We start from the raw sequence: 113,416 nt of genomic DNA, 5'->3' as shown, positions 1-113,416 counted from the left end.
ACTGCTCCCTGCAGCGGCGTCACCAGAAGCTGGTCGAGGAGGCTCCGGCGCCGTTCCTGTCCCAGGCGCAGAACGACGAGCTGTATGCGGCGTCGAAGGCGATCCTGAAGGAGGCCGGGTACGTCGGTGCGGGGACCGTGGAGTTCCTGGTCGGTGTGGACGGCACGATCTCGTTCCTCGAGGTGAACACCCGTCTCCAGGTGGAGCACCCGGTGACCGAGGAGGTCAGCGGCATCGACCTGGTCCGGGAGATGTTCCGGATCGCGGACGGGGAGAAGCTCGGTTACGACGACCCGCCGGTGCGGGGGCACTCGTTCGAGTTCCGGATCAACGGCGAGGACCCGGGGCGCGGGTTCCTGCCGGCTCCGGGCACGGTGACGGTGTTCGCGCCGCCGACCGGTCCCGGCGTGCGGCTGGACGCGGGTGTCGAGTCCGGTTCCGTGATCGGCCCGGCGTGGGACTCGCTGCTGGCGAAGCTGATCGTGACGGGTGCGACCCGTGAGCAGGCGTTGCAGCGGGCGGCGCGTGCGCTGGCCGAGTTCAACGTCGAGGGCATGGCCACCGCGATCCCGTTCCACCGCGCGGTCGTCGCCGACCCGGCGTTCACCAGCAACCCGTTCCGTATCCACACCCGCTGGATCGAGACCGAGTTCGTCAACGAGATCAAGCCCTTCGCCGCCCCCGCCGACGTGGAGGCCGAGGAGGAGACCGGCCGTGAGACGGTCGTCGTCGAGGTCGGCGGCAAGCGCCTCGAGGTCTCCCTGCCGTCGTCGCTCGGCATGAGCCTGGCCCGTACCGGGCTCGCGGCGGGCGCCAAGCCCAAGCGGCGCGCGGCGAAGAAGACCGGCTCCGCGGTCTCCGGCGACACCCTCGCGTCCCCGATGCAGGGCACGATCGTCAAGATCGCCGTCGGGGAGGGCCAGGAGGTCAAGGAGGGCGACCTCATCGTCGTCCTGGAGGCCATGAAGATGGAGCAGCCGCTCAACGCCCACCGCGCCGGCACGGTGAAGGGACTCGCCGCCGAGGTCGGCAGCTCGATCTCGTCGGGCGCCGTCATCTGCGAGATCAAGGACTGATCGGGCGCGAAGCGTTCTGCCGAGGCCCCCGCTGAGTCGTACGACCGACTCCGCGGGGGCCTCGGCTGTTCGGCGGCGCCACGGAGGGAGACGTCCTGCGGTTGCGCGATGGCATCCTGGACCCAGGGGCGGAAAGAGGGAGGACTGCGCGATGGCGATGAGCACGGCACAGACGCCGGGCCGGCCCATGCGCGCCGACGCGCGCCGCAACTACGACCGGCTGCTCGGCGAAGCCCGTACGGCCTTCGCCGAACACGGCACGGACGCGTCGCTGGAGGACATCGCACGCCGGGCGGGGGTGGGGATCGGCACGCTGTACCGGCACTTCCCGAACCGGCACGCGCTGATGAGCGCGGTCTTCCAGGAAGCCCTGGCCGAACTGCTCACGCGCTCCCACGAGCTGGCGGAGGCGGACAATCCGTGCGGCGGCCTGGTGGAGTGGCTGGGCGCGATCATCACTCATGCGGGTGAGTACCGGGGGCTTGCGCAGGCGCTCATGTCGACGTCGCAGGACGAGACTTCGGCACTGTCCGACTGCAATGTGCCGCTGCGCGATGCGGGGGCGCGGCTGCTGGCCAGGGCGCAGGCGAGTGGCACGGTACGAGCGGATGTGTCGATCGGTGACTTGATGCAGCTGACGAAGGCCATTGCGTTGGCGGCGGAGCAGGCGCCGGAGGATCCGGCGCTGGCGGGCCGGCTGCTGACGTTGACGTTGCAGGGGTTGAAGGGGCCGCGGGCGGCCGGTGGTTGAGGGCGCCGAAACCGGGGGCGCCGCACCCGGGGCCCCCGCGCTCCTCACAACTCCCCCATGACCTCACGGCATGGGGGCCCTGGAGCGGCTCGACATTCCGCCTGCGCCCGCCGGGGATTGCGGGACCGCCCCTCAGCGGCGGCGCAGGTCCGCCACCCTGGCCCGGTCCCCCGGGGACGGGTCCGCCAAGGACGCCGACGCGCTGCGCAGCTGCGGTCCGGGACCCCCGTGCGTACGCCGCTGACCGGGCAACGGCATGTCGCGGCGTGCCTGACGTCCCGACGGCAGGGAGTCGGTCCCGACCGGCCCCGTCCCCGCACCGGCCACCGCGATCTGTACACCCTGATCGGCCAGCGCTTGCAGCTCGGTGGCGGACCGGTCGTCGTGGGCCGGGGGTTCGTCCGTCACCAGACGGGTGATCAGATCCGTGGGCACCGTCTGGAACATGGTGTCGGAGCCGAGCTTGGTGTGGTCGGCGAGGACCACCACCTCCGCGGCGGCCTGCACCAGTGCCCGGTCGACGCTCGCCGAGAGCATGTTGGACGTGGACAGCCCGCGCTCCGCGGTGAGCCCGCTTCCGGACAGGAAGGCACGCGACACCCGCAGGCCCTGCAGCGACTGTTCCGCTCCACTGCCCACCAGGGCGTAGTTGGAGCCGCGCAGGGTGCCACCCGTCATCACCACTTCCACCCGGTTGGCATGGGCCAACGCCTGGGCGACCAGCAGTGAGTTGGTGACGACGGTCAGGCCGGGGATCCGCGCGAGCCGGCGGGCCAGCTCCTGCGTGGTCGTACCGGCACCGACGACGATGGCCTCGCCCTCTTCGACGAGGCCCGCGGCCAGGTCGGCGATGGCGGTCTTCTCCGCGGTGGCGAGATGGGATTTCTGCGGAAAGCCGGACTCCCGCGTAAAACCGCCCGGCAGTACCGCACCGCCGTGACGGCGGTCGAGGAGTCCTTCTGCCTCCAGTGCCCGCACGTCCCGCCGTACGGTCACTTCGGAGGTCTGGACGACGCGGGCGAGCTCACGGAGCGATACCGCCCCGTTGGCGCGCACCATTTCGAGGATCAACTGACGACGTTCTGCAGCGAACACGAAACTGACAGTAACGTGACCACCCGGGGGTTTTCAGCAGTTTGCGCCGAATAACAGAAGTTGTACATACACGGGGCCACCAAGTGGTATAGGCGGCCCCGTTGTTGTTCCCTACTGACCGGCCTCCGACGCTCCGCCCGCCTGAGTTGCCGGGGGTTGCCGGGGAATGCCGGGTTCCTACGCCTCGCCTGCGCGCTTCCGGGTGTGCAACTGACGTGCCACTTCTGCGATCGATCCCGACAGGCTCGGGTACACAGTGAAGGCGTTTGCGATCTGCTCCACCGTCAGATTGTTGTCGACCGCGATCGAGATCGGGTGGATCAGCTCGCTGGCCCGCGGCGCGACGACGCAGCCGCCGACCACGATGCCGGTGCCGGGCCGGCACAGGATCTTGACGAAGCCGTCCCGGATGCCCTGCATCTTGGCGCGCGGGTTGCGCAGCAGCGGCAGCTTCACCACACGGGCGTCTATCACGCCGGAGTCGACGTCCGCCTGGGTGTAGCCGACCGTGGCGATCTCCGGGTCGGTGAAGACGTTCGAGGAGACGGTCTTCAGGTTCAGCGGGGCGACCGCGTCACCGAGGAAGTGGTACATCGCGATCCGGCCCTGCATCGCGGCGACCGAGGCGAGCGCGAAGATGCCGGTGACGTCACCGGCCGCGTAGACGCCGGGAGCGCTGGTGCGGGAGACCTTGTCGGTCCAGATGTGGCCGGAGTCCTTGAGCCGGACCCCCGCCTCCTCCAGGCCCATGCCCGCGCTGTTCGGGATCGCGCCGACCGCCATCAGGCAGTGCGAGCCGCTGATCACGCGGCCGTCGGCGAGCGTCACCTCGACCCGGTCGCCGACGCGCTTCGCCGCCTGGGCGCGCGAGCGGGCCATGACGTTCATGCCGCGGCGCCGGAAGACGTCCTCCAGCACGGCGGCCGCGTCCGGGTCCTCGCCGGGCAGCACCCGGTCGCGGGACGAGACGAGGGTGACGCGCGAGCCGAGCGCCTGGTAGGCACCGGCGAACTCGGCACCGGTGACACCGGAGCCGACCACGATGAGCTCCTCGGGGAGCTCGTCGAGGTCGTAGACCTGGGTCCAGTTGAGAATGCGCTCGCCGTCCGGGAGCGCGTCCGGGATCTCCCGGGGGTGGCCGCCGGTCGCGATCAGCACGGCGTCGGCGGTGAGCGCCTCCTCCGTACCGTCGGCGGCGGTGACGACGACCTTGCGGGAGCCGTCGGCGGCCTGGAGGCCCACGAGCCTGCCCCGGCCGCGCACGACCCGTGCACCCGCACGGGTGACGGAGGCGGTGATGTCGTGGGACTGGGCGAGCGCGAGGCGCTTCACCCGTCGGTTGACCTTGCCGAGGTCGACGCCGACCACCCGCGCCGCCTGCTCGATGTGCGGCGTGTCGTCGGCGACGATGATGCCCAGCTCCTCGTACGAAGAGTCGAAGGTGGTCATCACCTCTGCCGTCGCGATCAGGGTCTTCGAGGGCACACAGTCGGTGAGCACCGACGCGCCGCCGAGGCCGTCGCAGTCGACGACGGTCACCTCCGCGCCGAGCTGGGCGCCCACCAGTGCCGCCTCGTACCCGCCGGGTCCGCCGCCGATGATCACGATCCGGGTCACGAAAAGTCCGCCTCGCGTATGTCATCCCGCGGCCGTCTGCCGCCCCGGCCGGGGGTCCGGGGGATCACCCCGGGGGAATGCAGTACGTACTCCATTGTCCCGCACGCGCCAAGATGCTTCGCCCCGGGGCCCTCCATACGTGAGACGAGCCCCCGGGCGGGCCGCGGCGAGGACGCCGACACGCTCCCCTGCCTCGGCGTTCGGCAGGGACTTCGTCACAGGATTCTCCGCTCCCGGGGCCACCTCCCGTACCCTCGGAACCATGTCGCTCTACGCCGCGTACGCCGGCAACCTCGACGCGCGGCTGATGACCCGCCGCGCACCGCATTCCCCGCTGCGCGGCACCGGCTGGCTCAACGGCTGGCGGTTGACCTTCGGCGGGGAGCAGATGGGCTGGGAAGGCGCGCTGGCCACCGTGGTGGAGGCGCCGCGTTCGCAGGTCTTCGTGGCTCTGTACGACCTCGCGCCGATGGACGAGGACTCCATGGACCGCTGGGAGGGTGTCGGGCTCGACATCTACCGGCGGATGCGGGTGCGGGTGCACACCCTGGACGGCGAGGAGCCGGCCTGGATGTACGTGCTGAACGCGTACGAGGGCGGACTGCCCTCCGCCCGCTATCTGGGCGAGCTGGCGGACGCCGCGGAGTCGGCGGGCGCGCCGCACGACTATGTGATGGAGCTGCGCAAACGCCCCTGCTGAGCCGCGGGCTCCCGTCGGCTTCTGTGTGAAAGTACGAAGGGCCGTGCGGAGACTCTGCGCAGGGGCATCTACGCGCGTAGGGAATCACCGGTTACGCTCATCCGCGTGAACGCATCTGTTATTCCGGACCACATCCAGGGCGACCCGCACGCCGCCGCTGCCGACGCCGCTGCCCGCCTGCGCGAGCTGACCGGTGCCGAGACCCACGACGTCGCCCTCGTGATGGGTTCCGGCTGGGCACCTGCGGGCGACGCGCTCGGCACGCCGGAAGCCGAGTTCCCGGTCACCGAACTCCCCGGCTTCCCGCCGCCGGCCGTCCAGGGCCACGGCGGCACGATCCGCTCGTACCGGATCGGGGAGAAGCGCGCCCTGGTCTTCCTCGGCCGCACGCACTTCTACGAGGGCCGTGGCGTCGCCGCCGTCGCGCACGGCGTCCGTACCGCCGTCGCCGCGGGCTGCAAGACCGTCGTCCTGACGAACGGCTGCGGCGGTCTGCGCGAGGGCATGCGCCCCGGGCAGCCGGTCCTGATCAGCGACCACATCAACCTGACCGCGGCCTCGCCGATCGTCGGCGCCAACTTCGTCGACCTGACCGACCTGTACTCGCCGCGTCTGCGCGCGCTGTGCAAGGAGATCGACGAGACGCTCGAAGAGGGCGTGTACGTGCAGTTCCCCGGCCCGCACTACGAGACTCCGGCGGAGATCAACATGGTGCGCGTGATGGGCGGCGACCTGGTGGGCATGTCGACCGTGCTCGAAGCGATCGCCGCGCGGGAGGCAGGGGCGGAGGTGCTGGGCATTTCGCTCGTCACCAATCTGGCCGCCGGGTTGAGCGGGGAGCCGCTGAACCATGAAGAGGTGCTGCAGGCGGGACGGGATTCCGCGGCGCGCATGGGGTCGTTGCTGGCGCGGGTGCTGGACCGCATCTGATCAGGCCGGGCGGGCCGCCTTCGGCGGCCCGTTCCGGGGCCGCCGCCCCGGACCTCCGGACCGGGGGCCGGGGCGGAGCCGGTTTCGGGAAGGGGCGGGCAGGGGAACGGGCCCCGCGCAGCGGCCCACCCCGCGCCACGTCATCCACCCCGCCCCACCACACACACCACTCACCCCGAAAGGCGGACACCGTGCAGCAGCAGGACCTCATCGCCCGGGCCAGGACCTGGCTCGCCGAGGACCCCGACCCCGAGACCCGCGACGAGCTCGCCAAGCTCATCGACACCGAGGACCTCGACGCGCTCGCCGCACGGTTCGCCGGCACGTTGCAGTTCGGTACCGCCGGGCTCCGCGGTGAGCTGGGGGCCGGTCCGATGCGGATGAACCGGTCCGTCGTCATCCGTGCCGCCGCCGGGCTCGCGGCGTATCTGAAGGCGCAGGGACAGGCCGGCGGCCTGGTCGTCGTCGGGTACGACGCCCGCTACAAGTCCGCCGACTTCGCCCGTGACACCGCGGCCGTGATGACGGGCGCGGGCCTGCGGGCGGCGGTCCTGCCCCGCCCGCTGCCCACCCCCGTCCTGGCGTACGCCATAAGGCACCTGGGTGCCGTCGCCGGTGTCGAGGTGACCGCCAGCCACAACCCGCCGCGCGACAACGGCTACAAGGTCTACCTCGGTGACGGCTCGCAGATCGTGCCCCCGGCCGACGGCGAGATCGCCGACGCGATCGCAGCGGTCGGCCCGCTGGCGGGCGTCGACCGGCCGGAGAGCGGTTGGGAGATCCTGGGCGACGAGGTCCTGGACGCCTATCTGGCCCGTACGGACGCGGTGCTCACCGCCGGGTCCCCGCGCACCGCCCAGGCGGTGTACACCGCGATGCACGGCGTCGGCACGTCCGTCCTGACCGCCGCCTTCGCCCGCGCCGGTTTCCCCGCCCCCGTGCTCGTCGCCGAGCAGGCCGAGCCCGATCCGGCGTTCCCCACCGTCGCGTTCCCCAACCCGGAGGAGCCCGGCGCGATGGATCTCGCCTTCGCCACCGCCCGGCGCGCGAACCCGGACCTCGTCATCGCCAACGACCCGGACGCCGACCGCTGCGCCGTGGCCGTGCCGGACACCGCGGTGGACGGCGGCTGGCGGATGCTGCGCGGCGACGAGGTCGGCGCGCTGCTCGCCGCGCATCTGGTCGCCCGCGGTGCCACCGGTGTCTTCGCCGAATCGATCGTCTCCTCGTCGCTGCTCGGCAGGATCGCCGAAAAGGCGGGCAACGGGTACGAGGAGACGCTGACCGGCTTCAAGTGGATCGCCCGCGTCGACGGCCTGCGGTACGGGTACGAGGAGGCGCTCGGCTACTGCGTCGATCCCGACGGTGTACGCGACAAGGACGGCATCACGGCCGCACTGCTCGTCGCCGAGCTGGCCTCCGTGCTCAAGGAGCAGGGGCGCACGCTCCTCGATCTCCTCGACGACATCGCGGTCGAGTACGGGCTGCACGCCACCGACCAGCTGTCGGTCCGGGTGGAGGACCTCTCGGTCATCGCGGACGCCATGCGGCGGCTGCGCGACACCCCGCCGACCGCACTGGCGGGCCTCGCCGTCACCTCGGCCGAGGACCTGTCGGAGGGTACGGAGCACCTGCCGCCCACCGACGGGCTCCGCTACCACCTGCAGGGCGCCCGGGTGGTCGTCCGCCCGAGCGGCACCGAGCCGAAGCTCAAGTGCTACCTGGAGGTCGTGGTGCCGGTCGGTTCGGCGGGCGAGCTCTCCGCCGCCCGCGCGAAAGGCGCCGAGCTGCTCGCCGGGATCAAGCGGGATCTGTCGGCGGCCGCGGGGATCTGAGCGGCTCCGCCCCTTCGGCCGGGTTCGGGCCCGGCATGCGCCCGGCCCGGCCCGCTGCTGGTGCGGACCGCGCCGCCGTGGTCGAGGCGGTCGTCCGCACCACTGCACCGGTGAGTCCCTGCCGGCGCCGGGGCCGCCCAGAGCCACAGCGTCGGACCACCGCATGCCCGGCGCGTGAGGACAGCTCCCGGCCGGATCGGGCAGGCCTCTCGATGCCATGAGGACGAGGGACGACGCACAGCCGAAGGCCGTGCGTCGTCCGCCTGAGGGCTGTCCCGTAATCCCTGGTGGATCAGCGCGCGGCGTCGGATGTGGTGCATCGCAAGGCGGAGGGGCGTCCTCGTACGGGGCGTATTCGGGCGTTCCGACAACGCGGCGAGGGGCCGCAGCCGGCGTCGTGCGCCCGCCAGGGATTGCGGGACGGCCCTTAGCCGATCGCCAGCAGCACGGCCAACACCACGGCGCCCACCACCGCCGGCACCATGACCTCGTACGCCCACCGCACCTCGACCACCCCGGAGCCGTCGGCGCCGCCGGCCGCCGCCCGCTCGGCGAGCTCCTGCAGATCCGCCACCGCCTGATCCGTCGCCGCGGTCCGCGCCGTCGTGTCCCGGACGTCCGCATGCACCGACGTCCGCCGGTGCGGATCATCCTGCGACTTGCGCGACTGCTGCCGCGCCGCCTTCTTCCGCTGCCGCAGCGACACCGGCACCGCCCACAGCTGGTACTTCTTGCCGTCCTCGGTGAACAGTTCGGTGGAGAACCTGGCCCGGATGCCCGCGACCGACGTCCACGGCATCGTGATCGTCCGGAACGGGTTGCGGATCCGGATGCGCTGGTCGTTCGCGAACACGGCCGGGCGCAGCGTGAACGCGACGATCAGCGGCACGATCGTCAGCAGCCCGGACAGTGCCAGCCACGGCACCCGTCCGTGGCCCCGGAACGCCGCGTCGATGCCCATCCAGCCGAGGAGCAGGATCAGCAGCACACCGCCCACCAGCCCGGCGGGCGACCGGAAGGCCCGGTCGGCGTACGTGGGCTCGGCGGGGGGCGTGGGGCTCGTCATGGGCCCAATTCTGCATGATGCTCAAGACGTACGACGGAGCGGGCGGCCGCCCGCAGGACCGGTGCCCGCACAAACCCGGAAAGCGGGCCCCCCTGTACAGGCCGCTACGCGCGTAGATATGCTGCCCTGGTGACCATGCCCACCACTGCACCCTCCACCACGGCCGAACGCGTGGGAGGTATCCCCTTCTCCGACGCGACCGCGTCCGACAGTGCGCTGCGCCGCTTCCTGCACGGGTTGCCCGGCGTCGACACCGTCGGCCTCGAAGCGCGCGCCGCGTCCCTCGGCACCCGTTCGATCAAGACGACGGCCAAGGCGTACGCCATCGACCTCGCCATCTCGATGATCGACCTGACGACACTGGAAGGCGCGGACACCCCGGGCAAGGTCCGGGCTCTCGCCGCCAAGGCCGTCAACCCCGACCCGACCGACCGCACGACCCCGCGCACCGCCGCGGTCTGCGTGTACCCCGACATGGCGGCGACGGCCGCCGCCGCGCTGGCCGGTTCCGGCGTGAAGGTGGCGTCCGTCGCGACGGCCTTCCCGGCCGGACGCGCCGCGCTCGACGTCAAGCTCGCGGACGTCCGCGACGCCGTGGCGGCCGGGGCCGACGAGATCGACATGGTGATCGACCGGGGTGCGTTCCTCTCCGGCCGTTACCTCAAGGTGTACGAGGAGATCCTCGCCGTGAAGGCCGAGTGCGCCCGTGCCGACGGCACCGACGCCCGCCTCAAGGTCATCTTCGAGACCGGCGAGCTCTCCACGTACGACAACATCCGCCGCGCCTCCTGGCTCGGGATGCTGGCGGGCGCGGACTTCATCAAGACGTCGACCGGCAAGGTCGGGACGAACGCCACGCCCGCGAACACCCTGCTGATGCTGGAGGCGGTGCGCGACTTCCGGCAGCAGACCGGGGTGCAGATCGGTGTGAAGCCAGCCGGCGGCATCCGAACCTCGAAGGACGCGATCAAGTTCCTCGTCCTGGTCAACGAGACCGTCGGCGAGGACTGGCTGGACAACCACTGGTTCCGCTTCGGCGCCTCCAGCCTGCTCAACGACCTGCTGATGCAGCGCCAGAAGCTCAGCACCGGCCGTTACTCCGGCCCCGATTACGTGACGGTGGACTGATCCCCATGGCATCTGCATTCGAGTACGCACCCGCCCCCGAGTCACGGTCGGTCGTCGACATCGCACCCTCGTACGGGCTGTTCATCGACGGCGAGTTCACCGACGCGGCCGACGGCAAGGTCTTCAAGACGGTCTCCCCGTCGTCCGAGGAGGTCCTCTCCGAGGTCGCGCAGGCCGGCGCCGCGGACGTCGACCGGGCCGTGCAGGCGGCCCGCAAGGCGTTCGAGAAGTGGTCGGCGCTGCCCGGCTCCGAGCGCGCCAAGTACCTCTTCCGGATCGCCCGGATCATCCAGGAGCGCAGCCGCGAGCTCGCCGTTCTCGAAACCCTCGACAACGGCAAGCCGATCAAGGAGACCCGCGACGCGGACCTCCCGCTGGTCGCGGCGCACTTCTTCTACTACGCGGGCTGGGCCGACAAGCTCGACCACGCCGGCTACGGCCCGAACCCCCGCCCCCTCGGCGTCGCGGGTCAGGTCATCCCGTGGAACTTCCCGCTGCTGATGCTGGCCTGGAAGATCGCCCCGGCGCTCGCCACCGGCAACACGGTGGTCCTCAAGCCGGCCGAGACGACCCCGCTCTCCGCCCTGTTCTTCGCGGACATCTGCCGGCAGGCGGGCCTGCCCAAGGGCGTCGTGAACATCCTCACCGGGTACGGGGACGCGGGCGCGGCCCTCGTCGCGCACCCGGACGTCGACAAGGTCGCCTTCACCGGCTCGACCGCGGTCGGCAAGGCCATCGCCCGCCAGGTCGCCGGCACGGACAAGAAGGTCACCCTGGAGCTGGGCGGCAAGGGCGCGAACATCGTCTTCGACGACGCCCCGATCGACCAGGCCGTCGAGGGCATCGTCAACGGCATCTTCTTCAACCAGGGCCAGGTCTGCTGCGCAGGCTCGCGGCTGCTGGTCCAGGAGTCCGTCCAGGACGAACTCCTGGAGTCCCTGAAGCGCCGGCTGTCCACGCTGCGCCTCGGCGACCCGCTGGACAAGAACACGGACATCGGTGCGATCAACTCGGCGGAGCAGCTCTCCCGGATCACGGCGCTGGTCGAGACGGGCGAGGCGGAGGGCGCCGAGCGCTGGTCCGCCCCGTGCGAACTCCCGTCTGCCGGCTACTGGTTCGCCCCGACGCTGTTCATGAACGTCACCCAGGCGCACACCGTCGCCCGTGACGAGATCTTCGGCCCGGTGCTGTCCGTCCTGTCGTTCCGTACACCGGACGAGGCGGTCGCCAAGGCCAACAACAGCCAGTACGGCCTGTCGGCCGGCATCTGGACGGAGAAGGGCTCGCGCATCCTCGCTGTGGCGAACAAGCTCCGGGCGGGCGTCGTCTGGGCCAACACGTTCAACAAGTTCGACCCGACCTCGCCGTTCGGCGGCTACAAGGAATCGGGCTTCGGCCGCGAAGGCGGCCGTCACGGCCTGGAGGCGTACCTCGCCCCGTCGAACCCGGAGGGGGAGCGCTGATGAGCACGGTTGAGCACCGACTCACTGTCTTCAAGACCTACAAGCTGTACGTCGGGGGCAAGTTCCCCCGCTCCGAGAGCGGCCGGGTGTACGAGGTGACGGACTCCAAGGGCACATGGCTGGCGAACGCCCCGCAGTCGTCCCGCAAGGACGCGCGTGACGCGGTCGTGGCCGCCCGCAAGGCGTTCGGCGGCTGGTCGGGCGCGACGGCGTACAACCGCGGCCAGATCCTCTACCGCATCGCGGAGATGCTGGAGGGCCGCAGGGGCCAGTTCGTACGTGAAGTGGCGGACGCGGAAGGGCTGTCGAAGTCCAAGGCGGCGGCCGTCGTGGACGCGGCGATCGACCGCTGGGTCTGGTACGCGGGCTGGACCGACAAGATCGGCCAGATCGTGGGCGGGGCGAACCCGGTCGCGGGGCCGTTCTTCAACCTGTCCACGCCCGAGCCGACCGGTGTGGTCGCGGTCCTCGCACCGCAGGAGTCGTCGTTCCTGGGCCTGGTGTCGGTCGTCGCCCCGGTGATCGCGACCGGCAACACGGCGGTCGTCATCGCGTCCACCGACGCCCCGCTCCCCGCCCTGTCCCTGGGCGAGGTGCTGGCCACCTCCGACCTGCCGGGCGGTGTGGTGAACATCCTGTCCGGACGGACGGCGGAGCTCGCGGCCCCGCTCGCGGCCCACCAGGACGTCAACGCGATCGACCTCACGGGCGCCGGCGCCGAGCTGGCGAAGGAGCTGGAGATCGCGGCGGCGGACAACCTGAAGCGGGTCCGCCGCCCATCCGCCTCCCGCCACCACCCCGGGAAGGAAGTGCAGGGCGCCGCTCGTCCACAGGCTGTGGACGGAGAAGACTGGTCGGCCGACCCGGGTACGGACCGCCTGACGGCCTTCCTGGAGACGAAGACGGTCTGGCACCCGACAGGCGCGCTCGGCACCTCTGGTTCCTCCTACTGACCGGCACACCTGACCGGCACACCTGCGGCCCGCCCCTCCGCAACACCGCGGAGGGGCGGGCCGCAGCTCCGCGCGCCGGGATCAGCCGTGGAGCAGCCCCGTCGCCCGACCCACCGGCGCCAGGTCCTGCAGAGCACCACCGCTGGTCAGCGGATCGGTGACGATGGCTGTGGAGAGCGGCTCGAAGTCGGCCACCTGCGTGCCCACCCCGTTGGCCAACGGGTCCACGCCGGTCTTGGCCGGCGGGTCGGGCTGCAGCGTCGTGACCGGCGAGACCGTGCTCCCGAGCGCCCCGGCGACCGCGCCGCCGGGCCCCTCACTCGGCGCGCCGAGGCCGCTGCCGGCGCCCGAGGGCAGCGCGTTGGGCAGCGGCGCAGCCTGGGCGGCCGCACCCCCCGCGCCGAACGCGGCGCCCACCGCGGTGACGGTCAGACCTGCGCGCAGCAGCACGCGGCGCCGGGACCCGGAAAGTGCATGACGCGCCATGGAGTTCCCACCCGATCGAGACCGATCGAGTAATCATCTGGATGCGCAGCGTAGTTGAGGTGTGATGCTGGATACCAACACGGGCACCGGGGGATCCCCTGCGCGGCTCAATGCCCCAGACTGGTGTCCCGTGAGTTCCCAATCGATTCCGACCCGCGTCGTGCTGCTCGCGGGCCCCTCCGGCTCAGGCAAGTCCTCCCTCGCCGCCCGCACCGACCTTCCGGTGCTGCGCCTGGACGACTTCTACAAGGAGGGCGACGACCCCACGCTGCCGATCGTTCCGGGCAGTTCGGACATCGACTGGGACTCCGCACAGTCCTGGGACGCGGATGCGGCGGTCGCCGCAATCGCTGAGCTGTGCCGCACGGGGCGTACGGACGTCCCGGTGTACGACATCGGCACCAGTTCCCGTGTCGGCCGCGAGGCGTTCCACATCGAGCGCACTCCGCTGTTCGTGGCCGAGGGCATCTTCGCGGCGGACATAGTGGAGCGCTGCCAGGAGCTGGGTGTCCTGGCGGACGCGCTGTGCCTGCGCGGCCGCCCCTCGACGACGTTCCGCCGCAGGCTGCTGCGGGATCTGCGCGAGGGCCGGAAGTCGGTGCCGTTCCTGCTGCGGCGCGGCTGGCGGCTGATGCGGGCGGAACGCCGGATCGTGGCGCGGCAGACGGCACTCGGTGCGTATCCCTGCGGAAAGCAGGAGGCGCTGGGCCGCCTGGCGGCAGCCGCAGCCGGCCGCTGCCGCCGGGCCCCGGTGGCACGCGAGGTGGCGTAGCCGGGAGGACGCCGGGAGTTCACGCGTCCCGCAGCCTGAGGGCCAGCACGCCTCCGAGCAGCGCGGCCACCGCCCACCCCGCGAGCACCCCCAGCCCGGCCCACGGGCCGACGGGGAGGGCGTCGAGATCGACGGTGGCCTGGACGGCGAGCCCCGCCGTCATCGGGGCGATCTGCTGCAGGTGCCGGTGCCGGTCCGGGTCGGCGACCAGCTGCGTGAGGATCGGCAGGACGAAGAGCAGGCCGAGCACGACCGCGACCGCCGCCGCCGAGTCCCGGACCGCGGTGGCCGCACCGAGGCCGAGCAGGGCGATCAGCACCAGGTACAGCACCGAACCGGCTGCCGCGCGCAGCGTCGGACCGTCGGCCGGGGACAGCAGCGCATGGCCCTGCGTCGTCGTGAAACCGTTGCCCGGCAGAATCAGCCCCGCCACCAGCAGGCAGCCGAGCACCGCGACCGCCCCGGCGACCAGCACCACCCCCGTGAGGACGACCGCCTTCGCGGCCAGGACCGTGGACCGGCGCGGTGTCGCCATCAGGGTGGTGCGCATCATGCCGGTGCTGTACTCGCCGCTGATCATCAGGACGGCCAGGACGACGACGACGGTCTGTCCGAGCTGGATCCCGGTCAGGCTGAGCCTGACGACGTCCTGGTGACAGCCCGTCGGCGCGCACTGTGCGGCGGCCGCCGTCGCGGCGCTCACCGCCACCGTGGACACGACGGTGGCGAGGAGCAGCCACCACGGGGCCGTCACGGTGCGCAGCTTCGTCCACTCCGCGTGGAGGGTCTGCTTCATGCGTCCCTCCGCCCCATCACGAACACCGCCGCGCCCAGCGCGACAGCCGTCCAACCGCAGAGCACCGCGAAGCCGCCCCACGGCGGCAGCGGGAAGTAGCCGAAGGCCGGTGTGTAGTCGCCGTCCACCTGCGCGTACTGCGGCATGTTCTGCTGGACGGCGAAGCCCGCCGCCGGAGTGAGGCGCAGCAGCCACTGCGAGGGCCCGGCCGGCAGGATCGAGGCGGTCGCGAGGATGTACGGCAGGACGATCGCCGCGAACACCACGGTGACCGCCCCGGCACTGCGCCGCAGTACGGTGCCGACGGCCATGGCGAGCACCGCGGCGACGGCGAGCAGGGCCGCCGTGCCGGCCACCACGCGCAGCTCCGCGAGCGTGCCGACCGGGAAGTCGAAACCGCCGGGGCGCCCCAGCCGCTCGCCGAGCAGCACGGCCGCCGCCGCGGCCGGCAGCCCGGCCGCAAAGGTGACGGCACCGAGGACGACGGCCTTCGCCGCCGGCACCCTGCCCCGCCGCGGACTCGCCAGGAGGGTGGTACGGATCAGCCCCCGCCGGTACTCGGCGGTGACGAACGTCGCCCCGACGGCGATCACCAGCATCAGCCCGACGAACGTGCCGGCCAGGCTGCGCTCGATGGTCCGCCCGCCCGCGGTCATGGGTCCGCCCACCTCCGGTGCGATGTCGCCGGACCCGGTGACGGTGAACGTTCCACCGGTCCGGCGGAACGTGCCGTCCGACGCGAAGTCGTCGGCGGGGCCGCCCATCTGTTCACCGCGCCACGCCGCATCCCCGGACTCCGCCCCGCCGAGAGCGACATGGTCGAAGACACCGGTGGCCCGGGTGGGCGCCCCGCTGTTGCTCCGCCCGCCGAACTTCTGGGCCGTCGACTCCGTGGCGGGCGGCGAGGCTGCGAACAGCCCGGCCTGCACCTGCGACGGCAGTCCGGCCAGCCGCACGGTGGCGATCGCGGTCCAGCGCGCCCCGTCGGCCGACCGATAGCCGGTCACCGTGTCCCCGGCCCGGGTCAGCCGCAGCCAGTGCGGGGACGCGGCGGATACGGCGCCGGGGGCGCCCGCCGTGTCCTGCGTGTAGTCGTACTGCATCCGCACGCCGTGCCCTGCGGTGGTCATGACGGCCGCGTACGCCGACCCCGCCCGGTCGCCCGCCTTCAGGACGATCCCCGCCTTCGCCCACGGCGGCAGGCCGCCCTTCGCGCCGTCCGGGACCAGCGACGTCATCCGTACGGTGATGCTGCCGTCCCCGGTCAGCGGCCGGTGCACGAAGTAGAAGCGGTCCGTCACCGCCTCGCCGCCGGGCCCCCTGGCACCGGTGCAGGGCTGGTTCGGGTCCTCGCAGGTGGGCCGCCCGGCAGGGGCGCCGATCAGCCCGATCAGTACGGTCACCAGCGCCGCGGCCGCGAGTCCGGCGACCCAGCCCCGCACCGTACGGAACTTGGTCCACTCGGCCCGCAGTTGCTGCGCGAACCCGGTGCGCCCGACCCGAGTTCCGGAGCGGTACGGAGCCGGGGCAGCGGTCGCCGTGCCGCTCATCGGGCCGGCTCCTCGACCGCCGCGGCCCGGAACTCGACCGCGTCCCTGGTGAGTTCCATGTACGCCTCCTCCAGCGTCGCGCGGTGCGCGGACACTTCCGAGAACGGCACTCCGCTCTCGCCGAGCAGCGTGACGACGTGCTCCGCCGCCAGCCCGGAGACGGTGAGCGTGTCGCGGTCGGTGGCCGCCACGGTGGCTCCCGCGTACGCCAGCGCCGTCATCGCCTCCGACCGTGCCGAGGTCCGCAGTGTGACCCGGTCGCCGGACGCGGTCCCGATCAGCTCGCGCACGCTGGTGTCGGCGATGACCCTGCCGCGCCCGACCACCACCAGATGGTCGGCGGTGTCCTGCAGTTCGCTCATCAGATGGCTGGACAGCAGCACCGCCCGGCCCTGTGCGGCCAGTGCGCGCTGGAAGTCGCGCATCCACACGATGCCTTCCGGGTCCAGACCGTTGAACGGCTCGTCCAGCATGATCACGGGCGGGTCGCCGAGCAGTGCGGCAGCGATTCCGAGGCGCTGCCGCATGCCGAGCGAGAAGCCCGAAGTCCGGCGCCCGGCGACCGGCCCCAGACCGGCCTGCTCCATGACGTCGTCGACCCGCCGCGCGCCGAGGCCCTGCGAGTGGGCCAGCCACAGCAGATGGTTGCGGGCGGTCCGGCCCGGCTGCAGTGCGGCGGCGTCCAGCAGCGCCCCGATGTGGTTCAGCGGGTTCCGCAGGTTCCGGTACGGCTGACCGCCGATCAGCGCGGTGCCCTCGTCGGCCGTGTCCAGGCCGAGGACGACCCGCATCGTGGTGGACTTGCCGGCGCCGTTGGGGCCGACGAAACCGGTGACCTGTCCGGGCCTGACGGTGAACGTCATCCCGTCCAGCGCGGTGGTCGGCCCGTAGCGCTTGCGCAGGCCGGTGACTTCCACGGTTGCTTCCATGCCCGGCAGGTTAGGCAGCGGGGTGCCGCGCGGTCGTCACGCCGGACAGCGACTTCGGGCCTCCCTGGCACGAGGGATGTCCGGCGCCACGGGTCCCTCATGAGAGGGATGCCCGGGCGCGTACCTGCGGCAAGAATGACGGACGTGGACGAGCATCGGCAGGGCGGTTGGGCCGAGCGGGGGCGGCGTATCGGTGCCGACCCCCGTACGCCTGCGGTGGCCGGGACGGCCCTGGCGCTCCTCGCGGTGACCGAGTCGCTCGCGCGGACGGCGGGCAGTGGCGTCACGGTCCGGTTCGCCCTGTTCCTCGTCCTGCTCGCCCTGGCCACCACACTGCCCCCGGTGTTCCTGCGCCCGGCAGCGGCCGCCGCGTCGGTCACCGGGGCGACCGTGCTGTCCCTGGCCCCGTTCCACTCCCTGACCGTCGCAGGGTTCTGCGCCCAGCTGCTCGTCCTGCACCGGCTGGGCCGTGCGGGCTCGCCCCGGTCGGCGGCGCTCCTCGCCATGCCTTTTCTGCCGCTCGCCCTCGTCCGACCGGCCATGGCGCACTCCGGAACCGGCGTTCTCACCGTGCTGCTGGCCTCGCTCGCCCCGGTCGCGGCGTGGGCGGGCATCGCCCGCCGGGCCCATGGCCAGGCACTCACCCAGAGCGCCGCGCACCGGGCGATGACCAGCACCCTGCTCGAGCACACGGCACGCGGCGAACGCGCCCGGATCGCACGTGAGTTGCACGATGTCGTCGCCCATCACATCTCGATGGTCGCCGTACAGGCGGAGACGGCACGGCTGACCACCCCCGGAATGCCCGCCGCCGGTGCGCAACGGCTGTCGTCGATCGGCGACACCGCACGGGCCGCGCTGACCGAGATGCGGCGGCTGCTCGGCGTCCTGCGCGAGGACACCGGGGCCGATACGGCCGACCGGCAGCCTCAGCCGGGCCTGCGCCAGCTGGTCGACCTGCTCGACGAGTCCCGGGACGCGTCGGGGACGGGCACCCGCCTCATCGTCCGCGGCCGGCAGTCGGCGCTCGATCCGGGCGTCGAACTCGCCGCGTACCGCATCGTCCAGGAAGCCCTCACCAACGCACGGCGGCACGCACCGGGCGCCGCCGTCGACGTGGAACTGCACTACACCGCCGACACCTTGGCCCTGCGCATCCGCGACAACGGTCCGGGTCCGCCGGCCACGCCCGCGACGGGCGGTCACGGCCTGTCCGGCATGCGCGAGCGTGCCGCCGCGGTCGGCGGCGAACTGCGCACCGGCCCCGCGCACGGCGGCGGCTTCGTCGTCGAGACCGTACTGCCGACCCGAGCGGAGACCACCGGATGAGCACCGAGCCACAGCCCGCCGTGCGGATCGTCGTCGCCGACGACCACCAGGTCGTGCGGACGGGCTTCGCCGCCCTGCTGGACAGCCAGCCGGACTTCACCGTCGTCGGCACGGCGTGCGACGGGGCGGATGCGGTACGGACCTGCGTCGGCCTCCGGCCCGACGTGGTCCTCATGGACGTGCGGATGCCGGGCACGGACGGCATCGAAGCGACAAGACGGCTGGCCACCACCCAACCGGACGGCCCCCGCATCCTCATCCTGACCACATTCGACCTGGACGAGTACGTGTACGACGCCCTGCGCGCCGGAGCCAGCGGCTTCCTGCTCAAGGACGTCACCGCCGAGCGGCTCTTCGACGCGGTGCGCGTCATCGCGGCCGGCCAGGCCCTGCTGGCACCGACGGTCACCCGCCGTCTGATCAGCGAATTCGCCGGCCGGCACCGCAGGCCGGACCCCGCGCCCCCGGCCGCCCTCGCCGCACTCACCCCCCGGGAGACCGAGGTCCTGCGCCTGGTGGCGGAGGGCCTGTCCAATCCGGAGGTCGCGACGCGCCTGCTGATCACGGAGGAGACGGTGAAAACGCACGTCAGCCGCATCCTGACCAAACTGGCCCTGCGCGACCGGACCCAGGCGGTGGTGACGGCCTACGAATCAGGCCTGGTGATCCCGGGCTCCCGCGACTGACCGCAGCATGCCGCGCCCGTGCCGTGCGAAGCCCTCGCGCCCGCCGGGCATATGAGAACCGAGGTCCGGAGCGGAGCCCCGTAAGAACGCCACCCTCGCACCCGCCGCCCACACGCACTGCGGGGCCGGACGGGACCCCCCGGCCCATCCGACCCCACTGCGCCCCCCGTACCCCCGTGGACCCACCGCCTCCCCCGAAGCGACGGCCCCCGTCCTCCCCCTGTCGCCTCAGGCCACCAGCTCGCCGAAGGACTCCTCCTCGTCACGGCCGAAGCTGAGCACCTCGTCCTCGCGCAGCCGCCGCAGCGACCGCCAGATGCTCGACTTCACCGTGCCGACACTGATGTCGAGGATCGACGCGATCTCCGGATCCGTGCGCCCCTCGTAGTACCGCAGGACCAGCATCGTGCGCTGGAGTTCCGGCAGCCGTGCCAGCGCCTGCCAGAGCACGGCGCGCAGCTCCGTGCCGCGCATCGCGTCCGTGTCGCCCGCCGTCTCCGGCAGCTCCTCGGTCGGGTATTCGTTCAGCTTGCGCCGGCGCCAGGCGCTGATGTGCAGGTTGGTCATGGTGCGGCGCAGATACCCGCCGACGGCCGCCTTGTCGCTGATCCGGTCCCATGCCCGGTACGTGGAGAAGAGGGCGCTCTGCAGCAGATCCTCGGCCTCGAACCGGTCACCGGTCAGGTGGTAGGCGGTCGCGTACAGGGAGGCGCGGCGCTCCTCGACGTAGGCCGTGAACGCCGCTTCGGCGTCCGAGACCTCCGCCCGGGGCTTCCGCTCCCCCGAGCCCTCCCCGTACCCGGCTCCCCCGCCGGCCCCCACGGGTGCGTCGACGACCGTCATGCAGGGATTGCGCCCTTGCTCCGCAGCCGACGGGTACGGACGCCCGGCGGCCCGGACGCATCCCCGCCCCGCCCCGAACTCCCGGTTCCGCTCGAACAGGGTGGTGCCCCCCGCGGGGCCGGACTTCTCGGTGCCCCTGCCGACGTCGTGGAGACGCGTGACAACTGCGCTTGAGGTGGTGCTGTGCAGTGCGTTCATCTCGCGCCCCCCGTCGGTGAAATCCGTCCGTTCCTTGTGCCAATGAGCTTGCCCGGGCAGTTTCATGGCGCTGTCCGCCGACTGTCACAGACCTGTCACAGGCCATTTCCTCGGCGTGCCGAATGCATGAGAGCGCTTCAAGTGTCGAACTGAGGCTCCACCATGGGCCAGAATGACCCCCGTGCCTTTCCTGTTGCTGATCGAGGACGACGACGCCATCCGCACGGCCCTCGAACTCTCGCTGTCACGCCAGGGCCACCGTGTGGCCACCGCGGCGACGGGCGAGGACGGCCTGAAGCTGCTGCGCGAGCAGCGGCCGGACCTGGTCGTGCTGGATGTGATGCTGCCCGGCATCGACGGCTTCGAGGTGTGCCGGCGCATCCGGCGCACCGACCAGTTGCCGATCATTCTGCTGACCGCGCGCAGCGACGACATCGACGTCGTGGTCGGACTGGAGTCCGGCGCCGACGACTACGTGGTCAAACCCGTGCAGGGCAGGGTGCTCGACGCCCGGATCCGCGCGGTGCTGCGCCGCGGTGAGCGCGAGTCCACCGACTCGGCGACGTTCGGCAATGTGGTCATCGACCGCTCGGCGATGACGGTGACCAAGAACGGCGAGGATCTCCAGCTCACGCCGACCGAGTTGCGGCTCCTGCTGGAGCTGAGCCGCAGGCCGGGACAGGCCCTGTCCCGGCAGCAGTTGCTGCGGCTGGTCTGGGAGCACGACTATCTCGGTGACTCCCGGCTCGTCGACGCCTGCGTGCAGCGGCTGCGCGCCAAGGTGGAGGACGTACCGTCCTCGCCGACCCTGATCCGTACGGTGCGGGGCGTGGGCTACCGGCTGGACTCTCCTCAGTGAGCGATGCTGCCAGGCGCGGCCTGCTCAGCGGTCTTCGCTGGACCAGTCTGCGGCTGCGGCTCGTCGTCGTGTTCGCGCTGGTGGCGCTGACCGCCGCGGTGTCCGCCTCGGGGATCGCGTACTGGCTCAATCGCGAGGCCGTGCTGACGCGTACGCAGGACGCGGCGCTCGGGGACTTCCGGCAGGAGATGCAGAACCGGGCGGCGTCGCTGCCGTTGCGCCCCACCAAGGACGATCTGCAGAACACCGCCGTGCAGATGGCGAGCAGCAGTCCCGGCTACAGCGTGCTGCTCGTCGACAAGCGCGACGGCGGCAAGCCGATCGTGGGCAACTCGAACCTGGACACGTTCACGCTCGACAACGTTCCGCTGTCGCTGCAGCAGCAGGTCAACAAGCGGCAGCCGGAGGAGTCGGGCAGCACCTACCCGTACCACCTGTTCTGGCAGCGCACCTCGATCCGCGGTACGCCGTACCTGGTGGCCGGAACGAAGATCATCGGCGGCGGTCCGACCGGCTACATGCTGAAATCGCTCGACCAGGAGCGGCAGGACCTCAACTCCCTTGCCTGGTCGCTGGGTATCGCCACCGGACTCGCCCTCGTCGGCTCCGCGCTGCTGGCGCAGGCCGCCGCGACGACGGTGCTGCGGCCGGTGCAGCGGCTCGGCGACGCGGCGCGCAAGCTCGGCGAGGGCAAGCTCGACACCCGGCTCGTGGTGTCCGGCACCGATGAACTCGCCGATCTTTCCCGGACGTTCAACAGGGCCGCGAGTTCGCTGGAGAAGAAGGTCGCGGACATGAGCGCGCGGGAGGAGGCCAGCCGCCGGTTCGTCGCCGACATGTCACACGAACTGCGCACCCCGCTCACCGCGATCACCGCGGTCGCCGAGGTGCTGGAGGACGAGGCCGACAGCCTCGACCCGATGATCGCGCCGGCCGTGCACCTGGTGGTCAGCGAGACCCGGCGGCTGAACGACTTGGTGGAGAACCTGATGGAGGTCACCCGCTTCGACGCGGGTACGGCCCGGCTCGTCCTCGACACGGTCGACGTCGCCGACCAGGTCACCGCCTGCATCGACGCCCGCGCCTGGCTGGACGCGGTGGATCTGGACGCCGAGCGCGGCATGATGGTCCGCCTCGATCCACGCCGGCTCGACGTGATCCTGGCGAACCTGATCGGCAACGCGCTGAAGCACGGCGGTTCGCCGGTACGGGTCGCGGTACGGACCGACGGCGACGAACTCGTCATCGAGGTGCGCGACCACGGCCCCGGTATCCCGGAGGACGTCCTGCCGCACGTCTTCGACCGCTTCTACAAGGCCAGCGCCTCCCGGCCGCGTTCCGAGGGCAGCGGGCTCGGTCTGTCGATCGCCATGGAGAACGCGCACATCCACGGCGGTGACATCACGGCCTCGAACTCGCCGGACGGTGACGGCGCGGTGTTCGTGCTGCGTCTGCCGCGCGACGCCGAACAGCTCGCGCGCACCCGCACCGAACGGGATCAGCGTGAGCAGGCCCGGGACGAGCAGGGGGACGCGACGTGAGGCGCAGCAACCGTCGTACGCACCGGGCGCGCCGCACCACCGGGGCGCTGGCCGGCGCCGTCGTCTGCGCGGTGCTGGCCGCCGGGTGCGGGATCAGGACCACGTCGGTGCCGGTCGACGCCGGCCCCGCGCCGTCCCGCGTGCCGTGCGCGATGTCCGCGGAGGACGTCGGCACGGAGGCGATTCGGGGCATTCCCGTGCAGATCTACCTGCTCTGCGCCTCGCAGCTGGTCACGGTGGACCGCACGGTGCAGGTCGAAGGCGTGAAGTCGAACCGGATCCGGATCGCGCAGGCGCTCCTCGACGAGCTGCAGCAGGAGCCGGCCGCCGACGAGCGGCAGGCCGGCTTCTCCACCGACGTACCGGCGACCCTGCAGATCAACGGGGCTCGCGGCAGTGACCCGGCGGACGCGCTGCGGCTCAGCGAGCAGCCCGAGGACCTGCCGTCACAGGCTCTGGCGCAGATCGTCTGCACGTTCGCGGAGAGCGAGTCGCTCACCTCGGACGGCACGGTGGTGCTGGGCGGGCCCGGGAACTATCCGCCGCGTGGCTATCTGTGCACCTCGGAGACGAAGGACCGGCCGGAGTCCGTGCCGACGCTCGGTGCGGACCAGGTGTCCTGAGGGCCGGGGCCACACGCCGCCGGGTGGAGTTCGGACCGTCCGGGGGCAGGGCGGAACCGATCCTGCCGGTAGCCGCGTCTTGGAAGGCGTGCGTCAAGGTTCGGGCGGCCAAGCCGTCATCCGCTTCCGCGCGGTCGGGGTGTTCCTCCTCCTCGCGCATCTGCTGCTTGTCGGGTGGCTGACTCTGCGTCCGCTGGATGTGCCGTGGATGACGGCCGCGAACCTCCGGCCGTTGGCCGGCATAAGGGCGGACCTGGCTCTCGGCCCGGCCGAGGCGGCGCACCGGATCGGGTCGGGACTGCTGCTGCTGGCGCCGCTGGGGGTGCTGCTGCCGATGGCCGGGGGACGGCTCCTGGTGTCCCCGTGGGCCTCGCTGGCCCGTACCGTCGCCGCCGGGGCGCTGATATCCATGGCGATCGAGCTGGCGCAGACCGGAGTGCCGGGGCAGGTCGTCGATGTCGACTCCCTGCTGCTGAACACCGTCGGTGTGGGGCTGGCCCATCTCGTGGTGGTGCCGATGGGCCGGAGACGGCTGCGCCGCCGTGGGCAGGTGAGGGTGGCGCGTGTTCCCCGCCCCAGGGACGAGACGCCTCAGGGGTCGACCCCGACGATTTCCAGGGTCGGTATCGCACCGTAGAGCGACGCTTTGCCCCTGTTCGCGGGGCCACCATGGATGCATGGGGAGCACGACGGAGCTGCTCCCCGGCAACGGTTCGCGAAGGAGCATCCCATGGCCGCACTTGCCCGCCCCCGTGACGGACGCATGATCGGCGGAGTGTGCGCAGCGCTGGCACGGCGCTTCGGCACGTCCGCGGGAACCATGCGCGTGATCTTCCTGGTCTCGTGCCTGCTGCCGGGCCCGCAGTTCCTGCTCTATCTGGCGCTGTGGCTGCTGCTGCCGGCCGAGAAGTCGTCGGCGGCCACCGCCTGGTGAGGCGGTGACGTACATACGCCGGTGGGGCGGGTACCCGGGTCGGGTGCCCGCCCCACCGGCGTATGTACGGGGGTCAGCCGCCGAGCGGCAGACCGTTGGTCGACAGACCGCTGGTGGTCATACCGCCGGCGGGCAGTCCGCCGAGCAGGCCCTTGACCGGGGCGGCGGCGTCGTTGACGACCTTCGTCTGACCGCTGCCGAGGAGCGTGGCGGCCAGGCCCTGGGCCGGGAGGGTCTGGGTGGCGGTACCCAGCGCGGAACCGGCGGCCGGCAGGGCCGTCGCGGCGCCGACGGGCAGCGCGGTGGCGGAGGCGGTACCCGCCGCGGCAGCGGCGAAAGCGGCACCGAGAGCGGCGACACCGAGAGTCCTGGCAGCAGACTGCTTCATGTGAAATTCATCCTTGGGGAAGGGGATGTGAGCGGCTCTGCAAACTAGCCAGCGCACTGCCCGTCCCGCAAACATGCCTGACGCGGCAAACGGCCGGGATCCGATCGTCCCGGCCGTTTGCCGCAGAGGCGGAATTCAGCCCGCGGAAGCGGAAGAGATGCTGGTCGCGGGCGTCTGCTCGAAGAGCCACTCGGACTTCAGCTCGGCATAGCCGGGCTTGATCACGTCATTGATCATCGCCAGACGTTCATCGAAAGGAATGAACGCTGATTTCATCGCATTGACCGTGAACCACTGAATGTCGTCGAGCGTGTATCCGAAGGCCTCGGTCAGCTGCTCGAATTCCTGGCTCATGCTCGTACCGCTCATCAAGCGGTTGTCCGTATTCACGGTGAGACGGAAATGGAGCCTGCGCAGCAGCCCGATGGGGTGCTCGGCGTACGAGTCGGCGGCACCGGTCTGGAGGTTGGAGGTCGGGCACATCTCCAGCGGGATGCGCTTGTCCCGTACGTACGAGGCGAGGCGGCCGAGCGTCACCCGGCCGTCCTCGGCGACCTCGATGTCGTCGATGATGCGCACACCGTGGCCGAGCCGGTCGGCGCCGCACCACTGCAGCGCCTGCCAGATCGACGGCAGCCCGAAGGCCTCGCCCGCGTGGATGGTGAAGTGGTTGTTCTCGCGCTTGAGGTACTCGAAGGCGTCGAGGTGACGGGTGGGCGGGAAACCGGCTTCGGCACCCGCGATGTCGAAGCCGACGACGCCCAGGTCCCGGTAGCGGTTGGCGAGTTCGGCGATCTCCAGAGCGCGGGCGGCGTGCCGCATCGCGGTCAGGAGGGCGCCCACCCGGATCCGGTTGCCGTCCAGGCGGGCCCGGCGCTCGCCCTCGCGGAAGCCTTCGTTGACCGCCTCGACGACCTCCTCGAGGGTCAGCCCGGCCTCCAGGTGCTGCTCGGGGGCGTACCGCACCTCGGCATACACGACACCGTCCGCGGCCAGGTCCTCGGCGCACTCCGCGGCCACCCGGACCAGGGCCTCGCGGGTCTGCATGACGGCGCAGGTGTGGGCGAACGTCTCCAGGTACCGCTCCAGCGAGCCGGAGTCGGCCGCCTCACGGAACCAGATGCCGAGCTTGTCCGCCTCGGTCTCGGGCAGGGCTTCGTAGCCCGCGTCACGGGCCAGGTCGATGATCGTGCCGGGACGCAGACCACCGTCGAGGTGATCGTGGAGAAGCACCTTGGGGGCGCGTCGGATCTGGTCGGGGCCGGGCACATACGGGGTCGGGCTCATCATCTGGGCACTCTAACGCCTACGCGCGTAGAACGTGGCCGGCCGATGCGTAACAGTGACCGCGAATACGGGTGGAGTACACCTGTCCTTCTGACACTGTTCTGTCATGGCACAGCGCGCACTCCCCCTGCCTGCTGCGAGGCTGGGACGGGCCGTGAAGACGGTCGGAGCACAACCTGCGGTCAGCGGCGTGGTCCTGCTGCTCCCGGACGGCGAGGCCGACTCGCACCGCCGCCCTTCCCCTCTGTCGTACGCGTTCCAGCTGCCGCTCGCCCGGACCCTGGCCCGCGCCGGCCAGGACGACGGGCTGGCCGCCCATGTCGTGCACTACCGCTGCCGGGGCTGGAACGCCACGGACGCGCAGCACGCGGCGGACGCCCGGTGGGCGGTGGACGAGGTCGTGCGGCGCTACGGCGACATCCCCGTCTGCCTGGCCGGCCACGGCATGGGCGGCCGCGCGGCACTGCGGGCGGGCGGCCACCCGGCGGTCAACTCGGTGCTGGCGATGGCCCCCTGGCTGCCGGAGGACCCGTCGGCGGAACCGGAACCGGTGAAACACCTGCTGGGCCGCCGGGTGTTGCTGGTCCACGGCACGAACGACGCGCGCTCCGACCCGGAGTTGTCGTTCCGGCTGGCCGAGCGCGCCAAGAAGGCCAACCGCGACACCTGTCGCTTCGAGGTCCACTCGGACGGCCACGCGCTGCGTCAGCACCGCGCCGAAGTGACGGCGCTGGCCGTGGACTTCGTACGGGGGTCGCTGTTCGGGCGGACGTACGCACGCCCGGTCGCCGACGCACTGGCCGCTCCCCCGCCGCTGGGGCTGCGGATGCCGCTGGCGGCGGGGTTCGGGCGGTCGCTGGGGTCCTGACGGGCGATGCGCGGGGTACGGCTCCGGCTGCCGGGGCCGCCTGTCTGCGCTCAGTCGCGGATGTCCTGCAGCAGCCACTCGCGCGGGATGACATGACCGAGCCCGCGCTCGCGGGCCCGCTCGTAGACGATCGCCGCGACGGCGTGGACTGGGCGCCCTGGATGTTGCCGCGCTCGGAGAACGTCACCTGCTGATCGTCCTCGCGGGCACGGGCGCCGCCCGAGAGGACGTCGTCCAGGCACACCACGCGGGCGTCCCGCGGTGGGCGCCGGGCTCCCTTGCCGTGCTGGTGGTGCTCCCGCACGGGAGCGTCCGGCCGGGCGCGGGGGACGACGTACTCGTCCTCGGTGGCCCCGCCGTGCCGGCATGGACAGGGGGCCCGGTCGAGGCGAGGCCGCAGCGGGGGGTCGGGCGGGCGTCGCGGGAGCGGTCACGCCTCCGCGGCGGCGTTTCTTCCGGCCGACGGAGCGTGGGCCTGGTCTTGTGGAGATGCCCGTATGCCTCGGGACACCGAAGGCGCCGGAGTCCCGCCCCCCACCGACTCCCACCACACAGGCGAGTCGCAACCAAATCTCAATTATTACCGAGTTGCCTTTTTGGCCTGGTTGCCTTTCCATGGAGGCCGAACGAGTGGAGCCGGGCATGGACGAGGAGTACATATGACCAGCGTGCTGATCGTGGGAGCCGGACCGACCGGGCTGACCCTGGCCTGCGACCTCGCCCGGCGCGGAATCGCCGTGCGGATCATCGAGAAGACCCCGGAGTTCCCTCGCAGCTCACGCGCCAAGGGGCCCAACCCGCGCAGTCTTGAGGTCCTGGAGGACCTGGGCGTCGTCGACGAGGTCATGGCCTCCGGCTCGGGTCCCCTGGTCATGCGCAAGTACCGGGGCGGGCGGCCGATCGCCGACACGGATCCGCACGAGGGCTCCGGTCCGACCCCTGACGCCCCCTATGACCAGGGCCGGCTCATCCCCCAGTGGCGGCTGGAGGAAATCCTGAGGGACCGCCTCGCCGGGTACGGCGTGAGCGTCGAGCTGGGCACCGAACTGACGCAGCTCACACAGGAGGACACCGGGGTCGTCGCCACGATCGCCGACGGCCGTCGCATCGAGGCGCGCTACCTGGTCGGCTGCGACGGCGGCCACAGTGCGGTCCGCACACTGCTGGGCGTCCCCTTCGCCGGCCGGACGTCGGAGGAACAGGTGATGGTCTGCGGGGATGTCGAGCTGGACGGGCTGGACCGCGGCATCTGGCACCAATGGTTCGACGAGGACGGCGCGGTGATGCTCTGTCCGATTCCCGGCACCCGGTCGGGGTGGTGGTTCCAGGCCGGGCCCGAACGGGACGACGAGGGCCGCGTCGTCGAGCCGTCGCGGGAGAGCTTCCAACGGCTCTTCGACCGGCATGCCAGGATGCCCGGCCTCCGGCTGACCGATGCGACCCTGATGTCGACCTACCGGGTCAACGAACGCATGGTCGACCGCTACCGGGTCGGCCGGGTCTTCCTCGCCGGAGACGCCGCGCATGTCCACTCCGTCGCCGGCGGGCTGGGTATGAACACCGGCATCCAGGACGCCTTCAATCTGGGCTGGAAGCTCGCACTGGTCCTCACCGGCCGGGCGGGGCCCGGCCTGCTCGACAGCTACGAGGAAGAGCGGCTGCCCGTGGCCGCCTGGACGCTGGACATCACTTCCGAGCGCCAGCGTGCGGTGCTGGAGGCGATCAAGGAGCCGGGCGGCGGCCTGGATGTCGTGGCCACGCCGGAGACGACCACGCTGGGCCTCGGATACCGGTGGAGTTCGCTCTCCCGCGAGGGGGACGCGCGCGACGGTCGGCTGCGGGCGGGCGACCGCGCGCCGGACGCTCCCTGCTGTGACGCCGCGACCGGCGCCCCGACACGCCTGTTCGAGGTGTTCGCCGGACCGCACTTCACGCTCCTCGGCTTCGGCCCGGGCACAGCCGCGGCCCTGCGGGAAACTGTCGCGAAGCACGGAGATGTCGTACGGGCGTATTCCGTGGACGCCGGTCCGGAGGGGCTGCTCGACGACCGGGGACACGCCCGGTCGGCCTACGGGACGGCCGAGGACTCACTGGTGCTGATCCGCCCCGACGACTACGTGGGACTGACCGCGCCGGCAGACGGCACCCGCGCGGTTCTGGACTACCTGGACGGCCTCGGCCGCTGACGCGCAACCCCCGGCCGGCGCGATCCCGCCGGCCGGGGAATCGCGCTCTGCCGTCGCCCCTGTGGCCGTGCCCCACGGCGCTGTGCGTGTGCCCTGCGACGGTGCCCGACTCGTCGACGGGTTCGGCCGGGGTCCCGCGGGCACGGGGCGCAGCCGTCCGTCGGGCGGGAGTCGGCGAGGGAGGCGGTGAGGGGTTGCGCGCTCGCGGCCGCGTGGCCCCGTGCGTGCGTCACCGCATCGTTCTCGCCCTCCCCGCCACGCTCCCGCCCCGTCAGTCCGGCAGCAGATGGCCCCGGCGCGACAGCAGGAACTGCTTGAACGCCGCCACCGGCGGGGTGTCCGGGTGGCCGTCCAGCCAGGCCACCCCGATCTCACGGGCCGCCCGCGGGGCCGTGACCGTCAGTTCCACGACGCCCGGACGGGCCACCGCGGGCGGCGGCAGCAGGGCCACGCCGAGGCCCGCGGCCACCAGACCGCGCAGCGTCTCGGCCTCCTCGCCCTCGAACGCGACGCGGGGCGTGAAGCCCGCCTCGGCGCACAGGTCGTCGGTGATGCGGCGCAGGCCGTACCCGGGCTCCAGGGTCACGAATGCCTCGTCGGCCGCCTCCGCCAGGCGGATCCGCTTGCGGGATGCGAGGCGGTGGTCCTCCGGGACGACCAGGCGCAGCCGCTGCTCGTCCAGGCGTCGGGTGACCAGATCGGGGGCGTCCGGGACGGGTGAGGTGAGGCAGAGGTCGAGGCCGCCGGCCCGGAGCCGTTCGATCATCGCCTCGCCGTAGTTCTGCACCAGTTGGAAGCGGACGCGGGGATGGTCGGCGCGGAAGGCCCGGATCAGCGCGGGAACGGTCTCGGAGCCCATCGTGTGCAGGAAGCCGAAGGCGACCTTGCCCGCCGTAGGGTCGGCGTCGGCCCGTACCGAGTCCGCGGCCCGCTCCACTTCGGCGAGGGCCCGCTCGGCCGAGCCGAGGAAGGTGCGGCCCGCGGTGGTGAGCGAGACGGTACGGCCCTTGCGGGCGAACAGGGCGACACCCAGGTCCTGTTCCAGCCGGACCATCGCCCGCGACAGCGTGGACTGCGGGACGCCGAGCTCGTGCGCGGCGCGGGTGACGTGTTCGTGGCGGGCGACCGCCTCGAAGTACGCCAGCCGCGGCGCGAGCACGGCGCGAATGTCTTCTTCGTAACTACTCGGTGACAGCCGGGTCTGTGAGCTGCGTTCATGCACCATGGGATTGATTATCGCAAGTTCGTGCATTGGACGCATGAATGCCGGGCGATCTACTTTCGAGGTATGTCTCCCGCCAGTACCAAGGCGTCCACCCTCACGCTGGACGCCTCAGCACCGTCATCTCCCGTCGCCCCCGCTGCCGCCGCCGTTCCGGACCGGATGGAGCCCGGCCGCCCCGGCTATCGCCGGATGAGCTTCGCGCTCTTCGCCGCCGGTGTCGCGACGTTCGCACTCCTCTACTCCACCCAGGCGCTGCTGCCCGCCGTCTCCGCCGGACTCGGCGCCACAGCCGGGCAGGCCAGCTGGACGGTCTCCGCGGCCACGGGTGCGCTGGCGCTGTGTGTGCTGCCGATGAGTGCGCTCTCGGAGCGGTTCGGGCGGCGGCAGCTGATGACCGCGTCGCTGACGGTCGCCGTACTGGTCGGACTGCTCGTACCGTTCGCCCCCTCGCTCGGCTGGCTGATCGCCCTGCGCGCCGTCCAGGGCGCGGCCCTCGCCGGGCTGCCCGCCTCCGCGATGGCGTACCTCGCCGAGGAGGTACGACCGAAGGCACTGGTCGCCGCGATCGGGCTGTTCGTCGCGGGCAACAGCATCGGCGGCATGAGCGGCCGTATCCTCACCGGCTGGGTCTCCCAGATGTGGGGCTGGCGGGTGGCGCTCGGCACGGTCGGACTGCTGGCCGTCGTCTGCGCGGTCGTCTTCCACTTCATGATCCCGAGGGCCCGCCACTTCACGCCCGGCACGCTGAACCCGAAGGCCCTGGCGAAGACGGTCGGCGGTCACCTGGCCGATCCGCTGCTGCGCAGGCTGTACGCGATCGGCGCCCTGTTCATGACGGTGTTCGGCGCGGTCTACACGGTGATCGGCTACCGGCTGGTGGAGGCCCCGTTCCACCTTCCGCAGGGCGTCGTCGGCTCGATCTTCCTGGTCTACCTCGTCGGTACGGTGTCGTCGGCCGCGGCCGGCAGGCTCGTCGCCCGGCTCGGCCGCCGGGGCGCGCTCTACCTGGCCGTTTCCACGACGGCCGCCGGTCTGCTGCTCTCCCTGTCCGACCAACTGGCGGCCGTGCTGCTCGGCCTGGTCCTGATCACCGCCGGCTTCTTCGCCGGACACGCGGTCGCCTCGTCGTCCGTGAGCCGGACCGCGACGAAGGGCCGGGCGCAGGCCTCGGCGCTCTACCAGTCCGCGTACTACCTGGGCTCCAGTGCGGGCGGCACGCTCGGCGCGATCGCCTTCCACGCCGGCGGCTGGGCGGGCACGGTGTCGCTGGGTCTGTTCGCGGTCCTCGGCGTCGTCTCGATCACGCTGTGGGGGTCGCGGGCCGCCCGGGCGGAGCAGCGCCGCCTCGTACCGGCGGCATCCGTACAGAACTGAGACATACGCACGCACAACCGCCACCTCCCTTTCGCGCGTCTAGCCAGCGGAACCACCGCACTTCACGCGAAGGGGAGTTGGCGTACATGGCAGTCGTAGGGAACATACGGGGAGCCCGGATGCGGCGCGCGGTCGCGCTGTCCGTCGCCGGGCTGACGGCGGCGCCCGCGCTCGTGCTCGGATCGGGCGCCTCCGCGCAGGCGGCGTCCTGCACGACGTCCACCGGGCCGTACCAGAAGCAGGTCGAGAACTACCTGCACCGGCCGGTCGACGGCAGGCAGTCGACGGCCGACTGCAAGGCGATCCAGTCGTTCCAGCGCACCTACGGGATCACCCCGGACATCGGGTACGCGGGGCCGGTCACCTGGCGGACGATGCAGACGCTCACCGCCCAGAAGGCGGCCGGCAAGAACCCCAACAAGGCCGGGAAGTGCCCCACCAACAAGGGGCGCATCGCGTGTGTGGATCTGACCCGGCAGCTCAGCTGGATCCAGGACGGAGCCAAGCTGAAGTACGGTCCGGTGCCGATCCGCAGCGGGCGGAACGGGTACGAGACGCGCACCGGGTCGAAGAAGATCTATCTGCGGCACATCAAGCACTGGTCGTCGCTGTACCACGTGTGGATGCCGTACTCCCAGTTCTTCGACGGCGGGCAGGCGTTCCACTCGGTCTCCCTGAAGATGTGGAACCCGCCGGGGTCGCACGGCTGCGTCAACATGCGGGACGCGGACGCGAAGACGTACTGGAACCTGCTGAAGAACGGCGACGACGTGTACGTGTACGGGCGCAAGCCCGGAACGTGACGGGAACACAAGCGGCTTCGGCACTTCTCACCCCCGTTGTCAGTGGCCTGCGATAGCTTCCGAAGTGCCGGAGCGAACGGTGACACTGCGCAACAGGGGTGGAGCGATGAGTGATCTTACGGCCACGACGGACATCGACAGCCGTCTGGAGGGACACCGGGTCGAGCTGACCGGGTACTGCTACCGGATGCTCGGCTCGGCCTTCGAAGCGGAGGACGCCGTACAGGACACGCTGGTGCGCGCCTGGCGCAACTTCGAGAAGTTCGAGGGCCGTTCCTCGCTGCGCTCCTGGCTGTACCGGATCGCCACCAACGTCTGCCTCGACATGCTGAACGCGGGGAAGAAGCGGGCCCGCCCGGTCGATCTGACGGGCCCGACACCGCTCGCCCAGGCCGCGCTCAACCCACTGCCGGAGAACACCTGGCTGGAGCCGATGCCGGACGGGCGGATCCTGCCGTCGGTGACCGACCCGGCGGAGGCCGCGGTGGCGCGCGAGTCGGTGCGCCTGGCGTTCGTCGCGGCGCTGCAGCATCTGCCGCCCAAGCAGCGGGCGGTGCTGATCCTGCGCGAGGTGCTGGCCTGGCGGGCGAGCGAGGTGGCCGAACTGCTCGACACCACGGTCGCCTCGGTCAACAGCGCCCTGCAGCGGGCCCGTGCGACACTCGCGGAGCACGAGGGGCTGACCGCCGACACCGCCGATCCGCTCGACGACGAGCAGCGCAAGCTCCTCGAGCGGTATGTGGCGGCGTTCGAGGGGTACGACATGGCGGCGCTGACCGCGCTGCTCCATGAGGACGCCGTGATGACCATGCCGCCGTTCGACCTCTGGCTGCAGGGGCACGACGACATCACCGGCTTCATGGTCTCCCTCGGCGCGAGCTGCGAGGGCTCCCGCCTGGTGGTGACCGCGGCGAACGGCACCCCGGCGTTCGCCCACTACAAGCCGAATCCGGACGGTCCGGGATTCGTGCCGTGGGCGGTGCAGGTCATCGACATCTCGGACGGTGCGATCACCGGGCTGCACTGCTTCCTGGACACGCCCCGCTGGTTCCCGCTCTTCGGTCTGCCGGATCACCTCGAGGCCGATGCAGCGTGAGGCGCCGGCCACGGCTGCGGCGCGCACTGGTGGCGGGCTGGGTGGTGCTGGCGCTCGGCGGCTGGGGGATCACCCAGTGGCTGGGTGAGCCCGTCGCCACCGAGGGCCCCGGCCCGGGCCGCCCCCCTGCCTCCGGCGTCGGACCGGGAACGCAGCCGGAGCACCGGTACGACGACGCCTGTGACGGCGATGCGGCAACGGCGCCGCATCCCACGGCCTCGGCAGCCCCGCTGCTGGTGGTCTGCGCGCCGGCCGACTGACCCCGGGGAGGCGGGTCCAGCCCACCTCAGCCCTGCTCCCCCAGGCCCACGGCATCAGCCAGCCCCACCAAGTCCAGCAGGTGCTGCAGGTCGGGCGGTACGTTGCGCAGCCGCAGCCGTCTGCCGCCCGCCCGGCGCGCGACAAGCCCCAGTCGCGCTACCGCCTCGACCAGGACCAGATCCGCCTGCACGACCCCTCCCACGTCGCAGTCCACTCCGACGTCCGGGTCGCGGACCCTGCCCTCGGGGTCGTACAGCAGGGACTCCAGCTCGGCGCAGAGCGCCGACACGTCGGGTCTGGTGACGCGGCCGGTGATGACCAGGGCCTTCGGGGTCATGGGATCCACACGAAGGAGACCGTCGCGGCGGCCGGAACTCATCGCTGCGCGACGCGACTTCTCGACTGACCGGGAAGACCCCGGTGCCCGGATCCAGCCTGATCCGAAAGAAGGGCCCAGGTCCAGCATGCGGAACGGGACCGGCGGCAGTCCACCGGTCCCGTTCACCGTACGAGTGAGCCGCAGGTCAGGCGATACGTTCCCGCACCACCGGGGTGGCGGTGAAGTCCGTGCCGGCCGGGGCGATGTCGAACGACCCGGGCAGGGCCTTCAGCGCGTACTCGAACTTCTCCGGGGTGTCCGTGTGCAGCGTCAGCAGCCGCTGGCCCTTGGTCACCGTGTCGCCCGGCTTGGCGTGCATCTCGATGCCCGCGCCCGCCTGCACCGGGTCCTCCTTGCGGGCCCGGCCCGCGCCGAGCCGCCAGGCGGCGACGCCGATGTCGTACGCGTCGAGACGGGTCAGTACGCCGGAGGTGTGGGCCGCCACCACGTGCTGCTCGCGGGCGACCGGGAGCGTGGCGTCCGGGTCGCCGCCCTGGGCGGAGATCATCCGGCGCCAGACGTCCATCGCGGAGCCGTCGGCCAGGGCCTTCTCCGGGTCGGCGTCCTTGAGTCCGGCCGCGTCGAGCATCTCGCGGGCCAGGGCGAGGGTGAGGTCGATGACGTCCTTGGGGCCGCCGCCGGCCAGGACCTCGACCGACTCGCGGACCTCCAGGGCGTTGCCCGCGGTCAGGCCGAGCGGGGTGGCCATGTCGGTGAGGAGCGCGACCGTCCGTACGCCGCTGTCGGTGCCCAGCGCGACCATGGTGGAGGCCAGTTCGCGGGCGTCCTCGATGGTCTTCATGAAGGCGCCGGAGCCGACCTTGACGTCCAGGACCAGCGCGCCGGTGCCCTCGGCGATCTTCTTGGACATGATCGAGCTGGCGATCAGCGGGATGGCCTCGACGGTGCCGGTGACATCGCGGAGCGCGTAGAGCTTCTTGTCGGCGGGGGCCAGCCCGTCACCGGCGGCGCAGATCACGGCGCCGGTGGTGTCCAGGACGTCGAGCATCTCGGCGTTCGAGAGGTGGGCGCGCCAGCCGGGGATGGACTCCAGCTTGTCGAGGGTGCCGCCGGTGTGACCGAGACCGCGGCCGCTGAGCTGCGGCACGGCGGCGCCGCAGGCCGCGACCAACGGGGCGAGCGGCAGGGTGATCTTGTCGCCGACGCCGCCGGTGGAGTGCTTGTCGGTGGTGGGTCGGGAGAGCGAGTCGAAGTTCATCCGCTCGCCCGAGGCGATCATGGCGGCGGTCCAGCGGGCGATCTCCGTACGGTTCATGCCGTTCAGGAGGATCGCCATGGCCAGTGCGGACATCTGCTCGTCGGCGACCTCGCCGCGGGTGTAGGCGTCGATGACCCAGTCGATCTGCTCGGGAGTCAGCTCGCCCCGGTCGCGCTTGGTGCGGATGACGGAGATGGCGTCCATGTCCTGGGAGTCCTTCCGGCCGGTACGTACGCAGGAGTCCCGAATGACTCTACGCGCATAGAGGGTGGATACGGGCGTGGCCCTCCCAACGGGCGGGAGGGCCACCGCAGTTCTACTTCAGATGATCCGGGCCGAACGCCTGCGGCAGCATCTCGTCGAGCGTACGGAGACCGTCCGGGGTCTCCAGGACGAGCTCCGGCCCGCCGAACTCGTAGAGCAGCTGCCGGCATCTGCCGCACGGGACAAGGATCTCGCCCGTCCCGTCCACGCAGGTGAAGTGGGTCAGCCGGCCGCCGCCGGTGGCGTTCAGCTGCGAGACGAGGCCGCACTCGGCACACAGGCTGAGCCCGTACGAGGCGTTCTCGACATTGCACCCGACCACCGTACGGCCGTCGTCGACGCGTGCCGCGACGCCGACCGGGTAGCCCGAGTAGGGGGCGTACGCCCGGGACATGGCGCCCCGGGCGGCGGCACGCAGGGCGTCCCAGTCGACGTCGGCGGCCGCGGTCATTTGCCCTGGCCCTTCCGGTACCGCATGCCGTCCGCCTTCGGCATCCGCAGCCTCTGCGCGGAGAGCGAGAGGACGAGCAGCGTGACGACGTACGGGGTGGCGCTCACGAACTCGGTGGGCACCGTGTCCGTGGCGAGGTACCAGACCAGTACGGCAGCGGCGATGACGGCGCTGATCCCGCCCTGGACGAAGCTCTTGCGGTAGAGCTTCCAGGCGGCCAGCACGGCCAGCACGACGAACAGCAGGAGCAGCAGTGCATGGACGGACTCGCCGCCGTTGCGCAGCTGGAGCGCGTCGGCGAAGCCGAACAGGCCGGCGCCCATGGCGAGCCCGCCGGGCCGCCAGTTGCCGAAGATCATCGCGGCGAGACCGATGTATCCGCGGCCGCCGGTCTGGCCCTCGTTGTAGATGTGCGAGGTGACCAGGGACAGGAAGGCGCCGCCGAGCCCGGCCATGCCGCCGGAGACGATCACCGCCATGTACTTGTAGCGGTAGACGTTGACGCCCAGCGATTCCGCGGCGATCGGGTTCTCGCCGCAGGAGCGCAGCCGCAGTCCGAACGACGTCTTCCACAGGACGAAGAACGTCCCGACGAAGAGGATCACGGCCAGGATCGTCAGCAGCGACACATTGGTGACCAGACCGCCGATGATCCCGGCCAGGTCGGAGACGAAGAACCAGTGGTGCTTCTCGATCGAGTGCAGCCAGTCCGACAGGCCGGGGATCGTCACCGAGGTGATCTCGTCGGCCGGTGGCGACTGCTTGGGGCTGCCGCCCTTGGCCGCCGCCTCGCCCGTGTTGAACCAGAGCTTGGCGAAGTAGGTGGTGAACCCGACCGCCAGGATGTTGATGGCGATACCGGAGATGATGTGGTCGACGCCGAAGGTGACGGTCGCGACGGCGTGCAGCAGCCCGCCGACCATGCCGCCGATGACGCCGGCCAGCACGCCCAGCCAGGGATTGGTCTGCCAGCCGGCCCAGGCACCGAAGAAGGTGCCGAGGATCATCATGCCTTCGAGGCCGATGTTGACCACACCGGCCCGCTCGGCCCACAGGCCGCCGAGACCGGCGAGCCCGATCGGCACGGCCATCGCGAGCGCCGCGCTGATCTGCCCTGCCGAGGTGACGTCCTCGGCGCCGGTGACGGCACGTACCGCGGACAGCGCGAGCAGCGCGCCCGCGACGATCAGCAGGACGACGGGGAAGGACAGGCGGGTGCGGCCGCCCTTGCCACCGGAGACCCTGGGGGCCGCGGGCGGCGGGGTGGAAGTCGCCGTGGCGGTCACGCCGACACCTCCTGCTGGTCGGAGTTACGGGCGGCCTGTGCGGCGAGTTCCGCGCCGACCTTGCTCTGCTGGCGCTTGAGTCCGTAGCGGCGGACGACTTCGTACGCGATGACGACGCACAGGACGATGACGCCCTGGATGACGCCGACGATCTCCTTGTCGTACCCCTCGAACTCGAGCTTTCCGGTGCCGCGCTCCAGGAAGCCCCAGAGCAGCGCGCCGAGCGCGATGCCGACGGGGTGGTTGCGGCCCAGGAGTGCGATGGCGATACCGGTGAAGCCGATACCGATGGGGAAGTCGCCGCTGTACTCGTAGCTGTCGTTGAGCAGCGTCGGCATGCCGATCAGGCCGGCCACCGCGCCGGAGATCAGCATCGAGGTGACGACCATCTTCTTGACGTTGACACCACTGGCCTCGGCCGCGGAGCCGGACTGGCCGACCGTCCGCAGATCGAAGCCGAACCGGGTGCGCGAGAGCGTGAACCAGTAGGCGACGCCCGCGACGACCGCGATCACGATGAAGCCCCAGACGGGCGACGGGGTGGTCGGGAACTCGAAGAAGTGCGAGGACTCCGGGAGCGGAGTGGTGGAGATCTTCGTGCCGGCCTCGTCGAGGTGACCGAGGCGGCCCTGCTGGAGCAGATAGCCGATGATCGCGGTCGCGATGGAGTTCAGCATGATCGTCGAGACGACCTCGCTGACACCCCGGGTGACCTTGAGGACACCGGCGATCCCGGCCCACATCGCGCCGACGATCATCGCGGTGAGGATGATCAGCGGGATCTGGAGGGCGCCCGGCAGTGTCAGCGCGCCGCCGAGCGCGGCGGCGAAGAAGGCGGCGAGGCGGTACTGGCCGTCGACGCCGATGTTGAACAGGTTCATCCGGAAGCCGATGGCCACCGCGAGACCCGCGAGGTAGTACGTCGTCGCCTTGTTCAGGATGTAGACCTGGCTGTCCGACTTCACCCCGTAGTCGAACATGATGCCGAACGCGCTGAACGGTTCCTTGCCGGTGAGGGCCAGCACGAGGGCGGTCACCAGGAACGCGACCACGATCGCGAGTACCGGGGCCGCGATCCCCAGGAGCAGCCGCTCCTTGTCGAACTTCTTCATCGGTCCTCTCCCCCGTCCCGGGGGTCGGTGTCGGCGGTGTCCGGACCGGACTCCGCGTCCGTGCCGGGAACGGGCCCGGTACCCGGCCCCGTCTCCGTACCGGATTCGGTGTGTTCGAGATGGCCCCTGGCCGCTCCCGTCATCGCCGAGCCGAGCTCCTCCGGAGTGATGGTCGCCGGATCGGCGTCCGCGACCAGCCGGCCGCGGTACATGACACGCAGGGTGTCGGAGAGCCCGATCAGCTCGTCCAGGTCGGCGGAGATCAGCAGCACCGCCAGACCCTCGTGGCGCGCCTCGCGGATCTGGTCCCAGATCTGCGCCTGCGCGCCGACGTCCACGCCCCGGGTGGGGTGCGCGGCGATCAGCAGCTTCGGTGAGTGGCTCATCTCGCGGCCGACGATCAGCTTCTGCTGGTTGCCGCCGGAGAGCGAGGCCGCGGTGACCTCGATGCCGGGGGTACGGACGTCGTACTCGCGCACGATCCGCTCGGTGTCGGCACGCGCCGCCTTGATGTCGAGGAACGCGCCCCTGCTGTTGGGCTTCTCGGTGACGTGGCCGAGGATCCGGTTCTCCCAGAGCGGAGCCTCGAGCAGCAGTCCGTGCCGGTGGCGGTCCTCGGGGATGACGGCCATGCCGTCCTCGCGGCGCTTGCGGGTCGGCGTACGGGAGATGTCGGCGCCGTCCAGAGTGAGCACCCCGTGGTCCGGCGCGCGCATGCCCATGATGGCGTCGACCAGTTCGGACTGCCCGTTGCCCTCGACGCCCGCGATGCCGAGGACCTCGCCCTTGTGGATGGTGAAGGTGATGCCGTCGAGCACGGCGCGCACCACCCCGTCCGGGTCTGTGGCGGTCAGCCGCAGGTCGTCGACGGTCAGCATCGGCGTGTCGGTGACGGTCGACTCGCGGGTCTCCGGCGACGGCAGTTCGCTGCCGACCATCAGCTCGGCGAGCTGCTTGGTCGTCGTGTTCGCCGGGTCGGCGGTGCCCACCGTCGTACCGCGCCGGATCACCGTGATCTCGTCGGCGACGGAGAGAACCTCGCCGAGCTTGTGCGAGATGAAGATGACCGTCAGGCCCTCGGCCTTGAGCTCGCGCAGGTTGTCGAAGAGTGCGTCGACCTCCTGCGGTACGAGAACGGCGGTCGGCTCGTCGAGGATCAGGGTGCGTGCGCCGCGGTAGAGGACCTTGAGGATCTCCACGCGCTGACGGTCGGCGACCCCGAGGTCCTCGACCATGGCGTCCGGCCGGATGCCGAGACCGTACGCGTCCGAGATCTCCTTGATCCTGGCGCGGGCCCGGTCGCCGATCCCGTACAGCTTCTCGGAGCCGAGGACGACGTTCTCGAGGACGGTGAGGTAGTCGGCGAGCATGAAGTGCTGGTGCACCATGCCGATGCCGCGGGCGATGGCGTCGCCGGGGTTGTGGAACGAGACCTGCTCGCCGTCCACCGCGATGGTGCCCTCGTCCGGCTTCTGCATGCCGTACAGGATCTTCATCAGAGTGGACTTGCCGGCACCGTTCTCGCCGACGAGAGCGTGGACGGTGCCGCGGCGCACGGTGATGTCGATGTCGTGGTTGGCCACGACCCCGGGGAATCGCTTGGTGATGCCGCGGAGCTCCACGGCATGAGGACTGCTGGACGCGTTGATGACGCACTCTCCTTGACAGGAGCGGAGGGCGGAGGCGGTGGGAGCGAGAAAAGGTACCGCGCCCGGATGACGCTACGCGCGTAGCGCCACCGAATCGTTGGCCACCTGACAGCAGGTGGCGGACCGTGTGCGCACGGCTACGGAAAGGCGGGGCCCGGGCGCGTACGCGAAATCGGGGCCCGGGCGAGCAACCGAAGCAGCTCCCGCCGGGCCCCGATCAACAGAACGATCAGAGCGTGGTCTTGACCGTGATCGTGCCGTCGACGATCTTCTTCTTCGCCTCGTCGAGCTTCGCCTGGATGTCCGTGAGGTGGTCACCCGTGGTGGTCAGCGAAACGCCGCCCTTGGCCAGGGAGTACGTCTGGACACCGGTCAGCGGCTTGCCGTCCTTGACGGACTTGACCAGGTCGTAGACACCGGCGTCGACGTTCTTGACGACCGAGGTCAGGATCGAGTCCTTGTACTTCGACAGCGCCGGGTCCAGAGCCTGGTCGGAGTCGACGCCGATGGCCCAGGCGCCCTTCTGACCCGCGACGGCCTCGATCGTGCCGGCACCCGAGCCACCGGCGGCGGCGAAGATGACGTCCGCACCCTTGTCGAGCATGCCCTTGGCGGCGGCCTTGCCCTTGTCAGGGCTGCCGAAGCCGGACAGGTCCGAACCGGTGGACAGGTACTGGATCTGCACCTTGGCCTTCGGGTTCGTGTCCAGGACACCCTGCTGGTAACCGGCGGCGAACTTCTTGATCAGCGGAAGGTCCACACCGCCGATGAAGCCGACCTGGCCGTCCTTCGACTTCAGCGCGGCCGCGACACCGGCGAGGTACGAGCCCTGCTCCTCGGTGAAGACGATGGAGGCGACGTTCTTGGCGTCGGAGACCGAGTCGACCAGACCGAAGTTGACCTTCGGGTACTTCGGGGCGATCTTGTCGACCGCGTCCTTGTACGCGAAGCCGATCGCGATGACCGGGTTGTAGCCACCTTCGGCGAGCGACTCCAGACGCTGCTCGCGGTCGGCCGGGGTCTCACCGTTCTTGGCGGTGAGCTCCTTCGTCTCGGCGTTGAACTCGGCCTTGGCCTTGTCCAGACCACGTGCGGCGGAGTCGTTGAACGAGTTGTCGCCACGGCCGCCCACGTCGAAGGCCATGCCGATCTTCATCTGGCCCTTGTCGGAGGTGGTGCTCTCGTCCGAGGACTCGCCACACGCGGTGGCGGTGAGCGCGAGAGCCGCAGTGATGGCACACGCAGCGGTGATCTTGGATACCCGGCGCAAGGGAAGGCTCCTTCAAACCTGACCGAAGCGCCTCTTCCGGCGCTGGTTTCGCCGCGATCGTAACGCGCGTAGATGTCAGATAAAGCCCTGTACGGAAGCCGTTATCGGATCGTCGCGAACCGGGGGTGACCTGTCCGGTTACGAACGGTTGCCGTCGAGCAAAGCCGCGGCGGTGAACAGCTCCACACCAACGGTGATCGCCTCCTCGTCCGCATCGAAGTCCCCACGGTGCAGGTCGAGGCGCCGGGTGTCGCCGGGAGTGCGCACCCCGAGCCGCGCCATGGCCCCCGGGACATGCTCCAGGTACCAGGAGAAGTCCTCTCCGCCGAGGCTCTGCTCGGTGTCCTCGATCGCATACGATCCGCGGCGCCCCGACATCGCAGCGGCCAGCAGATCCGTCACCGCCGGGTCGTTCACGACCGGCGGGACCCCGCGGACGTAGGTGATCACCGTCTTGGCCCGGTGCATTCCGGCCACCTCGTCGATCGCCGCATGGACCAGGTCCGGCGCCTCCCGCCACGCCTCCAGATCCAGGCAGCGGACCGTGCCGGACAGCTCGGCGTGCTGCGGGATCACATTGCAGGCATGCCCGGCCTGCAGCCGCCCCCATGTGACCGCGAGTCCCGAGCGGGCGTCGACCCGGCGGGCGAGCAGCGCGGGGACCTCGGTGACCACCTTCGCCGCTGCCGTGATCAGGTCGGTGGTCAGATGCGGCCGGGCAGTGTGCCCGCCGGGTCCGTCGAGGGAGACCTCCAGCCGGTCGCACGCCGAAGTGATCGCCCCGACCCGCAGCCCGATCTTCCCCACATCGACCTTCGGGTCGCAGTGCACGCCGATGATCCGCCCGACGCCCTCCAGCACCCCTGACTCGATCGCATCGGCCGCACCGCCGGGCAGCACCTCCTCGGCCGGCTGGAAGATCAGCCGCACGGGCCGCGGCAGCAGCCCCTGCCGGTCGAGCTCCGCGAGTACGAGCCCGGCACCGAGGACGGTGGTGGTGTGGATGTCGTGCCCACAGGCGTGCGCCCGGTCGGGGACGGTGGACCGGTACGGGACCCCGTTCTTGGTGTCCGGAATGGGCAGGGCGTCGATGTCCGCGCGCAGAGCGAGCATGGGCGGCGTGCCACTGCCCCGCGTACCCACGTCACACATGAGCCCGGTCCCGGTGGAGAGCACCTGGGGCCGGAGCCCGGCCTTCTCCAGCCGGGCCTTGATGGCCGCGGTGGTACGGAACTCCTGGTTGCCGAGCTCGGGGTGCATGTGCAGATCGCGCCGGAACGCGATCAGCTCGGCCCGCAGGGGTTCGGGCAGCGTGCCGGGCAGGGGTTCGGGCAGGTCTGTGTGCACGGGCAGCTCGGCATCGGACTCGCGGGACATCAACTGGTTCACCTGGTGAAGGGTAGGCCCCTTCCCCCCTCAACTGGCCACAGATCAACAAAAGTTCAGCCGCATAGAGGAACAAAATGCGGCGTCAGGGCGTGTGACGTGAGAAGGGGGTGGGTAAACTCATCCAATTTCCTCCGATGCCCCCCACTGTCCCACCATCCCGCTTCCCCCGCTGTCCGGCTCCGGTCCGCCCCGGTCTACGCTGCGTCGCCGCGACCTACGTGGATGCGTCGTACACCTATGCGGTCTGAGGTCCGGTCTCGTTCACGGCCGTACCCACGCGTCCGACAGCAGACCGGCTTCCCCTTCCAGCGCAGTTCACGAGGTGGAGGTCCAGGTTCGGCGGGTGCCGGCGGGAGCTGAGCCCTCGTCGCATCTCAGCGTGGTCTCGGAGACAGGTCCGGACGACGACCCTCCCGTGAATGTCGGGGAACGAGCTCGCGAACTCCCCAGCAGCGACTACTGGCAGGGCGTGCGTTCGGTTACGTTTCCGTCCATTGACTCTGGGCCGGAGCCTGGCGCCCGGGCCTGCTGCAGTGATCGCGCACGCATGCGCCGTCCGGATGCACCCCGGGCTTCAGGCGCCAAGCGACTGTTCCGCGCTGCCTCCGGTGGCCCCACCCCCCGGCCGGCCCTCTGATATTCCTTGGGGTTCAGGTGGCGCACACCAGTCTCGCACCGTCGCAACTGTCCATACCGAGCCATGCCGACCCCCCTGGCAGGACGGCCCGCAGGCCCGCAGAGCACGGCATGCGCTTGGACATCCAGGGACTCCGCGCGGTCGCGGTCCTTCTCGTGGTCTTCTCCCACGCCGGCATCCGTCACCTGGCGGGCGGCTACGTCGGCGTGGATGTCTTCTTCGTGATCTCCGGTTTCCTCATCACCTCGCAGATCCTGCGTGAGGTGACCTCCACCGGACGCGTCGCCATCGGGCGCTTCTATGCCAGACGCGCTCTGCGCCTGCTGCCCGCATCCACGCTGGTGGGCGTGGTCACCCTGGCGGGCGCGTGGCTGTGGCTCTCCAAAGCCCGCTTCATCGACTACGCCGGCGACGCTGTGGCCAGCGCCTTCTACTTCGTCAACTTCCGTCTCGCCGAGAGCGGCGCCGACTACCTCAACGCAGCCGCGCCTCCGTCTCCGTTCCAGCACTTCTGGTCTCTGGCCGTGGAGGAGCAGTTCTACCTGGTCTGGCCGGTACTGCTGTTCGCGAGCTGGCGGCTGCTCCGGCGCCGCACCCTGGTGGCCATCCCGCTGGCGCTGCTGTGCACGCTGTCCTTCGTAGTCAACATCTCGCTGACGGCGGGCAACTCACCGTGGGCCTACTTCGGCTCGCAGACCCGTGCCTGGGAGCTGGGCCTGGGTGCGCTGCTGGCCCTCGGTGCGGACCGGTTCGACCGCCTGCCCGCCACCGTGGCGGCACCGCTCAGCTGGGCCGGCCTGGCAGCGATCGCCTACGCCGGCCTGGTGTACGACGACTCGACCCGCTTCCCCGGCTGGTACGCGGCGGTGCCTGTGCTCGGCACGGTCGCCGTACTGGCGGGCGGAGCCGCCTCCGGACGGTTCGGCGCCGTCGCGGTCCTCGGCCTGCGGCCCGCCGTGTGGATCGGCGGCGTCTCCTACAGCTGGTACTTGTGGCACTGGCCACTGATGGTGATCCTGCCGCACGCCGTTCCCAGCGGCCTGCCCGTCGGCGCGGTGCGGCTCGGCGCCGCAGCGCTGGGACTGGTGCTGGCCTGGCTGACGCTACGTCTGGTGGAGAACCCGGTCCGGTTCAACCACGTGTTCAAGCGGAGCGCCGCTCGCGGGTTGGCGCTCGGCCTCGGCCTCTCCGCCGGCACCGCCGCGATCGCCCTGGTGGCCGCGCAGTTCCCGCCGGCCCTGGCCTCGGACGGGAACGCCCCCTCGCTCGCCGGCACGGTGGCCTCCGCCGAGGACCCGCTCCCCGCCCTCCAGAAACTGCTGGCGAACCCGGACCATGCGCTCCCGGCCAATCTGACCCAGGACCTGAGGACCGTGGGCAAGGCCAAGTCGGCCATCTATCTCGATGGATGCATGGCCAGTTACACCAGCGACAGGGTCCCTGCCGGTTGCGAGTACGGCGACACGTCCAGCTCGACCGTGGTCGCACTCTACGGTGACTCTCATGCGGCCCAGTGGTTCCCGGCGCTGGAGGAGCTGGCGAAGCAGAACCACTGGAAGCTCGTAGCCCTGGCCAAGGCGTCCTGCAAGGTCGCCTGGGTCACCACCAAGTACCAGAACGGCCCTTACACCACGTGTGACACCTGGCGAAAGAAGGCGGTCGCGAAGATCCAGGCGGCACACGCCGGCGTAGTGATCACGAGCTCCTCCAACACGATAGTCCCGTGGAAGCCCGAGGCCGACTGGCATGCCCAGTGGCTCAACGGCTACGCGACCACCTACCGGGCACTGCAGAAGGGCGGCGCCAAGGTGGTCACCCTGCTCGACACCCCCTCGCCCAAGGGCAACGCGGTGGATTGCGTCTCCAACCACTCGGACGATCTGAGCCGGTGCACGCAGCCGGAATCCAAGGTTGACCCGGCGCCCGACATGCGCCGGATCAACCTGGCCGCGGCGCAACAGGCCGGGGTGAGCGTGATCGACCCGGAGGCCTGGTTCTGCGTCGACGGACGCTGCCCTGCCGCCGTCGGCGACACCGTGGTCTATCGAGACGACAGCCACGTGGCTGAAAGTTACGCGACCGCCATCGCCCCGCTCCTGAGGGACAGCCTGACCGATCTGTTCGGACCCGACCTGGACCGTGTCCCCCGAAAGGGCTGACGCCGGCCTGCGGCCCGCCCGGTCCGCCCGGGCGGGCCCGCCGTCACCGCCGTCGCGATCCGCACAAAGGCATGCGACTCGGGCCCTCCTCCGGCAGCAGTCGGTGATCGCCGGCCACACGACCGACTCTGCGGCGGTCACCGGCACCTACGTCAGCTCGGGCTCCGGGAACGTGCTCCAGGACATCTCCGTGACCTGCAACACCATCTGCGACACGGGCTCCGGCGGCGCGATCGTGGTGTCCAACACGGATACCGGACGCATCGGTTCGGTGGTCGTCAGCGGCAACCTCATCCGCGCGGCCGGGGCGCCGACGCGGTCCTCGGCCTCGGGACGGCGACGGTGGCGAACGGAAACCTCGGCTGAACCGCCGGACCGCCCCCGGCAGACCCTTCGCGTGGCCCGCCCACGCGGGCCGCGCGGCAAGGAGGGGAGGGACCCCGGCAACTGGACCTTCGACCGCGCGACATTCGTCGAACGGTGCACCTCATGACGCGGTCAGGGCTCGCGGTATGAATCGAGGCCGCTCAGACAGTACGCCCGGGCGGCCTCAGCCGTTCGCAGAGGTGAGCCTCAGACCTCGGTCACCGCGGTGACCCGCCACGGGGCCAGCCGCTGTACGTCGCGGGCCGTCTCCGTGACACCGCTCAGGAAACCCTGGGCGCGCGGTGACGCCGTGTCCCGGAGCCACTCCGGGGCGATGTCGCAGACCGCGACCTTGACCTCCGTACCGACCAGGGCCAGCGGCAGGGTGTGGACCACCGTGGACGGGAAGCTCAGGACCGTACGGCCGATCGGGCCGCGGCGGGCGATGAGTTCCAGAGGGAGGTCGGGGCGGACGATCTCCAAGCCGGTGGCCGCTTCCAGGGCGTGGAGCTTGTCGGCGGACTCCCGGCGGTGCGCGAAGTAGCGGGTCGCGCCGTGGGTACGGGCGAGGCCCGAGACCGCCTCCAGGTACTGCTCCTGGTCGATGACGCCCGTCTCGACCAGGGAGGTGCCCACCAGGTCCGCGCCCTTGGTGAGACGCGGCGGGCCGAAGCGGGCCCGGGTCCAGGCGAAGGTGTTGGGGGTGACCGTGATGCCGGCCGGAGCCTCGACCGGCATCGCTGTGAACACCTCGACCGTGCGGGTCCCGGACGGCGTGAAGCGGCGGCGGGCGGTGGCCGTGACCGGGGCCAGGACCAGTTCGCGCGGGCCGGAGCTGCCGCGCCGGTGCCAGCGCACCAGGCGTTCGCCACGGGCCAGTTGGGCGACGAACTCCATCGTCGCCGTGCCGTCGTCGACCACCGTGATGCAACGGGCGCGGACCATGGTGAGGAGCAGCTGCACATACCGGGAGAACGGGTCGCCGATCACGATCCGGTCCGCCCGGCGCAGCAGTCCCGCCAGTGACCGCAGGGTCTTCAGGGGTGTGCCCGCCCCGCCACGCGCCTCCTGCCAGCGGACGGTGACGCCCTCGTCGCGGGCCAGCTCCGCCATCCGGCGCAGCTGACCACGCGACATCGGGTCGACCGGGGGGAGGACGACGACCGTCATGTCCCTGCGGACCAGGTCGTCGCCTCCCTCTGCGTAGGCCCACTCCAGGACGTTCAGGAGCTGGACCGGGCTCTCGACGAAGGCGAGGTTCACCGGTCGGCCCGTCAGACCGCGGCCGGCTCGGCGGCCTGGGCCGCCTCGGTGTTCTCGGAGACGACGCCCGCGACACGGCGGAGCTTCTTCATCGGACCGAGCTCGGACTCGTACACCTTCTTGACGCCGTCACCGAGGGAGGCCTCGATGGTGCGGATGTCGCGGACGAGGCGGGTGAGGCCCTGCGGCTCGACGGAGGCGGCCTGGTCGGAGCCCCACATGGCGCGGTCGAGGGTGATGTGGCGCTCGACGAACGCGGCGCCGAGGGCGACGGCGGCGAGGGTCGTCTGAAGGCCGGTCTCGTGGCCGCTGTAGCCGATCGGGACGTTCGGGTACTCCTGCTGGAGGGTGTTGATGACCCGCAGGTTCAGCTCCTCCGCCTTCGCCGGGTACGTCGAGGTGGCGTGGCAGAGCAGGATGTTGTCGCTGCCGAGGACCTCGACCGCGTGGCGGATCTGCTTCGGGGTCGACATGCCGGTGGAGAGGATGACCGTGCGGCCGGTGGCGCGCAGCGAGCGGAGCAGCTCGTCGTCCGTGAGGGAGGCGGAGGCGACCTTGTGGGCGGGGACGTCGAACTTCTCCAGGAAGGCGACGGCCTCGGTGTCCCACGGGGAGGCGAACCAGTCGATGCCGCGCTCGGCGCAGTGCTCGGAGATGGCCCGGTACTCGTCCTCGCCGAACTCGACGCGGTGACGGTAGTCGATGTACGTCATCCGGCCCCAGGGGGTGTCGCGCTCGATGTCCCACTGGTCGCGCGGGGTGCAGATCTCCGGGGTGCGCTTCTGGAACTTGACGGCGTCGCAGCCGGCATCGGCGGCCACGTCGATCAGCGCGAGGGCGTTGCCGAGGTCGCCGTTGTGGTTGATGCCGATCTCGCCGGTGATGTAGACGGGCTGACCGGGGCCGGCGGTGCGGGTGCCGAGAGTGCGCAGACGGGAGGTGCTCATGAGGGTGTTTCCTTACTTGGTGGTGGACTCGGGGGAGTCGGTGGGGGTGGGCTTGTGGTCCGTCAGGGTGGGGCCGAGCAGCCAGGCCGCGATCTCGCGGATGGCACCGAAGCCGCCGGGGGTGGTCGTGACGGCGCGCGCCGCGGCGCGTACCGAGTCGTGGGCGCTCGCGACGGCGACGGGCCAGCCGGCGAGCGCGAAGCAGGGCAGGTCGTTGACGTCGTTGCCGACGTAGAGCACGCGCTCGGGGGCGATGCCCTGCTCGTCGCACCACTGCTTGAGGGCGAGGTCCTTGCGGTCGATGCCGTGCAGGACGGGGACCTTGAGCTTGTTGGCGCGGGCGGCGACGACCGGGTTCTGCTCGGTGGAGAGGATCAGGAGGTCGAGGCCGGACTTGCGCAGGGCCGCGATGCCGAGGCCGTCGCCGCGGTGGACGGCGACGATCTCGCGTCCGTCGGCGTCGATGAGGACCCGGTCGTCGGTCTGCGTGCCGTCGAAGTCGAGGACGACCGCGTCGATGTCGTCGCGGGTCGGCAGCGGCGACGGGTCGAGCAGCGGCGCGAGGGCGCGGGCGCGGGCCAGGTCGTGCGGGTCGTCGATCTCCAGGACCCGGGCGGGGTCGGTGCGGACCAGTGCGGTGTCGCCGAAGAAGCGGTGGCGGTGGGTGCGGAAGCCGGCCACGTCCATGGCGTACGCCGCGCCCGTCTCCAGCAGGTCCTCGGGGCGGTCCTGCCGCATCTGCCGGACGCCCTTGTCGTGGTTGACGCCGTAGGCGTGTTCCTCGACCGCGCTGCCGTCGCGCCAGATGAAGCCGTGGAAGGGCGCCACCGTGACGGCCGTGTCGGCACCGTCACGGGCGACCGCCGCGGCTACGCCGTCGACGTCCTCGCGGGTGAGGAACGGGCTGGTGCACTGGACCAGGAGCACCACGTCGACGGTGCGGCCGTGCATCGCCTCGTACGCGTCGAGGGCGTGCAGCACCGCGTCCTCGCTGCTCGACCTGTCACCGGCGATGGCTGCCGGACGCTGCACGCAGTGCACCCTGTCGGAGGCTCCGAGGGCGTCTCCGGCGGCCCGTGCGGCGGCCGCGACGGCCGCGTCGTCGGTGGTGACGACGACGTCCGTGACCTCACGCGATCCGAGGCAGGTGTTCACCGCGCGGGCCACCAGCGGTACGCCGCCGACCTGGGCGATGTTCTTGCCCGGGACGCCCTTGGATCCGCCGCGGGCGGGGATCACGGCGAGCACGGTCGGGGTCGGGGTCGGCGTCATCTCTGCTCCTGAAGTGGTGTTCACAGTTCGCCCATCCGCCGGATCACGGGGGCGACCCGCTGGACTCCCTGCCGGTACGCGCCTCGCGCCGCTTCCCTTACGGCGTCGCGGACCGCGCCGCGCACCCCGCCGCTCTCGCGCGGCGTCGCGGCGCCCGGCAGCGGATGGCCGTCGGGGGCCAGGTGGTGGCGGGCGAGGATGCCGGGGAGGTAGCTGGGGGCGGTGGCGGGTGTGTAGTACGGCGTGAGGCCGGGAAGGCGGGGTTCGGCCAGCAGCGCGTCGACGCGGGCGCGGGCGGTGTCGTAGGCCGTGTCGTACGTGCCGTCCGCGGCGACGCCCTGGCCGGCCAGCCACTTCTCGTCGGGTTCCGGGTGGGAGCCGCCGTCGAGCCGGTCCCAGGAGGTGAGCAGGCCCGAGCCGATGAAGTGGTGGTTGCCGAGGGCCTCGCGGACGCCGAGGTCGGTGAGGATCGCGGTCGGGATGCGCCGGTGCAGGGATTCGAGCGCGGCGGTCGAGGAGACCGTGACCAGCAGGTCGGTGCGGTCGAGTACCTCGCCCATGTGCCCGTACACGAGGCTGAAGTTGGGCGGCAGGCCGCCGGGCAGCTTCTCCGCGAGCCGCTGGTACGGCAGTTCCTCGATGTGCGTGGTGTGCTCACCGGGCTTGGAGCGCAGCTTCAGCAGCACCTCGCGGTCGGGGTGCAGCCTGGCGTGCTCGACGAGCCTGCGCAGCAGGTACGTGCGGTCGGCGCGGGATGCCGGTACGGAGGGCTGGGCGGCGAACACGACCGTGTCGCGGCCCTCCTGCCTCCGGTGCGGTGCGCCGCCGAGGAACGGCAGGGCGGCCTCCGTGACGGCCGAGGCGTCGGCGCCCACTCCCTCGTACACCGCGCGGAAACGCTCCGCGTCGTGCCGGGAGTTGGCGAGGACGACGTCCGCGCCGTGCCGCAGCAGCAGCCCGTCGGCGAGCTTCTCGTAGACGACGCCGACATAGCCGGTGACGACGACGGGCCTGGCGGGCAGCCGCAGGGCGGCGAGGCCGTGCAGCATCGCCTGGACGGCGCCGCCCACCAGGGCCAGGACCACGACGTCGTACCCCTCGTCCCGCACGGTGTGCAGGAACTCGACGGCGGTCACCTCGCGCACCCGGCCGGTCTCGATCCCGACGTCGCCGACCTCGGCGAGCTGGCGCGGGGTCGGGGTGGCGCGGCCGCGCAGCAGCAGGCCGCTGATCTCGACCGGCCGGTCCGCTGTCCGGGACGCGTCCGGGGCTCCGGTGGTCAGGCGGCGCGCGGTGAGCGCGCCCCATTTCCACCGGGTGTCCGAGTCGGCGAGCACGGCTACCCGGAGCGCCGTCGTCTTACTGGTACGTGGGGGCACGTCCAAGAAGTTAGGAAGGCATTCCGATTCGCGGCCCAACGTGACGGCAACAGATGGTTAACAGCCCGCCGACTGTTGGCGAATCAGCTTCACAAATACCCTGCAATCGCCCCGGAATCGGGCTGGTTCATCATTCCGACATTCGTCGTTCACCTGCCGTCCCTTCTGGGGCCAGGGCAAATCGCGGACATGCCCCTAGCGTGAGACGGGTGGTTAAGCTCTCCGTCATCGTGCCGTTCTACAACGTGCAGACATACGCCCCCGAAACCCTGAGAAGCCTGCGGGCCAACGCCCGCGAGGACTTCGAATTCATCCTCGTCGACGACTGTTCGACCGACGGGACTCCGGAGATCCTCATGCGCGCCGAGCGTGAGCTCCCCGGTGCCGTCCTGGTCAGACACGAGAAGAACGGAGGCCTGGCCACCGCACGCAACACGGGAATCGACGCGGCGAGCGGCGAGTACCTCACGTTCCTCGACGGCGACGACTGGGTGGCTCCCGGCTACTACGACCGGCTCCTCGCCGCCATCACGGATCTGGGCTGCGATTTCGTACGCACGGACCATGTGCAGTTCACGGACCGGGTACGTACCGTCCACCGGGTCCCACACGGTCTGCGCGACACCGTCATGCGGCCGCGCGACGTGATTCTGCCGTCCGACAAGTCGACGTCGGTGGACTACGCGTACGCATGGGCCGGCGCCTATCACCGCAGGCTCGCGGACTCGGGACTGCTCCGCTTCCGGGACGGGCTGCGCACCGCCGAGGACCGGCCCTGGATCTGGCGCCTGCACCGCGAGGCCGATTCCTTCGCGGCGATCGGCCTGCTGGGAGTCTTCTACCGGCGTGGCGTGGCGTCCTCGCTCACCCAGATCGGCGATGTGCGGCAGCTCGACTTCATCCGGGCCTTCGATCAGGTGCTCGAGGAAACGGCAAAAGACCCGGAGGCAGAGCGTCTGCTTCCGAAGGCAGTGCGCACCTATTGCGCTGTCATGGCGCATCACCTGGAATCCATTGAAAGGTTCGAACCAGCAGTGGCACGGAAATTGCGCTCCATGAGCGGGGCGGCCCTGCGGCGTATGCCCCAGGAAATTCTCGCCGATACGCTGAATTCGCTGGGCGATCAGCGCGCGGCCCAGCTGCGCCGTGTCCGGCGTCGCTCCGTGTCCCGGGAGGTCGCGGCCTGATGGTCGGCACGTACACCGCGCCGACCGGCCGGTCCACCACCCAGATCTTCTCCGCGTGCACGCAGTACGCCGCCGCCACGGTCGTCGCGGCGTTGCGCGCGGGCCGGTTCGGTCCGCGGTCCGAGCACCGGCGCATCCTCGTCGTGAGTGACACCTCGCCCTCTCCCGAGCTGGGCACACCGCTGCATCGCAGGCCCGGATTCGAGGCACTCGAGTCCGAATTCGACACCGTGCATTCCTGGAACGAGTTCATCCAGCCGTTCCATCCCGCGGGCTGGTCCCCGCGGGAGCAGGACGCCTCGCTGTGGGAGCGGGCCGTCCGTGCAGCATGGGACCTGGGAGACGAACCGGTCGAGATCGCCTGCGAGTCCATCCAGGCCAACCCGTCGCAGGCTCTCGCACTGATCTTCGGCGAGAGCCCGGTGCACATCTACGCCGACGGCCTGATGAGCTACGGCCCGACCCGCAGCAAGCTCGATCCGATGATCGGCACCCGTATCCGCAGGCTGCTCCACCTGGACCTGGTGCCGGGCCTGCGGCCGCTGCTGCTCACCGAGTTCGGCGTCGAGTCCGAGATCGTGCCGACCGATGTCTTCCTGAAGGTGCTGGACGAGCTCGCGGGATCGACGGCCGTCAGCGGCCCCTCCGGCTCCGCACCGGCCCTGCTGCTCGGCCAGTATCTTTCCGCGCTCGCCATCCTCACACCCCAGCAGGAGGAGGAACTGCACGCGCGGATGCTGCGCGGCGCTGTCGCGCTCGGCCACACCCAGGTCGTCTTCAAACCGCATCCCAGCGCGCCGGCCCACTGGACGCACCTGCTGGAGCAGGAGGCGCAGCGGCTCGGTGCCGAACTCACCGTTCTCGACAGCCCCGTCCTGGCCGAGACGCTCTTCCGCACCATGCGTCCGGCCCTGGTCGTGGGCTGCTTCTCCACCGCGCTGTTCACCGCCGCCACGTTCTACGGCCTGCCGGTCGCCCGCGTCGGCACCGACACCCTGCTGGAGCAGCTCACCCCGTACCAGAACAGCAACCGCATCCCGCTGACCATCGTCGATGCGCTCCTGCCCGACCTGGAGGACGCGTCCGCCGTCACCGGCTGGTCGCTCCCCTCCGCAGAACAGGTCCGGGGCGAACCGACCGACCTCGTCAGCGCTGTCGGCTACGCCATGCAGCCACAGATGCAGGCGGCACTGCGCCCCCATGCCGAGCGCTACCTCAGCCGGCACCGCGGCAACATCTGGCGCTATTTCAAACGGCGCCGGCTGACCGTACTGGGGCTGCCCGGCGCCGTTCCCGCACAACTCGCCTTCATTCCGCGCAATGCGACGGTGCGCAGGATCGCCCGTAAGGCACGCACCCTGAAGCGAGCGGCGGCGAACTGATCCACGTTCTTGTGCCCTCGACGCGAGCGGCCCCGGTCCGGCCGGTTCCGGTGAACCCACACGTCCCGGCCGGTTCCGGAAAGGAGCGTCCCCGTGGCCGGACCGCGGCGGCGTTCGGCGTGCCCGCGCACCCGGGAGCCGGTACCCGCCCGCACCGCGCACCCGCGCCTCCCCGCTCCCCCGAGACGCAGCCCTTCCCGTATCCGGGAGGACACCGAGACTTCATCTGCCCACCATCGCGACGTGGTGTGCCCCGGGCACCGCACAAGCGTACGTTCCCATCCATGCCCTCCCTTCTGCGAAACCGCCTGACGAAGCGCGCTCTGCGCCCTGCCATCTCCCTGGTCGACCGGCGTATCCGCCTGCGGGTGGAACGCAGCGCCGAGCAGCTGCGCCGCGAACTCGACGTGCTGCGCCGGGGCACGGAGGACATGCGGCGCAGCCAGTACGCGCTCGGGCTGCTGCTCGACGGGACGGGCCGGGGTGCGCACCGCATTCCGCCGGCCCGGGAGATGGACGAACTGGTGCGTCAGATAGCCGACTTGAACGGGAACGAGACGCATGCCCGGCGCAGCGCCGTCGTCGCCTACCGCACGGTCGTGGCACTGGAAGCGCTCGGGGTGGGCAGGCTGGCCGGTTCCACGTCCAATGTGTGCGGAAAGCTGGCCACCGTGCCGCTGCTCTCGCCGCCGAACGGCAGCATTCTCGAAATCGGCACGCTGTACGGGCTGTTCGCCTCCGCGTTGACGCGGATGGTGCACCGGGCGGGCATCGAGCCGGACCTGACGATCGTCGACCCGCTGGCCGGCATCCAGCTCCAGCCGGGCACCGCACAGCCCGCCGACCCGACGGGAACCCCGGTGCGCGAGGACGTGGTACGGGCCAATCTGGCTCTCTGTGCCGGCGGTTCGGCGCGCATCCGGCAGGGTCTGTCCTCCGACCCCGAAGTGCGGGAGGCGGTCTCCGACCGTGCGTACGGCGTGATCATCGTGGACGGCGACCATTCCCTGGAGGGAGTGGCGGCCGACCTCGACTGGGTCGAGCGGATCGTCGCCCCGGGCGGAATCGTGGTACTCGACGACTACGGTGACGCCTCCTGGCCCGGCGTCCAGGAAGCCCTGGACAAGCACCTGGCGGACGGCTCGTCCCGGCTGCGGATGCTGGGCAGGGTGTCGACGTCCGCGTATCTGCGGGCAGAGTGACCGGCCGGCCCGACCCGGGCGTTCACGGAGGGTGGGCGGAGTCCGAACCGCTGCGGTGAACAACCCCCTGCCGCGGGCGGCTCAACGCGCCCCGTACCGCGCCTCGATACCCGCGACGATCAGCCGCAGCCCGTCCTCGAAGCGTTCGTCGTAGTGGGCGAAGATCTCGGCACCCGCCGCGGCGGCCAGGGGGTACTCGGCCATCCGGCCGGCACGCTCGCCGATGTCGAAGCCGTCGCGCCGCTCGTCCGGCATCGGCCGGACGCCCTGTTCCTCGGCGACGAAGCCCATGGTGTACGCGTAGGCGGTGGTACCCGCCCGGACGGCCTGCCACAGCTCGAACCCGGCGTCGACCATGGTCCGCAGATGGGACTCCAGCCCTTCGGCATGGTCGGTGCCGGTGAACTTCGCACCGCCGTACACCTTCGCCCCGTCCCGGTAGCGCAGCAGCGCGGTGCGCAGCCCGCTGTGGTACGCGACCAGCTGGTCCTGCCAGCGGTCCGGGGACGGACTCGGCAGATCCTCGTCGAGCATCCGGCGGTACATGACGGTGGCCATCTCGTCGAGCAGCGCCTGCTTGTCCTTGAAATGCCAGTAGAGCGCGGGCGCCTTGACGTCCAGCTCCTTGGCGATGGCCCGCAGGGAGAGCCCGTCGAGGCCCGTCTCGTTCAGCAGCCGCAGCGCCGCGTCGGCCACCCGCGCCCGGTCGATCTTCGTCGTGCCCACCTTGACAATTTAACAGCGTTAAGCCGACACTGCGAACCATGGAACTTAACAGCGTTAAGGAAACCGAGGTCCTGATCGTCGGCGCGGGCCCCGGCGGCCTCGTACTCGCCTGCGACCTGGCCCGCCGAGGGGTGCGCGCGCTGCTGGTCGAGCAGGCACCCGCACTCTTCCCCGGCTCGCGCGGCAAGGGCATCCAGCCGCGCACCCGCGAGGTCCTCGACGATCTCGGGGTCGGCGACGCGGTGCGCAGGCACGGCGGCCCGGCACCGGTCGGAATGGTCTGGCAGGAGGGGATGCGCCAGGGCGAGCACGACATGTTCCGCCGCGCCGCGCCGACGGAGGCGGAGCCCTACGGGGAGCCGTGGATGCTGCCGCAGTGGCGGACCCAGGAGATCCTGCTGGCCCGGCTGCGCGAGCTGGGCGGCGACGTCGCCTTCTCGACCGCGCTGACCGGACTCGACCAGGACGCGGAAGGCGTCACGGCGCACCTGGCCACCGGCCCGGTGCGCGCCTCCTACCTGGTCGCGGCGGACGGCGGCCGCAGTACGGTCCGGCGCGCGCTCGCCGTCCCGATGACCGGTGAGACCGTGGACCCGGCGCCGATGCTGGTCGCCGATGTCCGCGTCACCGAGGACGCTCTCGATCGGCTCAACTGGCATGTCGTGAGGGGAGAGGGGGGTTTCGTCACCCTGTGCCCGCTGCCCGGCACGGCGGACTTCCAGCTGGTCGCGCAGTTCGAGAAGGGCGAGCCGGACACCTCGGCGGAGGGCATCCGCGCCCTGGTCGCCGCCCGTACCCACCTCGCCGCGGACGACATCACCGAGGTGCGCTGGTCCTCCGACTTCCGGCCCCGTGCCGCGCTGGCCGACCGGTTCCGCGAGGGCCGCGTCTTCCTGGCGGGCGACGCCGCGCACGTCCACTCCCCCGCAGGCGGGCAGGGGCTCAACACGAGTGTCCAGGACGCCTACAACCTCGGCTGGAAGCTCGGCCAGGTGCTGCGGCACGGCGCACCGGCCGCGCTGCTCGACAGTTACGAGGCGGAGCGCCGTCCGGTCGCCGCCGCGATGCTCGGGCTCTCCACCCGCATCCACCGGGGCGAACAGGAGCGTGGCGCGGCCGCCCAGCAGCTGGGGCTCGGCTACCGCGAGGGTCCGCTGTCGGTGGGCCGGGCCGGCGTCCTGCACTCCGGCGACCGCGCCCCGGACGGACCGGCGGCCGGGGGCCGGCGCCTCTTCGACATCTTCCGCGGCCCGCACTTCACTCTGCTGGCCGTCGGCACGGACGCGGAACCGCCGGTGTCCGACGGCGACCTGGTCCGCGTGCACCGCACGGATGCCTACGAGGCGTACGGAACGGGCGTGTTCCTGATCCGCCCCGACGGCTACATCGGCTGGGCGGGCGAGGACACCGCGGACCTGGCCGGCTACCTGGCCCCGCTCGGCCTCGCCCCGCTCACACGCTGCTGAGCGAGAGCTTCGCCGCGAAGCCGAGGAACAGCACACCCGCTGCCGAGGTCGCACCCGCCGACAGCCGCTTGCGCCGGCGGAAGGCGGCCGACAGCCGGGTGCCGCCGAATATGAGCGTCGACAGGTAGAGGAAGCTGGCCATCTGCAGCAGCGTGCCCAGCAGCAGGAAGGACAGCGCCGGATAGGCGTAGCCGGGGTCGACGAACTGCACGAAGAACGAGATCAGGAACAGGATCGCCTTCGGGTTGAACAGGCTCACCACGAGCGCCCTCCGGTACGGCCGCTCCACCGTGGCCGCGGGCTCGGGGGTCTCCTCGGTCAGTTCGGCCATCTGCCGGTGCCGCTCGCGCCACATCGAGACCGCAGCCCGCAGCATGCCGATCGCGAGCCAGGTGAGGTAGCCCGCGCCCGCGTACTTGACGATCGCGAAGAGCACCGGCGTGGTCTGCAGCAGGGAGGCGGCGCCGAGCGCGGCCAGGGTCATCAGCACCGTGTCACCGGTCCACACACCGGCCGCCGCCACATACCCGGTCCGCACTCCGCGGCGGGCGGCGACGGAGAGCACGTACAGCGAATTCGGCCCCGGCAGGAGAACAATCAGCACGAGGCCGGCGAGATAGGTCGGAAGATCGGTGACACCCAGCATGAAAGGGAGTGTCGCACGGGGGTACGACACTCCGTCCCGAAGGGTTCAGCAGGTGAGACGCGGCCGGGGCTCACGCCACGAGGCCGGGTACACGATGAGCTCGCCGGGCCGGTGCCCGTGCTTCAGCTCACCACCGCAGGTGATCAGTCGCAGCTCGCGGCCGGGGGTGTCGCCGCGAGCCGTTGCGGCGAGTGCCGCGGCAGCCGCACGGAGGGCGATGCGGCACGAGGCGCGGTAGGACATGGACAGGGCGTCATGTCCCTTCCCGCGCGTCAGAACGCGTCCGCCGGCACGTACGTCCCCCACACCTCCCGCAGCGCGTTGCACACCTCGCCGACGGTCGCCCGCGCCGCCAGCGCGTCCTTCATCGGGTACAGGACGTTGTCCGTCCCCTCGGCCGCCTTCTTCAGCCGGTCCAGCGCCTCGTCGACCGCGCCCTGGTCGCGTTCGGCGCGCAACTTCGCCAGCCGGGCCGCCTGCTGGGCCTCGATCGCCGGGTCGACCCGCAGCGGCTCGTACGGCTCCTCCTCGTCGAGCTGGAAGCGGTTGACGCCGACGACGACGCGCTCCCCGCTGTCCGTCTCCTGCGCGATGCGATAGGCGCTGCGCTCGATCTCGCTCTTCTGGAAGCCGCGCTCGATCGCGTTGACCGCGCCGCCCATGTCCTCGACCTTGAGCATCAGCTCCAGGGCCGCCGCCTCGACGTCGTCGGTCATCTTCTCGACGACGTACGAACCCGCGAACGGGTCGACGGTGGCCGTGACATCCGTCTCGTAGGCCAGGACCTGCTGGGTACGCAGGGCCAGACGGGCGGACTTGTCGGTCGGCAGGGCAATGGCCTCGTCGAACGAGTTGGTGTGCAGCGACTGCGTGCCGCCGAGGACCGCGCCCAGGCCCTGGACGGCGACCCGGACCAGGTTGACCTCGGGCTGCTGAGCGGTGAGCTGGACGCCCGCGGTCTGGGTGTGGAAGCGCAGCATCAGCGACTTGGGGTCCTTCGCGCCGAACTCCTCCCGCATCACCCGGGCCCAGATCCGGCGTGCGGCACGGAACTTGGCGACCTCTTCGAGGATCGTCGTGCGGGCGACGAAGAAGAACGAGAGGCGAGGGGCGAAGTCGTCGACGTCCATGCCGGCCGCGACGGCGGTGCGGACGTACTCGATGCCGTCCGCGAGGGTGAACGCGATCTCCTGCGCGGGCGAGGCACCGGCCTCGGCCATGTGGTAGCCGGAGATCGAGATGGTGTTCCACTTCGGGATCTCGGCCCTGCAGTACTTGAAGATGTCGGCGATCAGCCGCAGCGAGGGCTTGGGCGGGAAGATGTACGTGCCGCGGGCGATGTACTCCTTCAGCACGTCGTTCTGGATGGTGCCGGTCAGCCGGCCGGCCGGGACGCCCTGCTCCTCACCGACCAGCTGGTACATGAGGAGCAGCAGCGCGGCGGGCGCGTTGATCGTCATCGAGGTGGAGACCTTGTCGAGCGGGATGCCGCCGAACAGGATCCGCATGTCCTCGACCGAGTCGATCGCCACGCCGACCTTGCCGACCTCGCCGGATGCGATCGGCGCGTCGGAGTCGTGGCCCATCTGGGTGGGCAGGTCGAAGGCGACGGACAGGCCCATCGTGCCGTTGGCGATCAGCTGCTTGTAGCGGGCGTTCGACTCGGAGGCCGTACCGAACCCGGCGTACTGGCGCATCGTCCACGGCCGGCCCGTGTACATCGTCGGGTAGACACCGCGCGTGAACGGGTAGGCGCCCGGCTCCCCCAGTTTGTCCTCGGCGTGCCACCCGTCGAGTGCGTCCGGCCCGTAGACCGGCTCGATGGGCAGTCCCGACTCCGACTCGCGCGTCATCTGCTGTGCCTCCCGCTGGAGCTACTTGCTGGTAACCAACGACCCTCGCGACGGACTGTAGCGGGGGGCGTGCAACCGGTGGAGAGGCACGGGCTGGGACCTTGCTCACAAGGTGCGTCCTGCCGCCTTCCCCGACGCACTCACCATCATGCGCGGGCTTTCGCAACCGAGCAGAGCGGGAATTCGTCCCAAGAGACAACGAAGGAAGCAGGGGGCCGAGATGATACACAGAACCGGGCACGGTGCAGGAACGATCGGCCGGACCGCGGGACGGCCGGGCGCTGCGGCGTTGTCCGCCGTCGCCGTCCTCGCGCTGGCCGTCACCACCGCGGGCTGCAAGGCGCAGCCCGCCAACGGGTCCCCGGCGGCCTCGTCGTCACCGCCGAAGGCCTCCGCCCCGGCGACCGACGACGCCAAGCCCGGGGCAACCGCCTCGCCCTCTCCGGCCCCGTCCCCGTCCTCGTCGTCACCGACCGCGAGCCCGAAGCCGGATCCGCAGGGCAAGACGCTGATGGCGACCGGCTCCCAGGGCAAGCAGGTGCGGGAGCTGCAGGCCCGGCTGCGCCAGATCGGCCACTTCAACCGCACCCCCACGGGTTACTACGGCACCGCCACGGTGGCCGCCGTGCAGTCCTTCCAGGGCAAGCGCGGACTGGACCGTACGGGCAAGACGGACACCCTCACCTGGCAGAAGCTGCTCGCCATGACGCGGAAGCCGACGGCCGCCGAGCTCAACCCGCCGGCCACCCGGCCCGCTGCCCGGCTCGACAAGCGCTGCCTGACCGGCCGGGTGCTCTGCATCAGCAAGAACAGCCGGTCCCTGTCGTGGGTGATCAACGGGCAGGTCGTGTCGACGATGGACGTACGGTTCGGCTCGCAGTACACGCCGACCCGGGAGGGCACCTTCTCCGTCTACTGGAAGTCGCGGCACCATGTGTCGACGATCTACCACACGGCCATGCCGTACGCGATGTTCTTCAGCGGCGGCCAGGCGGTCCACTACTCCGCGGACTTCGCGGCCCGCGGCTACAGCGGCGCCTCGCACGGCTGTGTGAACGTCCGGGACGAGGGGAAGATCGCCGCGCTCTTCGACCAGGTCCGCACCGGCGACAAGGTCGTCGTCTACTGGTGAGGCGGTGGGGCGGCACATCCGGATGAGGGGCGCGGGCGGGACCGGGGGAACGTGTCCCGCCCGCGCCGGGTGCGCTGAGCCGAAGGTACGGGGGGAACCCCGGCTCTGTGCGCTGCCGATGACCAGTCGGCTCACTCTGTACTGCGCCGACGGCCCGGAAAATGTCACACCCCGTGGCAGCGGACCGGCCGACGAGGCTCAGCGGGTGACCGCAGTGGTCCCCGGGGCGGACCGGGACAAGGGGGCCGACGGCGCGTAACCGGCAGGCTTGGACCAGAGCGACGGGACCGTGTGCGAGGCGTCGTCATCCGTGCCCCCGGCGGATCCGCCGCCCTCGCTCTGCTGCCCGTCGCCACTGCCCGGCTGCGCATCGCCGCTCGCGCCGTCCACCGTCTGCAGGACACGCCTGCAGAACCGGTCGAGGCCGCCGGCGCCCTTGGCCAGCACTTCGAGGCGGCGCCTGCGGTCGGCGTCGAGGCGGCCGGCGCGGTAGTCGCGGCAGGCCCTGACGGTCCGTTTGCCCCAGATGCCGTACATGCCGTCCTGCTGCTCGCTGCCGGCTGTGCTGCCGGTCCCGTACGGGACACCGCGGCCTTCCCCGGCGGTGTCCCGGTCACTGTCGGCGTCGCTGCTCTTCCCGCCGTTCCGGCCGAGCCCGCCCTTGCCGCGCGCGCTGTCGGCCTTGCGGGTTCCGTCGCCGGTGGCGGCGGACGGACCGGCCGAGTCCCGGGAGGGATGCGGGTCCGGGGACCCGGACGGCGCGGCGGACGTCCCGTCGGAGTCGAGCCGCTCCTCGGGGGAGGCAGGCGCCGACACGGAGGAGGCGGGCAGCGGGTTGGCGTGCCCGCCGAACGGGCCGAGGAGCATGCCCGTGCCGGCGGCGACCGCCACCCCGCCGAGCGCACAGCCCGCGAGGGAAGCCACCAGACCGAAGCGGACAGGCCTGCTCCAGCGCGGCGCACGCGTGCGGCCGCCGGAGGCCGCGGAGAACGAGGTCGTGGTGGCGGGGGCGGGGCCGATGCGTATCGGTCCGAGCGCCTGCGGCAACTCCGGATGCCCCGACGGCCCCGACGTCCCCCGCGGTTCCGGCAGTTCCGGCAGTTCCGGCAGTTCCGGCAGTTGCAGGTGTCCTGCCGGACCGGACGGGCCGGGGTGCTCCCGCTGCTCGGTCTCGCTGCTCTGCGCGACGTGGCCCGTCGGACGGCCCGGCGTCGGCAGCGTGGCCCGTTCCCCTGCCCGGCCGGCGCGCGGCTGTCCCCGGAAGGCGGCCAGCGCGGCGGCCTCGCCCGGCAGTTCGCCGGTGGCCGGCCGGGCGCTGCGGGCGACGGCACCCAGCGCGGCCGCGAGACGATCGGCTTCGGTACGTGCCTGGCCGTCGACGGGGTCGACCGGTTCGCCGCGGAGCAATCTCTCCGCCGCGTCCTCGTCAAGCCACTCGTGCTGTTCCTCGGCCATCACATGTTCCTCTGCGTCCAAGGACGCGAATGCGTCACACCGGCGGACGCCGCCAGACCGGTGCGGAAAGCGCGCTGTGCGGGTACGGCGCCGAGCTCCGCCGCCTTGCCTGCCGCGCCCCCGTGCGGGTGGGTTCCGACCGGCCCGCTCTCCCCGCCCTCGCTGCTGTCACCGCCGTCACCACTGCCGCCGCTGTCCGCGTGAAGCAGCTCCGCGAGCCGTTTCAGTCCACGGTGCGCGGCGGTACGAACCGCGCCCGGCCGCTTGCCGAGCGTCTGCGCCGCGCTCTTGGCGTCCAGACCGACCACCACACGCAGCACGACGGCCTCGGCCTGGTCCTGCGGCAGTTGGGCGATGAGAGACATCGTACGTCCGGTGGCCAGTGCCTCCATCGCCTCGTCGGCGGTATCGGACTCGGCCGGCTTCTCGGACAGTTCCGTCTCGTCGCCGCCGATCGCGGGACGCCTGCCGCGCATCCGCAGATGGTCCAGAGCCCGGTTGCGCGCTATGCGCGCCGCCCACCCGCGGAACCGGTCGGCGTCGCCGCTGAACCGGTCGAGGTCGCGCGCTATCTGCAGCCATGACTCGGATGCCACGTCCTCGGCGTCCGGTTCCCCCACCAGCGTCCGTATGTAGCCCAGCAGCCGCGGCTGCACAGCGCGGTACACAGTACGGAAGGCGTCTTCGTCCCCGTCCTGAGCCGCGAGCACCGCGGTGGTCAGCTCCGCGTCGTCCCCCAGCACTCCCTCAACCTGCCCTGCTGTCCTGAATCGCAGCTGGTCACCACTGCCGCGCCACCCTGCGCGACTCAGCACGCTACGTCCTTCGCGGGGGTCACGTCCATGACTTGTACAACCCGCAACCTTTCACAGACTTGGGGCGGTGTGACAGAAAACGCATGCGCGGCGCTGAGATGAGTACGGGGTCGTCCTGCGGCCCCGCGGAAGACGACCGGGGCCTCTCCTGTGGGGGGTGGCGGCCCCGGTCGTCCTCGTCATCTCCTACAGCTCTTCACTTCCCGGGCTCCCCCGGACGTTGCTCGCCCAGGGTTCCCCGGTCGCCCGGACGGATCCGCCTACGCGGGCCCGCGGCCACGCGCGCGCCGCGACGCCGCGGCGCGGAGCACCCGCTGCCCCTCCGTCGAGGCATCCAGCACCTGGCGCAATCCGGCCCCTGCACCGGACGCCCCCGCGGTCTCCGCCAGCATTTCCAGGATCCGGATCTGACGGCGCACCTCCCCGGTCACCAGCGGCCCGGCGTCCGGCGCCTCGTCCTCGCGGCAGCGCCGCAGCAGCTCGTCCTCGGCGGCGGGCGTCGCGTCGTGCCCGAGGTGGACCCTCAGGGCCAGGAGCGAGCAGGCCTCGGCCCACGCCCGCAGCCCCGGATCCGTCCGGTCCGCGGGTGCTTCGCCGAGCAGCTTCCGTATCGCGGGTACGGTCCCGTCCTCCCCGGGCGGCAGAACGTCGAGCGCCGTACGTGCCTCGGTCAGCCGGCCCGCCCACTCGTCACCCTTCGCGCAGCCCGCCCAGAGCGGACGCAGCGGGTCGGGGTCGGCGCCCTCCGCGGGCTGGGGCAGGCATCGGTCGAGGCAGGCGGTCCCGCTCGCGACCAGCGCCCGCTCGTCCGCGGCGGCGATCAGTTCCAGCAGGCTCATCGGCAACTCCCCGTCGGCCTGTCCCCGTACGGGTTCGCACGGGGACGCGGCGCTTCCCGCAGCCGCATACCGCTATCAGCGCCGAATGGCTCAAAATCGTCACTGCGACAGTCCGGAAAGCGCCCCACGGTGTCAGGTGAGGCCGGCAGCGACCGGTCCCGTGCGCGCCATGACGTCCTGCATCTGCGTCACACCGCGGACCACGGTGACGGCGAACCACGCCGCCACCATGTCGAACACGCTGCAGGCAATCATGAAGACCATGGCCTCCGTGAATCCCGGCGTACCCATGAGGTCCGAGGACGGTTCCGCCGCGGCAGCGGTCAGGACACTGCTCACCAGCCAGGACGCCCACCAGACGTTGATGGCCCACAGCCGGGGCCGGGGTGCCTCCCCGCCCGGTCCGGCCGGAGTCGACGCCCGCCAGACGTCGAGGACGATGCGCCGCGGGTACCAGAAGCACACAGGGGGGACGACCCAGCCCCAGAAAATCCACGGGCGGCTGTGATGGTGCCCGTGCGGCCGGAAGACCTCCGCGTTCACCCGGACCCGGCGGAGCCAGACCACGAACGTGATCCCGGCGGGCAGAGCGGTCATCGCCTGAAACCACGTCAGCACGGAGTAGAACGTGTCGAAGCGCCCGTCGGGGTCGTGCCCGGCCGCGCGGCCGGAGACGCCCAGACCGTAGCCGGCCAGCAGCAGACCGCCGAGGTCGGTCAGGGCGCACAGCGCGATCAGGGAGACCACGGCGTACGAGAGTCCGACCGGCGAGCGCAGCCGGGCCTGCGGCAAGGACCTGACGAGTGGTGCGGACGGTGTGGACGACATGCGGGACCCCCCGGGCTCGGCGTGTGTCCTTCTGGGCACACGGCATGCGGAGCCTAAACGAGTGAGTCCGGAGTCCCGCCGCCCGCTCAGCCCGCCGTGTCGATCTTCGTGGCCAGCGCCCGGAACTGACTCCAGGTCAGCGCCGGCGTCGCCGGGTCCCACAGCTTCTGCGCCGTGGCCCTCAGCGGCATCCGGATCCCTGCCGCCACCTGGTTCTGGGTCTGGGCCTGCGGGAGGTCGCCCCAGACCGCGAACCGGCCGCCCAGGATCTGGCCCGAGTAGCGGGACGGTACCGGTTTCGTGCCGCGCAGGACGAGCGGGGTCCACTGTTCGTAGATCCGCTGCCCCGTCGGGTACACGAAGGCATTGGGCTGGCCGAGCACGTAATAGAGGAACTCGTCGTTGAGGTTCACCAGTCGACGGCCCTCACCCAGATACTCCTCCGGCGGCCGGGCGCCGTACTCCTTGCCCGTCCAGTACTCGACCTCGATGTTCTTGTCCGCCCGGACGATTCCGCCACGGAAGAAGCCGTCGTTCCACGCCTTCGGCTGCAGCCCGTGCGGGCGCACCACCGCCGCCCGGTCGTTGAGCCACCCCGTGGCGAGGTCCTTGATGCCGGCCGCCGAGCCGTACTTCAGCTGGGCGGCACGCTGGAGCTGCGGGTACGAGGCCGCCGGGTTCTGCACCGTCAGCGCGCGGTACTCGTCGCCGCCGAGATGCCAGTACCTGCCTCCGAAGAGCTCCATGAACTCGCCGATCAGCTGGTCGACGAGTTTCGCGGAGCCCGGATTGGAGATGTCGATCGACCCGGTCGAAACCACGCCGGCCGTGTTGCGGAGCTGAAGGTCCGGGTGGGGACGCAGGACGGCCCCGAGGTGGCCCGGGGAGTCGATCTCGGGGACCACATCGATGTGCAGCCGGCCCGCCAGGGCGAGGATCTGGCGGACCTCCGCCTTGGTGAGGTGTTCGGGTGACACCACCTCGGGGTGGGTGTCGGACTGGATCCGGAATGCCTGGTCGTCGGAGAAGTGCAGGCCCAGCTGGTTGAGCTTGAGGTCGGCCATCTCGCGCAGCCGGTCCTCGATCCAGCCGACGCTGTAGTACTTGCGCGCGATGTCGAGGTTGAGTCCGCGCTGAGGCCGTCCGGGGCTGTCGCGCACTTCTCCCTCGGGCATTGCGCCGTCGGCGCGCAGCGACTGTTTCAGGGTGCGGGTTCCGTAGAAGACGCCCGCCTGGTCGGGGCCGGTGATGGTGACCCGCCCGCCCTGGGTCTTCAGGGTGTACGACTCGGGGGCGCCGGAGCCGCCCAGGGTCAGCTCGACGTCGCCCGCGCGGGCCGGGACGGCGCCCCGGTAACGGATCTTCAGCTCATCGGCCAGCAGCTGCGCCTCGTCCGCGAGGCCCCCGCTGCCGGGGCCGATCACGACGGTGCTGGCCCGGCCCGGCTGCCAGCCGGGGCCCCGGGCGGGGATGTGCTCGCGCACGGCGGGGATGGTGCGGGGCGCGGAGGAGAGCGGATAGCTGCGAGTCGGCGACGGGGCGACCGACGCGTGCGAGGGGGCGCTGGCCACGGCCGTCCTCCCCGGTCCTCCGCTGCCGGATTCTTCCGGCCAGACGACGACGGTGATCGTCACCGCGGCCGCGACGGCGACGGCCGCACCGGCTGCGAGGGCACCGCGTGAGGGCGACATCAGTCAGAAACCTCCGATATGAGCGGGCAACAGGGCAGAAGTAGGGAGATTGCCGGGCATTCTCCTCGAAGAATCGTCCATCAGCCGTTCCGAAACCCTCCCTTCCGGGTGATGTTCGCGCATCCGTCGGACGCTCGTTGCCCTGCGTCGATAGCGTGGGGGCACATTCGTCTCTCCCTTCACCCTGTATCTCCCTGGTCTCACCCGTCCCTCCCACCCCAGGGTCACAGACCCCGCTGATGCGAGGAGCCCACGCTGTCCAGGCCCAGCGAGTCCCACGCCGGCCTCCCCGAACCGCCCGGGCGGTCGCCACAGGCGCCCTCCACCGGACGGGCCGCCGTGCCCGTGCAGAGCTGCGGTCCGGCCCACATCGGTGCCCGCTCCCGTGGCCTCGACCGGTTCAACTCCCTGCCGGCCGCCGCCGCCGAGGCCGCCCTGCTCGCCTGCTGCGGCAGCCTCCGCTGGGCGAAGCGACTGGCCGCCCACCGCCCGTACCCCGACCTGGACGCCCTGCTGGCCGCCGCCGACGAGGCGGGCTACGACCTGGCCCCGGCGGATCTCGCCGAGGCGCTCGCCGCCGAGGACTCCCCCGGACTGCACCACGCCGCGCCCCCGTCCGCGCATCTCGCGCTGAGCGCCGCGCACGCCGCGTACGAATGTCGCTTCGGCCATGTCTTCGTGATCTGCCTGGACGCCTTCGCGCCCTCCGAGCATCCGGACCAGGTGCTGGCCGGCATCCGGGCCAGGCTGGGCCACGAGCCGGACGAGGAGCGGGTCGTCACGGCGGACGAGATGCGCAGACTCGCCCGGGGCCGCATCATCGATCTGGTGACGGCCGGCGACCGGGCGTAGGAGCTCTTCTGGGGTTCCTGCACCGGAAGCGACCGGAACGGACCGGGTCAGACCGGGTCGGACCGGGCCGGACCCACGTGAGGACGGGCCCGGAAAGCATCGTTCTAGCCCGTCCGTGCCTGTTTGATTGCCACTTTGATCACACCAGAGGCCCCGGCGCGAACGAACCGACAAACCGTCGCTACGATGGCCGGGGCCGGTGGACCGTACCCGGCCGGGTCAGACCGACAGTCAAGCCGGCCGACCCCAATCCCCGCTCCCGGAGGGTTCTTCCGTGCCGGCTGGAACGCTGTACCGCGGCCGGGAAGGCATGTGGTCCTGGGTGGCTCATCGAGTCACCGGTGTCCTCATTTTCTTCTTCCTGTTCGTACACGTCCTGGACACCGCTCTCGTCCGCGTTTCCCCCGAGGCCTACGACGACGTCGTGGCCACGTACAAGACGCCGATCGTCGCGCTCCTCGAATACGGCCTGGTGGCCGCCATTCTCTTCCACGCGCTGAACGGTCTCCGCATCGTCGCCGTGGACTTCTGGGCCAAGGGCCCGCGCTACCAGAAGCAGATGCTCTGGTCCGTCGTGGGTATCTGGGTCGTGCTGATGGTCGGGGCCCTGTACCCCGTCCTCGGCCACGCCGTACGCGAAGTCTTCGGGAGCTGAGGCCAATGTCCACCGAGTCCTCCGCCGCGATCGGCTCCGTCGAAGGCGTCAGCCTCTACGACGTCGACCACCCGGCCCCGGTCATCGAGCCCCCGCGCAAGCGGACGGGCAAGAGCCCCAAGGCTTCGCGCACCAACTTCGAGATGTACGCCTGGCTCTTCATGCGCCTGTCGGGCATCGTTCTCGTCGTCCTGGTCATCGGTCACCTGCTGATCCAGCTCGTGCTGGACGGCGGTGTCTCCAAGGTCGGCTTCGCCTTCGTGGCGGGCCGCTGGGCCTCGCCGTTCTGGCAGGTCTGGGACCTGGCAATGCTGTGGCTGGCCATGCTCCACGGCGCCAACGGCCTCCGTACGGTCATCAACGACTACGCCGAACGGGACAACACCCGCTTCTGGCTGAAGATGCTGCTGTACACCGCCACGGTGTTCACCGTCCTGCTGGGCACGCTGGTGATCTTCACCTTCGACCCGAACATCCGCTAGGCGCCGGGCCAGAGGGACCAGAGGAAATCATGCAGATCCACAAGTACGACACCGTCATCGTCGGCGCCGGCGGCGCCGGCATGCGCGCGGCCATCGAGTCGACGAAGCGCAGCCGTACCGCCGTGCTCACGAAGCTGTACCCGACCCGCTCCCACACGGGCGCCGCGCAGGGCGGCATGGCCGCCGCGCTCGCCAACGTGGAAGAGGACAACTGGGAGTGGCACACCTTCGACACGATCAAGGGCGGCGACTACCTGGTCGACCAGGACGCCGCCGAGATCCTGGCGAAGGAGGCCATCGACTCCGTTCTCGACCTGGAGAAGATGGGCCTGCCGTTCAACCGCACGCCCGAGGGCAAGATCGACCAGCGCCGCTTCGGCGGCCACAGCCGTAACCACGGCGAGGCCCCGGTCCGCCGGTCCTGCTACGCCTCGGACCGCACCGGCCACATGATCCTCCAGACGCTGTACCAGAACTGCGTCAAGGAGGGTGTGGAGTTCTTCAACGAGTTCTACGTCCTGGACCTGCTGCTGCAGGAGGTCGACGGAGTCAAGAAGTCCGCGGGCGTCGTCGCGTACGAGCTGGCCACCGGCGAGATCCACATCTTCCAGGCGAAGTCGATCATCTTCGCCTCCGGCGGCACCGGCAAGTTCTTCAAGGTGACGTCGAACGCCCACACCCTGACCGGTGACGGCCAGGCCGCCGCGTACCGCCGCGGTCTGCCGCTGGAGGACATGGAGTTCTTCCAGTTCCACCCGACGGGCATCTGGCGCATGGGCATCCTGCTGACGGAGGGCGCCCGTGGTGAGGGCGGCATCCTCCGCAACAAGGACGGCGAGCGCTTCATGGAGAAGTACGCGCCCGTCATGAAGGACCTCGCGTCCCGTGACGTCGTGTCCCGCTCCATCTACACGGAGATCCGTGAGGGCCGCGGCTGCGGTCCCGAGGGCGACCACGTCTACCTCGACCTCACGCACCTGCCGCCGGAGCAGCTGGACGCGAAGCTCCCGGACATCACCGAGTTCGCGCGTACGTACCTCGGTATCGAGCCCTACACGGACCCGATCCCGATCCAGCCGACCGCGCACTACGCCATGGGCGGCATCCCGACCAACGTCGAGGGCGAGGTGCTGGCCGACAACACCACCGTCGTCCCGGGCCTGTACGCCGCCGGCGAGGTCGCGTGCGTCTCCGTGCACGGGGCCAACCGCCTGGGCACCAACTCGCTGCTCGACATCAACGTCTTCGGGCGCCGGTCGGGCATCGCCGCCGCCGAGTACTCCGCGAAGCACGACTTCGTCGAGCTTCCCGAGAACCCGGCGCAGCAGGTCATCGACCAGGTCGAGCGGCTGCGCAACTCGACGGGCACCGAGCGCGTCGCGACGCTCCGTCTGGAGCTGCAGGAGTGCATGGACGCCAATGTGATGGTGTTCCGTACCGAGCAGACCATCAAGACGGCCGTCGACAAGATCGCCGAGCTGCGCAGGCGCTACCTGAACGTGTCCATCCAGGACAAGGGCAAGCGGTTCAACACGGACCTCCTCGAGGCCATCGAGCTGGGCAACCTGCTCGACCTGGCCGAGGTCATGGCGACCTCGGCGCTGGCCCGCAAGGAGTCCCGCGGCGGTCACTACCGCGAGGACTACCCGAACCGCGACGACGTCAACTTCATGCGCCACACCATGGCGTACCGCGAGGTCGCGGCCGACGGCACCGAGTCGATCCGGCTCGACTACAAGCCCGTCGTCCAGACCCGCTACCAGCCGATGGAGCGTAAGTACTGATGGCTACCCCGACTATGGACAAGGTGGAGGCGGAGTCCGCCGCCTCCCCGTACATCACGGTCACCTTCCGGATCCGCCGCTTCAACCCCGAGGTCTCCGAAGAGGCCCAGTGGCAGGACTTCCAGGTCGAGATCGACCCGAAGGAGCGTGTCCTCGACGCCCTTCACAAGATCAAGTGGGACATCGACGGCACCCTGACGTTCCGTCGCTCCTGTGCGCACGGCATCTGCGGCTCCGACGCGATGCGGATCAACGGCAAGAACAGGCTCGCCTGCAAGACGCTGATCAAGGACATCTCCCCGGAGAAGCCGATCACGGTCGAGGCCATCAAGGGCCTCACGGTCCTCAAGGACCTCGTGGTCGACATGGATCCGTTCTTCCAGGCGTACCGCGACGTCATGCCGTTCCTCATCACCAAGGGCAACGAGCCGACGCGCGAGCGTCTGCAGTCCGCCGAGGACCGCGAGCGGTTCGACGACACCACCAAGTGCATCCTGTGCGCCGCGTGCACCTCGTCGTGCCCGGTGTTCTGGAACGACGGCCAGTACTTCGGCCCGGCTGCGATCGTCAACGCGCACCGCTTCATCTTCGACTCGCGCGACGAGGGCGGCGAGCAGCGCCTGGAGATCCTCAACGACCGTGACGGCGTGTGGCGTTGCCGCACCACCTTCAACTGCACGGACGCCTGCCCGCGTGGCATCGAGGTCACCAAGGCGATCCAGGAAGTGAAGCGCGCGCTGATCACGCGTCGCTTCTGACCCTTCCGGCAGGCCAGTTGCACAGGAGGCCCCGTTTTCCGCGGTAACACCGCGGGAAGCGGGGCCTCTTGCTGCGTTCCGCGGGCCATGACGGTACGGTCGTGCGGAACCGGACACCGGTTCGGCGCCCCCTGGCGCAGCAAGGCGCGGGGCGCACACGTTTGATCGAGAGCGGGGAACGTTGAGCGATCCGAATCCGTACGCGGACGACTCGCAGAAGTGGGGGCCTCCCCAGCAGCCGGGCAATCCGCCCACCGTCCCGGACGCCCAGGGGTACGGCTACCCGGGCGCGGGCACGCCGGGTGCGGGCAACCCGGCCTACGGCTACCCGCAGCAGCTGCCCGACGCCGCGGCCCAGCAGGGCCCCGGATACGGCTACCCGAACCAGCCGGCCGTGCCCGGATACGGCTACCCGCAGCAGCCGGGCCCGGGGGTCGGCGGCGGGGCGCCGATGCTGTCCTTCGGCGACATCACCGTCATGAACGACTCGATCGTGACACCGTCCGGCACGATGCCCCTCAAGGGCGCGGTCTGGACGGCCACCGACATGTCGCGCACCGAGGAGAAGATCCCGACGGTCGCGATCGTGCTCGCGATCATCTTCGCCCTGCTCTGCCTGATCGGACTGCTCTTCCTCCTGATGAAGGAGAAGAGGACGACCGGCTTCATCCAGGTCTCGGTCACCAGTGGCGGCCGGCACCACTCGACGATGATCCCGGCGACGGGCCCGGAGACCTTCCAGATGGTGATGGCTCAGATCAACACGGCGCGTTCGATGAGCATCTGACGCCCCGACGCGTCAGAACCGACGTTCCGCCGCACCGCATCCGACGGTCGGCCTCGGCACGCGAGCTGCGGACGTGGGCGGAGAGGGGCGGGTGCCGGGCACGGCAACGCCCCTCTCCGCACGGCGGGGTGGCGCCGCCGCCCGGTGGAGCTCAGTCCCGGCCGGTGTCTCCCTGATCCTCCGCGACGACCATGATGCGCCGCAACATGTCGTTGAGCAGGGCCCGTTCGCCCGCGTCGAGGACGCCGAGGAGCCGGTACTCCTCGTGCCCGAGGAAGTCCATCGCGCCGAGCCAGGTCGAGCGGCCCGCTTCGGTGAGTTCCACGTTGACCCGCCGCCGGTCCGTGGTGGACGGCATGCGACGGACGAAGCCCCGCCGTTCGAGCGCGTCCAGCCGGCCGGTGACGGAAGCCGGGGCGAGGTCGAGATCGGCGGCGAGTTCGGAAGGGGCCGCCCTGCCGCCGCGTCCGGCGAGCTTGTGGAGCGTGTCGAACTCCTGGCGGTCCAGGTCGAAGTCGACCAGGGACTGTTCGCGCACCCGCCGCAGGTGGACGGAGAGTTTCGTCATGCGGGTCACCGCGCCCTCGACATCGGGATCGAGGTCGGGAAGCACGGGCTTCCACCGCTCCACATGTCCGTCGGTCCAGTCGCGTCGCTCCATGAGGAAAGGGTACGCCTGGAGCTCCAGCATGTTTCGATACCAGATATTTCGTTGACGAATAGTTCGGTGTCGAAATAGATTCCGGCGCATGCCGCATCCCTTGCGCACGCGCGCCTTCCGCCTGCTCTTCGTCGGACGCACCCTCTCCCTCCTCGGCGACGCCGCCATTCCCACCGCACTCTCGATCGCCGTCTACCTGGCCACCGGTTCGAACGCCGCCCTCGCCCTGGTCCTGGCCTGCGCGATGGTGCCCAAACTGATCCTTCTGCCGCTCGGCGGCGTCGTCGGCGACCGCTTCAACGCCCGTACGGTCGCGCTCACCACCGATCTCGTGCGGTGCGCGACCCAGCTCTTCGTCGGCGCTCAACTGCTCGGCGGCTCCCCGCAGTTGTGGCAGATCGCGGTCGCCGAGGCGATCGGCGGCGCGGCGAGCGCGTTCGCCATGCCGACCGTGTCGCCACTGATCACCGGAACCGTGGAAGCCCCCGGCCTGCTGCGCGCCAACTCCCTGATGGCGGTGGTGAGCAGCGCGACCCGGGTGGCCGGACCCGCACTCGGGGGAACCCTGATCCTCACCGCGGGTCCGGGCTGGGCCTTCGTGCTGGACAGCGCGAGCTTCGCGGTGAGCGCCGCACTGCTGTCCGCCATCAAGGTCAGGCATGTGCCGATCCCGCGCCGATCGGTGCTCAGCGACCTCAAAGAGGGCTGGAGCGAGGTGCGCAGCCGCGACTGGTACTGGACGAGTCTGATCGCCCACGCTGCCTGGAACGGCGCGGCAGCCGTGCTGATGACCCTGGGGCCGGCCCTCGCCGTGCGGGAGATGGGCGGCAAGGGCGCCTGGATCGCCCTGCTCCAGACCGGCGCGATCGGCCTGCTGCTCGGCTCACTGCTGGCCGGGCGCGCCCGGCCGCGCCGCCCCGTCCTGGTCGCCAACCTGGGGCTCGCCACCTACGCGCTCCCGCTCGGCCTTCTCGCGGCGGGCGCGCCCACCGTGCTGACCATCGCCGCGTACGGCGTCGCGCAGGCGGGCCTCGGCTTCCTCGGCCCGGTCTGGGACACCTCGGTCCAGTCCGCGGTGCCCGCGCACGCGCTGGCCCGGGTCACGTCGTACGACTGGCTGCTCTCGCTGGCCGCGATGCCCCTCGGTTACGCCCTGGCCCCGCTCGCCGCCTCGGCCTGGGGGGCCGAACTCCCGCTCGCCGTGGCCGCGGTGGCGGTCGGCGCATCCTGTCTGGCGACGGCCGCGGTGCCGGGCGTACGGCACTTCACAGCGCCAACGACGCCGGCCGCGAAGTCCGGGGCCACGGAGAACGACCACTCCGGAGTATCCGCTTGAACATGTTCAAATGCAGGTCTACAGTTCATGACAACAGCATTTGAACGCGTTCAAGGGAGGGTGGGGCATGGACCTCACTGTTGTCGCGTACGTCATCTACCTGCTGATCAGCGTGGCGCTCACCATCTGGGTCGCCCGCACACTGAGCCGTAACGGAAAGGTCTTCCTCGCCGACGTCCTGCAGGGAAACGAAAAGCTCGCCGACGCCGTCAACCACCTGCTGGTCGTCGGCTTCTACCTGGTCAACCTGGGTTTCGTCACCCTCTACCTGAAGAACTCCGACGCGGTCGCCGACGCCCGCGAGCTCTTCGAGGCGCTCTCGGTGAAGGTCGGCGTCGTCCTGCTCGTCCTCGGAGTGATGCACCTCGGCAACGTCTACGTGCTCAACAAGATCCGCCGCCGCGGTCTGATGGAGCGTGAGCAGACCCCGCCCGTACCGCCGCAGGGCTGGACCGGCCCCACCGGCCAGGGCCCGTGGGCCGCACCCGCCGCCGGCCGGTGACCGGTCGGGTCACGGCCCCGTTCGACGGGCGGCGCACGCCCGTCGAACGGCTCACCGTGCTCTACGACGCGCAGTGCTCGCTCTGCGTCCATGTGCGCCACTGGCTGATGAAACAGCGTCAGCTCGTCCCGCTCGATCTCGTCCCGGCGGCCTCCGCGGAGGCGCGGCGCCGCTTCCCCGGACTCGACCACGCCGGGACGCTCTCCGAGATCACCGTGATCGGCGACCTGGGGCAGATCTACCGCGGGACCTCCGCCTGGATCGTCTGCCTCTGGGCGCTGGCCGAACACCGGCCCAAGGCCCACTGGCTGGCCACCCCGGCCGGCCTGCCGTTCGCCCGGGCGTCGGTGCTCGCCGCCGCCCGGTACCGGTCGGCGACGGCCGCGCCCTGCGGACCGGAGGACGGGGCCTGCCGGGTACCGGCTCCGGGCCCGGACATCGAAGGCTAGTGCCGCGTCAGCCAAGGTTTGCCCGCCAAGGAGCGGCGTCCGGTGCGTGCTGTCGGCGTGACGGCCGGAAGTCCTCGTACTGGACGTACTCGGGCTTTCGGCCGGTGCGGCGACAGTGCGTGCCGGGCGTCGCGACGGGGCGAACCTTGGCTGACACGGCACTAGTCCGGGCGGATACCCTCGGGGGCGTGGTGAAGGATGCGAAGGACGTGAAGGAAGTCAAGGCTCCCAAGAGCGAGCAGACCCGCACACTCATTCTCGAAACCGCGCTCCGGCTCTTCGAGGAACGCGGTTACGACAAGACGACGATGCGAGCCATCGCGCAGGAGGCCGGGGTTTCCGTCGGAAACGCCTACTACTACTTCGCCGGCAAGGAACATCTCGTCCAGGGCTTCTACGACCGGCTCGCCGCCGAGCACGAGGCGGCGGTCCAGTCGGTCCTGGCGGGCGACAAGGACCTGGCCGTACGCATGCGCGGGGTACTGCTCAGCTGGCTCGACGTGGCCGAGCCGTACCACCGCTTCGCCGCCCAGTTCTTCAAGAACGCCGCCGACCCGGAAAGCCCCCTCTCCCCGTTCTCGAAGGACTCGGTCGCCGCCCGGGAGGCGGCGATCTCCATCCACGAGCGGTGCCTGGCGGGCTCCAGTACCAAGGTCGACCCCGACATGGCGGAGGAACTGCCTCAGCTGATGTGGCTGATACAGATGGGTCTGGTGCTGTTCTGGGTGTACGACCGGACGGAGGGGGCCGAACGCAGCCGCCGGCTCGTCGAACGCACCGCCCCGATCGGCGCGCGCGCGATCGCGCTGTCCCGGTTCCGGGTGCTTCGCCCGCTGGTGCGTCAGGTCTACGACGTACTGACGGAGTTCCTCCCCGGGACGGCCGGGCATCCGGCCGAGGACGGGACGGGCGCAGAGCGGCCTGCCACGAAGAAGCGCACCCCCGGGAAGCGCGCCGCGAAGCAGTGAACGGACCGGGGCCGGCCGGAGACCTCGCACCTCGTGCGACAGTCCCCGACCGGCCCCGGTCCTTCGGTGCTCGGCCCCCGGCTCGCCGGACAGGTCCTAGATCCAGCTGAGCTCCCACAGCCGCCAGATGCCCGTGCCGTCCGACAGGTACTGCGAGCCGGAGACATCCGTCTTGCTGACGACGTAGTCCTTCTTCTGCCACAGCGGTACGAGCGGCACGTCCTCGCCGACCAGCGCCTGGAGGTCCTTGAAGTCCCCCGCGGTGCGGCTGCGGTCGCTGTACTGCAGCGTGGCCGAGATCAACTGGTCCATCTTCTTGCTGGTGTAGCCGTTGTGAAGGCTGGTGTCGCGGCCGACGAGCGGCTGGCTGAAGGTGTCGGGGTCCGGGTAGTCGGGCAGCCATCCGACGGTGTACGCGTCGTACTTGCCGGCCGCGTACCCCTTCTGGAACTCCTGCCACTCCACGGCCTTGACCGAGACCTTGAACAGCCCGCCCGCCTCCAGCTGGCGGCGCAGCTCGGCGGTCTCCTTCGTATACGCGTCGTCGGCGCGGTAGGCGAAGTTGATGTGCAGCGGGGTCTGCACCCCGGCCTCCTCCATCAGCTTCTTGGCGCGCGCCTGGTCGGGTGTCGGGTAGTCGTCGAAGAACGGCGTGCTGTGCCCGATGTAGCCCTGCGGGATGAGCGAGTACAGCGGCTCGACGGTGCCCTTGTAGACGTCGGTGACCAGCGGCCCGCGGTCGATGATCGACGCGATGGCCTGGCGCACCTTCTTGTTGGCGAGCGGCGAACCGTCGCGCACGTTGAAGACCAGGTTGCGGATCTCGGCGCTGTCCGCCTCGGTGACGTGCATGTCCGGGTCGCCGGGGTTCAGTTCGGCGAGCGTGGCGGGCGGCAGCTGCCGGTGCGTCACTTGGATCTGCCCGGAGTTCCAGGCCGCCAGGAGTTCGTCCGACTGCTTGTAGTAGCGGATGGTGACCGGGACGCCGGTGTTCTTCACCGCACCCTTGTACCGGGTGTTCGGGACGAGTTCGGCCTTGACACCGGGCTCGTACGACTTCAGGACGTACGGCCCCGAGCCGTCGACACCGTTGCCGGTGCGGAGCTTGTCCGCCGGGTACTGGTCGCGGTCGACGATCGAACCAGCTCCGGTGGCGAGCTTCTGCGGGAAGGTCGCGTCACGCGAGGAGAGGTTGAAGGTGATCGTGCGGCCCTTGGACACCACGCTCTTCAGGCTGGGGAACAGCACCGAGGGGCCGACGTCCGTCTTGATCCTGATCATCCGCTCGATGGAGTACTCGACATCGGCGGCGGTGATCTTCCGGCCGTTGGAGAAGGTCAGGTCGTCGCGCAGTTTGCACTGGTACGTCTGAAGCTTCTGACCGATGAACCCACAGCTCTCGGCGGCGTCCGGCTCGGGGACGATCGCCCCGGACTTGAACGTCATCAAGGACTGGTACACGTTGCTGTACATCGCCCAGGAACCGGCGTCGTACGCACCGGCCGGGTCGAGTGAGGTCACCTCGTCCGTCGTACCGACCATGATCGGATCGTTGTTCACCTCGTCCGAGGGAAGCAACTGCCAGGCGACGACGCCTGCGATGACCAAAACCGCGAAGATCGCGAGAATCCGTAGCCGGATCGACCGCATTGCCGTGCTCTCCCTTACCAGCCCCACCTGGGCAGATGTGCTCAGAAACGCACATCACTCCATGCTCCGGCTCACCCAATCACACGATTTTCACATCTGGAAGAGCAAATCCCTCCCCTTTGACCTTTCGTTGGACAGTTGAAACCTCGGATGGGCCGAACGGCCGAAAACTGTGAAGACACCGTGTGGTTGCCCGGGTGTGCGGTTGCACCGTCGCGCGGTCGCGCCGCCCGGGGGTCCGTGCGGTTCCGTGCGTGACGATCAGGCAGTCGTCACGCCTGCCGCGAGGCGAGCTGCACGACGGTGATGTCGGACGGGGCGCCGACCCGTACCGGCGGACCCCAGGCGCCCGCGCCGCGCGAGACGTACAGCTGGGTGTCGCCATAGCGTTCGAGCCCTGCGACCGTGGGGTTGGCCAGTTCGGCGATGTAGTTGCCCGGCCAGAGCTGGCCGCCGTGGGTGTGGCCGGAGAGCTGCAGGTCCACGCCGTGCGCGACCGCGTCGTCGATGACGACGGGCTGGTGCGCGAGGAGGACGGAGGCACGGGTCCGGTCGCGGTCGCCGAGGGCACGGTCGAAATCGGGTCCCTGCCCCTCGCTCTCCCCGCCGATGTCGTTGACCCCGGCCAGATCGAAGCCGTCGATCTCGACCCGTGCGTTCTCCAGCGGGTGCAACCCCAATTCCCGCACGTGAGCGACCCATTCGGCCGCACCGGAGAAGTATTCGTGGTTGCCGGTGACGAAGAACGCACCGTGACGGGAGGCCAGCCGGGCCAGCGGTTCGGCAGCCGGGCCGAGGTCCTCGACGGATCCGTCGACGAGATCGCCGACCACGGCGATCAGATCGGGCTGGGTCCGGTTGATCGTGTCGACGATCCGCTGGGTGTGGGCGCGGCCCAGGATCGGGCCGAGATGGATGTCGCTCACGACGGCGATCCGGAAGCCGTGGGCGGAACGTGGCAGTTTGGCGAGCGGTACGGTCACGCGCTTGACGCGCGGGCCGCGCAGCACGCCGTAGGTGCCGTAGCCGACGGTGCCGAGCCCTGCGACGGCCGCCGCACCACCGACGGCACGCGCCACGAAGAGGCGGCGGGAGGGGCCGACGGCCGGAGAGGAGGCGGGGGCGTCGGCGACCAGCGTGACAGGGGTTCCGCTCGCGGGTACCTCGGCCGGAGTCCGGTCCGTTTCGGCGGAACGGATCCCGGAGGGCCTTCCGCTGCCCTCGGCGGACGTCCCGTCGCCCGCTGCAGCTGCTGCGCCGGCTGCCGACCGTCGCACCGGCAGCCGTCGCAGGACGGGCCGTACCGCCTCGCCCACCAGCAGAGCCAGCGTCAGATAGAGCAGCGCCGCCAGCCACAGGAAGCCCGGCCAGGCCAGCGCCCGCTGCAGCCAGAACGGGGCGCCCACGCGCCCGGAGACCAGGGCGCCGACGCTCAGCAGGGGCAGCACCCAGGCCGCCGCGGTGCCCGCCCGGCGCAGTGCGCTGCCCGGCGCGGTCGTGTCGCCGACCAAGCGGCGCCATACATAGCGGTGCACGCCGGCCAGCAGCGCGAGGACCGCAACCGCCACCACAACGAAGACGACTGCCACGTGCGCTCCCCCTCCGGCTTCTCATCCATGCGTTTCGTGCGCCTGCGCTTGCCGGACGTGCACTTCGTACACCTCTGTCCGGTCTGCGCGTGACCGGTCAGGCACGTGCGCGGCGCAGTGCCCTGAGTCCGCGGAACCCGATCACGCCGACCGCCGTCCCCAGAAGAAAGGACGTGATGGCGAGCAGCAGATGCACCCAGAAGTACGCCGTCGGGTCACCCGCGTCGTCGAAGGCAAGTCCGCTGCCGTCTTTCCATAGATTCTTGGCGAAAGTGATCCAGATGAACCAGCTCCACACCCCGAAGGCGAGCAGGAACCAGGAGACGGGGCGGCTGAGCTTCATGGATCCAGTATCGCCACCGCAGTCCGGCCGGAACGCTCGGGGTGGGCTGTCCCGGCAGTCCGCGTGGCGGGTCCGGCGGTCCGCATCCCCCTCCACATCATCTGCCTGTACGTTTCCGACCGTGCCTGCTCTGAAAAAGATCGCGTTGACGGTCACCTCTGCCGCCCTGTTGTCCACTTTTGTCGTAGTCCCTGCGTCCGCGGTCGACCAGGACACGTCCGACAACCCCAAGCCGACGGCCCCGATGTCGAAGGTGGGCGGCGAGCGGCTCGCCCGCATCGGCACCCAGGTGGAACTGGGGCCCGGTGCTCCGGTACTGCCCAAGGACCTCACCGGCCGGTCCTGGATCGTCGCGGACGCGGAGAGCGGCGAGGTGCTCGCCTCGCACAACCCGCACTGGCGGCTGCCCCCGGCGTCGACGCTGAAGATGCTGTTCGCGGACACGATCATGGAATCGCCCGAGCTGCAGCCGAAGACCATGACGCACAAGGTCTCGAACGAGGATCTCGCCGGTATCGGCGAGGGCAGCAGCCTGGTCGGCGTCAAGGAGCACCAGACGTACTCGGTCCACGACCTGTGGCTCGGCGTCTTCCTGCGCTCCGGCAACGATGCGGTGCACGTGCTGTCCTCGATGTACGGCGGCGTACCCAAGACCGTCGCCGCCATGCAGGAGCACGCGGAGGAGCTGCAGGCCCTCGACACGCAGGTCGTGTCGCCCGACGGTTACGACGCCCCCGAGCAGGTCTCCAGCGCGTACGACCTCACGCTGTTCGCCCGCAGCGGGCTGCAGAAGGCGGACTTCCGCGAGTACTGCTCAACGGCTGCGGCCGACTTCCCCGGAGAGGAGAAGAAGGGCAAGAAGCGCGAGAGTTTCCAGATCCAGAACACTAACCGGCTGCTCACCGGTGACGCCGGCGTCGTGCCGTACAAGGGCATCGCGGGCGTCAAGAACGGCTACACCACACACGCGGGCAACACCTTCACGGGTGTCGCCGAGCGCAACGGCAAGGTGCTGCTCGTCACGGTCATGAACCCGTCGTCCGACGAGGCCCATGCCGTCTACAAGGAGGCCGCGAGTCTGCTCGACTGGGGCTTCGACGCAGCCGGCAAGGTGACCCCGGTCGGCGAACTGGTCCCCCCGAAGTCGGCGGAGACCGGCGTGGGGAAGGGTTCGGAATCGGCCAGCGGGACGAGCGCGGCCGACGACGGCAAGAAGGGGCCGGCCGCCACCCACGCCTCGGCGGCCGGCGGCTCCAGCGGGATCGGGATCGCACTGGGGATCACCGGTGGCGTCCTGGCTCTGCTGGCGGCCGGTGTGTTCCTGGTCAACCGGCGCTGGCCGCTGCCGGACCTGGTGCGCCGCCTTCCTCGCCGCTGACCTCGGCGGCGCCCTGCGTGGACCCCTTCCTGCCCGGCGTCGCCGTCCAGGCGGCACAGAACAGCAGCAGTTTCGCGGTGAAGTTGATCCACAGCAGCAGGGCGATCGGCACGCCGAAGGCGCCGTACATGCTCTTCGACGCGACACCCTTCATATAGCTGCCGAGCAGCAGTTTGAGGAGTTCGAAGCCGACCGCGCCGATGACCGCGGCCGTCACCAGCCGGCGGCGCCGCGGCTTGACGCCGGGCAGCAGCGTCAGCAGATAGAGCAGCAGCAGGAAGTCGGCCAGGGCCGCCACCACGAGGGCTGCGATCTGCAGCAGCACCCCGCCGGCCCCGCGGTCGGAAAGGCCCACCAGGCGGGCGGTCCAGCCGACCGCGGTGGAGCCGGCCGTGGAAGCGGCGAGGGTGACCAGTGCCGCGCCGCCGAGGCCGATCAGCAGTCCTGCGTCCTTGAGTTTGCGGAGGACCGGATTGCCCTCGTCCACGTCGTCCATCTCCCAGACCGCGCGCAGACAGTCCCGCATCGCGCCGATCCAGCCGACACCCGTGAACAGCAGCACCACACCGGCGATCAGCCCGACCGTACCCGCGTGGGCCACCAGATTGTCGATGCCGAGCTGGTCGGAGATCCCCGGCACCTGCTCGGCGACCTTTTTCTCGATCTTGTCCAGCTGCTCGGCGGTGAGCGTCGCGGCGCCGATCGCCGCACCGACCGCGATCAGCGGGAAGAGCGCGAGGAAGCTGATGAAGGTGATCGCGGCGGCGAGCCTGGTCCAGTGGACCCGGTCGAGCCGTTCGTACGAGCGCCAGGCATGCGTCGTCATCAGCCAGGAGACCAGGGGTCCGACGAGGGGGAGTTTCTTCAGCCAGTCCATGACGTACGCGTACCCTCCGGGGCGCGATAAACCGATGTGCGGGTCCCCACCGAACTCTTCTGGTCAAGGATGGAAGTTCCGTGTCATAAACGGCTGACACTCTTCCAATCACCCATTTCGGTGAGTGTTGTAACAAATCCCTCAAAGGGGTTTTCTCGGGCGATACGGTCACCATCATGTCTGTCGACACCGTGTCCCTGGCCGGCTGGGGCCGTACCGCCCCGACGACCGCCCTGCGGTTCCGCCCTCGTACCTACGAGGAGGCGGCGGCCGCGGTACGCGGCTGCGGACCCCGTGGTTCCATCGCGCGGGGGCTCGGCCGGGCCCACGGCGACGCGGCGCAGAACGCGGGCGGTTCCGTCCTCGACATGACCGCACTGAACCGGATCCGTACCGTCGACGCCGCCTCCGGACTGGTGGTGTGCGACGCGGGCGTGAGCCTGCACCGGCTGATGGAAGTACTGCTGCCGCTCGGCTGGTTCGTGCCGGTGACCCCCGGGACCCGTCACGTCACCGTGGGCGGCGCGATCGGTGCCGACATCCACGGCACGAACCAGCATGTCTCCGGCTCCTTCTCCCGGCATGTACGGGACGTGGAGCTGCTGACCGCCGACGGCGCGATCCACACGGTCCGGCCCGGCACCGCGCTGTTCGACGCGACCGCGGGAGGCATGGGGCTGACCGGGGTGATCCTCTCGGCCACGCTCCAGTTCCACCCCGTCCAGACGTCACTGATGTGGGTCGACACCGAACGGGCCGTCGATCTGGACGACTTGATGGCCCGGCTCACCGCCTCCGACCACCGCTACCGCTACTCGGCCGCCTGGATCGACCTGCTCGCCCGCGGCCGGGCGACGGGGCGCTCCGTACTCACCCGGGGGGAGCACGCACCCCTGCACGTGCTACCGGCGCGCGCCCGGCGCACACCGCTCACGTTCCGCCCGGGCCGGCTGCCCGCGGCGCCGCCGTTCGTACCGGACGGCCTGCTCGGCCGCACCTCCGTCGCCCTGTTCAACGAGTTCTGGTACCGCAGAGCCCCCAGGTTCCGCACCGGCGAACTCCAGAGGCTGACCACGTTCTTCCACCCGCTGGACGGCGTACCGCACTGGAACCGCTTCTATGGCCGGGGCGGCTTCCTGCAGTACCGGTTCGTGGTCGGACATGGTCAGGAGCAGGCGATCCACCGGATCGTCCGGCGGATCGCGCAGCGGCGATGCCCGTCGTTCCTCGCCGTGCTCAAACGTTTCGGGGACGGTGATCCCGGCTGGCTGTCGTTCCCGATTCCGGGCTGGGCACTCGCCCTCGATCTGCCGGCCTCGCTGCCGGGCCTGGCCCGCTTCCTCGACGGACTGGACGACGAAGTGGCGGCCGCGGGCGGGCGCGTCTGCCTGGCGGAGGATTCCCGGCTGCGCCCCGAGACGCTGACCGCGATGTACCCGCGGCTGCCCGCGTTCCGGGCGCTGCGCGCCGAACTGGATCCGAACGGAGCGTTCCGTTCGGATCTGTCGCGGCGGCTCGCGCTCTGATCCCGGCGCCGTGCCCCCTGAAGCCCCTCCCCCGGCTGATTCCCCGTCACGCCGCCCTGTCCTGCCCCTGGTCGATCTCCTGTCTCAGCCCGTGACCCGTCTCCTGTCTCAGCCCCTGCCCCTCGCTGTCCGCTGCCCCCGCTAGGAGTGTTTTCGTGAAGGACGCCTTCGGTGCCCCGCAGTCCCTGCTCGTTCTCGGCGGCACGTCGCAGATCGGGCTGGCCACCGCACGCCGCCTGATCGCCCGCCGCACCCGCACGGTCTGGCTGGCCGGACGCCCCTCGCCGGAGCGGGAGGCGGCCGCGGCGGAACTGCGCGAACTGGGCGCGTACGTCCGTACCGTCGACTTCGACGCCCTCGACTCCGAGTCACACGAGACCGCCCTCGGCAAGATCTTCACCGAGGGCGACATCGACATGGTGCTGCTCACGTTCGGCATCCTCGGGGATCAGGCACGCGACGAGGAGGAGCCGCTCTGCGCGGTTCGGGTCGCCCAGACCAACTACACGGGGGCGGTCTCCGCCGGTCTGGTGTGCGCCGGCGCACTCCAGGCGCAGGGGCATGGATCGCTGGTGGTGCTGTCCTCCGTGGCGGGCGAGCGCGCCCGCCGCGCCGACTTCATCTACGGCTCGAGCAAGGCGGGCCTCGACGCGTTCGCCCAGGGGCTGGGGGACGCGCTGCACGGGACCGGGGTGCATGTGATGGTCGTACGCCCCGGCTCCGTACGGTCGAAGGCCACGGCGGCGACGGCCGGAGCACCGCTCGCGACGACTCCGGAGGCGGTCGCGGACGCGATCGTGACGGGGCTGCGGCGACGCTCGGAGACGGTGTGGGTGCCAGGCGCACTGCGCGTCGTCATGTCGGCGCTGCGGCATGTGCCGCGACCGCTCTTCCGGCGGCTTCCGGTCTGAGCGGCCCGGTCACCGCTCACTCCTCACGGCCGAGCGGCCGCGTCGCGGCTCGGGGGCTCGAGGGGCTCCGTCACGGGCCCCCTCCGAGCGGTTCTGCTACGGCACACGGCCCGGCGGACCCGCTACGGTGCCTGCCGGCTCAGGGGTGCAGGGACGGCTCGTCCACGGAGCTGCCGCCCTGCGCGGGCACGGCCGGCGCGCCGTCCCCGGCCCCGAACGCAAACTCGTTGATCTTGCGCCAGACCGCGTCCGCGCCCTGCTCGTACAGCGCGAAGGAAGCGCACGTCCAGGACGCCTCGTAGTCGGAGAGCTCCTGGTACGCCCGGTCCATCGCCTCCTCGGCGATGTCGTGCGCCACGGTCACATGCGGGTGGTACGGGAACTGCAGCTCGCGCACCAGCGGGCCGGACGCGTCCCGCACCCGCTTCTGCAGCCAGGCGCAGGCCGACGCGCCCTCGACGACCTGGACGTAGACGACCGGTGACAGGGGCCGGAAGGTCCCCGTGCCGGACAGCCTCATCGGGAAGGGCCGGCTGCCCGTCGCGATCCCGGCGAGATGCCGTTCGACCGCGGGCAGGTCGGCCGCCTCCGCCTCGGTCGGCGGGAGAAGGGTGACGTGCGTGGGAATGCCGTATGCGGCAGGGTCCCCGAAGCTCGCGCGCCGCTCCTGGAGCAGGCTGCCGTAGGGCTCCGGGACCGCGATCGAAACGCCGAGCGTTACGGTCCCCACGTCGTTCTCCTCAATCCTCGAAGGTCGGTGGACGGCTTCACGTCGTCACCGGGATCTGTTTCCCGTCGCCAGTGTGCCGCCTGCGGCCGCCATCCCGCCAGGGTCCTTGGACTCAGTGCTTCGCAGGCAGAAAGCCCATCCGGTCGTAGGTCAGCGCGAGGGTCTCGGCGGCCACCGCCCGGGCCTTCTCCGCCCCCTTGGCCAGGATCGAGTCCAGCGACTCCGGGTCGTCGAGATATTCCTGGGTGCGGGTCCGGAACGGTGTGACGAACTCGACCATGACCTCTGCGAGGTCGGTCTTCAACGCACCGTAGCCCTTGCCCTCGTACTTCTGCTCCAGATCCGCGATACGGGTTCCGGTGAGCGTGGAGTAGACGGTCAGGAGGTTGCTGATGCCCGGCTTGTTCTCGACGTCGTACCGGATGACCGTGTCCGTGTCGGTGACCGCGCTCTTGACCTTCTTGGCCGTGGTCTTCGGTTCGTCGAGGAGGTTGATCAGCCCCTTCGGGTTGGCCGTCGACTTGCTCATCTTCGACGACGGGTCCTGAAGGTCGAAGATCTTCGCCGTCTCCTTGAGGATGTACGGATCCGGGATGGTGAAGGTCTCGCCGAACCGGCCGTTGAAACGCGTGGCGAGGTCGCGGGTGAGCTCGATGTGCTGGCGCTGGTCCTCGCCCACCGGGACCTGGTTCGCCTGGTACAGCAGGATGTCGGCGACCTGGAGGACCGGGTAGGTGAAGAGGCCGACGGTGGCCCGGTCGGCGCCCTGCTTCGCGGACTTGTCCTTGAACTGCGTCATCCGGGACGCCTCGCCGAAGCCGGTGAGGCAGTTCATCACCCAGCCGAGCTGGGCGTGCTCGGGGACGTGGCTCTGGACGAAGAGCGTGCAGCGCTCCGGTTCGAGTCCGGCGGCGAGCAGTTGTGCGGCAGCGAGCCGGGTGTTCGCACGCAGCTCGGCGGGGTCCTGCGGAACGGTGATCGCATGCAGGTCCACGACCATGTAGAAGGCGTCGTGGGACTCCTGCAGCGCCACCCACTGGCGGACCGCGCCAAGGTAGTTGCCGAGGTGGAACGAGCCTGCGGTGGGCTGGATTCCGGAGAGCACGCGAGGGCGTTCAGAGGCCATGAAACTCATTGTCTCAGGTACGGAACCGATCTCCGGCAGCCGGTGTATGAAAGGTGTGAGGACGCAGGAGGGGGCCCTGCACGGGGGCCGGGAGGGGGGCTGCGCCGTCGACGACGAGGGTGCGGACCGCGCTCTCGGGCGTGCCGAGGGGCAGGTCGAGGGACGGACCGGGCAGCAGGCCGGGACTCGGGCCGAGGCGGCGGCGAGAGCGCCGGCCGAGGACGAGGCCGCGGTGATCGCACGTGTGCGCGCCGGGGAGGCGGAGGCGTACGCGCAGCTGGTGCGCGCCCACACGGGCGTCGCCCTGCGCGCCGCGGTCGCTTTCGGGGCGGGGGCCGACGCGGAGGACGTGGTGCAGTCCGCGTTTTTCAAGGCGTATCAGTCGCTGGGCCGTTTCCGGGAGGGGGCGGCGTTCCGGCCCTGGCTGCTGCGGATCGTGGTGAATGAGACGAGGAACACAGTCCGGTCTGCGGGACGGGCGCGGGCGGTGGCCGGGCGCGAGGCGCTGTTCCAGGGTGCCGATCCGGTGATACCGGAGTCGGCGGATCCGGCGGTGGCGGCGCTCACGAACGAGCAGCGGACGCTGCTGACGGCCGCGCTCGGCGAGCTGAGCGAGGAGCACCGCCGGGTCGTCACGTACCGCTACCTGCTGGAGATGGACGAGGCGGAGACGGCACAGGCGCTGGGCTGGCCGCGGGGGACAGTGAAGTCCCGGCTGAACCGCGCGCTGAAGAAGCTGGAGAAGAAGCTCGGGACGACTGCGGACGGGCGAGGGGCGGAAGGGGGTGAGGGGCATGAGTGACGCGGACCGGCGGCGTGGCGATGACCGGGCGCGCCTGCGGGCGGAGCTGCTGGCACTGGGGCGCGGGATGGATGTGCCGGAGCGGGATACGCAGAGCGACGGGCTGACGATGGCCGAGCGGGTGCTGGCGCAGATCGTCGCGGAGGCGGTCCCGGTGCCGGTGCCCGTACCTCCGGGGCGGCTGGAGCGGGCCGGGGCGTGGGTGCGCAGACGGGTCCGCCTGCTGGTCGCGGCCCTCTCGGGGGTCCTGGTCGTGCTGGTACTGACGCCGCCGGTGCGGGCGACGGTCGCGGACTGGTTCGACTTCGGCGGGGTCGATGTGCGGTACGACCCGTCCGCGCCGGCCCCCGAGCGGCCGGGCGCGCCGGTGCCGGGCTGCGGCACCCCCGTGACGCTGTCGGAGGCGGCGCGGCGGTCGGGTTTCCGGCCGGTCGTGCCGACCGCGCTCGGCGCACCGCAGACGGTGGCCGTGACGGGGCTGCCGGAGGGCCGGTCGATGGTCACCCTGTGCTGGCGGGAGGACGGAAGGACGGTGCGGGTCGACGAGTTCTTGTCGGCCCTGGACCCGTACTTCACGAAGCAGGTGCGGGAGCAGCCGGAGTGGCTGAAGATCGACGACGGCCACGGCGGCCGGGTGGACGGGCTGTGGTTCGCCCGGCCGCATGTGCTGCGCTTCGGCATGGTCGACGGGGACGGCATCCGGTGGACGCGGTCCCAACGGACGGCCGGGCCCACGCTGTTGTGGGTCCAGGGCGAGCGGCTGACACTGCGGCTGGAGGGCTTGGATGCGCGGGAGCGGGCCCGCACGGTCGCCCGGTCCGCGCTCGGGCGGACCGGCGACCGATAGACCGGGATCGACGGCTCCGGGATCGGTGGGCGCCGGAGCGGAACCAGCGGGGCCTGAGCGGTGTATCAGAGGTGACGCGGTACGGACGGGCCGTACCGCAGAGTGCGACAGCGCAAGGGGGGACGTCATGCGAAAGCCGGGAAGCCTGTTCACGCGAGGATCGTGGGTGCGTTCCGTGCAACGGCACGAGGGCCGGTTCGGGCGGTGGCCGGGGGCCCGGTTCCTGCGGCAGTCGGCCGTGCTGGCCGTGGTGTGGGGGCTGGGTCTCTGCCTCGCGCCGAATGCGGTGGCCGGCGGGTCGACGACCGTCCTCGTCTCTTCGCCCGAGAGCGGGGAGGTGACCGCACTCTCCGTCTCGGATCCGAGGTATGCCGAGCTGGAGGCTTTGCTGGGCCCGGCCGGAAAGGGCGCCAAGCAGCGACCGCAGAGCGTGGACGCGGCGATGGGGACCCGGCAGATCAATGTGACCTGGATGGTCCTGGACATGGAGCCGATGCGGACCGACCGCGTCTTCCCCGGCGACGATCCGGACACCGTATGGATACACACGGCCTCCGAAGTCCCCTATACCTACCGCGGGTACTGGCACCGGGCGCAGAATCCGGCGAAGCTGGTCAAGCTGTTCACGGAGCTCGGGCTGATGGGGAAGAGAAGCTACGAGGACGCGTACGCGAGGGTGTTCCCGCAGGCCTGGGGGAACGCGAAGATGTCCGCCCCGGCGGACCCGTTGGCCGGCCTCGCATCGGAACCGGAGACTTCCTCGTCCGCTCCCGCGTCGGCTTCCGCGGACACAGCCAGGGCCGCCGGCTCCGCCGGCCGCTTCGACGGCGTGTGGTGGGCCCTGCCCGGGGTGGTGGCGGGGGCGGCGCTCGCTCTGGCCCTGCGGCCCCTGGCGGCCCGCCGGGGCGGTGGTGGCGAGGACGGCGGAGGCCGGGGTGGCCGCGAGACCGGCCCACGTCAGCAGCTCCTGGACCTCTGACTGCGCAAACTCACGGGCGCGCCGTTAATTGAAGGTTTCCTCCCCGGAGATCCGACCGACGATACAAAGTGGGCACCACCCCGGCCCACGCCGCACGACGAACGGAGATCCCGTGTCGACCAGGGAAACCGCCATCGCCTCCGCCGAGGCGCACAGCGCACACAACTACCATCCGCTTCCGGTCGTCGTCGCCTCGGCGGAAGGCGCCTGGATGACCGATATCGAGGGCCGGCGCTACCTCGACATGCTCGCCGGCTACTCGGCGCTCAACTTCGGCCACGGCAACCGGCGCCTGATCGACGCGGCCAAAGCGCAGCTGGACAGGGTGACGCTGACCTCGCGCGCCTTCCACCACGACCGGTTCGCCGACTTCTGCACGCAGCTCGCCGAGTTGTGCGACATGGAGATGGTGCTGCCCATGAACACCGGGGCGGAGGCCGTGGAGACCGCAGTGAAGACTGCCCGCAAGTGGGGCTACCGCGTCAAGGGCGTCCCGGACGGCATGGCGAAGATCATTGTTGCGTCGAACAACTTCCACGGCCGGACGACGACCGTCATCAGCTTCTCCACGGATCAGGAGGCACGGGCGGACTTCGGCCCGTACACCCCCGGGTTCGAGATCGTGCCGTACGGGGACCTGACCGCGATGCGTGCGGCCATGACGGAGAACACCGTGGCGGTGCTGCTGGAGCCGATCCAGGGTGAGGCCGGGGTGCTGGTGCCGCCGTCCGGTTATCTCCCCCAGGTGCGTGAGATGACCCGCGAGCGGGATGTGCTGTTCATCGCGGACGAGATCCAGTCGGGGCTGGGCCGGACGGGCAGGACGTTCGCCTGTGAGCACGAGGGCGTCGTGCCGGACATGTATGTGCTCGGCAAGGCGCTGGGCGGGGGTGTGGTGCCGGTGTCGGCCGTCGTCTCGTCGGCCGCCGTGCTCGGGGTGTACCGGCCCGGTGAGCACGGCTCGACGTTCGGCGGCAACCCACTCGCCTGCGCGGTCGCACTGGAGGTCATCGCGATGCTGCGCACCGGCGAATATCAGCAGCGGGCGAAGGAGTTGGGCGACCACCTTCACCAGGAGCTGGGGCTGCTGGTGGGCGGCGGCGCGGTGGACGCGGTGCGGGGCCGCGGGCTGTGGGCGGGCATCGACATCGCTCCGCGCCACGGCACGGGCCGGGAGATCTCCGAGAAGCTGATGGACCGCCGGGTGCTGGTCAAGGACACCCACGGCTCCACGATCCGGATCGCCCCGCCCCTGGTGATCAGCAAGGAGGATCTGGACTGGGGCCTCGAACAACTCCGCGAAGTACTGCGGGGGTGACGGAGCCGGGCCAGGGAGCGGCTGCGGGGCCCGCAGCCGCTCCCTGGCCCCACCGGTCCGGCAGGACTCAGCGGCAGCCCGCTACAGGATGACGTGGGGCAGGAAGCGTGCGTACTCGTCCGTGACGAGCCCCGCCGATTCCCGGATGCCGAGCCCGGCTGCTTCGTCCTCGACGACCCATGCGCCGAGCACGGCACGGTTGCCGTCGAGATCCGGCAGCGGGGCCAGTTCCTGGTAGCAGCACGCTTCGTCGCGCAGCACCGCGGGGCTGCCCGGCTCATGAATCGTGACACCGGCGCCCTCACGGCCGAGCAGTGGCTTGGCGACATAGCCGGCGCCACCGTCCCCGGCCAGTTCGCGGGGGCCGTCGAGATAGGAGGGCAGGAGATTCGGGTGCCCCGGATAGAGCTCCCAGAGGATGGCCAGCAGCGCCTTGTTGGAGAGGAGCATCTTCCAGGCGGGCTCGATCCAGCAGGTGGTGCCCGTACCGCCGCCGTTGTCGAGGGTGTCCAGGACATGGGGGCCGAAGCGGTCGGTCGCCAGCCACTCCCACGGGTAGAGCTTGAAGCAGCTGCGGATGAAGCGGAGCCGGGCGTCGACGAACCGTCCGGTCAGGCGGTCCCAGCCGATCTGCTCGATGGAGAGCGCCTCCGTATCGATCCCGGCCTGTTCGGCGGTCTCGCGCAGATACGCGACCGTCATCAGGTCCTCGCCGAGTTCGTCCCCCTCTGAGTGGGCGAAGTGCAGCGGTCCCGGCGGCAGCAGTGCGGCCTGCCGCTTCCATGCGGCGACGAGACGTTCATGAAGGGAGTTCCACTGGTCGGCGTCCGGGAAGCGGTCCTCCATCCAGAACCACTGGGCGCTGGCGGCCTCCACGAGTGAGGTGGGGGTGTCGGCGTTGTACTCCAGCATCTTCGCCGGACCGGTTCCGTCGTAGCGCAGGTCGAACCGGCCGTACAGGGAAGGCAGTTCGGCGCGGCGGTGCCAGGACTCGGAGATCAGGGCGACCAGTCGCCGGTCGGTGATGCCGAGATCGGCGAAGCGGCCCTGCTCGACGATATGCGCGGCGGCGGCCAGGCACATCGCGTGCAGTTCCTCGACGACGTCCTCCAGCGCCTCGACCTCGGGCAGCGAGAAGACGTAGTAGGCGCTCTCGTCCCAGTAGGGGCGCAGCGATCCGTCCGGGTAGCGGGTCAGCGGATAGACGATCCCCTGCTCCTCGACGATCTCCTGCCAGCCGGGGCGCGGTTCGGTGGTGCGACGTTCCATGACCGCTCAGCCGCCGGCCGTACCGGAGCAGCCGAAGCCGCCGCGGTCGACGGCGGACTTGTCGAAGCTGCCGCCTTGGACCTTGCTGCCCTTGGAGCTGCCGCCGTAGTAGTAGTCGCCCTTGCCGCTGCTGCTCTTGCACTCGTAGCTCGGCAGCTTGGAGTGCGTGACCGGGTCCACGCACCGCTTGTCCGGTTCCGAGCCACAGGAGGTGATCGTCGCCGCGAGAACTCCCATGGAGCCGAGCACCACCGTGCTCGACCTCACCCTGCGCTTGGCCATGTTTCTTCTCCCCCGTCGTCCGGTTCACGCCATAAAGCCGATCGTCAGATTAGAGGGCGGCTCGGAGCGGTGTGCACCGGGTGGTGTGCAGAGCGTCCATGCAGAGCGCCCGTGTGCTCCGCGGACGGTCTGTACCGGTGCCGGTCCTTACGGAAGTACGCGGCAGAGTGCCTCCAGGGCGCCGGTCCACGCACTGTCCGTCGGGGCGCCGTAGCCGATGACCAGGGCGTCGCCGCCCGGCTCGGCGTCCGCATGCCGGAAGCGGGACAGGCCCTCCAGAGCCAGCCCCTGCCAGGCGGCGGCCTGGATCACCGATCGTTCGGTGCCTTCGGGAAGTTCGAGTACGGCGTGCAGTCCGGCGGCGATCCCGCTGACGTGCAGGGCGGGGGCCCGTTCCGCGAGCGCCGCGACCAGCTGGTCGCGGCGGCGCCGGTAGCGCAGCCGCATCGAGCGCACATGACGGTCGTAAGCACCGGACTCGATGAACTCCGCGAGCGTCAGCTGGTCCAGTGCGCTCGATGCCCAGTCGACCTCCCCCTTGGCCTCGGCCACCTCGCCCACCAGCCCGTGCGGCAGCACCATCCAGGCCAGCCGCAGCCCCGGCGCCAGGGACTTGCTGGACGTCCCCATGTACACGACCCGCTCCGGGTCGAGGCCCTGCAGGGCACCGACCGGCTGCCGGTCGTAGCGGAACTCCCCGTCGTAGTCGTCCTCCAGGATCAGTCCGCCCGCACCGCGCGCCCAGTCGACCGCCGCGGCCCGCCGGTCCGGATGGAGCGGTACCCCCGTCGGGAACTGGTGCGCGGGCGTCAGCAGCACCGCACCCACCCCGCGCATCCCCGCCAGCTCCCCGGTCCGGGAACCGAGCAGGTCGAGCGGCAGGCAGGGGGTGCGCAGTCCGGCCTCCCTGAGCAGGTTCCCGTGCACGTCCAGTCCGTACGACTCGACGGCCACCTCCCGCACCCGCCGCTGCCGCAGAACCTTCCCCATCAGCATCAGACCGTGGACGAAGCCGGAGCAGATCACGATCGTCTCCGGGTCCGCATGGACACCGCGCGCCCGCGCCAGATAGCCGGCCAGTACGGTGCGCAGCTCGATGCGCCCGCGCGGATCGCCGTATCCGAAGGCGTCGTTGGGTGCGGCGGTCAGGGCTCGCCGGGCCGCCTTGAGCCAGTCGGCGCGCGGAAACGTCGAGAGGTCGGGCGACCCAGCCGTCAGGCTGTAGGCGGGCCTGCGCCGCACCGGCCGGGACCGTGGCGCCGTCGTGGCCGCCCGGCGTGGCTCGGCGCGCTGCGCGACCCTGGTGCCGGAACCCTGCCGGGCGGTGAGCCACCCCTCGGCGACCAGTTCGGCGTAGGCGTCGGCCACGGTGTTCCGGGCGATCCCGAGGTCGGCGGCGAGCGTACGGGACGACGGAAGCCGGGTCCCGGGCGTCAGCCGCCCGGTCCGTACGGCCTCCCGCAGCGCGTCCATCAGCCCGGCCCGCAGCCCCGCCGCACCGGCCGGGTCGATATGCAGGTCGGCCCCGAAAGTGGCCCAGGAATCTGTCATGGAAATGGACCATACTCGTGTGTCATCCGCCCCGTAGCGTCGTGGGCATGACGACGAACGAACACAGCCACCCGACCTCCGACCGCGCCCCCGAGCACAGCCCCCGCCTGCACTGGGCCCAGCTCGCCCCCGATGTCTACAAGGCCATGGTCAGGCTGGACGCGGCGGCCCGTAGAGGTCTCGATCCGGTCCTGCTCGAGCTGGTGAAGATCCGCGCCTCGCAGCTGAACCACTGCGCGTTCTGCCTCGACATGCACAGCAAGGACGCACTCGCGGCGGGCGAGTCCGTCGAGCGGATCATCCAGCTCGGTGCGTGGGAGGAGTCGCAGCACTTCTACACGGAGAAGGAGATCGCTGCGATCGAGCTGACGGAGGCCGTGACGGTCCTGACCGACGGGTTCGTGCCGGACGAGGTGTACGAGAAGGCCGCAAAGCACTTCGAGGAGGCCGAGCTGGCCCAGCTGATCGCAGCCATCACGGTGATCAACGCCTGGAACCGGTTCGGTGTGACCACCCGCATGGCCCCCGGTCACTACACTCCCGGCGGCATCAAGCACTGATCCGGATCGAGCGACGTGATCCTGCCGTCCTACGCCCCCTCCAGGAGCCCCGCGATGACCGTGTCCGCCTTCCGCGACCTGCACCACGGCCGCACCCCCGGCGAGCCCCTGGTCCTCCCGGGCCCGTGGGACGCCGCAAGCGCCCGGGTCTTCGCCGACGCTGGTTTCCCGGCGCTCGCCACACCGAGCGCCGGGATCGCCGCCTCGCTCGGGTACAAGGACGGGGCGACGCCGGCAGCCGAGATGTTCGCGGCCGTGGCCCGGATCGCGCGGGCCGTTCCCGTCCCCGTGTCGGCGGACATCGAGGCCGGTTATGGGCTGCCACCGAAGGAACTCGTGGAGCGCCTCCTCGACGCCGGTGCGGTCGGCTGCAATCTGGAGGACGCGGCGGACGGCGCCCTTCTGGATCCGCAGCAGCAGGCGGACCGGCTGGCGGAGGTACGGGCAGTGGCGGGCGATCGCCTCTTCATCAATGCGCGCGTCGATACGTACGTATGCAGCGCACCGACCGGTACGGACCCGGAGACGGAGACGATCGCCCGCGCCCGGCTGTATGTGGCAGCGGGCGCGGACTGTGTCTATCCGATTGCCGCACCGCCCGACGCCATTCCCCGCCTGGCCGCCGCTGTCCCGGCCCCGCTCAACGTGCTGGCCGCGCCGGACGGCCCGGCCCCGCGCCGCCTCGGCGAGCTGGGGGCCACCCGGGTCACGTTCGGCCCCGGTCTGCAGCGCCAGGCCATGGCAGGCGTAGGGGAGATCGCCGACCGGCTGTACGCGGGGTAGCCGGCGCCGCTTACGCCACCGCCCCCGGAAGCGCCTGCTGCCGGGGGCGGTGGTGTACGCGTGAGGCGTACGGATCAGATCAGGCCGAGCTCGCGCACCGCGTCGCGCTCCTCGGCGAGCTCCTGCACCGACGCGTCGATGCGCGCACGGGAGAACTCGTTGATGTCGAGGCCCTGGACGATCTCGTACTTGCCGTCCTTCGTGGTGACCGGGAAGGACGAGATGAGGCCCTCGGGCACGCCGTAGGAGCCGTCCGACGGAATACCCATCGAGGTCCAGTCGCCCTCGGCGGTGCCGTTCACCCAGGTGTACACGTGGTCGATGGCGGCGTTGGCGGCCGAGGCCGCCGAGGACGCGCCACGGGCCTCGATGATCGCGGCGCCGCGCTTGGCGACGGTCGGGATGAAGGTGTCGGCCAGCCACGCCTCGTCGTTGACGAGCTCGGCGGCGTTCTTGCCCGCGATCTCCGCGTGGAAGATGTCCGGGTACTGGGTCGCCGAGTGGTTGCCCCAGATCGTCAGCTTCTTGATGTCGGAGACGGCGGCACCGGTCTTGGCGGCCAGCTGCGAGATCGCGCGGTTGTGGTCCAGGCGGGTCATCGCGGTGAAGCGCTCGGCCGGTACGTCGGGGGCGGCGGCCTGCGCGATGAGGGCGTTGGTGTTGGCCGGGTTGCCGACGACGAGGACCTTGATGTCGTCCGCGGCGTTGTCGTTGATGGCCTTGCCCTGCGGCTTGAAGATGCCGCCGTTGGCGGAGAGCAGGTCGCCGCGCTCCATGCCCTTCGTGCGGGGGCGGGCGCCGACGAGCAGGGCGACGTTCGCACCGGCGAAGCCGACGTTGGCGTCGTCCGTGATCTCGATGTTGCGCAGCAGCGGGAAGGCGCAGTCGTCGAGCTCCATCGCGGTGCCCTCGGCGGCCTTCAGACCCTGCGGGATCTCCAGGAGACGCAGGTTGACCGGCACGTCCGGGCCGAGCAGGTGGCCGGAGGCGATGCGGAAGAGCAGCGCGTAGCCGATCTGGCCGGCTGCGCCGGTCACGGTGACATTCACGGGAGTGCGGGTCATGGCGATCTCCGTTAGACAGCTGGCGGTGGGGGTCCCTGCCCCTGGTGCTGGACATCCCTGAATCTTGATGTGAAGAGATATCCAGCGATCAGGCTATCCGACCCGGGACCTCCCGGCCGCCCACCCCCCTGTGGCACCGCACACAACCGGTCACGCAGCGCTCACCACGACCCGCGCTCCCTCGTTCATTCGGCCGCAGCGGTGGTGCACCCCTTCGTGCCGGCGGCGAGCACGGCGCAGGCCTTGGCGTCCGTGGCCTTCTTCACGGCGATCATGGGGGTGTACGCGTCGGTGTCCGTCTCCACCGTGCCGTCCCGCCCCGCGACGCCGCCTCCGGAAATCCGCACCGTGTCGCCCGGCGTGGCGTCGGTGATACGGCCCCACGCCGCGCCGCACGTCTCGCTGTAGCGCACCTCGACAAGGCTTCCGCCGACGGTGACGCTGGAGACCGTACGGGCGAACCGGCCACCGCACCCCATCTTCTCCGGGTCCTGTCCCGTGCAGTCGGCGCCGCTGCACTTGACGCCGGCCGACAGCCCGGGCGTGCCGGCCGTCGGTGACGGTGACGTGGAGGGGGACGAGGTGGCGCCGGGCTTCTTGTCGTCGTCGCCGAGGCCGGTCAGGAGTACCGCAGCGGCCATCACCAGCAGGGCGCCCACCGCGCCGGCGAGGATGACGGTCCGCTTGCGGCGGTCGGCCCGCTCCCGCCGCCCGTCGCCGAGTTGTGCCTGCGGTGGCTGCACGCCGGCGCCGGGTCCGTACCCACCTGCGTACCCGTTCGCCTGCCCGTCCGCACGACCGGCCGCGTCTGCGGCACCCGGGCGAGCCGGTGGCTGCCGCGGCACGAGCGGCACGTTCCCCCGCTGCGTCGGTGCGGACGGTGCGCGGCCCCCGTCGACCGCACCCGCGTCCAGGCCCATGTCCGTCACGGCGGCGGACCGGCGGCTCCCGCCACTGTCCGCCGGGGCCGGTCCGAACTCGCCGAGCGCCGCCCGCGCCTGGGCTATCCGGATGCCCTCCATCGTCATGTCGTGACGCATCTCGGCACGGCACCAGGCCCGCTCCGCCAGCTCCCACATGGTGGTCAGATGCACCTGGTCGGTGCCCGTGGCCTCGGCGAGTGCGACGATCGCCCCTCTCGGCGCGAGCAGCCGTCCGTTCAGATAGCGCTCCCACGACGTCCTGCTGTAGCCCGTGCGGTCGGCCACCGCGGCGACGCCCAGCCCGCTGCGGTCGATGAGTCTGCGCAGCTGACCGGCGAACTCCCTTACCTGCGGGTCGAGTTCATCCGGTAGCGCCTTCCAACGAGGCATCACTTCCCCCTCAGTTCCCCCGAACGCGCCTGTTGCGCCCCGCCCTGCCGTTCCCCCTGTGCCGATACGGCGGTCCACCGTTTCGGACTACCCAGGACGATGCGCAAAGGAAGGCGGTCAGTTCCCGGGATGAGAGCGCACGGGGGCATTCACGAATGCGGCGTGCCCCGCCGCACGCCCCCCGCCCGGCAGGTGCCGCGGCGTTCCGTCACCGTTGCGCGGCGATCACAACCGTGGCGGAATGGTCACTTCCGTGCCACAGGCCACCAGGGCGCCTTGAACCGTCGTCACTCGTCGACGAGGCTGGATCCTGTCGGGGCAAGGCGGCTCAAGTAGCCACATTCCGGGGCTACTTCGCTCCTGGGGGCCCCGACCGCAGGTGTCCGTCCCTTCTCGGGGGAGGGGACGGACACCGCCCGTGATGCGTCCCGGCGCGCCCGGAGCCGTACGGAAGTCAGCGGATCGTGAAGCGGACCGCGTGCTCCAGGAACGGGACGTCCAGCCACGGCTTGGGCTGCGCCACGAGCGCGAGCAGCACGATCAGAACGCCCAGCAGTCCGTACGTCACCAGGTCGGTGAACCGGGACCGGACCGCCAGCATGCCCACCGAGGCCACCGTGCAGCGCAGCACGGCGCCACCGATGAGGGCCACACCGATCAGTATCGTGCCGATCCTGAAGGCCTCGGCGAAGGGGTTGACCGCCACGATCAGCAGGCCGATCCCGGCCGTGCAGAGCACAGCCAGCAGCGGCCACTGACGGGCCGGGGCGGGCGCGTCCCCGGATGCCGCCCTGCCTCCGCCCTCGGGTCGCGCGGTGTCCCGGGTGAACGAGGGGAACCGCCGCGACGGGCGGGTCTGCGGACCGCCGCCGGGGGCGGGGTCACTGCCGTCCGAGCCGCGGGCCGTGGTCCCGGCGTCCGCGGCCTCTGCGGCCTCTGCGTCCGCGCGTTCCGCGTCCGGGCCCTCGGCGGCATGGCCCCGGACGCCCTTCCCCTCGGCCCCGGGGCCCTCCACCGCTGCGGCAACGCCCTCACCCGGCGCATCCGGTACACGCGCACCCCTGCCCGCGCCGCGTGCGCCCGCACCTGGCGGCACCGGAAGCGTCCGGTCCGCCGCGGCGGCCGGGTCTGCCGGACTCGTACCAGCACCCATGGGGTTCCCTTCGGATCGGGTCGGTCGGCTCAGTCGGCGACGGACGCCGCGGCAGCCGCGTCCCGCTCTGCCGCCTCGACCACGTTGACGAGCAGCTGCGCGCGGGTCATCGGGCCGACACCGCCCGGGTTCGGGGAGATCCATGCAGCGACCTCGGCCACGCCGGGGTGCACATCGCCGACGATCTTGCCGTCCTCGTCGCGGCTGACACCGACGTCGAGCACGGCCGCGCCCGGCTTCACGTTCTCGGGCCTGATGATGTGCGGCGAGCCCGCGGCGGCGACGATGATGTCGGCCTGCTTGAGCTGGGCGGACAGGTCACGCGTGCCGGTGTGGCACTGGGTGACGGTGGCGTTCTCGGACTTACGGGTCAGCAGCAGCGGGATCGAGCGGCCGATCGTGACACCGCGGCCGACGACCACGACATGCGCGCCGTTGATCTCGACGTCGTGGTGGCGGAGCAGCTGGACGACACCCTGCGGGGTGCACGGCAGCGGGCCCGTCTCGTTGAGGACGAGCCGGCCGAGGTTCATCGGGTGCAGACCGTCGGCGTCCTTGGCCGGGTCCATCAGTTCCAGGACACGGTTGGTGTCGATGCCCTTGGGAAGGGGGAGCTGCACGATGTAGCCCGTGCAGTCGGGGTTGTCGTTGAGCTCCCGTACGACGTCCTCGATCTCCTCCTGGGTGGCGGTGTCGGGGAGTTCGCGCTGGATGGAGCCGATGCCGACCTGCGCGCAGTCACGGTGCTTTCCGTTTACGTACCACCGGCTGCCCGGGTCGTCCCCGACGAGCAGGGTGCCGAGACCAGGGGTGATGCCCCGGGCCTTGAGGGCCGCCACGCGGACGGTGAGATCGGACTTGATCGCGGCTGCGGTGGCCTTGCCATCGAGAATCTGGGCAGTCATAGTGCCCATCCTCGCGGATGACCCCGCCCGCATACCAATTCTGGGTGCCCACGATGGCCATCAGATTGCGCTTGCACAACACATACGGCAATCGACTGGACAAAAACCCGATGTCAAGACGACGATGAGCCGCGCAGTATCGCGGGCAGTGCCGGGGGGACAGGCCGTTCTGATTGCGCATCTTTCCTCCGCTCGGACCGCATCGTCCCCGCACTTTGACGACGGAGGAATCTCGCCATGAGCTTCGGCGACCCCAACAACCCCTACGGCCAGCAGCAGGGCGGGCAGCCGGGCTACGGCTACCCCCAGCAGGCCCCGCAGGGCGTGCCGCAGCAGGGCTACGGCTACCCGCAGGCCCCGCCCGTCCAGCAGTTCGGTCCCGGCTTCGGCGGGCCGCTGGAGATGCCGGGTGGCGTGAAGGCGGCCCGCGTCATGCTCTACGTGATCGCCGGTTTCCAGCTGATCGGTGCGATTCTCTTCGTGCTCTCCGCCGTGGCCGTGAACGCCGCCAAGAACGACGCGACGCTCAAGGACGACGTGCAGTTCCAGCAGCTCGCGGACTACTCGGGCGGCGCGCTGTGGGGCCTGTCGGTTCTCGTCCTGCTGTGGGGCGTCCTGGCCGTGTTCCTCGCCGCGAAGTTCGGCAAGGGTGGCAATGGCATCCGTGTCACCGCGATCGTGTTCGGCTCGATCACCGCGCTGCTCGGCATCTACCCGTTCATCGTGGTCGGTCTCGTCCACACGGTGCTCTCGATCCTGATCATCGTCTTCGTCGCGAGGGCCGACGGCAGCGCCTGGTTCAACCGCCAGCAGCAGCCGCAGTACTGATCCGGTCGGGGCCGGCCGGCGACGGCCGGCCGATCCGTCCCGAACAGCGCAGAGGGCGCCCCCAGGAGAACAGCTCCGGGGGCGCCCTCTGCGTTCATGCCGCTCAGTGGAAGAAGTGCCGCGTACCCGTGAAGTACATCGTCACGCCCGCCTTCTTCGCGGCCTCGACGACCAGCTCGTCACGGACCGAACCGCCGGGCTGGGCCACGGCCTTGATGCCGGCCGCGGTGAGGATCTCCAGGCCGTCCGGGAACGGGAAGAACGCGTCCGACGCAGCGTACGCACCGCGCGCACGCTCCTCGCCGGCCCGCTCGACGGCGAGCTTCGCGGAGTCGACGCGGTTGACCTGGCCCATGCCGACGCCGACCGAGGCGCCGCCCTTGGCGAGGAGGATCGCGTTGGACTTGACCGCGCGGCAGGCCTTCCAGGCGAAGGCGAGCTCGGCGAGCTCGTCCTCGGAAAGGGCCTCACCGGTGGCGAGGGTCCAGTTGGCCGGGTCGTCGCCGTCGGCCTGGAGCCGGTCGGTGACCTGGAGCAGCGCTCCGCCGTCGATCGGCTTGACCTCGACCGTGGAGGTCGGGGCGTCGGGGCAGCGCAGCACGCGAATGTTCTTCTTGCGGGCGAGGATCTCGACCGCGCCGTCCTCGTACGCCGGGGCGACGATGACCTCGGTGAAGATCTCCGCGACCTGCTCGGCCATGGCGACGGTCACCGGACGGTTGACGGCGATGACCCCGCCGAAGGCCGACAGCGGGTCGCAGGCATGGGCGTTGCGGTGCGCCTCGGCGACGTCGTCGGCGATCGCGATGCCGCACGGGTTGGCGTGCTTGATGATCGCGACGCACGGCTCGGCGTGGTCGTACGCGGCACGGCGCGCGGCGTCCGTGTCCGTGTAGTTGTTGTACGACATCTCCTTGCCGTGCAGCTGCTCCGCCTCGGCCAGGCCGCCGGTGCCGGAGGTGTAGAGCGCGGCGGGCTGGTGCGGGTTCTCGCCGTACCGCAGGACGTTGCTGCGCTCGTACGTCGCACCGAAGAAGTCGGGGAAGCCCGAGTCGTCGGCGGCGGCGTAGTCGTCCGCGAACCAGGAGGCGACGGCCACGTCGTACGCGGCGGTGTGCTGGAACGCCTCGGCGGCGAGCCGCTTGCGGGTGGTCAGGTCGAAGCCGCCTGCCTTCACCGCGGCGAGGACGTCGGCGTACCGCTCGGGGCTGGTGACGACGGCCACGGACGGGTGGTTCTTGGCCGCGGCGCGGACCATCGACGGGCCGCCGATGTCGATCTGCTCCACGCACTCGTCGTCGGAGGCGCCGGAGGCGACGGTCTCCTTGAACGGGTACAGGTTGACGACCACGAGGTCGAAGGGCTCGACACCCAGCTCGGCGAGCTGCTCGCGGTGGGCGTCCAGGCGCAGGTCGGCGAGGATGCCGGCGTGGACGCGGGGGTGCAGCGTCTTCACGCGGCCGTCGAGGCACTCGGGAAAGCCGGTGAGCTCCTCGACCTTGGTGACCGGCACACCGGCAGCGGCGATCTTCCCTGCGGTCGAGCCGGTCGAGACGAGCTCGACACCCGCCTCGTGCAGACCGCGGGCGAGGTCTTCGAGCCCCGTCTTGTCGTAGACACTGACCAGGGCGCGGCGGATGGGCTTATTCACCGACATGACCGAGATGAACCTTTCGTCCCTCAATGCGATAGCCGTTACGGGCGAGCCGCCCCACGACCTCGACGAGCAGCTTGCGCTCGACTTCCTTGATGCGTTCATGGAGAGCGGCTTCGCCCTCCGGCGTGTCCTCTTCGGTCACCTCGACCACGCCCTGCGCGATGATCGGACCGGTGTCGACGCCGTCGTCGACGAAGTGGACGGTGCACCCGGTGACCTTCGCGCCGTAGGCGAGGGCGTCACGCACCCCATGGGCACCGGGAAAGCTGGGGAGCAGGGCGGGGTGGGTGTTGACGAACCGGCCGCCGAACTCGGCGAGGAACCGCTTGCCCACGATCTTCATGAAGCCCGCGGACACCACCAGGTCCGGGTGGTGCGCGGCGGTGGCGGCGGCGAGGGCCGCGTCCCACTCCTCGCGGCTGGCGTAGTCCTTGACCTTGCAGACGAAGGTCGGCAGTCCGGCACGCTCCGCCCGCTCCAGACCGACGATGCCATCGCGGTCGGCGCCGACCGCGACGACCTGGGCGCCGAAGCCCGCGGGATCGTCGCCGATCGCGTCCAGCAGGGCTTGGAGGTTCGTACCGGAACCGGAGACCAGCACGACCAGACGGGCCGGAGCGGCGGCGGAGGGCGGGGACGGCGGGGAGGCCACGGCTGGGCCCTTTCTCGCGAGGTGAAGCCGAACGACGCTGTCGGTAGATCGCTCTTTGTGTGGTCGTACGAAAGAATCGCGCCCCTCGATACGGGGAACCCTACGAAGGGGCCGACCGTCAGCAACGATACCGGCACATCGGCCTACCCCCACAAGATGGGGGTGAAGGCCCGGTTCGGCGGAGAGATCCAAGGAAGACGACCGCAAGATCGAAGAGGTGAGCGGGCCGAGCGGAAGAGATCGGCCTCCGGCCCCGCACTCCCAGCTTTCGGCGCCTCCTGGCCGGGAGGTAGCGTCTGGGACAGCGAACCGTCCGTCTGGGCGGAAATGACGAGATGGGGAAGACGTTCACCATATGCCGGACCGACGCCGCCACACCGCCTTCCGCCATCCGCTGCCTGAGCGCGCCTCAATGCTGCTGAGGGAAAGCCGGTCGCCGACAGGCTCCTCTTCCTCGAATCCTTCGGGCTCCTCCGGCCAGGACGACAACCCGTTCGCCGCGCCGCCGGAGAACCGCCCGGACCAGCCGTGGCGTCCGCGCCACCCGTCCGGCGGCAGCGGGAACGGGAACGACGGCCCGGACGGAAGCGGTGACGGATCGCCCGAGGGCGGATCCTCCGACGACCGGCCCGTGTGGGGCAGCCAGTGGAGCAGCCACCAGCCGGGCCGCCAGAGCGGCGGCTTCGGCGGCCGGCCGGGCGGCCAGGGCGGTCCGAACGGCCCCGGGGGCCAGGGCGGCCCCGAGGGCAACCCCGGCGGGCTGCGCTGGGACCCGACCGACCCCGCCCAGCGCCGCGCCCGCTACGCGCTGCTCTCCGGCATGTGGGCCTTCTTCTTCGCGATCTTCGACTTCCCGGAGATCGCCCTGCTGCTCGGCGCACTCGCCGTGTACTGGTCGATCAGCTCGCTGCGCGCCAAGCCGAGGAGCGCGACCGCGACGGACGGCAACGCCGGGGCTGCCGCCTCTCCTTCCGCTTCCGCCGCCGGCCCCGCTTCCGGTTCCGCACCGGCCGGGGTTCCGGCTGCCGGAGCCCGGCCCGCCGCCCCGTACGCACAGGGCTCCGGCAGGCCGCAGACGACGGCCGCGGTCAGCGGCCTCGTCACGGCACTGCTCGCGCTCTCGATCGTCGCCATGACGTTCACGGTGCAACTGGTCTACCGCGACTACTACACCTGCGTGAACGACGCCCTCACCAAGTCCGGACAGCTGGCCTGCAACGACCTGCTGCCGAAGCCGCTGGAGCCGTTCTTCGGCGTCAGGAACTAGCACGCCCCGCTTCACGCCTTCACGCCTTCACGCCGTCGGACCGGCCTCCGGAGGCCGGTCCGACGGCGTTTCGGGGGCTTTGAGGAGCGGTTCCCGGACGGAGTCCCCGGCCGCTCGCGCGTGCCACGGATCGGTCGGCAGGAAGTCGTACGGTTCACTGCCCGCGTCCTTCTCGTACCGGGGGGCCCGGCCGGGCACGGGCCCCGCGGGCGGCAGAGGGGGCAGGGACGCCGGTACGGCCGCGGCCGCGGTTCCGGTCCCTCTTCCGGTTCCGGTGGCGGGGCCCGGCTCCGTCCCTGCGGGCTCGTCGTCGCGCCGACGCCTGCGCCACCACCGCCGGCCACGCGACGGCTGCTCCGGGACCTCCGCGTCCGCCTGGGCGGGGATCGCCGCCCAGGCGGCCACCGCCCCCTCGGCGCTGCCGCTGTCCCGCAGCCGCCAGGCCCTCAGCAGCAACGCCCCGGGCACCCCGAGCAGCGCGGTCCACGCCGTCGCCGCCGCCCCCGTGAGCCACCACACCGGCCCGAACTCCGCCAGCGCCCCGGTCCCCAGCGGACCACCCGCCGCCGCGGTCAGCACCGCCGTACCGACGCCGCATCCCACCGCCGCCAGGGCAGCCGTCAGCGCGGTCCCCCGCCGGCTCCACGCCGCCTCGTTCGGTACGTCACAGGCGGGCACCGCCCACCGTGCGGTGAACCAGGCGATCGCCACCCCGGCCGCGACCGGCACCGCCGCAGCCGCCCAGTTCGGGACCGTCCCGGGGCCGTGCGCCGGCACCGCGGCCAGCAGGGGGAAGTCCGGCACCGCCGGGCGCCCGGTGAGGGCGAGCGGGGTGGCCGTGGACGCCGTACCGAGCGCGAAGCCCGGCCCGAGCCCGTACGCCGCACCCCACATCGCCGCGTTCGGCACGAGCACCAGCGCGAGCAGCAGCACGGCGCACCGGCCCGCCCAGTCGCCGGCAAGCCCCAGGAACGACTCCTGAACCCGCTCGGCATGCCACACCAGCGCTGTCGCGACCAGCAGCGCGCCACCGCCCAGCAACACGGCGGTCCCGGCCGCGGCCGACCGGAACACCGCCTCCGCTCGCTCCGCGAGCCGGGGCCGTGCCAGCGCCTCGCGCAGCCGCCCTGGAGCCCAGGAGGGCGGCCCGACCGGGCGACCGGCCCCCGTCCACACCCCGGCAGCCACCGCCCCCGCCACCACCGGAACCAGCGGGAACAGGAGCGAGAACGGCCGCGCGGCCGTCGGGCCGCCCTTCGCGTAGAGCGCGACAACCGCCGCGACCAGCAGATACCCGCCCGTCACCAGGCAGAAGGCGCTTCCGGCGGAGGGCGCGGCGCGCCCCTCGTCGGGCTCCATCACATCGTGGGCCGCCCGGTGCACCAGCCACACCAGCACTGCGGTGAGGAGGAGGGGAATGATCCCGACAGGAGCGGGGGCGCCGCTCAGGGTGTCGGTTCTGACAAGATCGGCACCGTGGGCGAGGAGCCAGATCCCGGCCGCGGCGTTGAGCGCGCCGCCGGGACCGCTGTCGGGGGCCGGGGAGCTGATCCACACCGCCATGACGAGCACGGAGAGCGCGGCGAGCCCGAGCCCCGCGGCAAGCGCGCCCCGCAGAAAGGCGGAGACCAGCGCGGCGGACCGGCCCTGTTCCGTCGACAACAACGGGGTGCGTTCGGTCATTTGGGTCACACGGCCATGCTCCCAACGACACGCACTTATTCCGTGTAACGGGCGAATAGCCGCTGTGTCGCCCAATATACGCTTATGCACTTTTCGGCCCAGCGCAGCTCCGCCCGGGGGCCCGCATGACGCAGAGCGACACCGATGCGGACACCACCACTCCGCTGCCCTCCGTCCCCTCCGAACCCCCCGTCCCCCCGCTCCCCGGCCCCACGCCCGCCGAAGCGTTCGACGCGCTCTATACGCGTTCCGCCACCGCCCTCTTCCGGCAGACGTATCTGCTGACCGGACGCCGGAACCTCTCCAAGGAGGCCGTCGAGCGGGCCTTCGAACAGGCCTGGCAGCGCTGGCCCGAGGTCGCGGTGGACCGGGACCCGGTCGGCTGGGTGCGAGCCGTCGCATACGAGTACGCGATGTCGCCCTGGCACCGGCTGCGCCGCAACCACCGCCGCCCCGACCCTCAGCCGTCCGACGCCCCCGGCTCGCGGGCCCTGCTCGACGCGCTGCTCGGCCTGCCACCGGCGTACCGGCGCACCCTGGTGCTCTACGACGGTGTCGGCCTGGACCTGCCGGAGACCGCGGCGGAGACGGAGGCGAGCACCCCGGCGACGGCGGGCAGACTCATGACCGCTCGGGCCGCAATCGCCGAGCGGGTGCCCGAACTGGCGATCCCCGAGTCTCCCGACGGACAGTCCGCACTGCTGCACGAGCAGCTGGGCACGCTGGCGCTCGCCCAGCCCGTGGCCGCGATGATCACTCCCCGCGCGATCCGGACCGTGAGCGAGAACAAGGCGAGGCACTGGACGCGGGCGGCTATTGCGCTCGGCGCCGTGCTCATCGGCCTCACGGTGATCACCACGGTGACCGCTCCGGAGCACTACGAGACACCGCCGGCACCCGCCGAGCGGGTTGGGGGTGTGCCGCCCCGCGGCGGCCCGCAGGAGCTGACGCCGAAGGACCGCAAGGTGGAGAGGAAGCTCCGGGACGAGCTCGTCCACGGTCCCGCACGGCTCGTCCCGCAAGTGCGGTGACCGGCCCGGTACGGAAACGGCGCGGGCCCGCACCCCGTTTTCCCGGGGTGCGGGCCCGCGCCGTCTGTTGCGGTGACGCGATACAGCGGTTCAGCCGCGAAGCAGCTGTCAGGCGCCGAGGATCTCGCGCGCCAGCTTGGCGGTCTCGGTCGGCGTCTTGCCGACCTTGACGCCGGCGGCCTCGAGGGCCTCCTTCTTCGCCTGGGCGGTGCCGGAGGAACCGGAGACGATGGCGCCTGCGTGGCCCATGGTCTTGCCCTCGGGGGCGGTGAAGCCCGCGACGTAACCGACGACCGGCTTGGTGACGTTCTTCGCGATGAAGTCCGCCGCACGCTCCTCGGCGTCGCCGCCGATCTCGCCGATCATGACGATCAGGTCGGTGTCGGGGTCGGCCTCGAACGCCTCGAGGGCGTCGATGTGCGTGGTACCGATGACCGGGTCGCCACCGATGCCGACGGCGGACGAGAAGCCGATGTCACGGAGCTCGTACATCATCTGGTAGGTCAGCGTGCCGGACTTCGACACGAGACCGATGCGGCCGGGCTTGGTGATGTCGCCCGGGATGATGCCTGCGTTGGACTGGCCGGGGGTGATCAGACCGGGGCAGTTCGGGCCGATGATCCGGGTCTTGTTGCCCTTCGAGCCGGCGTACGCCCAGAAGGCTGCCGAGTCGTGGACGGCGATGCCCTCGGTGATCACGACGGCGAGGGGGATCTCGGCGTCGATCGCCTCGACGACGGCGGCCTTGGCGAAGGCCGGCGGCACGAAGAGGACGGACACGTTCGCGCCGGTCTTCTCCATCGCCTCGGCGACGGAGCCGAAGACCGGTACCTCGGTGCCGTCGAAGTCGACGGTCGTGCCGGCCTTGCGCGGGTTCACGCCGCCGACGATGTTGGTGCCGTCGGCGAGCATGAGCTTGGTGTGCTTCATGCCGGTGGCACCGGTCATCCCCTGGACGATGACCTTGCTGTCCTTGGTGAGGAAGATTGCCATGGTGTTGGAGTCCCTCGTCCCTTACTTCGCAGCCGCGGCGAGCTCGGCGGCCTTGTCGGCCGCGCCGTCCATGGTGTCCACACGCTGCACGAGCGGGTGGTTGGCGTCGGAAAGGATCTTGCGACCCAGCTCCGCGTTGTTGCCGTCGAGGCGCACGACGAGCGGCTTGGTGACCTCTTCGCCCTTCGACTTCAGGAGCGCAAGCGCCTGGACGATGCCGTTGGCGACCTCGTCGCACGCGGTGATGCCACCGAAGACGTTGACGAAGACGGACTTGACGTCCGGGTCGCCGAGGATGATCTCGAGGCCGTTCGCCATGACCTCGGCGGAGGCGCCGCCACCGATGTCGAGGAAGTTGGCGGGCTTCACGTTGCCGTGGTTCTCACCGGCGTACGCGACGACGTCCAGGGTCGACATGACCAGACCGGCACCGTTACCGATGATGCCGACCTCGCCGTCGAGCTTGACGTAGTTGAGGTTCTTGGCCTTGGCGGCGGCCTCGAGCGGGTTGGCCGCAGCCTTGTCCTCGAGGGCCTCGTGGCCGGGCTGACGGAAGTCGGCGTTCTCGTCGAGAGACACCTTGCCGTCCAGCGCCAGGATGTCGCCGGAGGCGACCTTGGCGAGCGGGTTGACCTCGACGAGGAGCGCGTCCTCGGCGACGAAGGTGTCCCACAGCGTCACCATGACCTCGGCGACCTTCTCGGCCACCTCGGCCGGGAACTTCGCCTGGGCGACGATCTCGCGGGCCTTCTCGATCGTGACTCCGGCGTTGGAGTCGACCGGGACCTTCGCGAGGGCCTCGGGGGTCTTCTCCGCGACCTCCTCGATGTCCATGCCGCCCTGCACCGAGGCCATGGCCAGGAAGGTGCGGTTGGTGCGGTCGAGGAGGTACGAGACGTAGTACTCCTCAAGAATCTCCGGCGCGGTCTCGGCGATCATCACCTTGTGGACCGTGTGGCCCTTGATGTCCATGCCGAGGATGTCGGTCGCACGGGCGACCGCCTCGTCGGGGGTGGCGGCCAGCTTGACGCCGCCGGCCTTGCCGCGGCCGCCGACCTTCACCTGCGCCTTGACGACGGACTTGCCGCCCAGCCGCTCGGTCGCCTCGCGGGCTGCCTCAGGCGTGTCAATGACTTCACCGGCCAGCACCGGTACACCGTGCTTGGCGAAGAGGTCCCTCGCCTGGTACTCGAACAGGTCCACGCGCGTCCGTCCCTTTTCAGTGGTCTCGCGGTTCGTTTTCAGCGTGGGCGTGCCGCGAGGGGCAACGTGACTGCACTGTCACAAGGAAGGCGCACACGGTCACCGAGTACGCGGCATGTCCATCCCGCAGGTTATCCCCGAGCCCGGCAGGACCATAAATCGCAGCTCACACCTGGGCGGTGATTACAGTCACAGACTGTGCTGCCGGGCGCGTCGCGGCACTGCGCCGCCCCTGTGCGCGGGCCGGGCCCCTCACCGAAGCGTCTCCTTGTCCGGTATCGGCAGAGGCCGCTTCTCGAGCGCCGCCGCCATCACCTCCGGGAAGAGGTCCGGGGTGCACGCGAACGCCGGTGCGCCCAGTGCGCCGAGCGCCGCCGCGTGATCACGGTCATAGGCGGGCGCGCCCTCGTCGGAGAGGGCGAGCAGCGTCACGAACTGCACCCCCGAGGCCTTCATCGCGGCAGCCCGCTTCAGCATCTCGTTGCGGATGCCGCCCTCGTAGAGGTCGCTGATGAGGACGACCACGGTTTCGGCCGGGCGGGTGATCCTTGTCTGGCAGTACGCGAGTGCCCGATTGATGTCGGTGCCCCCGCCGAGCTGGGTGCCGAAGAGCACGTCGACGGGGTCGTCGAGCTGGTCCGTGAGGTCGACGACGGCCGTGTCGAAGACGACGAGTCTGGTCCGCAGGGTCCGCATGGAGGCGAGGACCGCGCCGAAGACGGAGGCGTAGACGACGGAGGCGGCCATCGATCCCGACTGGTCGATGCAGAGGATGACGTCCTTCTTCACTGCCTGCGCGGCCCGCCCGTAACCGATGAGCCGTTCGGGGACGACCGTGCCGGCTCCGTCCCCGCCGGGCAGCGGCAGGTAGTTCTTGAGGTTGGCCCGGATGGTGCGGTCCCAGTCGATGTCACGGTGGCGAGGCCTGTTGACCTTCGCCGAGCGGTCGAGCGCACCGGTCAGCGTGGCCCTCGTGCGGGTGGCGAGCCGTTTCTCCAGATCGTCGACGACCTTGCGCACGACGGCTCGCGCCGTCTCCTTCGTCGTCTCGGGCATGGCCTTGTTGAGCGAGAGCAGCGTTCCGACGAGATGGACGTCCGCCTCGACGGCCTCCAGCATCTCCGGCTCCAGCAGCAGCGCGGAGAGACCGAGCCGGTCGATCGCGTCACGCTGCATGACCTGGACGACGGAGCTGGGGAAGTACGTACGGATGTCGCCGAGCCAGCGGGCGACGGACGGGGCGGAGCCGCCGAGTCCGGCCGAGCGGTCGCTCCCGCCCCGGCCGCCGGGCCTGCCCCCGCCGCCGTACAGCGCGTTCAGCGCGCCGTCCATCGCGGCGTCCCGGCCGGCGAGGGTGCAGCCGGTGCTCTCGGCGCTGTCCCCGCCCAGCACCAGGCGCCAGCGCCGCAGCCGCTCGTCGTCCGCCGTGTCCGTGTGCGTGGCCGTCGTCATCCTGTTGCCCCCAGCTCTTCCATGGCGTGGCCGGCTGTGTCCGCGCCCTCGGTCTCCAGCCCCAGCAGCAGCCGCAGCACCGGCGCCACCGCATCCGCCCGTTCGTCGTCGAGGCCGGGGCCGAAGCCGGGGGCCGTCGTTCCCCCCGTGGTTCCGGCCGGGCCTCCTGTGGCCGGGCCGCGGCGTACGAGCTCGCCCAGCGTGCGCCGTACGCCCGGTTCGTAGGACGAGAAGGTGCGGCGCAACAGCGGCAGCACGTCGGTGAACGTGTCGGCAGGGACGCCGGCCAGCCAGGCGTCGACCAGGCCGAGCAGCCGCTCGTCGTGGACGAGGAGCATGCCGCCCCCGCCGACGAACCCCTCGATCCAGGCCGCCGCGTCGGCCGGGAGTGTGCCGGGCGACAGGGCGAGGCCCATCAGCCGCGCCGCGTCGTCCTCCTCGATCCGCCCCTCGTCGAGCAGCAGTCGGGCCGCCCGGCCCCGGATGACACCCGCGACGGTGTCCCGGGCGGCCAGTTTGTGCAGCACTGCCGTCCAGCGTTCACGGATCCCGTCCGCCGGTACGGTGCCGGCGAGCAGCCCGATCGCGGCGTGGACCCCGTCCACCTGGCGGCGCAGTCCGTCGGCGCCGTCGGTGTCGAGGCCGGTGCACGCGGGTGGCAGTCCGACGCAGATCCGCTCGGCGAGCCCGGCCGCGACCTCGCCGAGCGCCGCGGTGTCCGTCGACCGCACGTCCCCGTACCTCAGGGTGCGGGCCAGGGCGGGCAGCGCGTCGGCGAGGTGGCCCACGTCGGCGTCGAGCGCGGCCCGGTCGGCAAGGGCCCGCATCACCACGGGCAGCGCGTCGGGCAGTTCGGCGAGGAGGCAGCGCTCGGCGAGCGCGGTGACCTCGGCGAGCGCGGTCGCCGATACGGCCTCCGCTTCGGCCTTGGCGGTCGCGGCGGTGAGGACCGTGGTGCCCCAGACCCCGGCCTCCGCGACCTGTACGTGCTGCTCGGGCTCCCAGCGCAGCCGCCAGCTCTCCCGGAATGTGCCGGTGCTCCCCCGGCCGGCGGCCGGTTCGCCCCAGCCGACGGCGAGGAGCCGCAGCCGGTGCAGCAGGCGGCTGCGGGCCGCGTCGGTGTCCTTGCGGAGGTCGAGCTCCAGCTCGCGCTCCAGCGCTTCCGGCTTGAGCCGCAGCGTGCGCTGGAGCCGGGTGAGATCGCGCTGCAGCGGCACGGCGGGGGCGCTGTCCGGTACCTCTCCGAGCGTCTCGCCGACGACGAGCCGGTCCCGTACGAGCGCGAGCGGCACATCGGAGCCCTCGCACATGACGGCCCGGATCGCGTCGGTCGTCTCGCTCAGCCCTGCGAGCGGGCGTCCGCGTAGGGCGGCGAGGGCCCGGGCGAGCCGGACGGCCTCGATGACATGGGCGGACGACACGAACCTGTCCTCGTCACGCAGCAGTCCGGCAACCTTGGTCATCCACCGCTCGAGCGGACGGTCGGGGGCGCCGAAGAGGTGTCCGTACCAGCCGGGCGAGTCGATCCCCGCCCCGTAACCGCTGTGCCGGGCGAGCCGCCGATGCGTCCAGGGCACCCAGGTCGTCTCGGTCTTGACCTTGGGCATTCCCTTGAGGAGGGCCCTGTCGGCCGTGACCGTCGTCCTCGCTCCGAGCGCGGGCACATGCCAGGCCCCGCAGACGACGGCGATGTCGTCCCCGAACTCCTTGCGGGCGGCGCGCAGCTGGATACGCATGTACGCCTCACGGACGGTGTCGCGGGGGTGCCCGCCGTCCCCGTACACCTCGCGCAGGGCTGTCATCGCCTCGCCGAGCGCGGCGAACGGGGCGCGGGGGTCGGCGACCTGACCGTCCGGTGTGCGGTGCTCGACGACGTCCTCCCACCAGCGCTCGGGGTCGTCGTACCCGGCGGCCTCGGCGAGGACCGCGATCGGGTCGACCGCGGACGCGGCCACGACCGGGGCGGATGCGTCGTCGCCCGCCTGCCCCCGGCCCCGGTCGCCGTGGTCCGTGTCCGCGGGCGGGGAGTCCGTCATGGCCAGGGAGTGGGCCGCGGGCAGGTCGATGAAGCGGACCGGCACGTCATGGCGCAGTGCCCAGCGGATCGCGACCCATTCCGGCGAGAAGACGGCGAACGGCCAGAACGCCGCCCGGCCCGGGTCGTCCACCGCGTGGGCGAGCAGCGCGACCGGTGGCCGCATCCGCTCGTCGGCGGCGAGCGGCAGCAGTGCGTCCCCCTCGGGGGGTCCCTCGATGAGAACGGCCCGCGGGCGCGCGGCGTCCAGCGCGGCGCGGACCGCGCGGGCGGATCCGGGGCCGTGGTGCCGGACCCCGAGGAGCAGCGGGCCGGCGGCGGGCTGGGCGCCGCTCATGCGGAGACCTCGCGGCAGGCACGGTAGAAGTCCTTCCAGCCGTCCCGCTCACGGACCACGGTCTCCAGATACTCCTGCCAGATCACGCGGTCGGCCGCCGGATCACGGACGACCGCACCGAGGATGCCGGCCGCGACGTCACCGGGGCGCAGCACCCCGTCGCCGAAGTGGGCGGCGAGCGCAAGGCCGTTGGTGACGACGGAGATGGCCTCGGCCGTCGACAGCGTGCCCGACGGGGACTTGAGCTTGGTGCGGCCGTCGGTCGTGACGCCGTCGCGCAGTTCGCGGAAGACCGTGACCACCCGGCGGATCTCGGCCATGCCGTCGGGCGACGGCGGGAGGTCGAGCGAACGCCCGATCTGGTCCACACGCCGGGACACGATGTCGACCTCCGCTTCGGGCGTGGCGGGCAGCGGCAGCACGACCGTGTTGAACCGGCGGCGCAGGGCGCTGGACAGCTCGTTGACCCCGCGGTCGCGGTCATTGGCCGTTGCGATGACGTTGAAGCCGCGAACGGCCTGGACCTCCTGTCCCAGTTCGGGGAGGGGAAGCGTCTTCTCCGACAGGATCGTGATGAGCGAGTCCTGCACGTCGGCGGGAATACGGGTGAGTTCCTCGATCCGCGCGGTCATGCCCTGGGACATCGCGCGCATCAGCGGACTGGGCACCAGCGCGTCACGGCTGGGGCCGTGCGCCAGCAGCTGCGCGTAGTTCCACCCGTACCGCACGGCTTCCTCGGGTGTGCCCGCCGTGCCCTGGACGAGCAGCGTCGAGTCGCCGCTGACGGCGGCCGCGAGATGCTCGGAGACCCAGGTCTTGGCGGTGCCGGGGACGCCGAGGAGCAGCAGGGCGCGGTCGGTGGCGAGCGTCGTCACGGCGACCTCGACGAGACGGCGCGGGCCCACGTACTTGGGTGTGATCACCGCTCCGCCCGGAAGCACGCCGCCGAGCAGATAGGTGGCCACCGCCCACGGCGACAGTTTCCAACGCTCGGGCCGCGGCCGGTCGTCGGCGGCCGCGAGTGCCTTCAACTCGTCGGCGAAGGCGTCCTCCGCATGCGGGCGCAGAGCCTCTGCGCCGACGTCGGCAGTGGTTTCGGACACGGTCATGGATCCCCCTCCAGATCAGTCGACCTGATGTGGTTCCCACCGTGCACCACGCCACTGACAATCGTCCGTCTCCGCAGGTCGGGGCCGATTGTCAGTGCCGCGTCCTACCGTCGTCGGCATGCTGCTATCTCACGGGGGAGAACCCTCGCGCACCGCTGCTCCGGCGGCGCGCTGGACGGTGGAGCAGGTCCTGGCCCTGGCTCCTGACGCATCGTCACGCAAGGCGGGCGGCAGGCTCGGTTCGGCCGGACCGTGGTCCGGCGCGGGCTGTGACGGGTCGGGCGCGGTATGGGGGCTGTGCAAGGGAAGCGGAAGCAAGCCGTATCAGACGGTGGTCGACACGACGGGCCCCGCATACAAGTGCAGTTGTCCCAGCCGGAAGTTCCCGTGCAAGCACGCGCTGGGCCTGCTGCTGCTCTGGGCGTCGGACGAGTCGGTGCTCGGGTCGGCGGAGGTGCCCGACTGGGCCGGGGAGTGGCTCGACGGCCGTCGCAGACGGGCAGCGCAGAAGACGGGGACGGAAGGCGGCGGTTCGAGTGCGGGCGGTGCGAGTGCCGGCCCGGCCGACCCGGAGGCCGCCCGGCGGCGCGCCGAGCGCCGGGCCGAGCGGATCACCGGCGGCGCGCAGGAGCTGGAGCAGCGGCTGACGGATCTGCTGCGCGGCGGTCTGGCGTCGGCCGATCAGTCGGGGTACGGGCTGTGGGAGGAGACGGCGGCCCGCATGGTCGACGCCCAGGCGCCGGGGCTGGCGGGCCGGGTCCGGGAGTTGGGGGCGATCCCGGCGTCGGGCCCCGGCTGGCCGGGGCGGCTGCTGGAGGAGTGCGCCCTGCTGCATCTGCTGGACAGCGCGTGGCTGCGCATCGACCGGCTGCCGGCCCCGCTGGCGGCGACGGTCCGTGCGCGGGTGGGGCTGACGGCCCCTGCCGACGGCCCCCCGGTCCGCGACCACTGGCTGGTCCTCGCCCAGTACGACACCCCGGACGGCAAGCTCGTCACACGCCGGATCTGGCTGTACGGCAGGGACTCGGGCCGGACGGCACTGCTGCTGTCCTTCGGGGCGGCCGGGC

General features: G+C 71.0%; 105 protein-coding genes and 1 pseudogene (2 of these 106 running past the window's edge). 52 read left to right on the top strand and 54 right to left on the bottom strand.

Annotated elements, in window-relative coordinates; translation table 11 throughout:
* On the top strand, positions 1-1,076 hold the 3' portion of the coding sequence (locus LRD69_RS20530) for a biotin carboxylase N-terminal domain-containing protein (RefSeq protein ID WP_277328010.1). It extends 679 nt beyond the left edge of the window; only the last 1,076 of its 1,755 coding nucleotides appear in the window; its start codon lies off the left edge, out of view; it ends in the stop codon at positions 1,074-1,076.
* A 151-nt stretch (positions 1,077-1,227) separates the two neighbouring features.
* Positions 1,228-1,827 (top strand): TetR/AcrR family transcriptional regulator, encoded by a 600-nt coding sequence (locus LRD69_RS20525; protein WP_277328009.1) that lies wholly within the window; start codon positions 1,228-1,230, stop codon positions 1,825-1,827.
* 132 nt (positions 1,828-1,959) lie between these two features.
* Here LRD69_RS20525 and LRD69_RS20520 read toward each other — a convergent pair whose 3' ends face one another.
* The gene (locus LRD69_RS20520) at positions 1,960-2,922 is read right to left on the bottom strand and encodes a DeoR/GlpR family DNA-binding transcription regulator (RefSeq protein ID WP_277328008.1); all 963 of its coding nucleotides are present in this window, start codon (positions 2,920-2,922) and stop codon (positions 1,960-1,962) included.
* A gap of 177 nt (positions 2,923-3,099) precedes the next feature.
* A complete protein-coding gene (locus tag LRD69_RS20515) occupies positions 3,100-4,539 on the bottom strand; it encodes an NAD(P)H-quinone dehydrogenase (RefSeq protein WP_277328007.1) in 1,440 nt (479 codons plus the stop codon).
* 262 nt (positions 4,540-4,801) lie between these two features.
* Between LRD69_RS20515 and LRD69_RS20510 the strand changes: the two genes are divergently transcribed.
* From LRD69_RS20510 to LRD69_RS20500, 3 genes are all read left to right on the top strand, one after another.
* Positions 4,802-5,239, top strand: coding sequence for a gamma-glutamylcyclotransferase (locus tag LRD69_RS20510; protein WP_030914674.1), 438 nt, complete (start codon positions 4,802-4,804; stop codon positions 5,237-5,239).
* Positions 5,240-5,344: 105 nt separating this feature from the next.
* Positions 5,345-6,169: a purine-nucleoside phosphorylase gene (locus tag LRD69_RS20505; protein ID WP_277328006.1), complete on the top strand. Its 825-nt coding sequence runs from the start codon at positions 5,345-5,347 to the stop codon at positions 6,167-6,169.
* 191 nt (positions 6,170-6,360) lie between these two features.
* Positions 6,361-8,004, top strand: coding sequence for a phospho-sugar mutase (locus LRD69_RS20500; protein WP_277328005.1), 1,644 nt, complete (start codon positions 6,361-6,363; stop codon positions 8,002-8,004).
* A 427-nt stretch (positions 8,005-8,431) separates the two neighbouring features.
* On the opposite strand, the gene LRD69_RS20495 is transcribed toward LRD69_RS20500, so the two are convergent.
* The gene (locus LRD69_RS20495; protein ID WP_277328004.1) at positions 8,432-9,070 is read right to left on the bottom strand and encodes a PH domain-containing protein; all 639 of its coding nucleotides are present in this window, start codon (positions 9,068-9,070) and stop codon (positions 8,432-8,434) included.
* A 135-nt stretch (positions 9,071-9,205) separates the two neighbouring features.
* Between LRD69_RS20495 and deoC the strand changes: the two genes are divergently transcribed.
* From deoC to LRD69_RS20480, 3 genes are read left to right on the top strand one after another with little or no spacing between them, the layout of a single operon-like run.
* On the top strand, positions 9,206-10,198 hold the full coding sequence (gene deoC / locus LRD69_RS20490) for a deoxyribose-phosphate aldolase (protein ID WP_277328003.1): 993 nt from the start codon (positions 9,206-9,208) through the stop codon (positions 10,196-10,198).
* Positions 10,199-10,203: 5 nt separating this feature from the next.
* On the top strand, positions 10,204-11,661 hold the full coding sequence (locus LRD69_RS20485; protein WP_277328002.1) for an aldehyde dehydrogenase family protein: 1,458 nt from the start codon (positions 10,204-10,206) through the stop codon (positions 11,659-11,661).
* Positions 11,661-12,614: an aldehyde dehydrogenase family protein gene (locus tag LRD69_RS20480; RefSeq protein WP_277328001.1), complete on the top strand. Its 954-nt coding sequence runs from the start codon at positions 11,661-11,663 to the stop codon at positions 12,612-12,614. The genes LRD69_RS20485 and LRD69_RS20480 overlap by 1 nt, the downstream gene beginning before the upstream one ends.
* Positions 12,615-12,695: 81 nt before the next feature.
* Here the strand turns inward: LRD69_RS20480 and LRD69_RS20475 are convergent, their stop codons facing one another.
* Complete coding sequence (locus LRD69_RS20475; protein WP_277328000.1) at positions 12,696-13,100, bottom strand: hypothetical protein; 405 nt, start codon at positions 13,098-13,100, stop codon at positions 12,696-12,698.
* Positions 13,101-13,164: 64 nt separating this feature from the next.
* Here LRD69_RS20475 and LRD69_RS20470 point away from each other — a divergent pair, with 64 nt between their 5' ends.
* Positions 13,165-13,872, top strand: a complete 708-nt coding sequence (locus LRD69_RS20470) for a uridine kinase (protein WP_277327999.1) — start codon at positions 13,165-13,167, stop codon at positions 13,870-13,872.
* 19 nt (positions 13,873-13,891) lie between these two features.
* Here the strand turns inward: LRD69_RS20470 and LRD69_RS20465 are convergent, their stop codons facing one another.
* Genes LRD69_RS20465 through LRD69_RS20455 form a run of 3 tightly spaced genes read right to left on the bottom strand, consistent with a single transcriptional unit; the run spans position 13,892 to position 17,147 of the window.
* Positions 13,892-14,668, bottom strand: coding sequence for an ABC transporter permease subunit (locus tag LRD69_RS20465; RefSeq protein ID WP_277327998.1), 777 nt, complete (start codon positions 14,666-14,668; stop codon positions 13,892-13,894).
* Positions 14,665-16,218, bottom strand: coding sequence for an ABC transporter permease subunit (locus LRD69_RS20460; protein ID WP_277327997.1), 1,554 nt, complete (start codon positions 16,216-16,218; stop codon positions 14,665-14,667). The genes LRD69_RS20465 and LRD69_RS20460 overlap by 4 nt, the downstream gene beginning before the upstream one ends.
* Positions 16,215-17,147 carry an ATP-binding cassette domain-containing protein gene (locus LRD69_RS20455; protein ID WP_277327996.1) on the bottom strand — a complete coding sequence of 311 codons (933 nt, stop codon included), beginning with the start codon at positions 17,145-17,147 and terminating at the stop codon, positions 16,215-16,217. The genes LRD69_RS20460 and LRD69_RS20455 overlap by 4 nt, the downstream gene beginning before the upstream one ends.
* Positions 17,148-17,291: 144 nt before the next feature.
* Here LRD69_RS20455 and LRD69_RS20450 point away from each other — a divergent pair, with 144 nt between their 5' ends.
* Together LRD69_RS20450 and LRD69_RS20445 are read left to right on the top strand one after the other, a co-directional pair.
* Complete coding sequence (locus tag LRD69_RS20450; RefSeq protein ID WP_346771915.1) at positions 17,292-18,476, top strand: sensor histidine kinase; 1,185 nt, start codon at positions 17,292-17,294, stop codon at positions 18,474-18,476.
* On the top strand, positions 18,473-19,162 hold the full coding sequence (locus tag LRD69_RS20445; RefSeq protein ID WP_277327995.1) for a response regulator transcription factor: 690 nt from the start codon (positions 18,473-18,475) through the stop codon (positions 19,160-19,162). Before LRD69_RS20450 ends, LRD69_RS20445 begins: the two co-directional genes overlap by 4 nt.
* Positions 19,163-19,390: 228 nt before the next feature.
* Here LRD69_RS20445 and LRD69_RS20440 read toward each other — a convergent pair whose 3' ends face one another.
* Positions 19,391-20,203 (bottom strand): SigE family RNA polymerase sigma factor, encoded by an 813-nt coding sequence (locus LRD69_RS20440; RefSeq protein WP_277327994.1) that lies wholly within the window; start codon positions 20,201-20,203, stop codon positions 19,391-19,393.
* Between the two features lie 181 nt (positions 20,204-20,384).
* On the opposite strand from LRD69_RS20440, the gene afsQ1 reads away from it, so the two are divergent.
* The 5 genes from afsQ1 to LRD69_RS20415 all read left to right on the top strand — a co-directional run bounded on the left by afsQ1 (position 20,385) and on the right by LRD69_RS20415 (position 24,160).
* A complete protein-coding gene (gene afsQ1 / locus LRD69_RS20435) occupies positions 20,385-21,062 on the top strand; it encodes a two-component system response regulator AfsQ1 (protein ID WP_176902165.1) in 678 nt (225 codons plus the stop codon).
* Entirely contained in the window at positions 21,059-22,603 is a 1,545-nt protein-coding gene (locus LRD69_RS20430) for a HAMP domain-containing sensor histidine kinase (RefSeq protein ID WP_277327993.1), read from the top strand. The genes afsQ1 and LRD69_RS20430 overlap by 4 nt, the downstream gene beginning before the upstream one ends.
* Positions 22,600-23,226 (top strand): hypothetical protein, encoded by a 627-nt coding sequence (locus LRD69_RS20425; protein ID WP_277327992.1) that lies wholly within the window; start codon positions 22,600-22,602, stop codon positions 23,224-23,226. The genes LRD69_RS20430 and LRD69_RS20425 overlap by 4 nt, the downstream gene beginning before the upstream one ends.
* 88 nt (positions 23,227-23,314) lie before the next feature.
* Positions 23,315-23,863, top strand: coding sequence for a VanZ family protein (locus tag LRD69_RS20420; RefSeq protein WP_277327991.1), 549 nt, complete (start codon positions 23,315-23,317; stop codon positions 23,861-23,863).
* 93 nt (positions 23,864-23,956) lie between these two features.
* The gene (locus LRD69_RS20415) at positions 23,957-24,160 is read left to right on the top strand and encodes a PspC domain-containing protein (protein ID WP_037688377.1); all 204 of its coding nucleotides are present in this window, start codon (positions 23,957-23,959) and stop codon (positions 24,158-24,160) included.
* Positions 24,161-24,233: 73 nt separating this feature from the next.
* Here LRD69_RS20415 and LRD69_RS20410 read toward each other — a convergent pair whose 3' ends face one another.
* Both LRD69_RS20410 and LRD69_RS20405 read right to left on the bottom strand, forming a co-directional pair.
* The gene (locus tag LRD69_RS20410) at positions 24,234-24,548 is read right to left on the bottom strand and encodes a hypothetical protein (RefSeq protein ID WP_277327990.1); all 315 of its coding nucleotides are present in this window, start codon (positions 24,546-24,548) and stop codon (positions 24,234-24,236) included.
* Between the two features lie 135 nt (positions 24,549-24,683).
* A complete protein-coding gene (locus tag LRD69_RS20405) occupies positions 24,684-25,838 on the bottom strand; it encodes an adenosine deaminase (RefSeq protein WP_277327989.1) in 1,155 nt (384 codons plus the stop codon).
* 187 nt (positions 25,839-26,025) lie between these two features.
* Here LRD69_RS20405 and LRD69_RS20400 point away from each other — a divergent pair, with 187 nt between their 5' ends.
* Both LRD69_RS20400 and LRD69_RS20395 read left to right on the top strand, forming a co-directional pair.
* The gene (locus tag LRD69_RS20400) at positions 26,026-26,703 is read left to right on the top strand and encodes an alpha/beta hydrolase (RefSeq protein ID WP_277329807.1); all 678 of its coding nucleotides are present in this window, start codon (positions 26,026-26,028) and stop codon (positions 26,701-26,703) included.
* Positions 26,704-27,362: 659 nt separating this feature from the next.
* Entirely contained in the window at positions 27,363-28,889 is a 1,527-nt protein-coding gene (locus tag LRD69_RS20395; protein ID WP_277327988.1) for an FAD-dependent oxidoreductase, read from the top strand.
* Positions 28,890-29,160: 271 nt separating this feature from the next.
* Here the strand turns inward: LRD69_RS20395 and LRD69_RS20390 are convergent, their stop codons facing one another.
* A complete protein-coding gene (locus tag LRD69_RS20390) occupies positions 29,161-30,114 on the bottom strand; it encodes a LysR family transcriptional regulator (protein WP_277327987.1) in 954 nt (317 codons plus the stop codon).
* Between the two features lie 63 nt (positions 30,115-30,177).
* Here LRD69_RS20390 and LRD69_RS20385 point away from each other — a divergent pair, with 63 nt between their 5' ends.
* The 4 genes from LRD69_RS20385 to LRD69_RS20370 all read left to right on the top strand — a co-directional run bounded on the left by LRD69_RS20385 (position 30,178) and on the right by LRD69_RS20370 (position 33,647).
* Positions 30,178-31,488 (top strand): MFS transporter, encoded by a 1,311-nt coding sequence (locus LRD69_RS20385; protein WP_277327986.1) that lies wholly within the window; start codon positions 30,178-30,180, stop codon positions 31,486-31,488.
* Positions 31,489-31,574: 86 nt separating this feature from the next.
* Positions 31,575-32,291: a L,D-transpeptidase family protein gene (locus tag LRD69_RS20380; RefSeq protein ID WP_277327985.1), complete on the top strand. Its 717-nt coding sequence runs from the start codon at positions 31,575-31,577 to the stop codon at positions 32,289-32,291.
* Positions 32,292-32,370: 79 nt separating this feature from the next.
* The gene (locus LRD69_RS20375) at positions 32,371-33,387 is read left to right on the top strand and encodes a sigma-70 family RNA polymerase sigma factor (protein WP_277327984.1); all 1,017 of its coding nucleotides are present in this window, start codon (positions 32,371-32,373) and stop codon (positions 33,385-33,387) included.
* Positions 33,384-33,647, top strand: a complete 264-nt coding sequence (locus LRD69_RS20370) for a hypothetical protein (RefSeq protein ID WP_277327983.1) — start codon at positions 33,384-33,386, stop codon at positions 33,645-33,647. The genes LRD69_RS20375 and LRD69_RS20370 overlap by 4 nt, the downstream gene beginning before the upstream one ends.
* A gap of 26 nt (positions 33,648-33,673) precedes the next feature.
* Here the strand turns inward: LRD69_RS20370 and LRD69_RS20365 are convergent, their stop codons facing one another.
* The 8 genes from LRD69_RS20365 to LRD69_RS20330 form a co-directional block, all read right to left on the bottom strand.
* Positions 33,674-33,985: an STAS domain-containing protein gene (locus LRD69_RS20365; protein WP_277327982.1), complete on the bottom strand. Its 312-nt coding sequence runs from the start codon at positions 33,983-33,985 to the stop codon at positions 33,674-33,676.
* Positions 33,986-34,172: 187 nt separating this feature from the next.
* Entirely contained in the window at positions 34,173-35,450 is a 1,278-nt protein-coding gene (locus LRD69_RS20360) for a thymidine phosphorylase (protein ID WP_030914606.1), read from the bottom strand.
* 112 nt (positions 35,451-35,562) lie between these two features.
* Complete coding sequence (locus tag LRD69_RS20355) at positions 35,563-35,961, bottom strand: cytidine deaminase (protein WP_277327981.1); 399 nt, start codon at positions 35,959-35,961, stop codon at positions 35,563-35,565.
* Entirely contained in the window at positions 35,958-37,247 is a 1,290-nt protein-coding gene (locus LRD69_RS20350) for an ABC transporter permease (protein WP_277327980.1), read from the bottom strand. The genes LRD69_RS20355 and LRD69_RS20350 overlap by 4 nt, the downstream gene beginning before the upstream one ends.
* Entirely contained in the window at positions 37,244-38,359 is a 1,116-nt protein-coding gene (locus LRD69_RS20345) for an ABC transporter permease (protein ID WP_277327979.1), read from the bottom strand. The genes LRD69_RS20350 and LRD69_RS20345 overlap by 4 nt, the downstream gene beginning before the upstream one ends.
* Entirely contained in the window at positions 38,356-39,981 is a 1,626-nt protein-coding gene (locus LRD69_RS20340) for an ABC transporter ATP-binding protein (RefSeq protein WP_277327978.1), read from the bottom strand. Before LRD69_RS20340 ends, LRD69_RS20345 begins: the two co-directional genes overlap by 4 nt.
* A gap of 256 nt (positions 39,982-40,237) precedes the next feature.
* Positions 40,238-41,278 carry a BMP family ABC transporter substrate-binding protein gene (locus LRD69_RS20335; protein ID WP_277327977.1) on the bottom strand — a complete coding sequence of 347 codons (1,041 nt, stop codon included), beginning with the start codon at positions 41,276-41,278 and terminating at the stop codon, positions 40,238-40,240.
* A gap of 138 nt (positions 41,279-41,416) precedes the next feature.
* Entirely contained in the window at positions 41,417-42,655 is a 1,239-nt protein-coding gene (locus tag LRD69_RS20330; protein WP_277329806.1) for a M20 family metallopeptidase, read from the bottom strand.
* Between the two features lie 759 nt (positions 42,656-43,414).
* On the opposite strand from LRD69_RS20330, the gene LRD69_RS20325 reads away from it, so the two are divergent.
* Both LRD69_RS20325 and LRD69_RS20320 read left to right on the top strand, forming a co-directional pair.
* Entirely contained in the window at positions 43,415-45,463 is a 2,049-nt protein-coding gene (locus tag LRD69_RS20325; protein WP_277327976.1) for an acyltransferase family protein, read from the top strand.
* Positions 45,464-45,566: 103 nt separating this feature from the next.
* On the top strand, positions 45,567-45,956 hold the full coding sequence (locus LRD69_RS20320; RefSeq protein ID WP_277327975.1) for a hypothetical protein: 390 nt from the start codon (positions 45,567-45,569) through the stop codon (positions 45,954-45,956).
* 80 nt (positions 45,957-46,036) lie between these two features.
* On the opposite strand, the gene LRD69_RS20315 is transcribed toward LRD69_RS20320, so the two are convergent.
* Genes LRD69_RS20315 through LRD69_RS20300 form a run of 4 tightly spaced genes read right to left on the bottom strand, consistent with a single transcriptional unit; the run spans position 46,037 to position 50,690 of the window.
* On the bottom strand, positions 46,037-47,092 hold the full coding sequence (locus LRD69_RS20315) for a hypothetical protein (RefSeq protein ID WP_277327974.1): 1,056 nt from the start codon (positions 47,090-47,092) through the stop codon (positions 46,037-46,039).
* An 11-nt stretch (positions 47,093-47,103) separates the two neighbouring features.
* The gene (locus tag LRD69_RS20310; RefSeq protein ID WP_277327973.1) at positions 47,104-48,039 is read right to left on the bottom strand and encodes an N-acetylneuraminate synthase family protein; all 936 of its coding nucleotides are present in this window, start codon (positions 48,037-48,039) and stop codon (positions 47,104-47,106) included.
* A gap of 12 nt (positions 48,040-48,051) precedes the next feature.
* A complete protein-coding gene (locus LRD69_RS20305; protein WP_277327972.1) occupies positions 48,052-49,311 on the bottom strand; it encodes an acylneuraminate cytidylyltransferase in 1,260 nt (419 codons plus the stop codon).
* A 20-nt stretch (positions 49,312-49,331) separates the two neighbouring features.
* On the bottom strand, positions 49,332-50,690 hold the full coding sequence (locus tag LRD69_RS20300; protein ID WP_277327971.1) for a DUF6716 putative glycosyltransferase: 1,359 nt from the start codon (positions 50,688-50,690) through the stop codon (positions 49,332-49,334).
* A gap of 209 nt (positions 50,691-50,899) precedes the next feature.
* Here LRD69_RS20300 and LRD69_RS20295 point away from each other — a divergent pair, with 209 nt between their 5' ends.
* From LRD69_RS20295 to LRD69_RS20285, 3 genes are all read left to right on the top strand, one after another.
* Complete coding sequence (locus tag LRD69_RS20295) at positions 50,900-51,877, top strand: glycosyltransferase family 2 protein (protein ID WP_277327970.1); 978 nt, start codon at positions 50,900-50,902, stop codon at positions 51,875-51,877.
* Positions 51,877-53,259 (top strand): polysialyltransferase family glycosyltransferase, encoded by a 1,383-nt coding sequence (locus LRD69_RS20290; RefSeq protein ID WP_277327969.1) that lies wholly within the window; start codon positions 51,877-51,879, stop codon positions 53,257-53,259. Before LRD69_RS20295 ends, LRD69_RS20290 begins: the two co-directional genes overlap by 1 nt.
* A 284-nt stretch (positions 53,260-53,543) precedes the next feature.
* A complete protein-coding gene (locus LRD69_RS20285) occupies positions 53,544-54,461 on the top strand; it encodes a class I SAM-dependent methyltransferase (RefSeq protein ID WP_277327968.1) in 918 nt (305 codons plus the stop codon).
* A gap of 81 nt (positions 54,462-54,542) precedes the next feature.
* On the opposite strand, the gene LRD69_RS20280 is transcribed toward LRD69_RS20285, so the two are convergent.
* Positions 54,543-55,187, bottom strand: a complete 645-nt coding sequence (locus LRD69_RS20280; protein ID WP_277327967.1) for a TetR/AcrR family transcriptional regulator C-terminal domain-containing protein — start codon at positions 55,185-55,187, stop codon at positions 54,543-54,545.
* Positions 55,188-55,225: 38 nt separating this feature from the next.
* Here LRD69_RS20280 and LRD69_RS20275 point away from each other — a divergent pair, with 38 nt between their 5' ends.
* The gene (locus LRD69_RS20275) at positions 55,226-56,653 is read left to right on the top strand and encodes an FAD-dependent monooxygenase (protein WP_277327966.1); all 1,428 of its coding nucleotides are present in this window, start codon (positions 55,226-55,228) and stop codon (positions 56,651-56,653) included.
* On the opposite strand, the gene leuE is transcribed toward LRD69_RS20275, so the two are convergent.
* The 3 genes from leuE to LRD69_RS20260 are packed head-to-tail and all read right to left on the bottom strand — an operon-like array spanning position 56,640 to position 59,152.
* Positions 56,640-57,299: a leucine efflux protein LeuE gene (leuE, locus tag LRD69_RS20270; protein ID WP_277327965.1), complete on the bottom strand. Its 660-nt coding sequence runs from the start codon at positions 57,297-57,299 to the stop codon at positions 56,640-56,642. The two genes, LRD69_RS20275 and leuE, sit on opposite strands and share 14 nt — an antisense overlap.
* Before the next feature lie 45 nt (positions 57,300-57,344).
* Positions 57,345-57,542, bottom strand: coding sequence for a hypothetical protein (locus LRD69_RS20265; RefSeq protein WP_277327964.1), 198 nt, complete (start codon positions 57,540-57,542; stop codon positions 57,345-57,347).
* Between the two features lie 29 nt (positions 57,543-57,571).
* Complete coding sequence (locus tag LRD69_RS20260) at positions 57,572-59,152, bottom strand: methylmalonyl-CoA mutase family protein (RefSeq protein WP_277327963.1); 1,581 nt, start codon at positions 59,150-59,152, stop codon at positions 57,572-57,574.
* A gap of 220 nt (positions 59,153-59,372) precedes the next feature.
* Here LRD69_RS20260 and LRD69_RS20255 point away from each other — a divergent pair, with 220 nt between their 5' ends.
* On the top strand, positions 59,373-60,284 hold the full coding sequence (locus LRD69_RS20255) for a L,D-transpeptidase family protein (protein ID WP_277327962.1): 912 nt from the start codon (positions 59,373-59,375) through the stop codon (positions 60,282-60,284).
* Between the two features lie 198 nt (positions 60,285-60,482).
* Here the strand turns inward: LRD69_RS20255 and LRD69_RS20250 are convergent, their stop codons facing one another.
* The 5 genes from LRD69_RS20250 to LRD69_RS20230 all read right to left on the bottom strand — a co-directional run bounded on the left by LRD69_RS20250 (position 60,483) and on the right by LRD69_RS20230 (position 65,912).
* Complete coding sequence (locus LRD69_RS20250; RefSeq protein WP_277327961.1) at positions 60,483-61,739, bottom strand: hypothetical protein; 1,257 nt, start codon at positions 61,737-61,739, stop codon at positions 60,483-60,485.
* Entirely contained in the window at positions 61,739-62,482 is a 744-nt protein-coding gene (locus LRD69_RS20245) for an RNA polymerase sigma factor (protein ID WP_277329805.1), read from the bottom strand. The genes LRD69_RS20250 and LRD69_RS20245 overlap by 1 nt, the downstream gene beginning before the upstream one ends.
* A 332-nt stretch (positions 62,483-62,814) precedes the next feature.
* Positions 62,815-63,393, bottom strand: a complete 579-nt coding sequence (locus tag LRD69_RS20240) for a hypothetical protein (protein ID WP_277327960.1) — start codon at positions 63,391-63,393, stop codon at positions 62,815-62,817.
* Positions 63,394-63,525: 132 nt separating this feature from the next.
* Positions 63,526-64,221: a DUF4328 domain-containing protein gene (locus tag LRD69_RS20235; protein WP_277327959.1), complete on the bottom strand. Its 696-nt coding sequence runs from the start codon at positions 64,219-64,221 to the stop codon at positions 63,526-63,528.
* 86 nt (positions 64,222-64,307) lie between these two features.
* Positions 64,308-65,912: a glycoside hydrolase family 20 protein gene (locus LRD69_RS20230; protein WP_277327958.1), complete on the bottom strand. Its 1,605-nt coding sequence runs from the start codon at positions 65,910-65,912 to the stop codon at positions 64,308-64,310.
* Positions 65,913-66,251: 339 nt separating this feature from the next.
* Here LRD69_RS20230 and LRD69_RS20225 point away from each other — a divergent pair, with 339 nt between their 5' ends.
* The 6 genes from LRD69_RS20225 (at position 66,252) to LRD69_RS20200 (ending at position 71,230) form a co-directional block, all read left to right on the top strand.
* Entirely contained in the window at positions 66,252-66,764 is a 513-nt protein-coding gene (locus LRD69_RS20225) for a 2-oxo-4-hydroxy-4-carboxy-5-ureidoimidazoline decarboxylase (RefSeq protein WP_277327957.1), read from the top strand.
* Positions 66,765-67,038: 274 nt separating this feature from the next.
* The gene (gene sdhC / locus LRD69_RS20220; RefSeq protein WP_072486591.1) at positions 67,039-67,419 is read left to right on the top strand and encodes a succinate dehydrogenase, cytochrome b556 subunit; all 381 of its coding nucleotides are present in this window, start codon (positions 67,039-67,041) and stop codon (positions 67,417-67,419) included.
* A 5-nt stretch (positions 67,420-67,424) separates the two neighbouring features.
* Positions 67,425-67,901, top strand: a complete 477-nt coding sequence (locus LRD69_RS20215; RefSeq protein ID WP_277327956.1) for a succinate dehydrogenase hydrophobic membrane anchor subunit — start codon at positions 67,425-67,427, stop codon at positions 67,899-67,901.
* Between the two features lie 29 nt (positions 67,902-67,930).
* Positions 67,931-69,685 carry a succinate dehydrogenase flavoprotein subunit gene (gene sdhA, locus LRD69_RS20210; RefSeq protein WP_277327955.1) on the top strand — a complete coding sequence of 585 codons (1,755 nt, stop codon included), beginning with the start codon at positions 67,931-67,933 and terminating at the stop codon, positions 69,683-69,685.
* Positions 69,685-70,443 carry a succinate dehydrogenase iron-sulfur subunit gene (locus tag LRD69_RS20205; RefSeq protein ID WP_277327954.1) on the top strand — a complete coding sequence of 253 codons (759 nt, stop codon included), beginning with the start codon at positions 69,685-69,687 and terminating at the stop codon, positions 70,441-70,443. The genes sdhA and LRD69_RS20205 overlap by 1 nt, the downstream gene beginning before the upstream one ends.
* Positions 70,444-70,624: 181 nt before the next feature.
* Positions 70,625-71,230 (top strand): hypothetical protein, encoded by a 606-nt coding sequence (locus LRD69_RS20200; RefSeq protein WP_277327953.1) that lies wholly within the window; start codon positions 70,625-70,627, stop codon positions 71,228-71,230.
* 151 nt (positions 71,231-71,381) lie between these two features.
* On the opposite strand, the gene LRD69_RS20195 is transcribed toward LRD69_RS20200, so the two are convergent.
* Positions 71,382-71,891 carry a MarR family transcriptional regulator gene (locus LRD69_RS20195; RefSeq protein ID WP_277327952.1) on the bottom strand — a complete coding sequence of 170 codons (510 nt, stop codon included), beginning with the start codon at positions 71,889-71,891 and terminating at the stop codon, positions 71,382-71,384.
* A gap of 88 nt (positions 71,892-71,979) precedes the next feature.
* Here LRD69_RS20195 and LRD69_RS20190 point away from each other — a divergent pair, with 88 nt between their 5' ends.
* The 4 genes from LRD69_RS20190 (at position 71,980) to LRD69_RS20175 (ending at position 75,146) form a co-directional block, all read left to right on the top strand.
* On the top strand, positions 71,980-73,227 hold the full coding sequence (locus LRD69_RS20190; protein ID WP_277327951.1) for an MFS transporter: 1,248 nt from the start codon (positions 71,980-71,982) through the stop codon (positions 73,225-73,227).
* Positions 73,228-73,294: 67 nt separating this feature from the next.
* Positions 73,295-73,729, top strand: a complete 435-nt coding sequence (locus tag LRD69_RS20185; protein WP_277327950.1) for a hypothetical protein — start codon at positions 73,295-73,297, stop codon at positions 73,727-73,729.
* The gene (locus LRD69_RS20180; protein ID WP_277327949.1) at positions 73,726-74,178 is read left to right on the top strand and encodes a DCC1-like thiol-disulfide oxidoreductase family protein; all 453 of its coding nucleotides are present in this window, start codon (positions 73,726-73,728) and stop codon (positions 74,176-74,178) included. Before LRD69_RS20185 ends, LRD69_RS20180 begins: the two co-directional genes overlap by 4 nt.
* 188 nt (positions 74,179-74,366) lie before the next feature.
* On the top strand, positions 74,367-75,146 hold the full coding sequence (locus LRD69_RS20175) for a TetR family transcriptional regulator (RefSeq protein WP_277327948.1): 780 nt from the start codon (positions 74,367-74,369) through the stop codon (positions 75,144-75,146).
* 96 nt (positions 75,147-75,242) lie between these two features.
* Here LRD69_RS20175 and LRD69_RS20170 read toward each other — a convergent pair whose 3' ends face one another.
* From LRD69_RS20170 to LRD69_RS20160, 3 genes are all read right to left on the bottom strand, one after another.
* On the bottom strand, positions 75,243-76,796 hold the full coding sequence (locus tag LRD69_RS20170) for an ABC transporter substrate-binding protein (RefSeq protein ID WP_277327947.1): 1,554 nt from the start codon (positions 76,794-76,796) through the stop codon (positions 75,243-75,245).
* A gap of 272 nt (positions 76,797-77,068) precedes the next feature.
* Positions 77,069-78,385, bottom strand: a complete 1,317-nt coding sequence (locus LRD69_RS20165; protein WP_277327946.1) for a metallophosphoesterase — start codon at positions 78,383-78,385, stop codon at positions 77,069-77,071.
* 97 nt (positions 78,386-78,482) lie between these two features.
* Positions 78,483-78,728, bottom strand: a complete 246-nt coding sequence (locus LRD69_RS20160; RefSeq protein ID WP_277327945.1) for a hypothetical protein — start codon at positions 78,726-78,728, stop codon at positions 78,483-78,485.
* Between the two features lie 121 nt (positions 78,729-78,849).
* On the opposite strand from LRD69_RS20160, the gene LRD69_RS20155 reads away from it, so the two are divergent.
* Positions 78,850-80,106 carry a D-alanyl-D-alanine carboxypeptidase gene (locus LRD69_RS20155; RefSeq protein WP_277327944.1) on the top strand — a complete coding sequence of 419 codons (1,257 nt, stop codon included), beginning with the start codon at positions 78,850-78,852 and terminating at the stop codon, positions 80,104-80,106.
* Here the strand turns inward: LRD69_RS20155 and LRD69_RS20150 are convergent.
* Positions 80,054-80,983 carry a YihY/virulence factor BrkB family protein gene (locus LRD69_RS20150; protein ID WP_277327943.1) on the bottom strand — a complete coding sequence of 310 codons (930 nt, stop codon included), beginning with the start codon at positions 80,981-80,983 and terminating at the stop codon, positions 80,054-80,056. The genes LRD69_RS20155 and LRD69_RS20150 overlap by 53 nt on opposite strands.
* A gap of 176 nt (positions 80,984-81,159) precedes the next feature.
* On the opposite strand from LRD69_RS20150, the gene LRD69_RS20145 reads away from it, so the two are divergent.
* Both LRD69_RS20145 and LRD69_RS20140 read left to right on the top strand, forming a co-directional pair.
* Entirely contained in the window at positions 81,160-82,509 is a 1,350-nt protein-coding gene (locus LRD69_RS20145; RefSeq protein WP_277327942.1) for an FAD-binding oxidoreductase, read from the top strand.
* Positions 82,510-82,664: 155 nt separating this feature from the next.
* The gene (locus tag LRD69_RS20140; RefSeq protein ID WP_277327941.1) at positions 82,665-83,420 is read left to right on the top strand and encodes a decaprenylphospho-beta-D-erythro-pentofuranosid-2-ulose 2-reductase; all 756 of its coding nucleotides are present in this window, start codon (positions 82,665-82,667) and stop codon (positions 83,418-83,420) included.
* A 139-nt stretch (positions 83,421-83,559) separates the two neighbouring features.
* On the opposite strand, the gene LRD69_RS20135 is transcribed toward LRD69_RS20140, so the two are convergent.
* Complete coding sequence (locus LRD69_RS20135) at positions 83,560-84,150, bottom strand: 2'-5' RNA ligase family protein (RefSeq protein ID WP_277327940.1); 591 nt, start codon at positions 84,148-84,150, stop codon at positions 83,560-83,562.
* Between the two features lie 112 nt (positions 84,151-84,262).
* Complete coding sequence (gene trpS / locus LRD69_RS20130; protein WP_277327939.1) at positions 84,263-85,276, bottom strand: tryptophan--tRNA ligase; 1,014 nt, start codon at positions 85,274-85,276, stop codon at positions 84,263-84,265.
* A 232-nt stretch (positions 85,277-85,508) separates the two neighbouring features.
* Between trpS and LRD69_RS20125 the strand changes: the two genes are divergently transcribed.
* From LRD69_RS20125 to rocD, 4 genes are all read left to right on the top strand, one after another.
* A complete protein-coding gene (locus LRD69_RS20125) occupies positions 85,509-86,078 on the top strand; it encodes a sigma-70 family RNA polymerase sigma factor (RefSeq protein WP_277329804.1) in 570 nt (189 codons plus the stop codon).
* Positions 86,071-86,925 carry a hypothetical protein gene (locus tag LRD69_RS20120; RefSeq protein WP_277327938.1) on the top strand — a complete coding sequence of 285 codons (855 nt, stop codon included), beginning with the start codon at positions 86,071-86,073 and terminating at the stop codon, positions 86,923-86,925. The genes LRD69_RS20125 and LRD69_RS20120 overlap by 8 nt, the downstream gene beginning before the upstream one ends.
* 166 nt (positions 86,926-87,091) lie before the next feature.
* Positions 87,092-87,904, top strand: a complete 813-nt coding sequence (locus LRD69_RS20115; RefSeq protein ID WP_277327937.1) for a hypothetical protein — start codon at positions 87,092-87,094, stop codon at positions 87,902-87,904.
* 112 nt (positions 87,905-88,016) lie between these two features.
* Positions 88,017-89,222, top strand: coding sequence for an ornithine--oxo-acid transaminase (rocD, locus tag LRD69_RS20110; protein WP_277327936.1), 1,206 nt, complete (start codon positions 88,017-88,019; stop codon positions 89,220-89,222).
* 81 nt (positions 89,223-89,303) lie between these two features.
* Here rocD and LRD69_RS20105 read toward each other — a convergent pair whose 3' ends face one another.
* From LRD69_RS20105 to LRD69_RS20095, 3 genes are all read right to left on the bottom strand, one after another.
* Positions 89,304-90,491, bottom strand: coding sequence for a glutathionylspermidine synthase family protein (locus LRD69_RS20105; protein ID WP_277327935.1), 1,188 nt, complete (start codon positions 90,489-90,491; stop codon positions 89,304-89,306).
* Positions 90,492-90,497: 6 nt separating this feature from the next.
* Positions 90,498-90,773, bottom strand: coding sequence for a hypothetical protein (locus tag LRD69_RS20100; protein ID WP_277327934.1), 276 nt, complete (start codon positions 90,771-90,773; stop codon positions 90,498-90,500).
* 147 nt (positions 90,774-90,920) lie between these two features.
* Complete coding sequence (locus tag LRD69_RS20095; protein ID WP_277327933.1) at positions 90,921-92,324, bottom strand: PLP-dependent aminotransferase family protein; 1,404 nt, start codon at positions 92,322-92,324, stop codon at positions 90,921-90,923.
* 47 nt (positions 92,325-92,371) lie between these two features.
* On the opposite strand from LRD69_RS20095, the gene LRD69_RS20090 reads away from it, so the two are divergent.
* Complete coding sequence (locus tag LRD69_RS20090; RefSeq protein ID WP_277327932.1) at positions 92,372-92,884, top strand: carboxymuconolactone decarboxylase family protein; 513 nt, start codon at positions 92,372-92,374, stop codon at positions 92,882-92,884.
* A 54-nt stretch (positions 92,885-92,938) separates the two neighbouring features.
* A complete protein-coding gene (locus tag LRD69_RS20085) occupies positions 92,939-93,667 on the top strand; it encodes an isocitrate lyase/phosphoenolpyruvate mutase family protein (protein ID WP_277327931.1) in 729 nt (242 codons plus the stop codon).
* 74 nt (positions 93,668-93,741) lie between these two features.
* On the opposite strand, the gene LRD69_RS20080 is transcribed toward LRD69_RS20085, so the two are convergent.
* From LRD69_RS20080 to LRD69_RS20065, 4 genes are all read right to left on the bottom strand, one after another.
* Positions 93,742-94,731, bottom strand: coding sequence for a malate dehydrogenase (locus tag LRD69_RS20080; protein WP_277327930.1), 990 nt, complete (start codon positions 94,729-94,731; stop codon positions 93,742-93,744).
* Between the two features lie 185 nt (positions 94,732-94,916).
* Positions 94,917-96,044, bottom strand: coding sequence for an XRE family transcriptional regulator (locus tag LRD69_RS20075; protein WP_277327929.1), 1,128 nt, complete (start codon positions 96,042-96,044; stop codon positions 94,917-94,919).
* A gap of 454 nt (positions 96,045-96,498) precedes the next feature.
* Positions 96,499-97,197 (bottom strand): DUF3017 domain-containing protein, encoded by a 699-nt coding sequence (locus tag LRD69_RS20070; RefSeq protein ID WP_277327928.1) that lies wholly within the window; start codon positions 97,195-97,197, stop codon positions 96,499-96,501.
* Between the two features lie 29 nt (positions 97,198-97,226).
* On the bottom strand, positions 97,227-98,102 hold the full coding sequence (locus LRD69_RS20065) for a bifunctional methylenetetrahydrofolate dehydrogenase/methenyltetrahydrofolate cyclohydrolase (RefSeq protein WP_277327927.1): 876 nt from the start codon (positions 98,100-98,102) through the stop codon (positions 97,227-97,229).
* Between the two features lie 237 nt (positions 98,103-98,339).
* Between LRD69_RS20065 and LRD69_RS20060 the strand changes: the two genes are divergently transcribed.
* Positions 98,340-98,930 carry a hypothetical protein gene (locus LRD69_RS20060; RefSeq protein WP_277327926.1) on the top strand — a complete coding sequence of 197 codons (591 nt, stop codon included), beginning with the start codon at positions 98,340-98,342 and terminating at the stop codon, positions 98,928-98,930.
* Between the two features lie 103 nt (positions 98,931-99,033).
* Here LRD69_RS20060 and purH read toward each other — a convergent pair whose 3' ends face one another.
* Positions 99,034-100,587, bottom strand: a complete 1,554-nt coding sequence (purH, locus tag LRD69_RS20055) for a bifunctional phosphoribosylaminoimidazolecarboxamide formyltransferase/IMP cyclohydrolase (protein WP_277327925.1) — start codon at positions 100,585-100,587, stop codon at positions 99,034-99,036.
* Entirely contained in the window at positions 100,574-101,239 is a 666-nt protein-coding gene (gene purN / locus LRD69_RS20050) for a phosphoribosylglycinamide formyltransferase (protein ID WP_277327924.1), read from the bottom strand. The genes purH and purN overlap by 14 nt, the downstream gene beginning before the upstream one ends.
* A gap of 355 nt (positions 101,240-101,594) precedes the next feature.
* On the opposite strand from purN, the gene LRD69_RS20045 reads away from it, so the two are divergent.
* A complete protein-coding gene (locus LRD69_RS20045; protein ID WP_277327923.1) occupies positions 101,595-102,506 on the top strand; it encodes a hypothetical protein in 912 nt (303 codons plus the stop codon).
* A gap of 27 nt (positions 102,507-102,533) precedes the next feature.
* On the opposite strand, the gene LRD69_RS20040 is transcribed toward LRD69_RS20045, so the two are convergent.
* Entirely contained in the window at positions 102,534-104,189 is a 1,656-nt protein-coding gene (locus LRD69_RS20040) for a DUF6350 family protein (protein ID WP_277329803.1), read from the bottom strand.
* Between the two features lie 212 nt (positions 104,190-104,401).
* Between LRD69_RS20040 and LRD69_RS20035 the strand changes: the two are divergent.
* Positions 104,402-105,220, top strand: a pseudogene (locus LRD69_RS20035) (hypothetical protein); the annotation flags it as partial.
* A 108-nt stretch (positions 105,221-105,328) separates the two neighbouring features.
* Here the strand turns inward: LRD69_RS20035 and sucD are convergent.
* From sucD to LRD69_RS20010, 5 genes are all read right to left on the bottom strand, one after another.
* Complete coding sequence (gene sucD / locus LRD69_RS20030; RefSeq protein WP_277327922.1) at positions 105,329-106,213, bottom strand: succinate--CoA ligase subunit alpha; 885 nt, start codon at positions 106,211-106,213, stop codon at positions 105,329-105,331.
* A 21-nt stretch (positions 106,214-106,234) separates the two neighbouring features.
* Entirely contained in the window at positions 106,235-107,416 is a 1,182-nt protein-coding gene (gene sucC, locus LRD69_RS20025; RefSeq protein ID WP_030914421.1) for an ADP-forming succinate--CoA ligase subunit beta, read from the bottom strand.
* 252 nt (positions 107,417-107,668) lie between these two features.
* Positions 107,669-108,868 carry a VWA domain-containing protein gene (locus LRD69_RS20020; RefSeq protein ID WP_277327921.1) on the bottom strand — a complete coding sequence of 400 codons (1,200 nt, stop codon included), beginning with the start codon at positions 108,866-108,868 and terminating at the stop codon, positions 107,669-107,671.
* On the bottom strand, positions 108,865-111,240 hold the full coding sequence (locus LRD69_RS20015) for a DUF5682 family protein (protein WP_277327920.1): 2,376 nt from the start codon (positions 111,238-111,240) through the stop codon (positions 108,865-108,867). Before LRD69_RS20015 ends, LRD69_RS20020 begins: the two co-directional genes overlap by 4 nt.
* Entirely contained in the window at positions 111,237-112,349 is a 1,113-nt protein-coding gene (locus LRD69_RS20010) for an AAA family ATPase (RefSeq protein ID WP_277327919.1), read from the bottom strand. The genes LRD69_RS20015 and LRD69_RS20010 overlap by 4 nt, the downstream gene beginning before the upstream one ends.
* A gap of 118 nt (positions 112,350-112,467) precedes the next feature.
* Here LRD69_RS20010 and LRD69_RS20005 point away from each other — a divergent pair, with 118 nt between their 5' ends.
* Positions 112,468-113,416 carry the 5' portion of an SWIM zinc finger family protein gene (locus tag LRD69_RS20005; protein WP_277327918.1) on the top strand. 461 nt of this gene lie beyond the right edge of the window, so the window shows 949 of its 1,410 coding nt (coding positions 1-949); its start codon is at positions 112,468-112,470; its stop codon lies off the right edge, out of view.

Origin of the sequence: Streptomyces sp. JH14 (assembly GCF_029428675.1) — a bacterium.
In the GTDB taxonomy this organism is placed as follows: Bacteria; Actinomycetota; Actinomycetes; order Streptomycetales; family Streptomycetaceae; genus Streptomyces.
Note: the sequence above shows the minus strand (reverse complement) of the source record. Positions and strands in the feature narration are given on the sequence as shown.

Excerpts from the sequence above, each read along its gene's own strand:
- LRD69_RS20265 (WP_277327964.1), bottom strand. The coding sequence starts at position 57,542 with ATGTCCTACCGCGCCTCGTGCCGCATCGCCCTCCGTGCGGCTGCCGCG.
- LRD69_RS20380 (WP_277327985.1), top strand. The coding sequence starts at position 31,575 with ATGGCAGTCGTAGGGAACATACGGGGAGCCCGGATGCGGCGCGCGGTC.
- LRD69_RS20510 (WP_030914674.1), top strand. The coding sequence starts at position 4,802 with ATGTCGCTCTACGCCGCGTACGCCGGCAACCTCGACGCGCGGCTGATG.
- LRD69_RS20195 (WP_277327952.1), bottom strand. The coding sequence starts at position 71,891 with ATGGAGCGACGCGACTGGACCGACGGACATGTGGAGCGGTGGAAGCCC.
- LRD69_RS20360 (WP_030914606.1), bottom strand. The coding sequence starts at position 35,450 with ATGGACGCCATCTCCGTCATCCGCACCAAGCGCGACCGGGGCGAGCTG.
- LRD69_RS20460 (WP_277327997.1), bottom strand. The coding sequence starts at position 16,218 with ATGAGCGGCACGGCGACCGCTGCCCCGGCTCCGTACCGCTCCGGAACT.
- LRD69_RS20410 (WP_277327990.1), bottom strand. The coding sequence starts at position 24,548 with ATGAAGCAGTCTGCTGCCAGGACTCTCGGTGTCGCCGCTCTCGGTGCC.
- LRD69_RS20390 (WP_277327987.1), bottom strand. The coding sequence starts at position 30,114 with ATGGTGCATGAACGCAGCTCACAGACCCGGCTGTCACCGAGTAGTTAC.
- LRD69_RS20240 (WP_277327960.1), bottom strand. The coding sequence starts at position 63,393 with ATGAGCCTGCTGGAACTGATCGCCGCCGCGGACGAGCGGGCGCTGGTC.
- LRD69_RS20190 (WP_277327951.1), top strand. The coding sequence starts at position 71,980 with ATGCCGCATCCCTTGCGCACGCGCGCCTTCCGCCTGCTCTTCGTCGGA.
- deoC (WP_277328003.1), top strand. The coding sequence starts at position 9,206 with ATGCCCACCACTGCACCCTCCACCACGGCCGAACGCGTGGGAGGTATC.
- purH (WP_277327925.1), bottom strand. The coding sequence starts at position 100,587 with ATGTCGGTGAATAAGCCCATCCGCCGCGCCCTGGTCAGTGTCTACGAC.
- LRD69_RS20015 (WP_277327920.1), bottom strand. The coding sequence starts at position 111,240 with ATGAGCGGCGCCCAGCCCGCCGCCGGCCCGCTGCTCCTCGGGGTCCGG.
- LRD69_RS20495 (WP_277328004.1), bottom strand. The coding sequence starts at position 9,070 with ATGACGAGCCCCACGCCCCCCGCCGAGCCCACGTACGCCGACCGGGCC.
- LRD69_RS20355 (WP_277327981.1), bottom strand. The coding sequence starts at position 35,961 with ATGACCGCGGCCGCCGACGTCGACTGGGACGCCCTGCGTGCCGCCGCC.
- LRD69_RS20365 (WP_277327982.1), bottom strand. The coding sequence starts at position 33,985 with ATGACCCCGAAGGCCCTGGTCATCACCGGCCGCGTCACCAGACCCGAC.
- LRD69_RS20085 (WP_277327931.1), top strand. The coding sequence starts at position 92,939 with ATGACCGTGTCCGCCTTCCGCGACCTGCACCACGGCCGCACCCCCGGC.
- LRD69_RS20060 (WP_277327926.1), top strand. The coding sequence starts at position 98,340 with ATGAGCTTCGGCGACCCCAACAACCCCTACGGCCAGCAGCAGGGCGGG.
- LRD69_RS20305 (WP_277327972.1), bottom strand. The coding sequence starts at position 49,311 with ATGACGCCGACCCCGACCCCGACCGTGCTCGCCGTGATCCCCGCCCGC.
- LRD69_RS20440 (WP_277327994.1), bottom strand. The coding sequence starts at position 20,203 with ATGAACGCACTGCACAGCACCACCTCAAGCGCAGTTGTCACGCGTCTC.
- LRD69_RS20470 (WP_277327999.1), top strand. The coding sequence starts at position 13,165 with ATGCTGGATACCAACACGGGCACCGGGGGATCCCCTGCGCGGCTCAAT.
- LRD69_RS20395 (WP_277327988.1), top strand. The coding sequence starts at position 27,363 with ATGACCAGCGTGCTGATCGTGGGAGCCGGACCGACCGGGCTGACCCTG.
- LRD69_RS20100 (WP_277327934.1), bottom strand. The coding sequence starts at position 90,773 with ATGGCCAAGCGCAGGGTGAGGTCGAGCACGGTGGTGCTCGGCTCCATG.
- LRD69_RS20010 (WP_277327919.1), bottom strand. The coding sequence starts at position 112,349 with ATGACCGTGTCCGAAACCACTGCCGACGTCGGCGCAGAGGCTCTGCGC.
- LRD69_RS20235 (WP_277327959.1), bottom strand. The coding sequence starts at position 64,221 with ATGTCGTCCACACCGTCCGCACCACTCGTCAGGTCCTTGCCGCAGGCC.
- LRD69_RS20205 (WP_277327954.1), top strand. The coding sequence starts at position 69,685 with ATGGCTACCCCGACTATGGACAAGGTGGAGGCGGAGTCCGCCGCCTCC.
- LRD69_RS20230 (WP_277327958.1), bottom strand. The coding sequence starts at position 65,912 with ATGTCGCCCTCACGCGGTGCCCTCGCAGCCGGTGCGGCCGTCGCCGTC.
- LRD69_RS20065 (WP_277327927.1), bottom strand. The coding sequence starts at position 98,102 with ATGACTGCCCAGATTCTCGATGGCAAGGCCACCGCAGCCGCGATCAAG.
- LRD69_RS20160 (WP_277327945.1), bottom strand. The coding sequence starts at position 78,728 with ATGAAGCTCAGCCGCCCCGTCTCCTGGTTCCTGCTCGCCTTCGGGGTG.
- LRD69_RS20145 (WP_277327942.1), top strand. The coding sequence starts at position 81,160 with ATGTCTGTCGACACCGTGTCCCTGGCCGGCTGGGGCCGTACCGCCCCG.
- LRD69_RS20020 (WP_277327921.1), bottom strand. The coding sequence starts at position 108,868 with ATGACGACGGCCACGCACACGGACACGGCGGACGACGAGCGGCTGCGG.
- LRD69_RS20330 (WP_277329806.1), bottom strand. The coding sequence starts at position 42,655 with ATGTCCCGCGAGTCCGATGCCGAGCTGCCCGTGCACACAGACCTGCCC.
- LRD69_RS20170 (WP_277327947.1), bottom strand. The coding sequence starts at position 76,796 with ATGCGGTCGATCCGGCTACGGATTCTCGCGATCTTCGCGGTTTTGGTC.
- LRD69_RS20525 (WP_277328009.1), top strand. The coding sequence starts at position 1,228 with ATGGCGATGAGCACGGCACAGACGCCGGGCCGGCCCATGCGCGCCGAC.
- LRD69_RS20455 (WP_277327996.1), bottom strand. The coding sequence starts at position 17,147 with ATGGAAGCAACCGTGGAAGTCACCGGCCTGCGCAAGCGCTACGGGCCG.
- LRD69_RS20325 (WP_277327976.1), top strand. The coding sequence starts at position 43,415 with ATGCGCTTGGACATCCAGGGACTCCGCGCGGTCGCGGTCCTTCTCGTG.
- sdhA (WP_277327955.1), top strand. The coding sequence starts at position 67,931 with ATGCAGATCCACAAGTACGACACCGTCATCGTCGGCGCCGGCGGCGCC.
- LRD69_RS20250 (WP_277327961.1), bottom strand. The coding sequence starts at position 61,739 with ATGGCCGAGGAACAGCACGAGTGGCTTGACGAGGACGCGGCGGAGAGA.
- LRD69_RS20070 (WP_277327928.1), bottom strand. The coding sequence starts at position 97,197 with ATGGGTGCTGGTACGAGTCCGGCAGACCCGGCCGCCGCGGCGGACCGG.
- LRD69_RS20285 (WP_277327968.1), top strand. The coding sequence starts at position 53,544 with ATGCCCTCCCTTCTGCGAAACCGCCTGACGAAGCGCGCTCTGCGCCCT.
- LRD69_RS20150 (WP_277327943.1), bottom strand. The coding sequence starts at position 80,983 with ATGGACTGGCTGAAGAAACTCCCCCTCGTCGGACCCCTGGTCTCCTGG.
- LRD69_RS20385 (WP_277327986.1), top strand. The coding sequence starts at position 30,178 with ATGTCTCCCGCCAGTACCAAGGCGTCCACCCTCACGCTGGACGCCTCA.
- LRD69_RS20045 (WP_277327923.1), top strand. The coding sequence starts at position 101,595 with ATGCCGGACCGACGCCGCCACACCGCCTTCCGCCATCCGCTGCCTGAG.
- LRD69_RS20290 (WP_277327969.1), top strand. The coding sequence starts at position 51,877 with ATGGTCGGCACGTACACCGCGCCGACCGGCCGGTCCACCACCCAGATC.
- LRD69_RS20445 (WP_277327995.1), top strand. The coding sequence starts at position 18,473 with ATGAGCACCGAGCCACAGCCCGCCGTGCGGATCGTCGTCGCCGACGAC.
- LRD69_RS20475 (WP_277328000.1), bottom strand. The coding sequence starts at position 13,100 with ATGGCGCGTCATGCACTTTCCGGGTCCCGGCGCCGCGTGCTGCTGCGC.
- LRD69_RS20075 (WP_277327929.1), bottom strand. The coding sequence starts at position 96,044 with ATGCCTCGTTGGAAGGCGCTACCGGATGAACTCGACCCGCAGGTAAGG.
- LRD69_RS20275 (WP_277327966.1), top strand. The coding sequence starts at position 55,226 with ATGGAACTTAACAGCGTTAAGGAAACCGAGGTCCTGATCGTCGGCGCG.
- LRD69_RS20185 (WP_277327950.1), top strand. The coding sequence starts at position 73,295 with ATGGACCTCACTGTTGTCGCGTACGTCATCTACCTGCTGATCAGCGTG.
- trpS (WP_277327939.1), bottom strand. The coding sequence starts at position 85,276 with ATGGCCTCTGAACGCCCTCGCGTGCTCTCCGGAATCCAGCCCACCGCA.
- LRD69_RS20260 (WP_277327963.1), bottom strand. The coding sequence starts at position 59,152 with ATGACGCGCGAGTCGGAGTCGGGACTGCCCATCGAGCCGGTCTACGGG.
- leuE (WP_277327965.1), bottom strand. The coding sequence starts at position 57,299 with ATGCTGGGTGTCACCGATCTTCCGACCTATCTCGCCGGCCTCGTGCTG.
- LRD69_RS20480 (WP_277328001.1), top strand. The coding sequence starts at position 11,661 with ATGAGCACGGTTGAGCACCGACTCACTGTCTTCAAGACCTACAAGCTG.
- LRD69_RS20485 (WP_277328002.1), top strand. The coding sequence starts at position 10,204 with ATGGCATCTGCATTCGAGTACGCACCCGCCCCCGAGTCACGGTCGGTC.
- LRD69_RS20040 (WP_277329803.1), bottom strand. The coding sequence starts at position 104,189 with ATGACCGAACGCACCCCGTTGTTGTCGACGGAACAGGGCCGGTCCGCC.
- LRD69_RS20080 (WP_277327930.1), bottom strand. The coding sequence starts at position 94,731 with ATGACCCGCACTCCCGTGAATGTCACCGTGACCGGCGCAGCCGGCCAG.
- sucD (WP_277327922.1), bottom strand. The coding sequence starts at position 106,213 with ATGGCAATCTTCCTCACCAAGGACAGCAAGGTCATCGTCCAGGGGATG.
- LRD69_RS20465 (WP_277327998.1), bottom strand. The coding sequence starts at position 14,668 with ATGAAGCAGACCCTCCACGCGGAGTGGACGAAGCTGCGCACCGTGACG.
- LRD69_RS20090 (WP_277327932.1), top strand. The coding sequence starts at position 92,372 with ATGACGACGAACGAACACAGCCACCCGACCTCCGACCGCGCCCCCGAG.
- LRD69_RS20105 (WP_277327935.1), bottom strand. The coding sequence starts at position 90,491 with ATGGAACGTCGCACCACCGAACCGCGCCCCGGCTGGCAGGAGATCGTC.
- LRD69_RS20095 (WP_277327933.1), bottom strand. The coding sequence starts at position 92,324 with ATGACAGATTCCTGGGCCACTTTCGGGGCCGACCTGCATATCGACCCG.
- LRD69_RS20120 (WP_277327938.1), top strand. The coding sequence starts at position 86,071 with ATGAGTGACGCGGACCGGCGGCGTGGCGATGACCGGGCGCGCCTGCGG.
- LRD69_RS20415 (WP_037688377.1), top strand. The coding sequence starts at position 23,957 with ATGGCCGCACTTGCCCGCCCCCGTGACGGACGCATGATCGGCGGAGTG.
- LRD69_RS20405 (WP_277327989.1), bottom strand. The coding sequence starts at position 25,838 with ATGATGAGCCCGACCCCGTATGTGCCCGGCCCCGACCAGATCCGACGC.
- LRD69_RS20255 (WP_277327962.1), top strand. The coding sequence starts at position 59,373 with ATGATACACAGAACCGGGCACGGTGCAGGAACGATCGGCCGGACCGCG.
- LRD69_RS20345 (WP_277327979.1), bottom strand. The coding sequence starts at position 38,359 with ATGAAGAAGTTCGACAAGGAGCGGCTGCTCCTGGGGATCGCGGCCCCG.
- LRD69_RS20310 (WP_277327973.1), bottom strand. The coding sequence starts at position 48,039 with ATGAGCACCTCCCGTCTGCGCACTCTCGGCACCCGCACCGCCGGCCCC.
- LRD69_RS20215 (WP_277327956.1), top strand. The coding sequence starts at position 67,425 with ATGTCCACCGAGTCCTCCGCCGCGATCGGCTCCGTCGAAGGCGTCAGC.